General features: G+C 73.5%; 86 protein-coding genes, 2 tRNA genes and 1 pseudogene (2 of these 89 cut by a window edge). 50 read left to right on the top strand and 39 right to left on the bottom strand.

The features are described from left to right. The 8 genes from AB0L29_RS08090 to AB0L29_RS08055 all read right to left on the bottom strand — a co-directional run. On the bottom strand, window positions 1-2,172 hold the 5' portion of the coding sequence (locus AB0L29_RS08090; RefSeq protein ID WP_365824554.1) for a tetratricopeptide repeat protein. The gene continues 369 nt to the left of window position 1, outside the view; the window shows 2,172 of its 2,541 coding nt (coding positions 1-2,172); the start codon lies at window positions 2,170-2,172; its stop codon lies beyond the left edge, outside the window. A gap of 32 nt (window positions 2,173-2,204) precedes the next feature. Next, a complete protein-coding gene (locus AB0L29_RS08085; protein ID WP_365824552.1) occupies window positions 2,205-3,539 on the bottom strand; it encodes a hypothetical protein in 1,335 nt (444 codons plus the stop codon). 161 nt (window positions 3,540-3,700) lie between these two features. Further along, complete coding sequence (locus AB0L29_RS08080) at window positions 3,701-4,771, bottom strand: glutamate ABC transporter substrate-binding protein (protein ID WP_365824550.1); 1,071 nt, start codon at window positions 4,769-4,771, stop codon at window positions 3,701-3,703. A 14-nt stretch (window positions 4,772-4,785) separates the two neighbouring features. Further along, window positions 4,786-6,177: a hypothetical protein gene (locus tag AB0L29_RS08075; RefSeq protein WP_365824548.1), complete on the bottom strand. Its 1,392-nt coding sequence runs from the start codon at window positions 6,175-6,177 to the stop codon at window positions 4,786-4,788. A 188-nt stretch (window positions 6,178-6,365) separates the two neighbouring features. Continuing rightward, window positions 6,366-7,337: a BadF/BadG/BcrA/BcrD ATPase family protein gene (locus tag AB0L29_RS08070; protein ID WP_365824546.1), complete on the bottom strand. Its 972-nt coding sequence runs from the start codon at window positions 7,335-7,337 to the stop codon at window positions 6,366-6,368. After that, window positions 7,328-8,593, bottom strand: a complete 1,266-nt coding sequence (locus AB0L29_RS08065; RefSeq protein ID WP_365824544.1) for a 6-phospho-beta-glucosidase — start codon at window positions 8,591-8,593, stop codon at window positions 7,328-7,330. The genes AB0L29_RS08070 and AB0L29_RS08065 overlap by 10 nt, the downstream gene beginning before the upstream one ends. Window positions 8,594-8,884: 291 nt before the next feature. Next, window positions 8,885-10,096, bottom strand: a complete 1,212-nt coding sequence (locus AB0L29_RS08060; RefSeq protein ID WP_365824542.1) for an ROK family transcriptional regulator — start codon at window positions 10,094-10,096, stop codon at window positions 8,885-8,887. A gap of 234 nt (window positions 10,097-10,330) precedes the next feature. Continuing rightward, window positions 10,331-11,425 carry a mechanosensitive ion channel family protein gene (locus AB0L29_RS08055; RefSeq protein ID WP_365824540.1) on the bottom strand — a complete coding sequence of 365 codons (1,095 nt, stop codon included), beginning with the start codon at window positions 11,423-11,425 and terminating at the stop codon, window positions 10,331-10,333. Window positions 11,426-11,737: 312 nt separating this feature from the next. Between AB0L29_RS08055 and AB0L29_RS08050 the strand changes: the two genes are divergently transcribed. Beyond that, window positions 11,738-12,274, top strand: a complete 537-nt coding sequence (locus tag AB0L29_RS08050; RefSeq protein WP_365824538.1) for an HNH endonuclease — start codon at window positions 11,738-11,740, stop codon at window positions 12,272-12,274. A gap of 168 nt (window positions 12,275-12,442) precedes the next feature. Here AB0L29_RS08050 and AB0L29_RS08045 read toward each other — a convergent pair whose 3' ends face one another. From AB0L29_RS08045 to AB0L29_RS08030, 4 genes are all read right to left on the bottom strand, one after another. Beyond that, entirely contained in the window at window positions 12,443-13,804 is a 1,362-nt protein-coding gene (locus AB0L29_RS08045; RefSeq protein WP_365824536.1) for an FtsX-like permease family protein, read from the bottom strand. After that, entirely contained in the window at window positions 13,801-14,487 is a 687-nt protein-coding gene (locus AB0L29_RS08040) for an ABC transporter ATP-binding protein (protein ID WP_365824534.1), read from the bottom strand. The genes AB0L29_RS08045 and AB0L29_RS08040 overlap by 4 nt, the downstream gene beginning before the upstream one ends. Beyond that, on the bottom strand, window positions 14,484-15,017 hold the full coding sequence (locus AB0L29_RS08035; RefSeq protein ID WP_365824532.1) for a PadR family transcriptional regulator: 534 nt from the start codon (window positions 15,015-15,017) through the stop codon (window positions 14,484-14,486). The genes AB0L29_RS08040 and AB0L29_RS08035 overlap by 4 nt, the downstream gene beginning before the upstream one ends. A gap of 354 nt (window positions 15,018-15,371) precedes the next feature. Then, window positions 15,372-18,335 (bottom strand): beta-N-acetylglucosaminidase domain-containing protein, encoded by a 2,964-nt coding sequence (locus AB0L29_RS08030; RefSeq protein ID WP_365824530.1) that lies wholly within the window; start codon window positions 18,333-18,335, stop codon window positions 15,372-15,374. A gap of 233 nt (window positions 18,336-18,568) precedes the next feature. On the opposite strand from AB0L29_RS08030, the gene AB0L29_RS08025 reads away from it, so the two are divergent. The 3 genes from AB0L29_RS08025 (at window position 18,569) to AB0L29_RS08015 (ending at window position 21,393) form a co-directional block, all read left to right on the top strand. Then, on the top strand, window positions 18,569-18,844 hold the full coding sequence (locus tag AB0L29_RS08025; RefSeq protein ID WP_365824528.1) for a hypothetical protein: 276 nt from the start codon (window positions 18,569-18,571) through the stop codon (window positions 18,842-18,844). Then, window positions 18,845-20,980: a 4-alpha-glucanotransferase gene (gene malQ / locus AB0L29_RS08020; RefSeq protein ID WP_365824526.1), complete on the top strand. Its 2,136-nt coding sequence runs from the start codon at window positions 18,845-18,847 to the stop codon at window positions 20,978-20,980. It abuts the gene before it with no gap. Window positions 20,981-21,117: 137 nt separating this feature from the next. Beyond that, window positions 21,118-21,393 (top strand): hypothetical protein, encoded by a 276-nt coding sequence (locus AB0L29_RS08015; RefSeq protein WP_365824524.1) that lies wholly within the window; start codon window positions 21,118-21,120, stop codon window positions 21,391-21,393. A gap of 111 nt (window positions 21,394-21,504) precedes the next feature. Here the strand turns inward: AB0L29_RS08015 and AB0L29_RS08010 are convergent. Together AB0L29_RS08010 and AB0L29_RS08005 are read right to left on the bottom strand one after the other, a co-directional pair. After that, window positions 21,505-21,624, bottom strand: a pseudogene (locus tag AB0L29_RS08010) (IS5/IS1182 family transposase); the annotation flags it as partial. An 82-nt stretch (window positions 21,625-21,706) separates the two neighbouring features. Beyond that, entirely contained in the window at window positions 21,707-22,405 is a 699-nt protein-coding gene (locus tag AB0L29_RS08005) for an SDR family NAD(P)-dependent oxidoreductase (protein WP_365824522.1), read from the bottom strand. A gap of 113 nt (window positions 22,406-22,518) precedes the next feature. Between AB0L29_RS08005 and AB0L29_RS08000 the strand changes: the two genes are divergently transcribed. Beyond that, the gene (locus AB0L29_RS08000) at window positions 22,519-23,385 is read left to right on the top strand and encodes a helix-turn-helix transcriptional regulator (RefSeq protein ID WP_365824520.1); all 867 of its coding nucleotides are present in this window, start codon (window positions 22,519-22,521) and stop codon (window positions 23,383-23,385) included. A 276-nt stretch (window positions 23,386-23,661) separates the two neighbouring features. Here AB0L29_RS08000 and AB0L29_RS07995 read toward each other — a convergent pair whose 3' ends face one another. Then, window positions 23,662-24,312, bottom strand: coding sequence for a TetR family transcriptional regulator (locus AB0L29_RS07995; RefSeq protein ID WP_365824518.1), 651 nt, complete (start codon window positions 24,310-24,312; stop codon window positions 23,662-23,664). Window positions 24,313-24,613: 301 nt separating this feature from the next. Between AB0L29_RS07995 and AB0L29_RS07990 the strand changes: the two genes are divergently transcribed. After that, window positions 24,614-26,080, top strand: a complete 1,467-nt coding sequence (locus AB0L29_RS07990; RefSeq protein WP_365824678.1) for an FAD-dependent monooxygenase — start codon at window positions 24,614-24,616, stop codon at window positions 26,078-26,080. 432 nt (window positions 26,081-26,512) lie between these two features. Here the strand turns inward: AB0L29_RS07990 and pepN (AB0L29_RS07985) are convergent, their stop codons facing one another. Further along, complete coding sequence (gene pepN, locus AB0L29_RS07985; protein WP_365824516.1) at window positions 26,513-29,092, bottom strand: aminopeptidase N; 2,580 nt, start codon at window positions 29,090-29,092, stop codon at window positions 26,513-26,515. A gap of 202 nt (window positions 29,093-29,294) precedes the next feature. Here pepN (AB0L29_RS07985) and AB0L29_RS07980 point away from each other — a divergent pair, with 202 nt between their 5' ends. Then, a complete protein-coding gene (locus tag AB0L29_RS07980) occupies window positions 29,295-29,771 on the top strand; it encodes a DUF1203 domain-containing protein (RefSeq protein ID WP_365824514.1) in 477 nt (158 codons plus the stop codon). 139 nt (window positions 29,772-29,910) lie between these two features. On the opposite strand, the gene AB0L29_RS07975 is transcribed toward AB0L29_RS07980, so the two are convergent. Next, a complete protein-coding gene (locus AB0L29_RS07975; protein WP_365824512.1) occupies window positions 29,911-30,930 on the bottom strand; it encodes an aspartate-semialdehyde dehydrogenase in 1,020 nt (339 codons plus the stop codon). A gap of 325 nt (window positions 30,931-31,255) precedes the next feature. Between AB0L29_RS07975 and AB0L29_RS07970 the strand changes: the two genes are divergently transcribed. Continuing rightward, a complete protein-coding gene (locus tag AB0L29_RS07970) occupies window positions 31,256-31,789 on the top strand; it encodes a sigma-70 family RNA polymerase sigma factor (RefSeq protein WP_365824510.1) in 534 nt (177 codons plus the stop codon). 1 nt (window position 31,790) lies between these two features. Next, window positions 31,791-32,771 carry a hypothetical protein gene (locus AB0L29_RS07965; protein WP_365824508.1) on the top strand — a complete coding sequence of 327 codons (981 nt, stop codon included), beginning with the start codon at window positions 31,791-31,793 and terminating at the stop codon, window positions 32,769-32,771. 49 nt (window positions 32,772-32,820) lie between these two features. On the opposite strand, the gene AB0L29_RS07960 is transcribed toward AB0L29_RS07965, so the two are convergent. Together AB0L29_RS07960 and AB0L29_RS07955 are read right to left on the bottom strand one after the other, a co-directional pair. Further along, complete coding sequence (locus AB0L29_RS07960; protein WP_365824506.1) at window positions 32,821-36,114, bottom strand: S8 family serine peptidase; 3,294 nt, start codon at window positions 36,112-36,114, stop codon at window positions 32,821-32,823. 336 nt (window positions 36,115-36,450) lie between these two features. Beyond that, a complete protein-coding gene (locus AB0L29_RS07955; RefSeq protein WP_365824504.1) occupies window positions 36,451-36,993 on the bottom strand; it encodes a CGNR zinc finger domain-containing protein in 543 nt (180 codons plus the stop codon). 104 nt (window positions 36,994-37,097) lie between these two features. On the opposite strand from AB0L29_RS07955, the gene AB0L29_RS07950 reads away from it, so the two are divergent. From AB0L29_RS07950 to AB0L29_RS07930, 5 genes are all read left to right on the top strand, one after another. Further along, window positions 37,098-37,541 carry a VOC family protein gene (locus tag AB0L29_RS07950; protein WP_365824502.1) on the top strand — a complete coding sequence of 148 codons (444 nt, stop codon included), beginning with the start codon at window positions 37,098-37,100 and terminating at the stop codon, window positions 37,539-37,541. A gap of 2 nt (window positions 37,542-37,543) precedes the next feature. Next, the gene (locus AB0L29_RS07945) at window positions 37,544-38,443 is read left to right on the top strand and encodes a pyridoxamine 5'-phosphate oxidase family protein (protein ID WP_365824500.1); all 900 of its coding nucleotides are present in this window, start codon (window positions 37,544-37,546) and stop codon (window positions 38,441-38,443) included. Window positions 38,444-38,452: 9 nt separating this feature from the next. After that, window positions 38,453-38,929, top strand: coding sequence for an NUDIX hydrolase (locus AB0L29_RS07940; RefSeq protein WP_365824498.1), 477 nt, complete (start codon window positions 38,453-38,455; stop codon window positions 38,927-38,929). Between the two features lie 235 nt (window positions 38,930-39,164). Then, window positions 39,165-40,928: a TIGR03767 family metallophosphoesterase gene (locus tag AB0L29_RS07935; protein WP_365824496.1), complete on the top strand. Its 1,764-nt coding sequence runs from the start codon at window positions 39,165-39,167 to the stop codon at window positions 40,926-40,928. A gap of 110 nt (window positions 40,929-41,038) precedes the next feature. Next, window positions 41,039-42,181, top strand: a complete 1,143-nt coding sequence (locus AB0L29_RS07930) for a serine hydrolase domain-containing protein (RefSeq protein ID WP_365824494.1) — start codon at window positions 41,039-41,041, stop codon at window positions 42,179-42,181. 136 nt (window positions 42,182-42,317) lie between these two features. Here the strand turns inward: AB0L29_RS07930 and AB0L29_RS07925 are convergent, their stop codons facing one another. Together AB0L29_RS07925 and pepN (AB0L29_RS07920) are read right to left on the bottom strand one after the other, a co-directional pair. Next, entirely contained in the window at window positions 42,318-43,394 is a 1,077-nt protein-coding gene (locus tag AB0L29_RS07925; protein WP_365824492.1) for a hypothetical protein, read from the bottom strand. A 201-nt stretch (window positions 43,395-43,595) separates the two neighbouring features. Beyond that, window positions 43,596-46,172 carry an aminopeptidase N gene (gene pepN / locus AB0L29_RS07920; protein WP_365824490.1) on the bottom strand — a complete coding sequence of 859 codons (2,577 nt, stop codon included), beginning with the start codon at window positions 46,170-46,172 and terminating at the stop codon, window positions 43,596-43,598. 145 nt (window positions 46,173-46,317) lie between these two features. Here pepN (AB0L29_RS07920) and AB0L29_RS07915 point away from each other — a divergent pair, with 145 nt between their 5' ends. After that, window positions 46,318-46,980, top strand: coding sequence for a DsbA family protein (locus tag AB0L29_RS07915; protein WP_365824488.1), 663 nt, complete (start codon window positions 46,318-46,320; stop codon window positions 46,978-46,980). A gap of 173 nt (window positions 46,981-47,153) precedes the next feature. On the opposite strand, the gene AB0L29_RS07910 is transcribed toward AB0L29_RS07915, so the two are convergent. Genes AB0L29_RS07910 through AB0L29_RS07865 form a run of 10 tightly spaced genes read right to left on the bottom strand, consistent with a single transcriptional unit; the run spans window position 47,154 to window position 57,082 of the window. Further along, window positions 47,154-47,381, bottom strand: a complete 228-nt coding sequence (locus AB0L29_RS07910; RefSeq protein WP_365824486.1) for a hypothetical protein — start codon at window positions 47,379-47,381, stop codon at window positions 47,154-47,156. Further along, a complete protein-coding gene (locus AB0L29_RS07905) occupies window positions 47,381-48,466 on the bottom strand; it encodes a glycerophosphodiester phosphodiesterase family protein (protein WP_365824484.1) in 1,086 nt (361 codons plus the stop codon). Before AB0L29_RS07905 ends, AB0L29_RS07910 begins: the two co-directional genes overlap by 1 nt. Before the next feature lie 21 nt (window positions 48,467-48,487). Further along, window positions 48,488-49,912, bottom strand: coding sequence for an FGGY-family carbohydrate kinase (locus AB0L29_RS07900; protein WP_365824482.1), 1,425 nt, complete (start codon window positions 49,910-49,912; stop codon window positions 48,488-48,490). A 55-nt stretch (window positions 49,913-49,967) separates the two neighbouring features. Then, complete coding sequence (locus tag AB0L29_RS07895; protein ID WP_365824480.1) at window positions 49,968-50,999, bottom strand: 2-hydroxyacid dehydrogenase; 1,032 nt, start codon at window positions 50,997-50,999, stop codon at window positions 49,968-49,970. Further along, window positions 50,996-52,075: an ABC transporter ATP-binding protein gene (locus AB0L29_RS07890; protein WP_365824478.1), complete on the bottom strand. Its 1,080-nt coding sequence runs from the start codon at window positions 52,073-52,075 to the stop codon at window positions 50,996-50,998. The genes AB0L29_RS07895 and AB0L29_RS07890 overlap by 4 nt, the downstream gene beginning before the upstream one ends. Beyond that, entirely contained in the window at window positions 52,053-52,874 is an 822-nt protein-coding gene (locus tag AB0L29_RS07885) for a DeoR/GlpR family DNA-binding transcription regulator (RefSeq protein WP_365824476.1), read from the bottom strand. Before AB0L29_RS07885 ends, AB0L29_RS07890 begins: the two co-directional genes overlap by 23 nt. Then, a complete protein-coding gene (locus AB0L29_RS07880) occupies window positions 52,874-53,962 on the bottom strand; it encodes an ABC transporter ATP-binding protein (RefSeq protein WP_365824474.1) in 1,089 nt (362 codons plus the stop codon). Before AB0L29_RS07880 ends, AB0L29_RS07885 begins: the two co-directional genes overlap by 1 nt. Then, complete coding sequence (locus AB0L29_RS07875) at window positions 53,959-54,783, bottom strand: carbohydrate ABC transporter permease (protein WP_365824472.1); 825 nt, start codon at window positions 54,781-54,783, stop codon at window positions 53,959-53,961. Before AB0L29_RS07875 ends, AB0L29_RS07880 begins: the two co-directional genes overlap by 4 nt. Continuing rightward, on the bottom strand, window positions 54,780-55,658 hold the full coding sequence (locus AB0L29_RS07870; protein WP_365824470.1) for a sugar ABC transporter permease: 879 nt from the start codon (window positions 55,656-55,658) through the stop codon (window positions 54,780-54,782). Before AB0L29_RS07870 ends, AB0L29_RS07875 begins: the two co-directional genes overlap by 4 nt. Further along, a complete protein-coding gene (locus tag AB0L29_RS07865; RefSeq protein ID WP_365824468.1) occupies window positions 55,658-57,082 on the bottom strand; it encodes a sugar ABC transporter substrate-binding protein in 1,425 nt (474 codons plus the stop codon). Before AB0L29_RS07865 ends, AB0L29_RS07870 begins: the two co-directional genes overlap by 1 nt. A 157-nt stretch (window positions 57,083-57,239) precedes the next feature. On the opposite strand from AB0L29_RS07865, the gene AB0L29_RS07860 reads away from it, so the two are divergent. Both AB0L29_RS07860 and AB0L29_RS07855 read left to right on the top strand, forming a co-directional pair. Continuing rightward, window positions 57,240-58,748 (top strand): FGGY family carbohydrate kinase, encoded by a 1,509-nt coding sequence (locus tag AB0L29_RS07860; RefSeq protein ID WP_365824466.1) that lies wholly within the window; start codon window positions 57,240-57,242, stop codon window positions 58,746-58,748. Further along, window positions 58,745-59,368 (top strand): histidine phosphatase family protein, encoded by a 624-nt coding sequence (locus AB0L29_RS07855; RefSeq protein WP_365824464.1) that lies wholly within the window; start codon window positions 58,745-58,747, stop codon window positions 59,366-59,368. Before AB0L29_RS07860 ends, AB0L29_RS07855 begins: the two co-directional genes overlap by 4 nt. A gap of 333 nt (window positions 59,369-59,701) precedes the next feature. Here AB0L29_RS07855 and AB0L29_RS07850 read toward each other — a convergent pair whose 3' ends face one another. Beyond that, window positions 59,702-60,349, bottom strand: coding sequence for a superoxide dismutase (locus AB0L29_RS07850; RefSeq protein WP_365824462.1), 648 nt, complete (start codon window positions 60,347-60,349; stop codon window positions 59,702-59,704). A 157-nt stretch (window positions 60,350-60,506) separates the two neighbouring features. Further along, window positions 60,507-61,892: an amino acid permease gene (locus AB0L29_RS07845; RefSeq protein ID WP_365824460.1), complete on the bottom strand. Its 1,386-nt coding sequence runs from the start codon at window positions 61,890-61,892 to the stop codon at window positions 60,507-60,509. 439 nt (window positions 61,893-62,331) lie between these two features. On the opposite strand from AB0L29_RS07845, the gene AB0L29_RS07840 reads away from it, so the two are divergent. After that, complete coding sequence (locus AB0L29_RS07840; RefSeq protein WP_365824458.1) at window positions 62,332-62,916, top strand: biotin transporter BioY; 585 nt, start codon at window positions 62,332-62,334, stop codon at window positions 62,914-62,916. A 755-nt stretch (window positions 62,917-63,671) separates the two neighbouring features. On the opposite strand, the gene AB0L29_RS07835 is transcribed toward AB0L29_RS07840, so the two are convergent. Continuing rightward, complete coding sequence (locus AB0L29_RS07835; RefSeq protein ID WP_365824456.1) at window positions 63,672-65,177, bottom strand: amino acid permease; 1,506 nt, start codon at window positions 65,175-65,177, stop codon at window positions 63,672-63,674. A gap of 240 nt (window positions 65,178-65,417) precedes the next feature. On the opposite strand from AB0L29_RS07835, the gene AB0L29_RS07830 reads away from it, so the two are divergent. Both AB0L29_RS07830 and AB0L29_RS07825 read left to right on the top strand, forming a co-directional pair. Next, window positions 65,418-65,903 carry a ribose-5-phosphate isomerase gene (locus tag AB0L29_RS07830; protein WP_365824454.1) on the top strand — a complete coding sequence of 162 codons (486 nt, stop codon included), beginning with the start codon at window positions 65,418-65,420 and terminating at the stop codon, window positions 65,901-65,903. A gap of 119 nt (window positions 65,904-66,022) precedes the next feature. After that, entirely contained in the window at window positions 66,023-66,832 is an 810-nt protein-coding gene (locus tag AB0L29_RS07825) for a DNA-formamidopyrimidine glycosylase family protein (protein ID WP_365824452.1), read from the top strand. A gap of 19 nt (window positions 66,833-66,851) precedes the next feature. Here the strand turns inward: AB0L29_RS07825 and AB0L29_RS07820 are convergent, their stop codons facing one another. After that, complete coding sequence (locus AB0L29_RS07820) at window positions 66,852-68,102, bottom strand: GNAT family N-acetyltransferase (protein WP_365824450.1); 1,251 nt, start codon at window positions 68,100-68,102, stop codon at window positions 66,852-66,854. Window positions 68,103-68,263: 161 nt separating this feature from the next. Here AB0L29_RS07820 and AB0L29_RS07815 point away from each other — a divergent pair, with 161 nt between their 5' ends. Continuing rightward, a complete protein-coding gene (locus AB0L29_RS07815; protein ID WP_365824448.1) occupies window positions 68,264-69,442 on the top strand; it encodes a PP2C family protein-serine/threonine phosphatase in 1,179 nt (392 codons plus the stop codon). Window positions 69,443-69,540: 98 nt separating this feature from the next. After that, a complete protein-coding gene (locus AB0L29_RS07810) occupies window positions 69,541-70,023 on the top strand; it encodes an HD domain-containing protein (RefSeq protein WP_365824446.1) in 483 nt (160 codons plus the stop codon). Here the strand turns inward: AB0L29_RS07810 and AB0L29_RS07805 are convergent. Continuing rightward, entirely contained in the window at window positions 70,020-71,135 is a 1,116-nt protein-coding gene (locus AB0L29_RS07805; RefSeq protein ID WP_365824444.1) for an acyltransferase family protein, read from the bottom strand. The two genes, AB0L29_RS07810 and AB0L29_RS07805, sit on opposite strands and share 4 nt — an antisense overlap. A 691-nt stretch (window positions 71,136-71,826) precedes the next feature. Between AB0L29_RS07805 and AB0L29_RS07800 the strand changes: the two genes are divergently transcribed. After that, entirely contained in the window at window positions 71,827-72,021 is a 195-nt protein-coding gene (locus AB0L29_RS07800) for a hypothetical protein (protein WP_365824442.1), read from the top strand. A 981-nt stretch (window positions 72,022-73,002) separates the two neighbouring features. On the opposite strand, the gene AB0L29_RS07795 is transcribed toward AB0L29_RS07800, so the two are convergent. Beyond that, a tRNA-Gly gene (locus tag AB0L29_RS07795) sits at window positions 73,003-73,073 on the bottom strand. A gap of 162 nt (window positions 73,074-73,235) precedes the next feature. Here AB0L29_RS07795 and AB0L29_RS07790 point away from each other — a divergent pair. From AB0L29_RS07790 to clpX, 5 genes are all read left to right on the top strand, one after another. Then, window positions 73,236-73,312, top strand: a tRNA-Pro gene (locus tag AB0L29_RS07790). Between the two features lie 216 nt (window positions 73,313-73,528). Next, window positions 73,529-74,926 carry a trigger factor gene (gene tig / locus AB0L29_RS07785; protein WP_365824440.1) on the top strand — a complete coding sequence of 466 codons (1,398 nt, stop codon included), beginning with the start codon at window positions 73,529-73,531 and terminating at the stop codon, window positions 74,924-74,926. 226 nt (window positions 74,927-75,152) lie between these two features. Next, window positions 75,153-75,758, top strand: coding sequence for an ATP-dependent Clp protease proteolytic subunit (locus AB0L29_RS07780; RefSeq protein WP_260827270.1), 606 nt, complete (start codon window positions 75,153-75,155; stop codon window positions 75,756-75,758). A gap of 152 nt (window positions 75,759-75,910) precedes the next feature. Further along, entirely contained in the window at window positions 75,911-76,591 is a 681-nt protein-coding gene (locus AB0L29_RS07775; protein WP_365824438.1) for an ATP-dependent Clp protease proteolytic subunit, read from the top strand. Window positions 76,592-76,770: 179 nt separating this feature from the next. Continuing rightward, entirely contained in the window at window positions 76,771-78,057 is a 1,287-nt protein-coding gene (gene clpX, locus AB0L29_RS07770; protein WP_365824436.1) for an ATP-dependent Clp protease ATP-binding subunit ClpX, read from the top strand. A gap of 63 nt (window positions 78,058-78,120) precedes the next feature. Here clpX and AB0L29_RS07765 read toward each other — a convergent pair whose 3' ends face one another. Continuing rightward, window positions 78,121-79,092, bottom strand: coding sequence for a hypothetical protein (locus tag AB0L29_RS07765; RefSeq protein ID WP_365824434.1), 972 nt, complete (start codon window positions 79,090-79,092; stop codon window positions 78,121-78,123). Window positions 79,093-79,230: 138 nt separating this feature from the next. Between AB0L29_RS07765 and AB0L29_RS07760 the strand changes: the two genes are divergently transcribed. From AB0L29_RS07760 to AB0L29_RS07660, 21 genes are all read left to right on the top strand, one after another. Beyond that, on the top strand, window positions 79,231-81,855 hold the full coding sequence (locus AB0L29_RS07760; RefSeq protein ID WP_365824432.1) for a valine--tRNA ligase: 2,625 nt from the start codon (window positions 79,231-79,233) through the stop codon (window positions 81,853-81,855). Between the two features lie 163 nt (window positions 81,856-82,018). Further along, entirely contained in the window at window positions 82,019-83,533 is a 1,515-nt protein-coding gene (locus tag AB0L29_RS07755) for a folylpolyglutamate synthase/dihydrofolate synthase family protein (RefSeq protein ID WP_365824431.1), read from the top strand. A 7-nt stretch (window positions 83,534-83,540) separates the two neighbouring features. Beyond that, window positions 83,541-83,891 (top strand): DUF4233 domain-containing protein, encoded by a 351-nt coding sequence (locus tag AB0L29_RS07750; protein ID WP_365824429.1) that lies wholly within the window; start codon window positions 83,541-83,543, stop codon window positions 83,889-83,891. A 66-nt stretch (window positions 83,892-83,957) separates the two neighbouring features. After that, window positions 83,958-84,371, top strand: coding sequence for a nucleoside-diphosphate kinase (ndk, locus tag AB0L29_RS07745; RefSeq protein ID WP_365824427.1), 414 nt, complete (start codon window positions 83,958-83,960; stop codon window positions 84,369-84,371). 272 nt (window positions 84,372-84,643) lie between these two features. Continuing rightward, window positions 84,644-85,663 (top strand): rod shape-determining protein, encoded by a 1,020-nt coding sequence (locus AB0L29_RS07740; RefSeq protein ID WP_006133575.1) that lies wholly within the window; start codon window positions 84,644-84,646, stop codon window positions 85,661-85,663. Window positions 85,664-85,837: 174 nt separating this feature from the next. Then, the gene (gene mreC, locus AB0L29_RS07735) at window positions 85,838-86,815 is read left to right on the top strand and encodes a rod shape-determining protein MreC (protein WP_365824425.1); all 978 of its coding nucleotides are present in this window, start codon (window positions 85,838-85,840) and stop codon (window positions 86,813-86,815) included. 13 nt (window positions 86,816-86,828) lie between these two features. Next, window positions 86,829-87,497 carry a rod shape-determining protein MreD gene (mreD, locus tag AB0L29_RS07730; protein ID WP_365824423.1) on the top strand — a complete coding sequence of 223 codons (669 nt, stop codon included), beginning with the start codon at window positions 86,829-86,831 and terminating at the stop codon, window positions 87,495-87,497. 137 nt (window positions 87,498-87,634) lie between these two features. Beyond that, on the top strand, window positions 87,635-89,881 hold the full coding sequence (gene mrdA, locus AB0L29_RS07725) for a penicillin-binding protein 2 (protein ID WP_365824421.1): 2,247 nt from the start codon (window positions 87,635-87,637) through the stop codon (window positions 89,879-89,881). Next, complete coding sequence (rodA, locus tag AB0L29_RS07720; protein ID WP_365824419.1) at window positions 89,878-91,080, top strand: rod shape-determining protein RodA; 1,203 nt, start codon at window positions 89,878-89,880, stop codon at window positions 91,078-91,080. Before mrdA ends, rodA begins: the two co-directional genes overlap by 4 nt. A gap of 202 nt (window positions 91,081-91,282) precedes the next feature. Further along, complete coding sequence (locus AB0L29_RS07715) at window positions 91,283-93,247, top strand: TIGR03960 family B12-binding radical SAM protein (protein ID WP_365824417.1); 1,965 nt, start codon at window positions 91,283-91,285, stop codon at window positions 93,245-93,247. 374 nt (window positions 93,248-93,621) lie between these two features. Next, complete coding sequence (locus AB0L29_RS07710; RefSeq protein ID WP_365824415.1) at window positions 93,622-94,773, top strand: hypothetical protein; 1,152 nt, start codon at window positions 93,622-93,624, stop codon at window positions 94,771-94,773. Between the two features lie 46 nt (window positions 94,774-94,819). Then, window positions 94,820-95,605 (top strand): TIGR03936 family radical SAM-associated protein, encoded by a 786-nt coding sequence (locus AB0L29_RS07705; protein ID WP_365824414.1) that lies wholly within the window; start codon window positions 94,820-94,822, stop codon window positions 95,603-95,605. A gap of 259 nt (window positions 95,606-95,864) precedes the next feature. Further along, window positions 95,865-100,319: an Rne/Rng family ribonuclease gene (locus tag AB0L29_RS07700; protein WP_365824412.1), complete on the top strand. Its 4,455-nt coding sequence runs from the start codon at window positions 95,865-95,867 to the stop codon at window positions 100,317-100,319. Window positions 100,320-100,582: 263 nt separating this feature from the next. Beyond that, window positions 100,583-100,903: a 50S ribosomal protein L21 gene (gene rplU, locus AB0L29_RS07695; RefSeq protein WP_028422127.1), complete on the top strand. Its 321-nt coding sequence runs from the start codon at window positions 100,583-100,585 to the stop codon at window positions 100,901-100,903. Between the two features lie 14 nt (window positions 100,904-100,917). Continuing rightward, complete coding sequence (rpmA, locus tag AB0L29_RS07690; RefSeq protein ID WP_073938528.1) at window positions 100,918-101,172, top strand: 50S ribosomal protein L27; 255 nt, start codon at window positions 100,918-100,920, stop codon at window positions 101,170-101,172. 116 nt (window positions 101,173-101,288) lie between these two features. Then, window positions 101,289-102,725 (top strand): GTPase ObgE, encoded by a 1,437-nt coding sequence (obgE, locus tag AB0L29_RS07685; protein ID WP_365824410.1) that lies wholly within the window; start codon window positions 101,289-101,291, stop codon window positions 102,723-102,725. Window positions 102,726-102,902: 177 nt separating this feature from the next. Next, window positions 102,903-104,384, top strand: a complete 1,482-nt coding sequence (locus tag AB0L29_RS07680) for an FG-GAP and VCBS repeat-containing protein (protein ID WP_365824408.1) — start codon at window positions 102,903-102,905, stop codon at window positions 104,382-104,384. A 212-nt stretch (window positions 104,385-104,596) separates the two neighbouring features. Beyond that, window positions 104,597-106,156, top strand: coding sequence for an alkaline phosphatase D family protein (locus AB0L29_RS07675; protein WP_365824406.1), 1,560 nt, complete (start codon window positions 104,597-104,599; stop codon window positions 106,154-106,156). 512 nt (window positions 106,157-106,668) lie between these two features. Then, window positions 106,669-108,165, top strand: a complete 1,497-nt coding sequence (locus AB0L29_RS07670; RefSeq protein ID WP_365824404.1) for a bifunctional cytidylyltransferase/SDR family oxidoreductase — start codon at window positions 106,669-106,671, stop codon at window positions 108,163-108,165. A 184-nt stretch (window positions 108,166-108,349) separates the two neighbouring features. Then, the gene (locus tag AB0L29_RS07665; protein WP_365824676.1) at window positions 108,350-110,428 is read left to right on the top strand and encodes a hypothetical protein; all 2,079 of its coding nucleotides are present in this window, start codon (window positions 108,350-108,352) and stop codon (window positions 110,426-110,428) included. Between the two features lie 289 nt (window positions 110,429-110,717). Beyond that, entirely contained in the window at window positions 110,718-111,893 is a 1,176-nt protein-coding gene (locus AB0L29_RS07660; protein WP_365824674.1) for a glycosyltransferase family 2 protein, read from the top strand. A 153-nt stretch (window positions 111,894-112,046) separates the two neighbouring features. Here the strand turns inward: AB0L29_RS07660 and AB0L29_RS07655 are convergent, their stop codons facing one another. After that, the gene (locus AB0L29_RS07655; protein ID WP_365824672.1) at window positions 112,047-114,098 is read right to left on the bottom strand and encodes a hypothetical protein; all 2,052 of its coding nucleotides are present in this window, start codon (window positions 114,096-114,098) and stop codon (window positions 112,047-112,049) included. Window positions 114,099-114,532: 434 nt separating this feature from the next. Between AB0L29_RS07655 and proB the strand changes: the two genes are divergently transcribed. Continuing rightward, window positions 114,533-115,343: the 5' portion of a glutamate 5-kinase gene (gene proB, locus AB0L29_RS07650; RefSeq protein ID WP_365824402.1), read on the top strand. Its footprint extends 335 nt past the window's final position; 811 of the gene's 1,146 nt are visible here — the first part of the coding sequence; its start codon is at window positions 114,533-114,535; its stop codon lies beyond the right edge, outside the window.

Below are 115,343 nucleotides of genomic sequence, written 5' to 3'. Positions count from 1 at the left end.
CACGCGTGCGGCCGTGTAGTGGATGGACGACTCCGGCACCGACTCCAGCGTCCGTACGGCGCCCCGCCGGTCGCCGGTCGCGAGCTGGACGCGGGCCAGGCCGAACGCGGCGCCGACATGGCTCGGGTCGGTCGCCCACACCAGCCGGTAGTACTCGGCGGCGTTGTCGGGCTGCCCCAGCACCTCCGCGCACAGGCCGAGCGCCAGCTTGGGCGCGATCTCGCCGGGGAAGGCGTCGTAGACCGCGTCGAAGGCGAGGGCGGCGCCCTCGTGGTCACCGGTGACCAGGGCGGCCACGCCCCGGTACCAGACCACCCGCCAGTCGTCGGGCCGCTCCGTCTCCAGCGTCACCAGCGCCCGCAGCGCGGCGTCCGGGTCGTCCGTCTCCAGCAGGGCCCGGATCCGCCGCAGCCGGGTCTCCACCGACGGGGCCGCAACGGCCGCGAGGACGCCGAGCAGCTCGGCCGGCGCGGACGTCGTCAGGCCCGCCAGGAAACCCGCGTCGGGGTCGGACGGGTCCACCCGGGGAACGGGCAGGGCCAGGGCGGCGGCGGGAGCGCGGACGGCCGCGACCAGGCCCCGCGCGCCGCCGGCGGGGGCCGGGGAGCCGGCGGGCGGGGACGCGGCCGCTCCTGTCCCGCCGCGCACCGCCCGCGCCCCCAGCCGCGACACCTCACCGTCCAGATTCGGGAACAACTCCGTGTCGGCCGGCCGCAGTTCGGGCCCGAACAGGGTGGACAGGGCGGGCCGGGCGCGCCCTGTCCGGACCGACACCACCTCGCGCAGCACACCCGTCAGCTGCTCGCTCATCTCCTGCGCGGAGGCGAACCGGCGCGCCGGGTCGGGGTCGGTGGCGCGCACCAGGAGGCGGTAGAAGGACTCGTACCGCCGGAAGACCTCGATGTGGTCGGGGTCGGGCAGGGAGGCGGCGTAGACGTTCGTGTAGCCCTGGAAGTCGAAGGTGAGGACGGCGAGCGTGCGGCCGACCGTGTACAGGTCGGACGCCACCGACGGGCCGGCCTCGGCGACCTCGGGCGCCTGGTAGCCGACCGTGCCGTAGACGGCCGACTCGTCGTCGTCCGTGCGGCGCACCGCGCCCATGTCGATCAGCTTGAGCTGGTCCTCGGTCTGGATGGCGTTGTCGACCTTGAAGTCGCAGTACAGCAGGTTGCGGCCGTGCAGGTGGCCGAGCGCCTCCAGCGCCTCGATGCCGTACGCGCAGGCCTGCTCCACCGGCAGCGGGTCGCGCCGGCCGTCCGGGGCGCGGCGGGCGTGGGCGATCTCCTTCAGCGACTTGCCGCCGACGTACTCCATGACGATGTAGCCGTCGAGGGAGCCGGTGCGCTGGTCGAGGTGCTCGACGAAGTTGTAGATCCGCACGATGTTGGCGTGCTCGATCTCCGCGAGGAAGCGCCGCTCGGAGATCGCGGCGGCCATCGCGTCCTGGTCGCCGGTGTCCAGCAGGCCCTTGAGGACCACCCAGCGGTCGGAGACCGCCCGGTCGACGGCGAGGTAGATCCAGCCCAGGCCGCCGTGCGCCAGACAGCCCACCACCTCGTACTGCCCGTGCACGACGTCCCCGGCCCTCAGCTTCGGCACGAAGGAGTACGGGTGGCCGCACTCGGTGCAGAAGCCCTCCGTGCGCCCGGGACGGCCGGCACGGGAGCGGCCCACCGGCGCGCCGCAGTCCGCGCGCGAGCAGAACCGCTTGCGCTCGGGCACCTCGGGGTCGTCCAGCACCATCGCGCGCGGGTCGGGCCGCGGGATCGGCGGGACCTGCACCAGCCCCGCGCCCAGGCGCCCGCGGGCCGAGGAGGCGGCGGTCGAGCCGGAGCTGCGCACCGACACCGAGCGGCCCGTGGACGCGCCCGGCAGCGACCGCGACAGCCGCCCCGACACCGAGCGCCGCGACTTCGCCGACGTACGCGAACCGCGGCTGCCGGAGCGGGAGCTGCCGCTTCCCGCCGAGCCGCGCGGATCCCCGCCGCCGGCGGCCACCCCGGCCGGTGACGGGCCGGCCGCGCCGTGCGCGGCGACGACCGGGGCGAGACCGCAGGTGTCGCAGTACAGCTCGCCGCCGCCCACGTCCTCGTACGTGCCGCCGCAGCCCGGCCGCTGGCAGGTGTGCCGCGCCCGGCCGGACGCGGGTGCGGGACTCTCCGCCTGACTCATGGGACTGCCTCCCCCTCGCTCCCCCTCGTCGCTCACGCGCCGGGCCCCGGCCGGTCGCCGGGCGCGCCCTGCCCGGGCACCCGCGGTGCGGAGCCGAGCAGTTCGGCGGCCGCCTGCTGGTAGCGCAGCACGGCCTGTTCGGCGGCGCGCAGGTCGCAGGGCGCGCTCCAGAGCATGCGGCGCGCCTTCTCGTACCGCTCCACCAGCAGCGGGTCCTGCGCGAGCCCGTGCCGGGCGACCTTCGCCCGGTACGCGTCGAGGCGGCCGCGCAGCTCGGCGCGGACCGCCAGGGGCGCGGTGACCGCGGTCAACGACTCGCGGGCGCGCATCAGTTCGTCCTCCGCCTTCTGCTCCAGGGACTCCAGCAGCGGGGACAGGCGGTGCCACTGGGCGTGTCTGCGGTACTCGGCGGCCGTCGCCAGCTGCTCCTGCAGCGCGGTCGGCGGCCCGCTGACCACCGGCACCTCCGTCGCGGCGATCTTCGCCAGGACCTCGCCGCGCGCGGTGCGCGCCTCGGCGAGCGTACGGTCCGCGCGGGACAGCAGGTCCCGCAGCTTCACGATCCGCTTCTCGGCGTCCTGGCGCACCGTCAGTACGGCGTCGACCTCGCGGCGCACGTCTTCCAGGGCGCGCGCCTCCCGGTCGTACACCGTCGTGTCCGGCCTGCCGCCGCCCGGGGCCGAACTGCCCTCGGCGGGCACCCAGAACGCCAGCGGGTCGGAGACGACCTGCTCGCGCAGCTTCGTCAGGGTGCGCGTGATGCGCTCCAGGTCGTCGCCGGCCGGGTGCTCACCGGGGCGCACGCCCACCGAGTGGGCGAGCTGCCGGGTCCGCTGGAGCTCGGCGGCGAGTAAATCGATGCGGGCGGGCAGCGCCGACCAGACCGCGTCGGCGGCGACGACCATGTCGAGCGAGCGCGCGTACAGCTCGTTCATGCGGTCGACCAGGGTGGTGAGGGAGTAGCGCTCGCTGAGCCTGCCCCGGCCGCCGTCGAGGGTGGGGGCGTCGGCGGTCGCGGCCGCCGATCCCGCGACCGTGACGGACTCGCCGCACAGCAGTTCCGTCAGCTCCGCCAGGTCCTCGCGGCTGGACCAGCGGCGCCGGGCGCGGATCTCCCGCGCGGTGCGCAGCGCGGCCGTGTACGCGTCGAAGTACGTCCACAGCAGCGTGATCGACGCCTCCGTGGCCGCCCAGCGCTCCCTGGTGACGCCGGTGAGCTCGGCGCCCTCGAGCAGTCTGCGGCCCGCGTGGTCCTGCAGGGCCAGCAGCGACGTCTCGATCGCCTCGTGCTCCGCGCCGAGCCGCGCCAGCGCACGGTCCACCTCGTCCCGGTCCATCACCGGCCCGGTGGATCCCGTGACGCCCATCGATCACCTCTCGCTGCTGTGTCGTGTTCCGGTGGTTGCCGGGTTGCGGTGTCCGTGTCTTCCGGTCGGTCTGTCGTCCTCGCTCGGTCTGTCGTCCTCGCTCGGTCCGTCGTCCTCGCTCGGTTCCTCGTCCGGCCGGTCGCCGTCCGGCCGGTGGTGCGTCAGCTCCCGCGCAGGTACTGCGGCGCGGGCGGTCGCGACCTCGCCGCGTCCTTGCCCAGTGTCGCCGACAGCCACCTGTCGTACGACGCCTGCCAGCCGTTCGCGTCGTCCTCGCGGTAGCGCGTCAGGATCCGGTTGACCCGGCGCACCAGATCGTCCGCGTCCTTCCTCATCGCCACCCCGTAGTAGTCGGTCGTGAAGGGCTCGCCCTTGAGCTCGACCGTCGGGTCCTGCGCGGCCTGGCTCGCGGCGAGCGCGCCGTCGGTGACCACGGCGTCGACCTCGCCGAGCTGGAGCCGCACCAGGCAGTCGAGCTGGTTGGGGACGGTGGTGGAGAGGTCGGCGGAGGCGGGCAGGCCGCCGGTCCTGCGGTCCTCCACCAGTGTGCCGTTCGCGGTCGAACCCTGCGCCGTGCAGATCCTCTTGCCCGCGAGCGTGTCGTCGTAGCCCGTGACGTCCGAGGACTTGGGGGCCAGTACCTGCTGGCCGGTCCTGAAGTAGGGCGCGGAGAAGGCGACTTCCTCCAGGCGCCTGCAGGAGATCGTCATCGTGCGGACGACCATGTCGACCCGGCCCTGCCGGATCGCGGGGATGCGCTGGTCGGTGGGGATGGCCTTGAACTGCACCGCGTCCGGGTCGCCGAGTATGTCCTCGGCGATGCGGTGGACGAGGTCGATGTCGAAGCCCTCGAGCTTTCCGGACGGGCCGCCGTTGGGGTCGCGGTAGCCCCAGCGGTAGCTGTTCTGGTCGACGCCGACGACCAGTTTGCGCTTCCCGCCCGCACGGTTCCTGATCGCCCTGATGGTGTCGCCGTCCGCGGAGGACGGCGCGAGGGTCCGCTTCTCCGGTGCCGTGCAGTCGTCCTCCGCCCTCGCCTGGGCGCCCCGGACCGCCGCGGCGCCCCCGGCGTTCCCGGCGCCCCCGGCGTCCGCGCCGTCCGCGCCGTCCGCGGTGCGGGCACCGGCCGGCGGCAGCAGCGCGACGGCCGGCACCAGGGCGCACACGGCCGCCGCGGCGACCACACCGCCCCAGCGCCTCGGGCCGCCCGGCCGCACACCTCGTGCGTACATCCCCACGCCCCCTCTCACCGGTACTCCGACAGCCTGCGCCCGATGCCGAGGACCGCGCCGGCCGCGCCCAGCACGGCGAGGACGGCCGCGCCGGCCGGCAGGCCGGTCATCGCCTCCAGGCCGTCACGGGCCGCCAGTTCGAACTCCCGCTCCTCGTGGGCGAGCGCCTCGGCGAGGCTGCCGTCGACGCCGTCGAAGCACTCGCCGGTCGCGCCCCGCGCGCCGATCACCCTGTCCAGCGCGGCCTGGTAGTCGCCGTTCTCGTCCTGGGCGCGGGCCGAGGCGTGGCGTTTCTTCCACTCCGTCATGTTGCCGACGGCCGCGGTGACCGGCTCGCGGCCGGCGCTGTCGTCGGCGAGTTCGGCCGCCTCGGCCAGGCTCCTGCCGAGGGTGTCGATGTCCCGCTGGAAGTCGTGGTCGTAGGCGTCGTAGGTCCGCTTGCCCACGGTCCTGGTCTGCGCGCCGCGCGCCACCAGCGTCAGGTTCTCGTTGCCGCGGGCCTTGAGGGAGGCGATGCGGGCGTCGTGCAGGACGTTCAGGGAGCGCACGCCGTGGTCGTAGGAGTCGTTCAGGCCGGCGCGGGCGACGCCGTGGCCGGCGAGGAGCCAGAGCAGGGCGGCTGCGGTGGCGGCGGTGGCGGCGACCAGGCCGTGGTTCAGGACCCGGTTGGTGCGCAGGTAGGTGCGGCGCTGGGCCCAGGCCAGGGCGGCGAGCGCGGCGGCGCCGAGGACGATGGCCGCCCAGGGGCGGAGGGTGGCGTCCGCGTAGTCCGCGCGCAGGCGCTGGTTCTCCTTCTTGTAGAGGTCCTCCGCCGCCGGGAGCATGTCCTGCTGCATCTTCTCGTTGGCGTAGCGCAGGTAGGCGCCGCCGACGGGGAAGCCCTGGCGGTTGTACGTGCGGGCGCGTTCGACCAGGCCCTTGTACTCCGGGAGGAGCCGGTTGAGCCGGGTGACGGTCGCCGTCGAGGGGGAGCCGGGCCGCGCGTTGGCGGCGGCGTTGACGAGTTTCGCGGCGGCCGTGCGGATGCCCCTCTCGTAGCGGTCGCGGGAGGCCTCGGTCTCCTGTCCGCCGGCCAGGAAGCCGCTGGAGACGGCGGTGTTGGCGTCGGCGAGGGAGCGGTAGATGTCGGCGGCGTCGGAGCTGAGGGGCCGGCTGCTGTGCAGGACGGCGTCGGCGGCGGCCGCGCGGCCGGCGGTCTGCCAGGCGGTGACGGCGCCGAACGCGAGGACGAGGAGGGCGAGGACGGCACCGATGACGCGCAGGCGGCCCGGTTCGGTGGTGGCGGCGGCGCGGAGGCGGTCGGTGCCCTCGGCGAACGCGGTGCGGCGCGGAGGCGGCGGTGCGGGCGCGGTGGCCGGCAGGCGAGGGCCCGGTGGCGAGGCGCTGCCCGTCGGCGTCCGAGTCACTGCTGACCTCCCCCATGGCCGTCCGTCGACGCAAGTATCGCTGCCGGGACCGGCATCCGCACCGGCCTTGGCCCGATCTTGATCCGATCGACGCTCCGGACCCCCTGCCCTTGAATACGCTGCGGGAATCTGTTCGGTTCCCGCGCACCCGCGGGGCCCGGCGGCGCCCCGCGCACCCGCGGCCGGCGTCATGCTCCGTAGTGCGCCCGTACCCGCTCCTGCGCCCCCGCGTCCGCTCCCAGCCGGTCCAGTCCCAGCAGCGCCGCGCCCAGGACCGGACGTGCCGTCACCACCCGGGGGACCGCCCTGGGGGCCCGGTCGGTGAGCAGCGCGCGGATGCGGCCGGTCAGACGGGGATGCCGGGCGGCGAGGACCCCGCCGCCCAGCAGCACCGGGGTCTCCTCGTCCAGGAGGTCCAGCCGGGTCAGCGCCACCGTCGCCATGGCCACCACCTCCTCGGCCTGGCGGTCGACGATCGCGCGGGCGACGGGGTCGCCCCGGGCCGCGGTGGCGAACAGGACGGGCGTCAGTTCGTGGCGCCGCAGGGGGTCGACGCGGCCCAGGTGCAGGGCCTCGACGAGGGCGTACATGGTGGGCAGCCGGAAGTGGGCGGGAAGGGCGCGGGCGAGGTCCGTGGGCGCGCCGCGGCCGTCCTCGGCGCGGCAGGCGTGCCACAGGGCCTCCTCCGCCAGGCCCCAGCCGCCGCCCCAGTCGCCGGAGACGCGGCCGAGCGCGGGGAAACGGGCGGTGCGGCCGTCGGGGCGCATGCCGACGCAGTTGATGCCGGCGCCGCACACGACGGCGACCCCGCGGGGTTCGGTGACGCCCGCCCGCAGGACGGCGAAGGTGTCGTTGCGGACGTCGACGGTCGCGCCCCACGCGCGCGCGTGCAGCGCCGCCGCCAGCCGCTGCTCCTCGACGGGGAAGTCGGCGTTGGCCAGGCAGGCCGAGACGTGGTCGACCGCGGTGACACCGGCGGCGGCGAAGGCCCCGGTGACCGCTTCGGCGAGCGTGTCGACGGCCGCCTCGACGCCCACGGCGGGCGGGCGGAAGCCGCCGCCGCGGGCCGTGGCCAGGACGCTCCCGTCGGCCGCCACGACCGCGACGTCGGTCTTGCTGTTCCCCGCGTCGACGGCGAGGACCAAGGCCGTCACGCCCACGCGAGGTACTCCCGGTTGTGTGCGATCAGCCGGTCGGTGAGGGTGCCGGCGTACTCGTACTGGCCGACGAGGGGGTGGGCGAGGAGGGCCTTGAAGACGCGGTCGCGTCCGCCGTGCAGGGCGGCCCGCAGCGCCAGTTCCTCGTACGCCGCCACGTTCGCCACGAGGCCCGCGAACAGGGGGTCGAGGGGTGGTACGGGCAGGGGGACCGCGCCCTTCGGGCCGACCGCCGCCTGGACCTCGATCACCGCGTCGTCGGGGAGGAAGGGGAGCGTGCCCCCGTTGCGGGTGTTCACCACCTGGCAGGGGCTGCCGGTGCCGCTCAGCAGGGCCGCCGCCAGGTCCACCGCCGCCTCCGAGTAGTAGGCGCCGCCGCGCCGGGACAGCAGGGCCGGTTTCTCGTCCAGGGAGGGGTCCGCGTACAGGGTCAGCAGCTCCCGTTCCATGCGGGCCACCTCGGCCGCCCGGGAGGGCTTGGTGCGCAGCTCCCGTACGACCTCGTCGTGCGCGTAGTAGTAGCGCAGGTAGTAGGAGGGGACCGCGCCCAGGCGGTCCAGGAGGGGGCGGGGCAGGCGCAGGTCGGCGGCGATCGCCTCGCCGTGGCCGGCCAGCAGCCCGGGCAGGACGTCCTCGCCCCCGGGGCCGCCCAGGCGCACGCCCGTCTCCCAGGTCAGGTGGTTGAGGCCCACGTGGTCCAGGTGGAGGCCGGCGGGGGCCGTGCCGAGCAGGGCGGCGAACCGGCGCTGGAAGCCGATCGCCACGTTGCACAGGCCGACCGCCCGGTGCCCGGCCTGGAGCAGGGCGCGGGTCACGATGCCGACCGGGTTGGTGAAGTCGACGATCCACGCGCCGGGGTTGCGCAGGCGGACGCGTTCGGCGATGTCCAGGACGACCGGGACGGTGCGCAGGGCCTTGGCCAGGCCGCCGGCGCCGGTGGTCTCCTGGCCCACGCAGCCGCACTCCAGGGGCCAGGTCTCGTCCTGCTCGCGGGCCGCCTGGCCGCCGACGCGCAGTTGCAGCAGGACCGCGTCCGCGCCGTCGACCGCCGCGTCCAGGTCGTCGGTGGTCAGGATCCGGCCGTCGTGGCCCTGCCGGGCGAAGATGCGGCGGGCCAGTCCGCCCACCAGCTCCAGGCGGTCCTTCGCCGGGTCCATAAGGACGAGTTCGTCGAGGGGGAGGGCGTCCCTCAGACGGGCGAGACCGTCGGCCAGTTCGGGGGTGTAGGTCGACCCTGCGCCGACCACGGTGAGCTTCATGCCGTCAACCCTTCACTCCGGTGAGCGCGACACCCTGGACGAACGTCTTCCGGGCGGGGAAGAACACGAGGATCAGGAGGCCGTCACCGGAACGGCGGCGCCGGCCCGCGGAACGGTGGCGCCGGTCCGCGACCGGCCGGTGCGCGCGGGGACGAGGACGCGGAGCGACGCGGGGGCGGCGGCCGCGGCGGCGGTTGTCGGGCACGGCGGACTCTCCGGGGGACGGCGGGGGTGTGCGGAACACGGGTGCCGGTGCGGGCGGGGGCACGGCGGCCGGGCCGGACCCGGTGGTCAGCGGGAGGTGTCGAAGACCTCGTCGCGGGTGGCGGCCAGCGCGCTCTCCAGCGCGCCGCGCAGCACGGGGTCTTCACGGACGCCGCCCACCACGAGCCGCGGGCGGGAGGCGGCCAGTTCCTCCAGTTCGGCCTGCACGAGGGCGCGCAGCGGCTCGCCGCCCGAGGTGAGCAGGGCGCCGCTGAGGACGACGAGTTCGGGGTCCAGGACGCAGACCAGGGCGGCGAGACCGGTCGCCAGCCTGGTCGCGTAGGTCTCCAGCAGCCGCCGGTGCCGGTCGTCGTCCCGGGCGGCGGCCCGTGCGAGGAGGGCGGCGGCGACCTCGGCGTACGGGCCCCGGGGGATGTCCTCGACGCCCAGTTCGCGGGCCAGCCGCGGGACGGCCTGGGAGCCGGCCAGCTCCTGGTAGCCGCCGCTGTTGGCCTTGGTGACGTGGCGGACCAGGGGCGTGCCCGGCACGGGCAGGAAGCCGACCTCGCCGGCGCCTCCCGTCCAGCCGCGGTGCAGCCGGCCGCCGAGGACCAGGGCGGCGCCCAGGCCCCCCTCGTTCCACAGCAGCACGAAGTCCGCGTGTCCGCGGGCCGCGCCCAGGCGCTGCTCGGCGAGGGCGACGAGGTTGACGTCGTTGTCGTACTCGACCGGCATCGGCAGGGCGGCGGCGAGTTCGTCGAGCAGGGCGGGGGAGTGCCAGCCCGGCAGGTGGGAGGCGTAGCGCAGCCGGCCGGTGCGGGGGTCGAAGGCGCCGGGCGTGCCGATGACGAGGCGGTGGACGTCGGCGCGGGCCAGGCCCGCCGCCTTCACCGCGCCGTCCAGGGCGTCGGTGACCTGCCGGAGGACGGGGGTGCCGGTGCGCCTGCCGGGGGTGGGCAGTTCGTACCGGCCCACCGTGCGGCCGGTGACGTCGGCCACGGCGGCCAGGACGCGGTCGGGGGTGACGTCGAGCCCGGCGGCGTACGCGGCGGCCGGATTGACCTCGTAGAGCTGGGCGTTGGGTCCCGGGCGGCCCTCGGTGGTGCTGGTGGCCAGCACGAGTCCGGCCGCCTCCAGGCGGGCCAGGAGCTGGGAGGCGGTCGGTTTCGACAGGCCGGTGAGCTTGCCGATCCGCGTGCGGGACAGCGGGCCGTGCTCCAGCAGGAGGTCGAGCGCGGCACGGTCGTTCATGGCGCGCAGGACGCGCGGGGTGCCCGGCGTGCCGGCGGTTCCTGCCACGGGGTCGCCACCTGCCTCTGGTCGGCCGCCGGTCTCTCGGCGGCGGGGGACGGGCGTCCTTCCGGGACCGGCCCCGGACACATACTGTTAGGAAAGTTTCCTATTCTGCGGGGGAAACGTATGCCCGCTGCCGGGCGGGCGTCAAGAGGGGCGGCCCGGGCGACGGGGCCGCCGCCCCGGACACGCCAGGGGCGGCATCCGGGACCGGTCCGGATGCCGCCCCTGGCGTGGTGGTCACTTCGCGGCGCTCGGCGGGGTCAGCGGGGAGGCCGCCGCCGACTGCGGGGATCCCGTGTTCGCGTACACCGACGGGGGCGCGACCGCCGCGGTCGGATCGGGAGCCGGGTCCTCCTGCGCCGTGGCCGTGGCGCCGCCGACGATCTGGATGTCCGCCGCGTCGAACGCCCGCTTGATGCGCCAGCGCAGTTCGCGCTCGACGGTCAGGGACTTGCCCGGCATCGTCTTGGCCGAGACGCGCACCACCATCGAGTCCAGCAGGACCGAGTCCAGGCCGAGGACCTCGATCGGGCTCCACAGGAGCTCGTTCCAGGGCTCCTCCTTGCCCATCTTCTCGGCGACCTCGTCGAGGGTCGCCTTCACGCGGTCCAGGTCCTCGTCCGCGCGCACGGTGACGTCCACGTTGGCCGTCGCCCAGCCCTGGGAGAGGTTGCCGATGCGCTTGACCTCGCCGTTGCGGACGTACCAGATCTCGCCGTTGTCGCCGCGCAGCTTGGTCACGCGCAGGCCGACCTCGATCACCTCGCCGGAGGCGACGCCCGAGTCGATCGTGTCGCCGACGCCGTACTGGTCCTCCAGGATCATGAAGACGCCGGAGAGGAAGTCCGTGACCAGGTTGCGCGCGCCGAAACCGATCGCCACGCCCGCGACACCGGCCGAGGCCAGCAGCGGCGCCAGGTTGATCTGGAACGTGCCGAGCACCATCAGCGCGGCCGTGCCGACGATCAGGAAGCTCGCCACCGAGCGCAGCACCGAGCCGATCGCCTGCGAGCGCTGGCGGCGGCGCTCGGCGTTGACCAGCAGGCCGCCGAGCGCGGTGCCGTCCACCGCCTGGACGGTGCGGTTCATACGGTCTATCAGCTTGGTGATGGACCGCCGCACCACGACTCTGAGCACCGCCGCTATCACCAGGATCAGCAGCACCCGAAGGCCGATCGCCAGCCAGGTCGACCAGTTCTGCTCGACCCAGCTGGCGGCGTTCGTGGCGCTCTCCTGGGCGTCCTGGAGCGAGGGAACGGCCGGCGCCAGGCTCTCGGAGGGAGACGGCGACGGCGAGGCCCCGACGGCCAGTAGGACGGCGGACAAGGACACGGCAGGTACCTCCAGGTGCAGCGGTCTGCCCCGGTGCGGTGGTCGGGGTGGTCTGGGTCACGGAAAGGTCACCGGACGGGCAGAACCACCACACTAACGGGGCATTGTGTGTGCGACCGCCCGATCTGTGAAGGAGAGACCGGACTCACCCGGGCTTGAACAGGCCATGGTCCGGGGGATGTATCGGATGTGGTCGAAAACACTCTCAGCCCGTTACCGGGACATGGTGGCGCTTCCACCAGGCATGAGGGGAGACTGACTACGGATCGTCCCGGCGCGAGCCACGCGCCGCCGGCGTACAAGGAGGCATCCGTGCCGCATGTCCTGGTCCTCAACGCGTCGTACGAGCCGCTCGGCGTCGTACCGCTCCGCCGCGCGCTCGTCCTCGTCCTCGAGAACAAGGCCGTCTGCCTCGAGGAGTCCGGCGCCCATCTGCACAGCGCGACCGTCACAGTCCCCGCACCCAGCGTGGTCCGGCTCAAGCGATTCGTCCGGGTTCCCTATCGGGGGCCCGTTCCTTTGACCCGCCGGGCGCTGTTCGCCCGCGACGGGGGCCGGTGCATGTACTGCGGTGGCGTCGCAACCAGCGTCGACCACGTCGTCCCGCGCAGCCGCGGGGGCAAGCACGTCTGGGACAACGTGGTGGCGTCCTGCCGCCGCTGCAATCACGTCAAGGCCGACCGGCACCTGGTGGAACTGGGCTGGCGGCTGCGCCACAAACCCGCCCCGCCCACCGGACTGGCCTGGCGCATCATCGGCACCGGCCACCGGGACCCGCGCTGGCTGCCCTACCTGCAGCCGTTCGGCGCGGACGACGCACTGGCCCGGATCGACGGCATCTCCGCCTGACGACGGTCCGGGCCCTCGCCCTGCCCGTACGGCCGTGGTCCCGCCCCCGCGGCGGTGATCCCCGCCGCTACGGAGGCGAGCCGGCCCCGGGGATCCCCCTTCCGGTCCCCGGGGCCGGCCGGTCCCGCCGCGCTCACGCGCAGCGCAGCTCCGCCGGTCCCGCCGCGCTCACGCGCAGCGCAGCTCCGCCGGGCGCGCCGAGCGGTGCAGCAGCGGCAGGGAGGCGGCCGCCGCCAGCAGGCACGCCGCGTAGACCGCGACGGGCACCAGCGGCAACGCCCACGGCACGGACCAGCCGCCGCCGACGAGCGAGGCGTAGCCGGTCCCGATCACCGCGCCCCCGGCGCCCGCCAGCAGCACCGCCGGCGCCAGCGGCAGCGCGGTCTCCAGCAGCAGCGCCCGGCCGAGCACCGCGCGCGGCACTCCGGCGGCGGCCTGCGCGGCCAGGCCCCGGCGGCGGGTGGCCAGGGACTCGGCGGTGCCGACGGCGAGACCGGACAGCGTGATGACGAGGCCCACCGCGATGGCGGCGGCCGTCAGATCGAGGCCGGTGGTGTAGAAGGCCCGGTTCCCGGACAGGTGCCCCTGCGAGTCCAGCGACTGCAGCAGCGCGTGCCGGACGCCCAGGAAGCCGGTCCCCACGACGGTCACCAGCAGCACCGCCGCGTGCGTACGGGCCGCCGCCCACGGGTCGTCGCGCAGCCGCTCCGCCGCGATCAGCGTCGCCGCCGACCGGGCCCGGGTCCCCAGCAGCCGCCCGGTGAGCTTCGCCGTGGCCCCGCAGAGCCGGACCGCGCCCGCGCCCGCCACGAGGGCCAGGCCGAGCACCGTCAAAGGGAGCTTTCCGTCGGGCCGGTGGGGTGCGCCCGCGGACGTGGCCGTCACCGCGAGCAGCGCCACCACCCCGATCAGCAGCACCCCCGCCAGGAACGCCAGTGCCGGCCCCCGCCCCGTGCGCGGACCCACGCGGCGCACCCAGCCGAGCGGTGAGGCCACCACCCGGCGCAGCGCCAGCGCGCCCGTCGCCGCGCCCAGCGCCGGCACCGCGACGGTGACCAGCGCGATCCCCGCCCAGGTCAGTGCCGTCGGCCGGTCCCACAGCCGCAGCAGGACCAGCACGGAGACGACGGCGGCGAGCACCGAGCCGAGCAGGCAGGCCGGCCCCGTCTCCAGCGCGGCGATCCGCCGCACCCGCCAGGGCGACGCCCCGGCCAGGCGCAGCCCCGCCAGCCGCCGGTCGCGGTGCACGGCCCCGATGCGGGCGCACTGCCCGAGGAACCCGAACACCGGGACCAGCAGGAGCAGCAGGCCGACGATCACCCCGGCGCGCGTGCCGGGCGCGTCCAGCAGACCGGCGGCCAGGGACACGCCGACACTGCCTCGCACCGAGGCCAGCGTGACGGCCGCGAGCGCGAGACCGGTGGCGAGGGCCGCGCCCGTCGCCGTGAGCGTGATCCGCCACCACTCCCCGCGGTCGGAGCCGCGGGTCAGCCGCCAGGCCAGACGCAGATCGGCCGGCAGGGACCTCATGCCGTCACCCCCAGCGGCTCCACGGCGCCGTCCCGCAGCCGCACTTCCCGGTCCGCGTACGCCGCGACCTGCGCGTCGTGCGTGATCACCAGGACCGCCGTGCCCGACTCGCGGGCCGTGTGCGTCAGGGCCGTCATCACCTGCTCGCCCGCCAGCGAGTCCAGCGCCCCCGTCGGCTCGTCCGCGAAGACCACCTTCGGGCCGGTGACCAGGGCCCGGGCCAGCGCGGCACGCTGGGCCTGGCCGCCGCTCATCTCGCCCGGCCGCAGGTCCTCCTGGCCGCGCACCCCGAACCGCTCCAGCCACCGCGCGGCCCGCGCCCGGGCCTCGCTCCGGGCGGCGCCGCCCAGCATCAGAGGCAGCGCGACGTTGTCGAGCGCCGTCAGTTCGGGGATGAGCTGCCCGAACTGGAACACCAGGCCGAACTCGGTGCGGCGCAGCTCGCTCAACCGCTTCTCGGACAACTTCTCCAGCCGCTCACCCCCGTACGTCACCGAACCGCTGTCCGGGCGGACGATCCCGGTCAGGCAGTGCAGCAGCGTCGACTTGCCGCTGCCGCTCGCGCCGGTCACGGCGAGGACCTCGCCCGGGTACAGGTCGGCCGAGGCACCGCGCAGGGCCTGGGTCCTGCCGTATCTCTTGGCCAGGTCACGGGCCGCCAGGAGCGGCACTGGGCTGTTCATGCTGCGTCGACCTCCGCGGTCAGGTGGGTGAGCCGGGCCGCCGTCGTGGTCATCCAGCGGAGGTCGGCGTCGAGGTGGTTGAGGGCGAAGTCCGCCGAGAGCACGGTCGCCAGGTCGGCGCCCGGGGCGGACTTCAGTGCCGTGAGCTGGCGCATCCGCTCCATGTGGGCGGCGCGCTGGGCCCGCAGATAGGCCTCCGGGTCGCCGCCCGCCAGGATCGAGACGACGACCTTGGCGAAGATCTCGTTCGTCACGAAGGGCGCCGGCGGGGCGATCTCGGCCGCCCACCGCGCCAGCTCGCGCGCGCCCGCGTCGGTCGAGCGGTACAGCGTGCGCTCCGGGCCGCCGTCCGAGTCGGTGCCCTCCACTTGTGCGAGGCCGTCCCGGACCAGGCGCTGCAGGGTCGTGTAGACCTGCCCGTAGGCCAGTGGACGGGCCTGCGGGAAGCGTTCGTCGTGGCGTCGCTTGAGGTCGTAGCCGTGGCTCGGACCCGAGGCGAGCAGCCCCAGCAGGATGTGGCGGGTGCTCATGGAGATCATTATGCACTCGATACATGTACTGAGTGAATAGTGGGGCGGGGAAATCCTCGTCCCGGCAGGTCGGACCCGTGCTCGCGCCGGCCGTACCCCGCGCGCCGCGTACGGGGCGCCGCCCGCCACCAGCAGCGCCAGGGGGCGGCGCAGCGCCGGGCCGGCCGTGCGTGCGGCCGGCCCGCGTGCCGGTCGCACAGCGCGCCGTCGCCGCCGGGTCCCCCTCCTTCTCGCGTCGGCCTGGCGCAGCGCCGCGTCCGGGCCCCCTCGTCCTTCTCGCGTCGGCCCCCACGGGGCGGAACCGTCCCCCGCCCCGCCCGTCGAGGGCCTTCCGGCCGCCGGTTCACGGACCCGTCACTCCGTGACGGCGTACGCCTCCACCGACCACAGCGAGTACCCGTACGGGGTGGCCCGCCGCACGCCCTGCACGCGCAGGTACCGCACGTCCGGCTCGTCCATCCGCACGGTCTCCCGGCCGCCCCGGCCGTCGTGCACCGCCGCCGCGGTGCGCCAGCGGCGGCCGTCCGCCGAGACCTGGATCCGGTACTCCGACGGATACGCGTCCTGCCAGTGCAGCGCCACCCGGCCCAGCCGCACCGGCCGGTCCAGCTCGACCTGCCACCAGGCGCCGTCGTCGACCGGCGACGACCAGCGCGTGTCCGGGTCGCCGTCGTTGGCCGCCGACGCCGGGAAGTCGGGCGTCTCGTCGCCCGAGGAGCTCGCCCGGCCGCCGCGGGCCAGGTCCGGGCCGCCGGTGGACGGGACGGAACGGACCGTGAGCGTGCAGGCCGCCGCCCCGAAGGCCAGCCGGATGCCGTACGGCCGCATGGCCGGCCCCCGCTCCACGGTCACCTCGACCGGCACCTCCACGGTGGCGCCGCGCGGGACGGTCAGCGGGCCCCCGGGGACGCGGACCCGTACGCCCTCGGGCGCCTCGGCGGTGAGCCTGCCGCGGGTCTCGGCGGGCCGCAGCGACGTGACACGGACCGTCAGCCGCTGCGTCCGGCCGGTCTCGACGTCGGCGCGGTCGTGCGCCGGCGCCAGGGACACGGCCGGGGAGTCCGCGAACCACGGGATCAGGTGACGCACCCGGGAGGGGGCGGGGCCGGTGACGCGGACGGCGTCGGCGCCGCGGCGGACAGCGAGCTCCGTGGCGCCCGTCCCGGACAGCTCGCCGACGCGCCGCCAGCCCTCGCCGGGGACGTGCGCCTCGACGGTCCCCGTGCCGCCGGGCTCGCCGAGGACCGTCACGGCGGACAGGGGGCGCACCCGCGGGAACCGGAGCGTGCGGGTGCCGTCCGCGTCGCCGGCGCTCCCGGGCGGCTCGTGGTCGATGCCCGCCCACGTCTCGTACGTCTTCTGCGCCTGCCGCAGGAACGGGTCCAGCACGCCCGTGTCGACCTTCGCCCGCGCCGACTCCAGCCGCTCGCGCAGGCCGCCCAGCTTCCGGTACGCGGCCCAGGCCGCCGCCGCGTCCCCGGTGTCCTGGGCGCGCAGCATGCCGAGGGCCGTCGTGCCGGCCTCGCCGTAGCGGGCCAGCTGCTCGCTCCAGGGGGAGACCTCGGCGGCGAGACCGGTGCCGGAGAGGCGCCGGGGCAGCTCGCGCAGCACGGTGAACGCCTCACGCAGCCGCCGGGCGGCCTCGGTGCCGTCCCCGGGGGCCCGGCCGGTTTCCGCCGTGCGGCCCGGCGTGCCGCCGCCCGCCTTCGCCCGGTCCCGCCAGAACGCCTCGATCAGCGGGCGCAGGTACGCCGACTCCTCGCCGCCCAGGACCGAGGAGGCGTCGTTCCCGGCGAGGGCGGCCAGGGCCTCCTCGCGCCGGGTGTCCCCGCCCGCGAGGTCGGCGACGGCGGCGCGCCAGGACTCCTCGGGGCGGTAGGAGCGCGGGTTCCAGGCGAAGTCGGCGGCGGTGAACAGCGGGATGCGGGACGCCCGCGCCTGCTCCATCGCGTTGGCGAGCAGGGCGGCCGAGCCGGTGGCGACGGCCGGGTCGCGGCCCTGGTAGGGGCCGAGGAAGACACGGCCGGGGGCGTAGTCGTTGACGGGGTAGTTGTCCATGGTGACCAGCGGATGCCCGAACACCGCGCGGGTGTCGGCCACTTCCCGTCCGGTGATGGTCCGGGGCACCACCCCGACCCCCGTCCAGGCCACCTCGACGCCCTCGTCCAGCGCGGCGGCCAGCGCCCGCCGGTACGCGCTCGTGCCGTCCTCGTAGTACTCGGTCGGCATCACCGACAGGGCCGCCGAGCCGGGGTGGCGCCCGGCCAGGTGCCGGGCCACCGCGTTCGCCACCCGCGCCTGGGCCCGCGCCGCGGCCTCGGGGCCGGTGCCGAACCGGTCGGCGTCCGCCCGGCAGTGCCACTCGCTGTAGCTGACGTCCTGGAACTGGAGCTGGAAGGCGCGGAACCCCAGCGCCCACATCGCGTCCAGCTTGCGGGTCAGCGCCCGCAGGTCGGCGTCCGACGCGAAGCACATCTCCTGGCCGGGCGCCACCGCCCAGCCGAGCGTGACGTGGTTGCGGCGGGCCCGCTCGGCCAGCTCGCGGAACTCCGCCCGCCGCCCGGCCGGGTAGGGCTCCTTCCAGCGGGCCTGCCGGTGGAGGTCGTCGCCGGGCGCGTACAGGTAGCGGTTCTGCTTGGTGCGGCCCATGAAGTCGAGCTGGGCGAGCCGCTCGCGATGCGTCCAGGGGGTGCCGTAGAAGCCCTCGGTGATGCCGCGCACGGCGGTGCCGGGCCAGTCGCGCACCTCGACGGCCGCGATCGTCCCGTCCGGGCGCAGGAGCTGACGCAGCGTCTGCACGGCGTGGAACAGCCCGTCCGGCCCGGCTCCGGCGAGGGAGACGGCGCCCCGGCCGACGGTCAGCCGGTAGCCGCCGGAGGGCAGGGCGTGCCGGGGGTCGCCGTGGGGCGCCTCCGTCCGGGCGCGTACCACCAGGGCGCCCGGACGCCCGGGGGAGGACACGATCCGGCGCGCCCCGGCCGACCGCAGCAGGTCGCGCAGGGCCTCGACGGCGTAGGGGTCGGCCGTCGCGTCCGCGACCAGCACCACCTCGTCGGTGACCGCCACGGGGGCGCCGCCGGCGCGCAGCGAGTGGGGGCGCGGCCAGACGGAGACGCCCGCCCCGGCGGTGTCGGCCGCGTCGGCGGGGGCCGTGGCCGGGTCGGGGGCGGTGGCCGGGTCGGGGGCGGTGGCCGGGTCGGGGGCGGTGGCCGGGTCGGGGGCCGGCGGAGCCGCCACCGCGGCGGGGGCGGTGCCCAGGGTTCCGGCTACGACGGCGAACGCGAGGGCGGCGGCCCTCTTCCCGCGCCGTGGCTGCACAGGCCCCCTCCTGAATGCTCGACCGTGCGTAGGGAGAGATCGACCCCACCATCCCTGCGGCGAACGTGTCAACGGGAGTGGCCGTTGTGCCGAATTTGCCCCAGTCTGGAGAGACGGTTCAGGGAGGGAATGTGAGCAGGAGCACGTTGTCCGGTCCGGGGCGTCTGCCGTCGCGCCCACTGGGTAGGGCTGCGGTGACCCGCCCGGAAACCGTGCTCGACAAGGAGGCCCCCGTGGCTGCACCGGCACGCATCGAGCCCCCCGTCCCCTCCGATCCCGCGGCGGAGCCGTCCGCCGGACCCGAGAGCCCGCACCTGTGCGTGTTCAGCGCGGAGGGGTTCTGCGCCGAGGCGCCGCTGACCAGCGAACCGCCGCTGCCCGACGCCGAGCCCCTGACCAGTGAGCCCCCGCTCGCCGATCCCGGCCCGCCGGCCGGCCGGTCCGACGCCTCCCTGGACCCCTCCGGCCTTCTGCCGTCCGTCCCGGACCAGTTCCGCCCGGAGCGCTAGATGACCTCGCCCCGGCCGGCCGAGCCCTGCACCGAGGAGCTGTCCCGGCTCGCCGCCCTGCACGGCGTGGCCACCTCCTACAGCCCGTCTCCGGACCGCACGGTCGCGGCCTCCGCCACCGCCGTCACCCTGGCCCTCGCCGCCCTCGGCGTCGACGCGGACGGCCCCGAGGCGGTGCGCGGCGCGCTCGCTGCCCGCGAGCGGGAGCTGCGCGAGCGGCTGCTGCCCCCGACCGTCGTGGGCCGGACCGGAGACACCCCGGCCGCCCTGACCGCCCTTCCGGAGGGCACCCGGCTGCGGATCGAGACCGAGCAGGGCGAGACCCGCGCCTCGGCCGAGCAGCTCCCGCCGGGCGTCCACACCGTGACCGCCACCGCCCCGGACGGGCGGACCGCCCGGGCCCACCTGATCGTCGCCCCGCCCCGGCTGCCCGCCCCCGCCGGACGGTCCTACGGGCTCCTCGTCCAGCTCTACTCCCTCCTGTCCCGCCGCTCCTGGGGCATGGGCGACCTCGGCGACCTCGGGGAACTGGCCGGCTGGGCCGGGCGGGTGCTCGGCGCCGGATTCCTCCAGGTCAACCCGCTGCACGCGGCCGTGCCCGGCGCCCCCACCGACCCCTCCCCGTACCGCCCCTCCTCGCGCCGCTTCCCCGACCCGGTCCACCTGCGCGTCGAGGAGGTCCCGGAGTTCGCCTACGTCGAGGACCGCGACCGCGTGCGGGCGCTGCTGGAGCGTGCCGGCCGGCTGCGGGAGGCGGTGCTGGACAAGGGCGCCCTGATCGACCGGGACGCGGTGTGGGAACTGAAGCGCGAGGCGCTGGAACTGGTCCTGCGGGTGCCGCTCGGCCCGGGCAGGCGCGCCGCCTACTGCGACTTCCTCGCCGAACAGGGCCAGGCCCTGGAGGACCACGCCACCTGGTGCGCGCTCGCCGAGGTGCACGGCCCGGACTGGCACCGGTGGCCCACCGGCCTGCGCGACCCCCGCTCGGCGGACACCGCCCGGGCCCGGACCGCGCTGATGGACCGGGTGGACTTCTGGTCCCGGCTGGCCTGGCTGACCGACACCCAGCTCACCGCCGCCCAGCGCGCCGCGCGCGAGGCCGGGATGCCGGTCGGCGTCGTGCACGACCTCGCGGTCGGCGTGCATCCCGCCGGCGCCGACGCGTGGGCCCAGCAGGCGCACTTCGCCGCGGGCATGTCGGTGGGCGCCCCACCGGACGCCTTTAACGCCCGCGGCCAGGACTGGGGGCTGCCGCCCTGGCGCCCCGACCGGCTGGCCGAGTCCGGCTACGCCCCCTTCCGCGACCTCCTGCGGGCCCTGTTCCGCTACGCCGGCGCCCTGCGTATCGACCACGTCATGGGCCTGTTCCGGCTGTGGTGGGTGCCGCAGGGCCGTCCGCCCACGGAGGGGACGTACGTCCGCTACGACGCCGAGGCCATGCTCGCCGTCCTCGTCCTGGAGGCCTCCCGGGCCGGCGCCCCGGTGATCGGCGAGGACCTGGGCACGGTCGAGCCCGGGGTGCGCGAGGCGCTGCGCGGGCGCGGGGTGCTCGGCACGTCGGTGCTGTGGTTCGAACGCGACTGGGAGGGGGACGGCCGGCCCCTGCCCCCCGACGGCTGGCGCGCCGACTGCCTGGCCACCGCCACCACCCACGACCTGCCGCCCACCGCCGCCCGCCTCACCGGCGAACACGTCGAGCTCCGCGACGGCCTCGGCCTGCTGACCCGGCCCCTGGAGGAGGAGCGGGCGGAGGCGGCGGCGGACACGGCGGAGTGGCTGTCGGAGCTCACCCGCCTCGGACTGCTGAACGGCGCCGGGGGCACGGACTCCTCCACCGAGGAGGCCGAGATCCAGGCCGTCCACCGCTTCCTGCTGCGCACCCCCGCCCGCATGATCGGCGTCTGGCTCCCCGACGCGGTCGGCGACCGCCGCCCGCAGAACCTGCCCGGCACCTGGGACCAGTACCCGAACTGGCGCCTTCCGGTCGCGGACGCGCAGGGGAAGCCGACGACGCTGGAGGAGCTGGCGGCGTCACCGCGCCTGCACGCGCTGATCGACGTGCTGCGGGAGCGGAGCGGGACGGCCGCGGGGAACGAGCCCGGGGAGGCCGGCCGGCCGGAGGAGGGGGAGGGGTGACTCCTGCCGGTGCCGGTGGCGGCACCGGTGGTGTCCCCGCCGGTGGTGTCCGCGCCCGCGGTGCCGGTGGCGGCTCCCGCGGGCCCTACGGCACCCCCGGGCGCGCGGCCCGCTGCGGCGTTCGCTACTTTGGCACCGTGGACAAGAAGAACGCCCTGCGCGCCGGCGCCCTGGCCGCCGGTACGACGCTGATGATGCTGCTCATGTCGTCCCCCGCGCTCGCGCTCACCCGCGACGACGGCGACGACCCCGGCACGGGCCTGAGCGTCGTCGAGACGTTGGGCCTCTACGTCGTGGCCCCGCTCGCGCTGTTCGCGCTGATCGCGGGTCTGGTGATGGTGCTGGACAAGTCCCACAAGAAGAAGGACGTCACCAGCTCCAACCTCCAGATCAAGGCCGACACGCAGGCCTGAGCCCGGCCCTTCCGGACCGCCGCACACTTTTCGGGGCGCCGTCCGGGGCGCGCGCACACGCGCGTGCCCCGGACGGCGCCCCCGCGTGTCCGCGCGCGGCGTTCGGGTGCAGCGGGTGCCGCGGGACGAGCAGGCCCTGTCGGCGGCGACCGCGTCCGGCCGGGTGCGGGGGCGGGCGACGGGACCGCGGACCCGTGTCCTCCCCGGTACGGGTACGAACCGCGGACTGTCTGCGCCCCGGAGCCACCCCGGACACCGTGACGGCTCCGTGGTGCCCTCGTCGCCTGAAACGGCTGATCCGGCACTGCCCGGTTCAGGACCAGGCGATCTCGCCATGGCGGGAGACGAAGCGTCCGGTTCCGGCGCCGGGCCCCTCGGTGGCGAGGGCGACGATCGCGTCCGTGCCCTCGGTGACGGTCTGGGGGCCGCTGTGACCGTTGAGGTCGGTCGCGGTGTAGCCGGGATCGGCGGCGTTGACGCGGATGCCCTCCAGCCCCTTGGCGTACTGCGTGGTCAACATCGTCAGCGCCGCCTTCGAGGAGGTGTACAGCGGCGCGATCACGCGCGACTCGGGCCGGCCGGGGTCGTGGGTGAGGGCGAGAGAGCCCATTCCGCTGCTGACGTTGATGATCACAGGGTCGTCCGAGCGGCGCAGCAGCGGCAGGAACGCGGTGGTGGTGCGGATGACGCCGACGACGTTGACGTCGAGGACGGCGAGGGCATCGGCGGCGGTGAGGTCACCGGGATCGCCGGCGGGGCCGGACACACCGGCGTTGTTGATCAGGACGTCGATCCGGCCCTCGTGTTCGGCGACGTCCGCGGCCGCGGCGGCCACGGACGCGTCGTCGGTCACGTCGATGGGGACGTAGCGTGCGCCGAGCGCGGCGGCGGCCGCCTCGCCCTGCTCGCGGTTGCGGGCTCCGACGAGCACGGTGTGCCCGTACTCGGTCAGGCGGCGGGCGGTCTCGCGGCCGAGGCCCTTGTTGGCTCCGGTGATGAAGGTGATGGTCATGCGTCCGATACTGGCCCCGGCGGCAGAGGTGGGCCAGGGACGCTTCGACGGTAGGAGGACCAGTACCACCCTCGCGCCCGCACACACGCCGGGGAGGCGGGAGGATGGAAACCATGGCGACGACACCCGGAACCGGACTGGGCGCGATGATCCGCACGTGGCGGGACCGGCTGCCCCCGTCGGCCGCCGGGCTGCCGGTGGCCCGCGGGCGCCGGGCCACCGGGCTGCGGCGCGAGGAACTGGCCGACCTGGCCGGGGTGTCGGTCGACTACGTCGTGCGCCTGGAACAGGGGCGGGCCACGACACCCTCCGCGTCGGTGGTGGCGTCCCTGGCGCGCGCCCTGCAGCTGTCCACCGCCGAGCGGGACCACCTGTACCGGCTGGCCCGGCTCGTACCGCCGGTGGACGGTACGATCTCCGACCATCTCCCGCCCGGAGTGCAGCGGGTGCTCGCCCGGCTCGGGGACGTCGCGGTCGCCGTGTTCGCGGCGGACTGGCAACTGGTGTGGTGGAACCGGGGGTGGGCCGCCCTGCTGGGCGACCCCTCCGCCTCGCCGCCGCGCCTGCGCAACTTCGCCCGCGACAGGTTCCCGGTGGACACCGGCCCCGCCCGCCTGGCGCTGTGGCCGGTGACCGAGGCGGACCGCGACGCCACCGACGCCGCCGTCGTCTCCGACCTGCGCCGCGCCACCGGCCGCTTCCCCCGGGACAGCCGCCTGGCCGCGCTGATCCGCGATCTGAACGCGGGCAACAGGAGGTTCGCCGAGCTGTGGGCGACCGGAGAGGTGGCCGCGCACCGCGAGGACCACAAGACGATCGACCACCCGTCGGTGGGCCCGGTCACGGTGGACTGCGACGTGCTGACCGACGGCGACTCCGAACTCAAGATCGTCATCATGACCGCGGTGCCCGGCAGCGAGGACGAGACCAAGCTCCGGCTCACCGCCGTCGCCGGCCCGCCCGCTCCCGCGCGCCACTGATCCGGCCCACGCGTCGACCGACCGGCCGCGTGTGCGCGGCGGGTGCCGAACCGCGACGCCGGCCCCACCCGCGCGCCTCGGTGATCCGGAGCGAAGACCTCACCCGGACCACCCGTCGGCCACAACCCGGCACGCGCCCTGGGTGTGCTGTCCCGGGACGTTGGTGACACGCGTGCCGGGTGCCGGCCCTCGTACCGGATGTACTCGGGTCCGCGCCCGGTGCGGCGAGAGGGCGTGCAGGGCGTCGCGGGGCAGGCGGGAGTCTGACGACAGGCCCTAAGGGTGCGGCGCGGTCAGGTAGCGCTGCACCGTCGGGGCCAGCCACGCCACGATCTCCTGCCGGCTGAGCGCCACGGTCGGCGGGAGCCGCAGGACGTACCGGGTGAGCGCCAGGCCCAGCAGCTGTGTGGCGGCGAGCGCGGCACGCGTCGCGGCCTGCTCGGGATCGGGGCACACCTGCCGGGCGACCGGCAGCACCTGGTCGCGGAACACGCCCCGCAGGCGTTCGGCCCCGGCCCGGCTGCCGGCGCCGACCCGGAGGAGGGCGGTGAGCACCTCGTTGTCCTCCCACTGGTCGAGGAAGTGCCCCACCAGGGTGGAACCGACCTCGTCCCGGGGCAGCGCGCTCATGTCGGGCAGCGCGATGTCGACGGCGACGGCGGCCGCGAACAGGCCCTCCTTGCTGCCGAAGTAGCGCATCACCATCGACGGGTCGATCTTCGCGTCCCGCGCGATGGCGCGGATGGTGGCCCGCTCGTAGCCGTCGGCGGCGAAACGCTCGCGGGCGGCGTCGAGGATCGCGGCGCGGGTGGTGTCGGAGCGTTTGGCGGGGTTGCTGGGACCGGACGGCTTGCTGATGTCGGCCGGGCCGCTGATGCCGGTCGGGCCACTGGTGCCGGCCGGGACGGTGAGCCTGCTGTCGGACATGCCGATGAGCGTAGGCCAACACACGTGGGCCAACAAGCGTTGACTGGAGCGAGGGGCCGACCTACTGTAGTCAACGAGTGTTGGCCAACACGTGTTGGCAACGCTCGCAGTCAACGCCAGCAGGCCAACGCGTGTTGGCCAACAATTGAAGGCCCACGCACGTCGACCTCCGTACGTCGGCCTCCGCCCGTCGGCACTCAGGGAGGACCTGATGAACGACACGCACGGCACACACGACAAACGCGGCACACGCGACACGCACGGCACGGAGCGCGCGAACGGCGTGGCCGGAACGAACGACATGACCGGCACCACCGGGCCCACCGGCACCGACGCCCTCCGGACCGTGATCGTCGTCGGCGCCGGTCCCACCGGTCTCCTCCTGGCCGGCGACCTCGCCACCGCCGGCGTCCCCGTCACCCTCGTCGAGAAGCGCCCGAAGGAGATCGGCAACCTCTCCCGCGCCTTCGTGCTGCACGCCCGCACGCTCGAGCAGTTCGACGCCCGGGGCGTGGCCGACGAACTGGAGGAGGTGGGACGGCGGCTCAGCCGCTTCCGCCTCTACGGCCGCCTCACCCTCGACCTCTCCGGGCTCCCCTCCCGCTTCAACCACCTCCTCGTCCTCCCGCAGTACGAGGTGGAGCGGGTCCTGGAGCGGCGGGCGTCCGAGGCCGGGGTGGTGTTCCGGTACGAGACCGAGGTGACCGGGCTGACCCAGGACGCGCGGGGCGTGACCGTCGCGGTCCGCGGGCCCGGCGGGGGGACGCAGGAGCTGCGCGCGGCGTACGCCGTCGGTACCGACGGGATGCGCAGCACCGTGCGCGAGGCGGTCGGGCTGCCGTTCCCGGGCCGTTCGGTGATCCGGTCCGTCATGCTCGCGGACGTGCGGGTGACCGAGGAGCCCGGGGAACTGCTCACCTTCGACGCCGTCGGCGACGCCTTCGCCTTCCTCGTGCCGTTCGGCGACGGCTACCACCGCGTCATCTGCTGGGACCGCCGCCGTGACCTCCCCGACGACGCGCCCGTCTCGCTCGACGAAATCAAGGAGACCACCCGGCGCGCCCTCGGCCGCGACTTCGGCATGCACGACCCGCGGTGGACGTCCCGCTTCCACAGCGACGAGCGGCAGGCGCCCGCCTACCGGGCCGGCCGCGTCCTGCTCGCCGGAGACGCCGCGCACGTCCACACCCCGGCCGGTGCCCAGGGTATGAACACCGGCCTCCAGGACGCGGCGAACCTGAGCTGGAAACTGGCCGCCGTCGTCCAGGGGCACGCGGACGACGCCCTCCTCGACACCTATCACGCCGAACGCCACCCGGTGGGCAGGACGGTGCTGCTGAGCAGTGGCGGCATCGTGCGCGCCGCCATGGCCAAGCGGCCCTGGACGATCGCGCTGCGCACCGCCTTCGCCGCCTTCCTCGACACCGTCGGCCCGGCGCGGCGCAGGGCGCTCGGCCAGGTCACCGGCATCGGCTACCGCTACGCCGCGCCCCGCGGCGCGCACCGCTTCGTCGGCCTGCGCGCCCCCGACCTCGCCCTGGCCGGCGGCGGCCGGCTCCACGAGGCGCTGCGCGGCGGCCGTTTCGTGCTGATCACCCCGCGGCCGTGCGCGGTGGGCGACGACCGCAAGGACCGGCTGGCGGTGGAGCGCTGGGCGAGCGGCCGCCGCACGGCGGTGCTGGTGCGGCCGGACGGGTACGTGGCGTGGGCCGCGGACTCGGCCACCCCGGCGGACGTGGCGGCGGCGCTCGACGCCCACGTCGGGTGAGCTCCCGGGCCGCGACGGGGCCCGCCCGGCCGGCCGTGCCCGGCGCGCTCGTCCCGGCGCCCTCTTCGCGCTGCCGTTCCTCCCCGCGCACCGGCTGTCCGGCGGCGGTCGCCTGCCGCCGGCCGCCTGCCGCCGAGGGCAACGGCCGAAGGGAGGCGACGGACGTGACGGCCCCCGGCTCCCGCGCTGCGGCGTTGCGGCGCTGAGGCGCTGAACCCACCGCGATCCCCGGCCCCGGCCCCAGCGTACGGCCGAGCGCGCCCGACACACTCCGGGCGCCCCCGGCGCGACGTACGGACGCACCGGCCCGGACAGGCGCACCGGCCCGGACAGGCGCACCGGCCCGGACAGGCGCACCGGCCGGACAGGCGCACCGGCCGGACAGGCGCACCGGCCGGACAGGAGCACCGGCCGGACAGGAGGTACCGGCGGCTACCGCGCGGCCGCCGCGTCCGCCTGCTGGGCCCGCAGGGCGCGCTCCACGCCCGCGCGGGACTCGGAGACCAGGCGGCGCAGCGCCGCGTTGGGCTCGGCGGAGGCCAGCCACGCGTCCGTCCTGTCCAGGGTCTCCCGGGAGACCTGGACCGACGGGTACAGGCCGACCGCGATCTGCTGGGCCATCTCGTGCGAACGGGACTCCCAGATGTCCTTGACGACCTCGAAGAACCGGTCCGTGTACGGGGCGAGCAGCTCGCGCTGGTCGGTCTGGACGAAGCCGCCGATGACCGCTTCCTGGACGGCGTTCGGGAGCTTGTCGGACTCGATGACCGACGCCCAGGCCTCGGCCTTGGCCTGCGGGGTCGGGCGGGCGGCGCGGGCGGTGGCCGCGTGGCGTTCGCCCGCCGCCGTCCGGTCGCGCTCGTACTCGGCCGCGATCTCCGCCTCGTCGTAGCGGCCCGTCGCCGCGAGCCGCTGCACGAACGCCCAGCGCAGCTCGGTGTCCACGGCCAGGCCCTCGATGCTCTGCGAACCGTCCAGCAGGCCCTCCAGCAGGTCCAGCTGCTCCGGCGTGCGGGCCGTCGCCGCGAACGCGCGCGCCCACGCCAGCTGGTGGTCCCCGCCCGGCTCGGCGGCCCGCAGGTGGGTCAGCGCGGCCTCGGTCCAGCGGGCGAGCAGGGTCTCGCGGGCGGCCGGGTCGGCGTACAGGTCGATGGCCAGCTTCACCTGGCGGTGCAGCGACTGCACGACACCGATGTCGGACTCCTTGCCGATGCCGGAGAGCACCAGGGAGAGGTAGTCGCGGGTCGCCAGCTGCGCGTCGCGGGTCATGTCCCAGGCGGACGCCCAGCACAGGGCGCGGGGCAGGGAGGACTCGAAGTCGCCCAGGTGCTCGGTGACGAAGGCCAGCGACCGCTCGTCCAGGCGGACCTTCGCGTACGACAGGTCGTCGTCGTTGAGCAGGACGACGGCCGGGCGGCGCCTGCCGGCCAGCTGCGGTACGGCCGTCAGCTCGCCGTCGACGTCCAGCTCGATCCGTTCGTCGCGGACCAGCTTGCCGGTGGCGTCGTCGAGCTCGTACAGGCCGACCGCGATGCGGTGCGGGCGCAGGATCGGCTCGCCCTTCGCGCCGGCGGGCAGGGCCGGGGCCTCCTGGCGGATCGCGAAGGAGGTGATGACGCCGTCGGCGTCCGTCTCGATCTCCGGGCGCAGCACGTTGATGCCCGCCGTCTCCAGCCACTTCTTCGACCAGGTCTTCAGGTCGCGGCCGGAGGTCTCCTCCAGCGCGCCCAGCAGGTCGCCCAGGCGCGTGTTGCCGTACGCGTGGCGCTTGAAGTACGCCTGCACGCCCCGGAAGAACTCGTCCTCGCCGACGTAGGCGACGAGCTGCTTGAGCACGGAGGCGCCCTTGGCGTACGTGATGCCGTCGAAGTTGACCAGCACGTCGTCCAGGTCGCGGATGTCCGCCATGATCGGGTGCGTGGACGGCAGCTGGTCCTGGCGGTACGCCCACGTCTTCATGGAGTTGGCGAAGGTGGTCCACGCGTGCGGCCAGCGCGAGCCGGGCGCGGCGGCCTGGCAGGCGATGGAGGTGTAGGTGGCGAACGACTCGTTCAGCCACAGGTCGTTCCACCACTCCATGGTGACCAGGTCGCCGAACCACATGTGGGCCAGCTCGTGCAGGATGGTCTCAGCCCGCACCTCGTACGCCGCGTCCGTCACCTTCGAGCGGAAGACGTACTGGTCGCGGATGGTCACCGCGCCCGCGTTCTCCATCGCGCCCGCGTTGAACTCCGGCACGAACAGCTGGTCGTACTTCTCGAACGGGTACGCGTAGTCGAACTTCTCCTGGAACCAGGCGAAGCCCTGCCGGGTCACCTCGAAGATCGCGTCCGAGTCGAGGTGCTCGGCGAGGGACGGACGGCAGTAGATGCCGAGCGGCACCGGCTGGCCGTCCTGCTCGTACACGCTGTGCACCGAGTGGTACGGGCCGGCGATCAGGGCCGTGACGTACGTCGAGATGCGCGGGGTCGGCGCGAAGGACCAGACGTTGTCCTCGGGCTGCGGGGTGGGCGAGTTGGAGATGACGGTCCAGCCCTCCGGCGCCTTCACGGTGAACCGGAAGGTCGCCTTCAGGTCGGGCTGCTCGAAGTTCGCGAACACGCGCCGGGCGTCCGGCACCTCGAACTGGGTGTAGAGGTAGGCCTGGTCGTCGACCGGGTCGACGAAGCGGTGCAGGCCCTCGCCGGTGTTGGTGTACGCGCAGTCGGCGACCACCCGGAGGATGTTGCGCCCCTTCAGCAGGCCGGGCAGCGCGATCCGGGAGTCCTGGAAGACCTCGGCCACGTCGAGCCGGTCACCGTTGAGGGTGACCTCGTGGACGGCCGGCGCCACCAGGTCGATGAAGGACTCCGCGCCGTTGTCCGCGGCGACGTCGAAGCGCACCGTGGTCACGGACCGGAAGGTGCCGCCCTCCTGCGCGCCGGAGAGATCGAGGTCGATCTCGTACGAGTCAACGGTGAGCAGCTTCGCCCGCTGCTGCGCCTCTTCGCGAGTCAGGTTTGTGCCAGGCACGCGGTCATCTCCTCGTTATGTGTGGGTTGCGCCATCCTTCCACGCGACATCGGGATCGGGCGACGACGAGGGCTTTCCATGGGGATACCCCTGTGTCGGCCCGGCGGGGACGGGGGCTTCCCGGTGCCCGGGCGGCACGAGGGGGGAACGCGACGTCCGTATCCCGCCGGTGGTCCGGGCCGGCGGACGCGAGTCTGGGGGCATGACCTCCTACATCGCACGCCCGATCCCGCCGCCGGTCCTGGACGAACTGCGTACCGCCGACGACGCGGGCCGCCCGATGGTGCCCGTCACCGACCCCGAGGGCGGCGCCCCGCTGCGCTGCTGCCTGCGGCGCGGCGCGCCCGGGGAACAGATCGCCCTGGTCTCCTACGCGCCCCTGCGGCGCTGGGCCGCCGAGACGGGCGCCGACCCGGGCGCGTACGACGAGCAGGGCCCCGTCTTCGTCCACGCCGAGCGGTGCGCGGGACCGGACGGCGACGCCCTGCCGTTCACCGGCAGCCACCGCACGGTCCGCCGCTACTCCGCCGACGGGCGCATCCTGGGCGGCCGGCTGGTCCAGGACCCCGCCGGGTTCGGACCGGCCTTCGCGGAGGCCTTCGCCGACCCCGCGGTGGCCCTCGTGCACGTCCGCGCGGTGGAGTACGGCTGCTTCCTGTACGAGGTCCGCCGGGGCTGAGGGACCGCCCGCCCGCCCCGGCGCGCCACGGGCCGTCGCGCGCACCGCACGGGCGGTGCACCGGACCGCACGGACGGTGTACCGGACGGCACGGGCGGTGCACCGGACCGCCCCGCCCCCTCGGCGGCGGGCGTCCCGCCTATCCGGCGGTGAGCTCCGCCGCCACCAGCTCCGCGATCTGCACCGCGTTCAGCGCGGCGCCCTTGCGGAGGTTGTCGTTGGAGACGAACAGCGCCAGGCCGTTGTCCACCGTCTCGTCGCGGCGGATGCGGCCCACGTAGGAGGGGTCCTTGCCGGCCGCCTGGAGCGGGGTGGGGATGTCGGTGAGGACGACACCCGGGGCGCCGCCGAGCAGCTCGGTCGCGCGCTCGGGGCTGATCGGGCGGGCGAAGCGGGCGTTGACCTGGAGGGAGTGGCCGGAGAAGACCGGGACGCGCACGCAGGTGCCGGAGACCTTCAGCCCGGGGATCTCCAGGATCTTGCGGGACTCGTTGCGCAGCTTCTGCTCCTCGTCGGTCTCGTTCAGGCCGTCGTCGACGAGGTTGCCCGCGAAGGGGAGCACGTTGAAGGCGATGGGGCGCTTGTAGACGCCGGGCTCGGGGAAGTCGACGGCCCCGCCGTCGTGGGTGAGCCTGTCGGCGTCGTCGACCACCTTCTGCACCTGGCCGTGCAGCTCGGCGACGCCCGCGAGACCGGAGCCGGACACCGCCTGGTAGGTGGCGACGACCAGGGCCTCCAGGCCCGCCTCCTCGTGCAGCGGCTTGAGGACCGGCATCGCGGCCATCGTGGTGCAGTTCGGGTTGGCGATGATGCCCTTGGGGCGGTGCGCGATCGCGTGCGGGTTGACCTCGGAGACGACCAGGGGCACGTCCGGGTCCTTGCGCCAGGCCGAGGAGTTGTCGATCACGACGGCGCCCTGTGAGGCGACCTTCTCGGCCAGCGCCCTGGAGGTGGCGCCGCCCGCGGAGAACAGCACGATGTCCAGGCCGGTGTAGTCGGCGGCCGACGCGTCCTCCACCGTCACGCCGTCCAGGACCGTTCCGGCGGAGCGGGCCGAGGCGAACAGGCGCAGCTCGTCGACCGGGAAGTTCCGCTCCGTGAGGATCCTGCGCATGACCGTGCCGACCTGACCGGTGGCTCCGACGATTCCGACCCTCACGGCGACTCCCTGTCTCTGTACGTGCGTGGTGCCCGACCGGGGCTTTCCCATCATGCGGCCGACCACGGGCAACGTGTCCAATTTTCTCGGCCGGGTGCCCGGGAAATGGGACGGCACGGCTCGGCCGACGGTTGCGGACGTCCGGTGTCCACCCCGCCTGAGCTGGAGAAATTCATCCGCCGGGCGCCGTGCGCCGCAAGCTCGCCTGCCCGGCGGGCCACCCGGCACACGAAGGTGTGACGTACGCCTCGGTCCGGCCGCGCACCCCCGCGAACGTTCCGGCGCGCCCCGGCGTCGTAGGGGAAACAGGGTGAGGGGGTGGCTGGTGCTGCGCAGAACGGCCCGCCGCGGCCAGGGGGCGGCCCGCCGGGCGGCCGATCCGCTGGACGCGGCCCAGGAACGCCGGGTGCGGGCGGTGCTCGCCCTGGGCGGAGTGCCGCAGGCGGACCTGCCGGACGGGGTACAGCAGGTCCGCCTGCGGCTGCTGGAGCGCGCCGCGAACGGGCAGGAGGCGCCGCGGGACGTCTCGGCGTGGGCGGCGGTGGTCGCCTCCAACCTGGCCGTGGACTGGCACCGGGCCAAGCGCCGCCAGGAGCGGCTCGGGGAGCGGCTGGCCGCCCTGCGGCAGCTCGAACACCCCTCGGGCGAGGACACCAGCGTGCTCTCCGTCGCCGTCGCCCAGGGCCTGGACGAGCTGCCCGACGCCCAGCGCCAGGTCCTGGTCCTGCGTTTCTACGCCGATCTGCCGGTGCGCTCCATCGCCGAACAGCTCGGCATCCCCGAGGGCACGGTCAAGAGCCGGCTGCACACGGCGGTACGGGCCCTGCGCGCCCGCCTGCACGAGGACGAGGTGGTGTGACGTGGCCGTCCGCGACGACGACCGGCACGACGCCGGACACGGCGGTGCCCCGGACGAGGGCGCCCCGGGCGGCGGTGCCGCGAACGAGGGCACCCCGGTCGAGCACGGCCCGGGCAAGCACGGCCCGGACGAGGACACCGCGCACGGGGGCGCCCGCCGGGATGTGACGTACGACGGCGCCGTGTACGGCGGCATGGACGCGCTGATGGCCGCGCTCACGCAGGAGCCGCTGCCGGCGCGGGCCGAGCGGGACGCGGACTTCCTGTCCGCCCGCCGGGCGGCCGCCGCCGACGTGGCCGTGCTGAGGGAGCAGCTGGGGCTGATCGGGGAGGCGCTGGCCCGCGCCGGGGAGACCGGGGCACGGGCGGGAACGGCGGCGGGGGCCCGGGAGGGGAACCCGCCCGCGCGGGACGCCGGGCCCGCGGCGGAAGCCGCCCCGGCGTCCGCGCGCCCCCTGCCCCGCCGCCGTTCCCGCCGCCCCCTGAACCTCGCCCTCGGTGCCCTCGCGGCGGCCGTGGCGGCCACCGTGGTCGTCGGCATGGGCTGGCTCCTGGCCCGGCCCGGCGGCGGCGCCGACGCGACGAGCGACGCCGCCGGCAGCGCCGACGCCGGCGCCAAGGCGGGGTCCCAGGCGTACTTCGGCAGCCCTCCGTACCTGGCCTGCGCCCGGTTCGTCGCCGAGGGCACGGTCGTCGCGGTGGAACGGCCGCCCGGCACCGGCCAGGACCGGATCACCCTGGCCGTGACCCGCTCCTACCTGCCGGAGGGCGGAGGGCCGGAAGACGGGGGAGGGGAGAAGGTCGCCTTCGTGCGGGAGGAGGGTGTCCGCCCCCGGCTCCGGGAGGGCGACGAGGTCCTCGTCGGGCTGCCCCGCGACGGGCTCGTCCCGGACGCCGTGTTCGTCGGCGAGGAGGACATCGCCCCCGAACGGGCCCGGATCACCGCCGCGCTGCCCGAGGCGCGCGACCTGCCCTGCGCATGAGAAAGGGCGGGCGCCCGCACGGACGCCCGCCCCACCGCCGTACCGGACGTTACGGCGTGACCTTCCCGATGACGAGGTCGGCCTTGCCCGCGACCGTGCCGCGCGCGTTGACCAGCTGGACCTGGCCGAAGAACCTGCGGCCCTCCGGCGCGGCGGCCAGCGCGGTGACGCTGCCGGAGACGGTCGCCGACGCGCCGGTGGCGAGCTTCACCGGCGCGCCGTCCACCGTGACGGTGCCGAGGGAGGCGGCGTAGAACACGTCCTGGTAGTCGTACTCGGTGGTGCCGGCCGGCACCGAGTAGCCGATGACCTTGATGGTGTACGTGCCGGCGGCCGGCGACGGGAGGGAGACCGACTCCTCGGAGTCGCCGTCGGCGGAGCTGCCGACCTCCTCGCCGGAGGCGTCGAACACGGCCAGGTCGAGGTCGGCCGCCGCGTCGGAGACACCGCCGATGACGACGTCCAGCGACTTGGCGCCCGCGGGCACCTCGACCGTGGTGGTCTGCGTCTCGCCCTGCGCGATGGACGGACGGGTCGTCCTGGCCGAGCCGAGCGGGCCGCCGGCCAGCTTGCCGTCGAGGGCGGCGAAGCCGTTGGTCACCTTCCAGGAGGCGGTGGCCGGGGTGCCGACCTTCACCTCGGGCACGGTGACGGTCTCCGGCTCGAAGTCCACGCCGAGGACGGCGACGTCCAGCTTGTAGGGGTTGTCGAGCAGCGGCGAGGTGCGGCGCGACTCGACCTCGATCTCCCACACGCCCGGCTGCGGGTCCGCGTACGAGCGCAGGTCGGGGCGGCAGGTGTTGGCCGGGTTGGTGTAGTTCGGGTAGCAGTTGACCGTCGAGGTCGGGTCGGCCGGGACGCCGTACGGGTGGATGGCGATGAACCGGGTCTGGCTCTTGTCCTTCAGCCCGCCGAGCGCGACCTCCAGCGTCCTGGCGCCCTCGGGCACGGTGACGAAGTACGAGGTGTGGCTGTTGCGCTGCTGCGTACCGGAGGCCGAGAAGGTGTACTTCAGCGGCGCGGAGACGACGACGGTGGTGAGGACCTGCTTGTCGACGCCCTCGGTGCGCGGGTCGTCGACCTCCAGGACCGCGCTCTTGATGCCCGCGGACCTCGGCGCGGCCTGCACCCTGACGGTGACCGGCTGGTTCAGCGGCAGCCGCACCTCGTCGGGGCCGACGACGCGGAAGGTGCCGCCCGCGTTGTTCTCCAGCCGCAGCTCGTGGCGGACCGCCCGGTCCGCGCCGGAGGTACGGGTGACCGTGATCTCGTACGTCTTCTTCTGCCCGGCCTTCAGGCCGCCCTCGCGGTCGTAGAGGCCGGTGCCGTGGCCCGGGGTCTTCAGCCGCTGGTCCATCGCGGTGTCGACCGGGGCCTTGACGGTGTAGGCGTGGGCCGTGGCGCCGTCCTCGATCGCCTCCCAGGCGTCCTCGATGTCGATGAGGCCGGCCCCCTCCTCGTACGCCTGCACGCCCTTGATGTGGTCGGCGGTCGAGGTGAGCGCCGTGCGCAGGGTGGCCGGGGTGAGGTCGATGCCCTTGCGCTTGGCGGCGGACAGCAGCAGCGCCGAGGCGCCCGCGGCCTGCGGGGAGGCCATCGAGGTGCCCTGGAGCATGCCGTAGCCGGCCGGCAGGGAGTAGCCCGCCTCGGCGACCGGGGCGCCCGGCAGCCAGGTCTGGATGGTGTTGATCGCGGCGCCCGGCGCGACCAGCGTCGGGGTGAAGCCGCCGTCCTCGCGCGGGCCGCGCGAGGAGAACGGCATCATCGCGTACTTCTTCTCCACGGCCGAGCCGTAGTTGGCGGCCCAGGTCTCCTTGGAGATGGACGCGCCGACCGAGATCACCTTGTCGGCGAGGGCCGGGTCGCCGATGGTGTTGGCGCCGGGGCCGGAGTTGCCCGCGGAGATCACCAGCTGCACGCCGTAGGTGTCGATCAGGCGCGTGTACAGCTCGGCGCGCGCGTTGTTGCCGTCGTTCAGCGCCGGCAGGCCGCCGATGGACATGTTGACGATGTCGACGCCGCGCTTGGTGACGAGGTCGATCATGCCCTCGGTGAGCGCGACGTTGGTGCAGCCGCCGCTCCAGGTGCAGGCCCGGGAGGAGACGATCTTCGCGCCCGGGGCGGCGCCGTTCATCTTCCCGCCGAACAGGCCGTTGGCGGCGGTGATGCCGGCGACGTGCGTGCCGTGCTCGGACTCGATGACGCCGATGTTGACGAAGTCGGCCTTGGCGCCGGCCGCGTTGTGGACGACGTCCTTGCGGATCTCGACCACGAACGGCTGGCGCTCGGCGACCTCGGTGGCCGGGTCGTCGGTGCCGAAGTACCCGACCTGGAAGCCGTCCTTGTACGGCTTCATCGCGGTGTCGTCGGCGAAGTCGAAGTTGTTGTTCAGGTCGACGCGGACCGTGCCGGCCGCCGCGTCGTACAGCACGCCCCAGGCGTCGGTGGTGTCGCCGTCGCGGTTGGCGTCGCCGGCGGCGTCGCCGCCGACGGTGTACGACTCCTTGAAGGTGCTGATCCGGTAGGAGCCCGCGGGCGCCGTCCAGCTCCTGCCCTCGTAGGTGAAGGCGGGCCCGGAGACCGCTTGGGTCATCGGGCGCCAGGTCCTGTCGCCGTCGACCAGCGGGTCGGTCGCCGTCACCCAGTCGACGATCTTCCGCTCGCCGGTGGTGGTCTTCTGCAGCGCCGGGTGGCCGAGGTCGACGCCGGAGTCCAGGATGCCGATGGTGACGCCGCGGCCGTCCGCCTTCGGGTGGTCCTCGACGAAGTCGACGGCGCCCGTCTCGAAGGACGGGTTGTACGGGTTCTCGGCCGGGGTCCTCCTGCCGGGCGCCGGGTAGGAGGCCGTGCCCGCGGCGCCGGCGTCCCTGGCGGTGTCCGCGCCCGGCGTCGGGTCGTCCAGCGGTATCTCCTCGCGCAGGTCGATGCCGTGCACGGAGGAGAGCTCGACGGCGGCGGCGATGGCCGAGTCCGCCCTGGAGGTCGGCAGGGTGGCGCGGACGTAGCCGAGCTTGTCGTCGGCCCGGCCCACCGAGCCGCCCTTGACCGCGTCCAGCTGCTCGGCGACCCGCTCGGTCTGGCCGGGCGCGGTCGCGACCATCATCGTGACGTTCTTCTCGCCCTCGGCCTTGGCCTCGGCGAGCCGGTTCGCGTCGTCCGGACCGAGCTTGTCGTGCGCGGACTTGACGTCCCCGCCGACGGGCGCGGCGACGGGGCCGTCGGCGGCGAGCGCCAGGGGGATCGGCCCGGCCGCGCAGAGCGCGGCGACGACACCCGCGGCCACGGCGATGCGCGCCACGCGTCTCGCGCCCGGTATCGGGTCGCGCTGGGGGGTGAGGGTCATCGGCATCCCTTGGTGGTGAAGGAACGAGCGGTGGGCGACCGGGCCCGATCGGTTCCGGCCGCGGCGGTCCGGAGTGCGATCCCGGACGACCGCTCAGCCTTGTGCAAGGGGCGATTGTTTGGCGAGGGTTGGCCGAATCGAAATGGATGTGTGGGGAAAACCCCCTATCCCTTTTGGGGAGATGACCCCCGAAGGTGACAAGTCGCCCACGACCGCCGTGCCCGGGCAAAACCCTCGACGGGTACCGGCCGGGCGTGCGTCGCGCACCCCTCGGCCTTCCCCCGGCCGTCTCTCGGTTGTCCTCCGGCCGTCTCTCGGCCGTCCCCCGGGCGCCCCTCAGGCGTCCTTCGCGCGGGCGTAGTGGCGGGACGCCTTCGCGCGGTTGCCGCAGGCCGCCATGGAGCACCAGCGGCGGGTGCCGTTGCGGGAGGTGTCGAAGAAGTGCAGGATGCACGCCTCGTGGGCGCAGCCGCGGATCCGGTCGGGCGCGGTGGCCAGCAGTTCCAGGTAGTTGCGGGCGGCGAGCCAGGCCGGTCCCCAGGACGCGTCGTCGAACTCGGCCTCCTCGCCCGGACCCCGCGTGGTGAGGGTGGCCCGGATCCGTCCGTGCCCGAGCACGGCGTCGACGGGCCCGGCGCCCTCCTCCAGCGAACCGTCCACGGCCTTCTTCAGGGCGTCCCGCGCCTGGAGGACGTGCCGCAGGGTCGCCGCGTCGGCGGCGAACCGGCCGTCGAGCCCGTTGGCGGCGAGCCACACCGCCAGTCCGTCGGTGCCGGCGAGCAGGTCCTGGAGGGCGCCCTCCCGCATCCACCGCGTGTTGAGCAGGTCCAGGGCGAGCGGTTCGCCGGTGAGCGGGCGCGGGTCGGGTGCGGCGGGCATGGGAGCTCCCTTCAGGTCTAACCATTCAAGGGTACGTGACCGGTTGACGCTCGCCGGATCTAACCACTAACGTGCATGACAACGGTTAGATCAAAGGAGCAGTCATGACCCTGCGCACCGGCCACATCGGCCTCAACGTCACCGACCTGGACCGCTCGCTCGCCTTCTACCGGGACGTCCTGGGCTTCGCGCTGATCGGCGAGGGCAAGGAGGAGGACAGGCGGTACGCGTTCCTCGGCGACGGGGAGCGCCTGCTCCTCACGCTCTGGCAGCAGGCGGCGCGGCCCTACGGCGCCGACCGCGCCGGACTGCACCACCTCGCGCTGGAGGCGGACTCCCTCGAGCGGGTCGGGGAGTACGAGAGGGCCCTGCGCGCCCACGGCGTGGAGTTCGCCCACGACGGCGTCGTCGCCCACCACGAGGGCGCGCCCTCCGGCGGCATCTTCTTCCACGACCCCGACGGCACCCGGCTGGAGATCTCGGTGCCGAGCGGCGCACAGGGCGCCCCGGCACCGCACGACTCCGCTCCGACCTGCGGGTTCTTCTAGCCATGGAGACCGGCACGGACGTCTATCACGCGGGTTCGCGGGCGGTGCAGGACCGGGCCGGCGCCCGCCGGGCCGCCGACCACGTCGGCCGCTCCGTCGGACAGGACATCAAACCGGTGGCCGCCGCCTTCCTGGAGCTCCAGCCCCTGCTGGTGCTCGGTGCCGCCGACCCGGCGACGGGCCGGGTGTGGGCCTCCCCGCTCACCGGCACCCCCGGCTTCGTCCGGGCCGCGGGCCCGCGGCGGATGTCGGTCGCCGGCGGGGTGCGCCCCGCCGACCCGCTCGCCACGGCCCTCGCCACGCCCGGCACACCCGTCGGCACCATCGCCCTCGATCCGCGCACCCGCCGCCGGATGCGCCTCAACGGCCGGCTCCGGCCCGCCTCCCGGGGGTTCGCCGTCGAGGCCGACCGGGTGTTCTCCAACTGCCCCAAGTACCTGCAGAAGAGGGAGTCGTACGAGACGGTCGGGGACCGTGTGCCGCGCCCGCCCCGCCGGTCCCGTGAACTGAGCCCGCGGCAGCGGGCGTTCGTCGAGGCGGCCGACACCTTCTTCGTCGCCACGGTGCACGGCGCCGGCGCCGACGCCAGCCACCGCGGCGGCAACCCCGGCTTCGTCCGCGTCGCCGCGCCGCGCGAGCTGAGCTGGCGCGACTACCCCGGCAACGCCATGTTCCTCACCCTGGGCAACCTGGCGGCGGACCCGCGCGCGGGCCTGCTGTTCCTGGACTGGACGACCGGCACGGCCCTCCAGCTCACCGGCGAGGCGCGCACGGAGTTCGCCGCGGACGGCCGGCGCCGGGTCCGCTTCGCGGTCGGGGAGGTCCTCGAGACGCCGTGCGCCGTGCCGCTGCGCTGGTCCGCTCCCGAGTACTCCCCTGCCAATCCGGACCCGGCGGGTTAACGTCCGGGGATGCGAAGGAAGTTGAGGGTGGCGGCCTACGCCGTGTGCGTCCGTGACGGACGGATCCTGCTGGCCCGTTCGCCCACGCCCGACGGCACCCCCGAGTGGGTGCTGCCGGGCGGCGGCATGGAGCACGGGGAGGATCCCTACGACACCGTGCGGCGGGAGGTGGAGGAGGAGACCGGCTACCGCATCGAGGTGACGGGGCTGCTCGGGGTGGACTCGTGGCGCGGCAGGCACCCCGGCCGCTTCGGACGGCCCGTCGACCACCACGGTGTGCGGCTCGTGTACGAGGGCCGGATCGCGGGCGGTGACCTGCGCCACGAGGTCGGCGGCTCCACCGACCTGGCCGCCTGGCAGGACCTGGACGCCGTGCCCGGACTGGTGCGGGTCCCGTTGGTCGACGTCGCGCTGCGGCTGTGGCGGGAGCGGCCGGCGGACGGCCGGGCCGCGCTCCCCGGAAGGCCCGGGACGTCCGAGGGGTAGGTCCGTCCGGTACCCCGGAAGGTGAACGCGCGGTGACCGCCTCCCGGCCGGTGCGGGAGCGGCCGTCGACGCGCCGGACGGCCCGAGATCCACGTACGGTGATCTGCGCCGCGCGTTGCCGCCGCGTTCACGCGCAGGCCATTCCCGATGCCAACGATCCAGTGCGAACGGGGTGTTCGCGCCGTGAACACCCCGTGACCACTGCCGACGCGTTCGCACTCGGGGAGAGAAGCGCATGGCGCGTACACGCTCAGTCGCCGGCTCCACCGGTATCCACCGCCGTTCCGTCCTCGCCGCCACCGGAGCGGTGGCCCTCTCCGCGGGCATCGGCCACGCCCTGCGGCCCGGCGACAGCCGGGCCGCCACCGCCGCCGGCGTCTCCGAGGCGCACGGGTCCGTGCTCGCCTCCTCGCGGCGGGCACCGGCCGCACCGCTCGCCCCGTACACCAAGGGCACCACCCTCGCCTCCGTCGCCACCCCGCGCGGCGGCTCCGGCTACCGCCGCCTCGGCGACGGTCCCGGCTGGCCGCGGGTGGTGCGCGGCGAACTGGCCGCCCCCCGGTCCGGCCGCGCCGGCCGCCGCACCGCGCTGGCCGCGTTCGTGCAGCTCACCGACCTGCACCTGATCGACGTCCAGCATCCGCTGCGGCTGGAGTACCTGCGCTCGGCCGACGTGCACGCCTGGCGGCCGCAGGAGGCGCTGACGGTGCAGGGCGCCATCGCCCTGGTGGAGCGGATCAACGCGCTGCGGGGCGCCCCCGTCACCGGCGCCCCGCTGCACTTCGCCATGACCACCGGCGACAACACGGACAACAACGCCAAGTCCGAGCTTGAGTGGTTCCTGACGGTCATGAGCGGCGGCCGGATCACCCCCGACACCGGGGACCCGGGCCGGTACGAGGGGGTCCAGAACAGCGGCCTGAAGCTGTACTGGCAGCCGGACGCCGCCGTCCGCGACGCCGACAAGCAGCTCGGCTTCCCGCGGCTGGACGGCTTCCTGAGCGCCGCCCTGCGCGAGGTGCGCAGCCCCGGCCTCAACCTGCCCTGGTACTCCACGGTCGGCAACCACGACTCGATGCCGCTCGGCTGCTACGCCTCGCACGGCGACTCCTACCTCACCGAGCTCGCCGTCGGCGGCAGGAAGCTGATGAGCCTGCCGGCGGCCGAGGCGAGGAAGCTCCAGGACGCCATCAAGAAGGCCAAGGACCCCAGGGGCGTGGCGTACCGCGACTTCCTCAAGGCCCACGCCCGCGCCATGCGCCCGGTCACGCCCGACGAGAGGCGCGCCCCCTTCACCCCCGCCGACTACCTCAGGGCCCACCTGGACCCGGCGTACCGGGGCCCGGGCCCGGCCGGCCACGGCTACTCCTCGGTGAACCTCGACGCGGGCACCCAGTACTACGCCTTCCGCATCGCCGACGATGTCATCGGCATCAGCCTGGACACCACCGACCCGGGCGGACACTACGAGGGCTCGGTCGGGACGGCCCAGCTGCGGTGGCTGGAGAAGACCCTGCGGCAGAACAGGGACGCGTACGCGATCGTCTTCAGCCATCACACCAGCAAGACGATGGGCAACACCCGCCCGGACCCGGCCCGCCCCGACGAGCGCCGCCACACCGGCCAGGAGGTCCTCGACCTGCTCGGCCGCCACCGCTCCGTGCTCGCCTGGGTGAACGGCCACATCCACCGCAACGCCATCACCCCGCACGCCCGCTCCGACGGCCGTTCCTTCTGGGAGATCTCCACCGCCTCCCACGTCGACCACCCGCAGCTCGCCCGGGTCGTCGAGCTGGCCGACAACAAGGACGGCACGCTGTCGCTGTTCACCACCCTCGTGGAGTCCTCCGCCCCGCACCGCACGGACTTCGCCGACCTCTCCCAGACGGGCCTGGCCGCCCTCTACCGCGAGCTGTCCCTCAACGCCCCCGGAGCCCGCACGGACCTGGCCGGCGCCCCCCAGGACCGCAACACCGAACTGGTGCTGAAGAAGGGCTGAAACACGGTCAACCGCCGCCGCGGGCGTCAACCCCCGCACGGGCCACCGGGTCTCTCCCCCCGGCCACGCCCGCGGCGGGCGGGCACGGAAGGGGACGGAAAGGGGAGGGCATGACCACACGCCTGAGAGCGGCCCTGGTGGCGGCGACGGCCGTCGCGCTGTCGGCCGCACTGGCGGGCCCGGCGATCGCGGCACCGCCCGCCGGGGACGGCGGCCACGAGGCGACCCGCCGGGCGATGCGGGCCGCGGTCGAGGACGGCGCGCCCGGGGTGACGGCGAGGGCCCAGGACGCCCGGGGCACCTGGTCGGCGGCCGAGGGCGTCGGCGACCTCGCGACGGGGCAGCCGCGTTCGGCGCGCGACCGCTACCGCGTGGGCAGCATCACCAAGACGTTCGTGGCGACCGTGCTGCTCCAGCTGGAGGCCGAGGGGCGCCTGTCCCTGGACGACACGGTGGAGAAGTGGCTGCCGGGAGTCGTGCGCGGCAACGGGCACGACGGCAGCCGGATCACCGTCCGCCGGCTCCTGAACCACACCAGCGGAATCTTCAACTACACGGCGGACCCGGAGTTCGGCCGTACGCACTTCCTCCGGGACGGCTTCTTCGAGCACCGCCACGACACGGTGCCCCCCGAGGAGCTGGTGGCGGTCGCCCTGTCCCACGCACCGGACTTCGCGCCCGGCACCTCCTGGAAGTACTCCAACACCAACTACGTCCTGGCCGGCCTGGTGATCGAGAAGGTCACGGGCCGCCCGTACGCCGAAGAGGTCCGCCGCCGCATCATCGGCCCCCTGAAGCTGCGCGCCACATCGGTCCCCGGCACCCGTGTCACCGTCCCGCGGCCGAGCAGCCGCGCCTACTCCAAACTGGCGGAGACGACGACCGGACCCACCTACGACGTCACGAACCTCAACCCGTCGATCGCCTACGCGGCGGGCGAGATGATCTCCGACTCCGCCGACCTCAACCGCTTCTACACGGCCCTGCTGCGCGGCCGGCTGCTGCCCGTCGGGCAACTGGCCGAGATGACGGCGACGGTCCCGCTCGACGAGAAGCGCTCCTACGGCCTGGGCCTGATGAAGGCGAGACTGAGCTGCGGCGTCACGGTCTGGGGCCACGACGGCGGCATCCACGGCTCCGCGTCGCAGGCGGTGACGACGGAGGACGGCCGCCACTCCCTGGCCTTCAACCTCAACGGGGACTGGGCGGGGGACACCGAAGCCGTGGTCGAGGCGGAGTTCTGCCGGAAGTGAGCCCCCCACCCGGCCGGCACAGGGCGCGCGGCCGGGACCGCTGCCCCGCGCGCCGGCGCACGAGCAGGGGCCGCCGGGCGACTCCCGCGGCCCCTCCTCTCCCCTCTCCTCCCCTCCTGGCGTCCCCGGCCCGTTGCTACCGCGGCAGCACCACGACACGGGCCGCCGGTTCCCGGTCGGCCGACGCCGTCAGCGCCGTGCGGACCACCGCCGCCTGCTGCTCCGGCGCGTCGCGCAGCTTCCTGGGGGTGAGGTGCACGACCGTGATCCCCAGCCGTTCCAGGTGCTCGCGCTTGCGGACGTACTCCGGCCACAGGGCGTCGTCGTCCTGGCGCGGGGCGCGGGTGTCGAGCTCGACCGCCACCGCCTGCCCGGGCCAGTAGGCGTCCACGCCGCCGAGGTGGGGACCGCCGGGCAGGCGCAGGTCGACGTTCCAGACCGGGTCCGGCAGGGCGTACTCGCGCACCATGCGGTACAGCCGGTGCTCCGCGATCGCCCGGCCCTCGGCCAGCAGGGAGTCCACCGCGTCCACCACGTGCGGACGGCTCAGCAGCCGCGCCTGGTTCAACTCCCTCACCACCGCGGCCGGTTCGCAGTGACCGCCGCGCACCGCCTCGGTCAGCAGCAGGCGCACCACGGCCGCGTCCGCGAGGCCGGCCACCGCGTCGGCCAGCGCGCGCGGCACCGGGGCGACCGGCACGGGGGTGCCGCCCGCCCGGGCGGGGCCCAGCGCCTGGGGGACGGTGACCTGCTCGGGGGCGGGCAGCGCCGGGGCGCGGACGATGCGCGCGCAGCCGGTCGAGCGCAGCCGCCGCGGACGCGGCACCAGGACGTCGATCGCCTCCAGCGACGGCAGCGGGGGAGCGGAGGTGAAGCCGTGCAGCGCCAGCGCGGCGAGCCCGGTGATCATCGCGTCCGCGCCGGGCGGGGCGGACGCCGCGTCCGCGCCGGGCTGGGCCGGAACCCCGCCGCCCCGCTCCCGCCCCGCGTACAGCAGTACCGCGTGCAGCCGCTCCTCGCCGGTCGGCGGGCCCGGGTGCAGCAGCACGACGCCCGGGAGGATCTGCTGCCAGGGACCGCCGGGGCGGCACCGTGCGGCGGCCTCCGCGGCCGTCAGGCCGTGCGAGCGCAGCTGCGCGGTGGTCATCACGCGGCGCCGCCCGTCGGCCGGCTGGTGCAGGGGGCGGGGGGAGAGGGGGGTGTTGTGGTTCATGCCCCGCAATTTCCCGCGTCCGGTCCGCCCTTTAACCACTGTTACACGCTCGTTGACGAATACGGACAAGAATGCCCTGAAGTACGCGTGTTCGGACGCCGAAAACCCCTGGTCAGCTCAGGTGCGGACCAGGGGTTACGGCCTCATTGCCCGAATTTCGTAACGGTCACCGGCGGTCCAAGCTCAGGCCAAAGCCAGGGGTCAGCCGGCCGCCGCGTCGCACGCCTGTGCGCGCAGCGCCCGTGCGAGGTCGTCCCGGGCCTCCAGGACCAGTCGCCTGAGGGCGGGGGCCGCCTCCTGGTGGGCCGCCAGCCACGCGTCCGTCGCCTCCAGCGTCTCCTGCGAGTCCTGGAGCGCCGGGAACAGGCCCCGCACCACGTCCATGCCGATCTGGATCGACCGCTCGCGCCACACCCGCTCGATCGCCGCGAAGTACTTCTGCGCGTACGGCGCGAGCAGCTCCCGCTGCGAGGCCTGCGCGAAGCCCGCGATCGTCGCCTCGACCAGCGCGTTGGACAGCGCGTCGGACTCCACGACCTGCGCCCACGCCTGCGCCTTGACCGCCGGCGACGGGCGGGACGCCAGGCAGCGGACCTGGTGGCGCTTGCCGGAGGCGGTGTCGTCGCGGGCCAGTTCGGCGGCCAGCGCGGCCTCGTCCGCGACCCCGTGCGCGGCCAGCGGCTCCAGGAAAGCCCAGCGCAGCTCCTGGTCCACCTCCAGCCCGTCGATCTTCACCGTGCCGTCCAGCAGCTCCCGCAGCAGCTCCAGGTCGGCGGGCGCCGACGCCACCGCCGCGAAGAACCGCGCCCACGCGAGCTGGTGCTCGCTGCCCGGCTCGGCGGCCCGCAGCTCCCGCTGCGCGCCCCGGGCCAGCAGCCGCTCGCCCGTCGGGCGCCAGTGGGGCGCCGCGTAGTGCACGAGCGCCGACTCGGCCCAGGCGTGCAGCATCTGCACCACCCCGATCTGCGACTCGCGCCCCGCGTACCGCAGCACCAGGTCCACGAAGTCCCGCGCCGGCAGCAGCGCGTCCCGCGTCATGTTCCACAGCGCCGACCAGCACAGGGCGCGCGCCAGCGGGTCGGTCACCGCGTCCAGGTGCTCGCGCAGGGTGGCCAGCGAGGCCTCGTCGAAGCGGATCTTGCAGTACGTCAGGTCGTCGTCGTTGACGAGGACGAGCTCGGGCGCGTCGGCGCCGGCCAGCTCCGGCACGATCGTCCGCGGCCCGTCGACGTCCACCTCGGCGCGCGCGTACCGCTCCAGCGCCCCGGCCGGCGTCCGCCGGTACAGGCCCACGGCGACCCGGTGCGGCCGCAGCTCGGGGTGCGACTCGGCGGCCTCCTGCAGCACCGCCAGCTCGTCCACCCGGCCCTGCGCGTCGAGCAGCACCTGAGGGGTCAGCGTGTTGACGCCCGCCGTCTGCAGCCAGGACCGCGCCCAGGCGCCCATGTCCCGCCCGCTGGTCTCCTCCAGCACCGCCAGCAGGTCGCCGAGGCGCGTGTTGCCGTACGCGTGCCGCTTGAAGTAGCGCCGGGCGCCCTCCAGGAACGCGTCCTGGCCGACGTACGCCACGAGCTGTTTCAGCACGGAGGCGCCCTTGGCGTAGGTGATGCCGTCGAAGTTCAGCTTGGCGTCCTGCAGGTCGCGGATGTCCGCGGTGATCGGGTGCGTGGAGGGCAGCTGGTCGGCCCGGTACGCCCACGCCTTGCGGCGGTTGGCGAAGGTGATCCAGCCGCCCTCGAAGCGGGTCGCGCCGACCAGCGCGAACGCGCCCATGAAGTCGGCGAAGGACTCCTTCAGCCACAGGTCGTCCCACCACTCCATGGTGACCAGGTCGCCGAACCACATGTGGGCCATCTCGTGCAGGATCACGTTGGCGCGGCCCTCGTAGGAGGTCTGCGTCACCTTGCCCCGGAAGATGAACTCCTCCCGGAAGGTCACCAGCCCCGGGTTCTCCATCGCCCCCAGGTTGTACTCGGGGACGAACGCCTGGTCGTACTTCCCGAAGGGGTAGGGGTAGTCGAAGCGGTCGTGGAAGAAGTCCAGGCCCTGCTTGGTGACCAGGAAGACGTCGTCGGCGTCGAAGTGGGGCGCGAGGCCCTTGCGGCACAGCGCGCCGAGCGGGATCTCCAGGCGCGTGCCGTCCGGCAGGACGCGCTCGTAGGTGTCCGTGACGTAGTGGTACGGACCGGCCACCACGCAGGTGATGTACGTCGGGATCGGCTTGGTCTCGGCGAACCGCCACACCCCGTCGGTCCGTTCGCCGGCCCCGTTGCTCCACACCGTCCAGCCCTCCGGCGCCCGCACCTCGAAGCGGAACGGCGCCTTGAGGTCGGGCTGCTCGAAGGTGGCGAAGACGCGGCGGGCGTCGGCCGGCTCGTACTGGGTGTACAGGTACACCTCGCCGTCCTCGGGGTCCACGAAGCGGTGCAGGCCCTCGCCGGTGCGGGAGTAGGCGCACCGGGCGTCGACCACCAGCTCGTTGTCGGCGGCCAGGTCCTCCAGCACGATCCGGGAGCCGTCGAAGACCTCGCCGGGGTCCAGGTCCCGGCCGTTGAGGGAGACGGCCGTCACGCTCGGCGCGATCAGGTCCGCGAAGCTGGCCGCGCCCGGCTCGTTGCAGCGGAAGCGGATCGTGGTGACGGAGCGGAACGTACGGGGCCCGTCGCCGCCGTCCGCGCCGACCGCGGAGCGCAGGTCGAGGGACACCTCGTACCCGTCGACGGACAGCAGGGCGGCCCGCTCCCGGGCCTCGTCGCGGGTCAGATTCTCACCGGGCACGGGCGGCACTCCCTCGGAGTCGTGAACGACGGCTGAACAGGACCGATCCTGCCACGCGCTCCTGACGCGGGGCAGCCGGGAATGGACGGGACGCCGGGCATGTTGCGCGTTCAGGGACCACCGCGACCGCTTTTCGAGGAGAACCATGTCCGAGAGCACGACCGCCTCCGGAAAGACCCCCGTCGATTTCTGGTTCGACCCCCTGTGCCCCTGGGCCTGGATGACGTCCCGGTGGGTGCTGGAGGTGCAGAAGCTGCGGGACATCGAGGTCCGCTGGCACATCATGAGCCTGGCCGTGCTGAACGAGGACAAGCTGGACGAGCTGCCCGAGGAGTACCGGGAGATGCTCGCGACGCAGGCCTGGAAGCCGGTGCGCGTGGTGACCGCGGCCTGGCAGAAGCACGGCGCCGACGTCCTCGGCCCGCTCTACACCGCGCTCGGCACCCGCTTCCACAACAACGGCGAGGGCCCCACCCGCGAGGCGATCGCCGGCGCGCTGGCGGACGCCGGGCTGCCCGCCGGCCTCATCGACTACGCCGACCAGGAGGACTTCGAGTTCGACGCCGAGCTGCGCGCCTCCCACAAGGAGGGCATCGAGAAGGTCGGCCAGGAGGTCGGCACGCCCGTCATCGCCGTGCCCGGCGCCGACGGCCGGCAGATCGCCTTCTTCGGTCCGGTCGTCACCCCCGCCCCCAAGGGCGAGGAGGCCGCCCGCCTGTGGGACGGCACCCTCGCCGTGGCCTCGGTCCCCGGCTTCTACGAGATCAAGCGCACCCGCACCAAGGGCCCGGACTTCAGCAACCTGTAGGACCTGTCGTCAAACTCCGGCCTGCCATGCACGCCCTCTCGCCGCACCGGGCGCGGACCCGAGTACATCCCGTAGTACGAGGGCCGGCGCCCGGCACGCCGGGAGCACGCACCCGACGCCGCGGGGCCCGCCCTCCGGGCCGACGACGGGAGTTCGACGACAGGCCCTGGGGCTCACTCGGGGGCGGCCCGCATCCGGAGCTCCTCCGGGAGCAGGCCGCCGTCGGCCCGGGCCGACCAGCGCTGGTACCACCGGCAGCCGGGTGCGGTGCAGCGCCAGTAGTGATCCACGTAGTGGTGTTCCCCCCTGTCCGCCCGGACCGCCGCCTTCTCGGCGGCGTCGAGCCTGCGGAACTCCTGCCCGCCGCGGCAGGTCGGACAGTGCTTGTGCCTGAAGAACATCAGCCCCTCCTCGCGATCACCGCCAGGTCCGGGAAGTCGGTCACCACCGCGTCGACCCCCAGTCGGTAGTACAGCGCGTACTCCGCGAACGCGTCCCCGAAATCGGCCGCTCCGGTGCCGCGCCGGAAGTCCGCCGGGAGGAACTGGTTCTCCGCGCGGAAGGTGTACGGGCCGATCCGCAGCCCCGCCGCGTGGGCGTCGGCGACCAGGGAGGTGGGCGTGCCCAGGCGGCCCTCCGGCGTCAGGGGCAGCAGGGACGTCCGGTCCGGCCCGATCCAGTCCGCGTACCGCGCGATTCGCGCCAGGCCCGCCGGGGTCATCATGTCCCGGTACGTCGTCGGGTCCCCGGAGGAGACCAGGTCGTACGGCCCGCCCGTGGTGCCCAGCGCCTGCCACAGCGGCACGCCCAGCCGCTCGGCGGCGATCCGCTCCAGGCTCGTCGGCTCGAAGGACTGCACCACGCACTCCCGCGGCCCCAGCCGGTTGCGGCGGACCGCCTCCGCCAGCCGCGGCTCCAGCGCCAGGCCGATCGAGCGGAAGTACGTCGGGTGCTTGGTCTCCGGGAAGACCGCGACCGTACGGCCGTGCGTCCGTGACAGCCGCCGCGCCAGGTCCACCACCTCCTGGAAGGTCAGGACCGGCTCGCGGCCGTCGAAGACGGTGTTGCGGTCGCGGACCCGCGGCAGGCGCTCCACCGCCCGCAGCGTCCTCAGCTCCGCCAGCGTGAAGTCCTCCGTGAACCAGCCGGTCACCGGCCGGCCGTCCACCTCCTTGGTGGTGCGGCGGCCGGCGAACTCCGGGTGACGGGCCACGTCCGTCGTCTGGGAGATCTCGTTCTCGTGCCGCACCACCAGCACGTGGTCCTTCGTCGGCACCAGATCCGGCTCGATCCAGTCGGCGCCCGTCTGCACGGCGTACGCGTAGGAGGCCGCCGTGTGCTCCGGGCGCCAGCCGGCCGCGCCGCGGTGGCCTATCACCAGCGGGACCCGCCGCCCGTCCGGTCGCCCGGCCGCCGCGGCCGGCAGCGCGGCGGACACCGGGGCGGCGGCCGCCGCGAGCAGGAGGGATCTGCGTCCGGGACGCATACGGCTTCCTTTCGTCGGTGTTCAGGGACGGGCCCGGTCCCGCGCCTGCGCCAGGCGGGCCAGGTGCTCCTCGTAGCCCTTCGCGTAGAACGCGGCGCGGTCCGGGTCCGGCTCGACGACCGCCGTCGGCCGGGTCCACGCCCGCGCGTCCAGCGCCACCCCGTACCGCTCGGCCGCCGCGAGCACCGCGCCCCGCGCGCCCACCTCGCCCCCGGCCACCCGCAGCGGCCGGCCCAGCACGTCGGCCAGCAGCCGCATCCAGACCGGGGAGCGGGTGCCGCCGCCGCACACGGCCAGGGCCCCGTCGAGTCCCGCCGCCTCCAGGCAGTGCCGGGCGGCGTAGCCGATGCCCTCGCAGGTGGCGCGGATCAGGTCGCCCTTGGTCGACTCCAGGCAGACACCGGTGAGTTCGGCGCGCAGCCGCGGCTCGACGAAGGGGGCGCGCTCGCCGGACGGCGCGAAGTAGGGCAGCACCCGCACGCCGCGCGCGCCCGGCGGGGTGTCCGCCAGCAGCCCGTCGACCTCCCGGTGGGGCACGCCTGTGGTGGACAGGACCCAGTCCAGGGCCGCCGTGCCGACCATCGCGGGCATGGCGCGCAGCCAGTGACCGGGACGGTCGGTGGAGATGTACAGCCCGGCCGGTTCGCCGCCCAGGTCCAGCTCGGTCGTGGCGACCAGGGCGGCCAGGCAGGTGCCGACGATCAGCAGCCCGTCGCCGGGGGCCGTCACCCCGGCGCCGAGCGCGCAGGCCGGCAGGTCGTAGGGGCCGTTCGCGATCGGCGTGCCGGCCGGCAGGCCCTCGCCGCGTGCCCCGGCCGTCGCGACGGGATCGCTCACCGGGGCGAGCAGCCGGCGGCGGTGGGCGAGGCCGAGCAGCTCCACCACCCGGTCGTCGTAGGCCCGTGTGCGCGGGTCCAGGAACGGCATCGACGCGTCCGACACGTCCGTCGCCGCCGGAGCCCCGGTCAGCCGCCGGAACACCATGTCCTTGCAGTACAGGGCGGTGGCGGCGGTGTCGAGGGACTTCGGCTCGTGCCGGTCGAACCAGGCCAGCAGCGGGCCCGGGGAGCCGGGGAACATGGCGCCGCCGGTGCGCCGGAACACCGTCTCGAAGGTGCCGTCCGCCATCCACCGGCCGAGCAGTTCGTGCGCCCGCCCGTCCATCCAGGAGGCCGCCGGCCGCACCGGGCGGCCCTCGGCGTCCACCAGCCACACCCCGTCGCCCTGCCCGGTGAGCCCGGCCAGCTCCACCGGCTCCGGTACCCGCCGCGTCAGCTCCTCCAGAACGGCGACGACCGCCGCGTACACCTCCTCCATGTCCTGCTCGACGAACCCGCCGCGCAGCGCGAGACGCAGCGGACGCGCGGCGACGGCCCGCTCGCGGCCCGTGCCGTCGAAGGCCGCCGCCTTGACCATGGACGTGCCCACATCGATACCGACGTACATGACGGACTCCTCAGGGCTGCTACGACTGCCGCGGCGCTCGGGGCCCTCGCGGCGCTCAGGCCAGGCAGTGCGCCGGCGGCTCCCCGCGCACCCAGCGCCCCACCTCCCGCGCGGCGATCCGCGCCGCCTTCTCCGCCACCGCGCGGCTCGCCCCGCCCAGGTGCGGGGTGAGCACCACGCGATCGGCGAGCGCGAACAGCCGGGACACCGCCGGGAGCGGCTCGCGCGCGTAGGTGTCGAGGGCCGCCGCCGACACCTGCCCGCTCTCCAGCGCGTCGCACAGCGCCTCCTCGTCCAGCAGCGGGCCGCGGGCGGCGTTCACCACCACCGCCCCGCGCGGCAGCAGGGCGAGTTCGCGGGCGCCGATCAGGCCGCGGGTCTCGTCGGTGAGGCGGGCGTGCAGGGTGATCACCCGGGAGTCGCGCAGCAGGTCGTCCAGCGAGGTCGCGCGCAGGCCGTGGATGTCGCCGCGCACGTACGGGTCGTACACCGTCACCCGCGCGCCGAAGGCGCCCAGCACGCGCGCCACCCTGCTGCCGACGGCCCCGTAGCCGACCAGTCCGACGGGCAGGTCCTCCAGCTCCAGACCGCTGTGCTCGTACGTGTAGTAGGCGGCCCCCTCCCAGCTCCGCCGCCGGGCCAGCAGCTCGTGGGCCTGCGGCAGGCGGCGCAGGGCCGCGAGCATCAGGGCGAGGGTGAACTCGGCGGTGGCGGCGGCGTTGCGGCCCGGGGCGAAGCACACCCGCACGCCGCGGTCCCGGGCCGCCTCCAGGTTCACGTTGACCGGGCCGCCCCGGCAGACCACCACCAGCCGCAGGTCCGGGCGGGCCGCCAGGACGCGTTCGGTGACCGGGCCCATCTGCGTGACCAGCACCCGCGCCCCGGCCAACGCCTCGATCAGCTCGTCCTCGGCGTCACTGGCCTCCTGCACCTCGGCCACCGGCCCGAACGGTTCCAGGGGCCACCCCAGGGTCAGCTCCCGCACCTCGCAGGGCTGTTCGCGCAGTTCGCGGCGGACCGCGCGGGCGATCAGCGAGGGCAGGACGAAGTGGTCGCCGGCGGCCACCACCGATAACGGATCGGTCATCGCAGCGAGTCTCCCGTCTCGGCGTCGAAGACATGGGTGCGGTCGGGGTCGGCGGTGACGCGGACCCGTTCGTCGTGCGCGAGGCGTACCCGGGGGGCGGTCAGGGCGACGACGTGCCGTTCGACGCCGTCGAGGGCGAGGGTCGCGATGCCCGCCTCCAGCAGCGGCTCGTGGGCGACGACCCGGGCGGGCAGGCCGTCCTCGCCGGTGAGCCCCAGGTCCTCCGGCCGGATCCCGGCCACGACCTCGCGGCCCTCGCGGACCGCCACCGGCAGCGCGATCCGCACGGTGCCGGAGAGCCGGGCGTGCCCGTCGCCGTCCGCCACCCCGGGCAGCAGGTTGATCGCGGGCTCGCCGACGAAGTCCGCGACGAAGACGTCGGCCGGGCTGTCGTAGATCTCGTAGGGGGTGCCGAGCTGCCGGATGACGCCGTCCTTCATGACGGCGATCCGGTCGGCGAGCGAGAGGGCCTCCTCCTGGTCGTGGGTGACGAGGATCGTGGTGTGGCCCAGGTCCCTCTGGATGCGCTTGAGCTCGCGGCGCGTGGTGTCGCGCTCGGCCGCGTCCAGGTGGGAGAGCGGTTCGTCCAGCAGCAGCACGTCCGGTTCGCGGACCAGGGCGCGGGCCAGGGAGACGCGCTGCTTCTGCCCGCTGGACAGACCGGCCGGGCGGGCGTCGAGGAGGCCGGTGAGCCCGACCCGGTCGGCGATGGCGGCGACCTTGCGGTCCACGTTCCCGCGGGTCCTGCGGCCCCGTGCCCTGAGCCCGAACGCCAGGTTCTCCGCGACCGTCAGCGGCGGGTACAGGGCGTAGTTCTCGAAGGCGACCCCGATGTTCCGTTGCTGCGCCGGCCGGTCCACCACCGAGGCCCCGCCGACCAGGATGTCCCCGCCGGTCACGCTCTCCAGCCCGGCGATCATCCGCAGGGTCGTCGACTTGCCGCACCCCGACGGGCCGAGCAGGCCCAGCAGTTCCCCGGAGCGCAGGGCGAGGTCGAGGCCGCGTACGGCGTCCACCGCCGGACGGCCCCGCGCGCGGTAGGTCTTGCGCAGATCACGCAGCTCCAGCTCGGTCATCTCCGCCCTTCGTCGCGCAGACTCGGTAGTCGGCCTGGTGCTCGTCCAGGTCCCGCAGCGCCTCGGGCGACGCCCCGTCGTCCACCAGGAGCAGGTCGAAACGGGACAGCGGCACGACCCGGTGCAGGGCTACCCGGCCCAGCTTGGTGTGGTCGACGAGCAGCACGTTGCGCGCGGCCGAGTCGAGCATCGCCCGCTTCACCGACACGATGTGCTGCTCCTGGTGGTAGGCGTAGCCGCCGTGCACGGCCGACGTCGACGCGAAGCACACGTCCACCCGCAGCTGCCCGATCGCCTCCACGCACGACACCCCGAGGAAGGAGGAGTGCAGCGGGTCGTAGTCGCCGCCGAGCGCCATCAGGTGGATGCCCCGCTGGTCCGACAGCAGGTTGATCGCCTCCAGGAAGTTGGTGACGACCGTGAGCGGGGTGATCCCGCCCAGGCGCAGCCTGCGGGCTATCTCCAGCGCCGAGGTCGAGTCGTCCAGCATGACCGCCATCCCGGGCTCGATGAGCCGCATCGCCTCCCCGGCGACGGCGGCCTTCTCGGCCCGCATGGTCTTCAGCCGGTACTGCACGTTCGACTCGAAGACACCCGACGGCTGCGCGGTCACCCCGCCGCGGAACTTCCTCACGATGCCCTGCCGTTCGAGCTCGTCGAGGTCCCGGTGAATGGTCATCAGGCTCACCCCGAACCGCTCGGCGAGCTCCGCCGCCGTCGCCGACCCCTCGGCCAGCACCTGCTCGGCCAGGGCGGCCTGCCGGGCCGCGGGTCCCCGCTGTGCACCACTGCTGCTCATCACGCGCTCTTCTCGATCCGTCGTCCTGGGCGCTTCGGCCGGTCGGCCTCGAACAGCAGCAGGTTCTCAGGCCGCACCACGAGCCGTACCGGATCGTCGGGCCGCAGGCGGGCCGCGTCGGCGCGCGGGGCGACCAGCGACACGTGCCGCTCCCCCTCGCCGAGCCGGACGGTGACCTCCACGGACCGGCCGAGCACCTCGGTGACGTACACCCTGCCGGTCAGCGCGTGGCCCTCGCCGTGCAGCGCGATGTCCCGGGGCCGTACGCCGACCAGGACCTCGGTGCCGACCGGCGCCCGGGCGCGCAGCGGCAGCTCGGCCCCGCCGTCCGGCCGCACCCCGCTGTCCGTCACCACCCCCGGCAGCAGATTGATCCGGGGCCGCCCGAAGGCCCGCGCGACCTCCGTGTCGCAGGGCCGGTACCAGATCTCCTCCCGGGTGCCGGTCTGCACGATCCGCCCGTCCCGGATGACCCCGATCCGGTCGCCGAGCGCCAGCGCCTCCACCGAGTCGTGGGTGACGTACAGCGTGGTCGTGCGCTGCATCGCGCCGATCGCCTTCAGCTCGGCCCGCATCCGCTGGCGCAGCTTGGCGTCCAGGTGCGAGAGCGGCTCGTCCAGGAGGAAGGCCCGGGCGGGCCGGACCAGCACCCGCCCGAGCGCGACCCGCTGCCGCTGGCCGTTGGACAGCCGGCCCACCGGCCGGTCCAGCAGGCCGCCGATGCCGAGCAGTTCGGCGACCGCGCCGATGCGCTGCCGCGCCTCGGCGGCCGGGAGGCGGTGGCGGGGGGAGCGCAGGGGCGAGGCGAGGTTGTCGTAGGCCGAGCGGTGCGGGTAGAGGGCGTAGCTCTCGAAGCACATCGCCACACCCCGGTCGTACGGCTCGACGCCGCGCATGTCCTTCCCGTCGAGCTCGACCGTGCCCGAGTCGGGCTGTTCGAGCCCGGCGACGGTCTTCAGCGTGGTGGTCTTCCCGGCGCCGGACGGCCCCAGCAGGCAGAAGAACTCGCCCTCGCCGACGTCGAGGTCGAGCCCGTCCAGGGCGGTGGTCCTCCCGTACGTCTTGCGGATCCCGCGCAGCCGGATCACGACTTCACCGCCCCGAACGACAGCCCCCGCACCAGATACCGCTGGATCGTCAGCGCCAGCAGCAGCGGCGGCACGACGGACACCAGCGCGGCGGCGGCCGTGAGGTTGTACTTGGGCCGGTCCCCGCCGAGGAAGGACAGCGCGCCCACGGTCACCGTCTGGGCCTCGCTGGAGGTGAGGATCAGCGGGAAGACGAAGTTGTTCCAGGCGAAGATGAAGGCGAGCAGCGACACGGCCGCGATGCCCGGCTTGACCAGCGGGACGGCCACCCTGAAGAACGCCTGCTTGCGGGTGTAGCCGTCCAGCAGCGCCGCCTGCTCCAGCTCGGGGGTGAGGTCGGCGAAGTACGACCGCATGATCCACACCACCAGGGGCAGCGTGACCAGTTGCAGCACCCACACCATGCCGACGTACGTGTCGAACAGCCCCAGCTTCTGGTACAGCACGAACAGCGGGATGATCACGGTCAGTTCGGGCGCGAAGCGGAACGACAGCAGCGTGAACATCAGGTTCTCCGAGCCCTTGAACCGCCACCGCGCCGAGGCGTACGCCGCCGGCAGCCCGACCACCAGCGACAGCGCCACCGCCCCCACCGACACCACCAGGCTGTTGGCGAAGAACCGCACGAAGGGGACGCCCTCGCTGTCGCCGAGCACCGTCCGGTACCCGTCGAGGGTCGGCGAGAAGGAGAAGTACGTGCTGAAGAGCTGGTTCGCGGGCTTCAGCGACAGGATCACCATCCAGGCGACCGGGAACAGCGCGAAGACGAAGTACAGGACGAGGGCGGCGTCCGCGAGCCACCCGAGCACACGCTTCCTCACCGGGACACCTCCGCGGCCCGCCGCTGGATCCGCCCGAGGTGCCGCACCAGCACCGCCGCGGCGAGGTACACCACGGCCCACAGCACGATCGTGTAGCTGATGCCGAAGGAGTAGCGCTGGAAGCGGATCGCCTCCAGGTACGCCCGGATCTGCAGGACGACGGTCGAGTCACCGGGTCCGCCCTCGGTGAGGGCGTAGATGATGTCGAACACCTTCAGCGAGTCCATGAACCGGAAGATCACCGCGACCAGCACGTACGGCCACAGCATCGGCAGGGTCAGCCGCCGCAGGGTGTACCACCGGCCCGCGCCGTCCACGGCCGCCGCCTCGAAGGGCGAGACCGGCAGCGAGCGCAGCCCGGCCAGGGCCAGGATCGCCACGAACGGCGTGTACACCCACACGTCCACGGCGATGGACGACAGCAGGGCCCCGGCCGGCGTGTCCGTCCACTGCACGTCACCGAGCCCGAAGGGTCCGAGCAGGTGGTTCACCACCCCGACCGACGGCTGGAGCATCAGCTTCCACATGATCGCGGCGATGACCGGCGCGATCATCAGCGGCAGGATCAGGATCTTCTCCAGGACCCGGCCGACGAGGCTGGAACGGTGCAGCAGCAGCGCGACGGCCACGCCGAGCACGGTCTCGGCGGCGGCGGCCCCGACCGCGTACAGCACGGTCACCCAGGCCGAGTTCCAGAACGCCTCCTCGGTGAAGACGGCCTGGTAGTTCTCGAACCGCACCATGTCGGGCTGCGGTTTGCTCGCCGAGAAGTCGAACAGCGTGTAGTACAGCCCGAGCCCGAAGGGATAGAGGATCCCGCAGGTCAGCAGCAGGGCGGGGACGATCAGGAGGTACGGGCGCAGCGCGAGCCGCATCACCGGCCCACCTTGCGGGCGAGGTCGTCCGCCAGCCCGTCCAGCACCGGCCCGGCGTCCTTGCCGCCGTAGATCTCCTGGAGCGCCGCGGCCCAGCTCGTCGTCGCGTCGAAGAACTGCGCCTGCGGGGTGAACTGGATCCTCGTCCGGTCGACGACCCTCTCGAAGGTCTCCAGGAAGCCGGGCAGGTGACGCACCTTGTCCCGGTAGGCGGCGTCCTCGGCGACCGACCTGCGCACCGGGTCGATGTGGTGGTGGGTGATCGCGCCCTTGCGCAGGTGCTCCTTGCCGGTCGCCCACTGCAGGAACAGCCAGCCGGCGCTCTTGCGCCTGCTCCTGGCGTTCATGCCGAGCGACCAGATCCACATGTTGGTGGCGAGCGACCCGTCCGGCCCCTTCGGCCCTGGATGGAAGGCGATCTTCCCCGAGGCCGGGCTGGCACCCTTCACCGCCTGGAAATAGGCGGCCGTGTCCGCGTCGAACATCATCCCGGCCTTCTTCGCGCCGAGGTCGCTGGAGCACTGGTACCAGGTGTACGACGTCCAGGACGGCGGCCCGCCCCGCCTGACCATCCGCGCCCAGTCCTCGGTGAAGGCGACGGCCTCGGGGCTGTTCATGGCCGGTGTGAGCTTCTCGCCGTCGACCGTGAAGTCCTTCAGCCCGTTGCGGGCGTACATCGTCATGAAGCCGGGGTGGATGGTGGCCCAGCTCCGCGACCCCCGTACGGCGATCCCGTACATGCCGTCGAATCCGGCGCCCGGCGCCTTGCGCTTGACGACCGCGGCGAGTTCGGCCAGCTCGTCGAAGGTCTCGGCGGGTTTCAGCCCGAGCTTGCCGAACACCTCGGTGTTGTAGGCGACGACGTTCGTCTCCCAGCCCCAGGGCAGCGCGTACTGGCCGCCCCGCCCGAGCGGCGCGCCCGCCTTCAGCGACCACTGGCCGGCCTGGAGCAGGTTCGGGAAGAAGTCGGCCCGGTCCCAGTCGCCGGCCGTGGCCGAGGGGTTGCGCATCCAGGGGCCCAGGTCCTCCAGCCAGCCCGGCGGGCCGTACTGCCAGACCATGTACGCCCCGAGCATGAACACGTCGTAGGAGGCGCGCCCGCTGGACAGGTCCACGGTGAGCTTGTCGAAGTAGTTGTCCTCGGGGAAGACGTCGTACTCGACCTCGATACCGGTCTTCTCGGTGAACGACTTCAGGTCGGCGAGGAGCGCGTCCGTGTACGGGTGCTTGTTCAGCAGCGCCTTGACGGTGGTGCCCTTCTCGCGCTTCCAGTCGAAGGAGCCGGTGACGTCGTCGGCGGCCGAGCCGTCGCTCGTGTCGCCGCCCCCGCCGAATCCGGCGCCGCAGGCGGTCAGCAGCGGGGCGGCGGCTGCCGCGGCGGTCAGGGCGAGGAAGCGCCGGCGGTCGTGCGCGTGCGTGTCCATCCGTGACCTCCGTCGGTCCCGTCGGGGTTAACACGTCGAATCGACTCGTCAACGAAGGGTGTAACGGGGGAAGTTGGCCGTCAATCCCTCGCGCACCGGAAAATATCGATGCAGAGTGAGAAGTTAACAGGCCGGTGTGCGAGACAGGGGAGGCCCGATGCCGGACGACGGCGAGGCGTGGCTGGGGATCGACCTGGGCACGCAGAGCGTGCGCGTGCTGGCCGTCACCGCCGGCGGGGCGGTCCTCGGCGCCGGCTCGGCACCGCTGTCCGGCCGCCGGGACGGGCCGCGGCACGAGCAGGACCCGGACCAGTGGTGGACGGCGCTGTGCGCGGCGTCCCGCTGCGCGCTCCGCCGGGTCGCCGGCGCACGGATCGCGGGGCTCGCGGTGTGCGGCACGTCCGGGACCGTGCTGCTGACGGACCGCACGGGCCGCCCGGTGAGCCCCGCCCTGATGTACGACGACGGGCGTGCGGCGGCCCAGGCGGCCCGGGCGCGGGAGGCCGGGCTCACGGTGCAGGACACCTGGGCACTGCCGAAGGCGCTGTGGCTGCTCGGGGAGTACGGCGGCGGGTCCCGCGCCGCCGGGACGGGCGGCCGGGCGCGCACCGCCCGCCTGCGCCTCGTCCACCAGCCCGACCTGGTCGTCGCCCGCCTCACCGGCGCGCTGCCCCCCGCCGACTCCAGCCACGCCCTCAAGACCGGCTACGACCTGCACCGCGACGCCTGGCCCGAGGCCGCCCTCGCCGGACTGGGCGTCCCCGACGGCCTGCTGCCCCCCGTCGTACGCCCCGGCACCCGGCTCGGCGAGGTCGGCCCGGCCGCCGCCGACGCCACCGGCATCCCCGCCGGCACGCCGGTCGTCGCCGGGATGACCGACGGCTGCGCGGCCCAGATCGCCTCGGGCGCGCTGCGGCCCGGCTCCTGGAACTCGGTGCTCGGCACCACGCTGGTACTCAAGGGCGCCGCCCGCGACCCGGTCCGCGACCCCGGCGGCGTGGTCTACAACCACCGTGCCCCGGACGGCACCTGGCTGCCGGGCGGGGCGTCGGGCGTGGGCGCGGGGGCACTGGCGGCGGCCTTCCCGCGGGCCGACCCGGCCGCCATGGACGCGCGGGCGGCGGCGTACGAGCCGTCCGGCGCGGTCGCCTACCCGCTGGTGTCGCCGGGGGAGCGGTTCCCGTTCCTGGCCCCGGACGCCACGCCCCTCCTGCTCGGCGAACCCGCGGACGACGCCGACCGGTGGGCCGCCCTGCTCCAGGGCGTCGGCCTCGCCGAACGCCTGTGCCTGGACTACCTGCACCACCTCGGCGCCCCCCTGGACGGCCCGCTCGCCTTCACCGGCGGCGCCGCCCGCAGCGCGTACTGGAACCAGCTGCGCGCCGACATCCTCGGCCGCCCGGCGCACGTCCCCGAACAGACCGAACCGGCACTGGGCATGGCCGCGCTGGCCGCCCACGGCACGGGCGCGGCCCCGACCCTGGCCGGCGCGGCCCGGCGCATGGTCCGCACGCGTGCCGTCCTCGCCCCCCGCCCCGACCGCACGGCCCGCTTCGCCGAACCGTACGCCCGCCTCCTCGACGCCCTGGAGGCACACGGCTGGCTCCCGGGGCCCGTCGCCGCGCACGCGCGCGCCCGTCTGGACCGGGATACTGCGGGACCATGACCACGACCCTCCTGCTGGCCCGGCACGGGCAGACCGTCTGGCACGCCGAGAACCGCTACGCCGGGGTCAGCGACATCGCCCTCACCGACGCCGGCCGCGCCCAGGCCGAGGCGCTGGGCCGCTGGGCCGCCGCCCACCCCGTCGACGCCGTCTGGACCTCGCCGCTGTCCCGGGCGGCCGCCACCGCCGAACCCGCCTGCCGCGCCCTCGGGCTCACCGCGCACCGCGAACCCGGCCTGCGCGAATGCGACTTCGGGGTGCTGGAGGGCCGGACCCTCGCCGAGTTCGCCGCCGAGGACCCGCGGCGGGCGGCGGCCTTCCGCGCCGACCCGGTGGCACACCCCTTCCCGCGGGCCGAGGACCCGACCCGGGCCGCCGCCCGGGGCACCGCCGCCCTGCGCCGCATCGCCTCCGCGCACCCCGGCGGGCGGGTCCTCGTCGTCGCCCACAACACCCTGCTGCGGCTGGTGCTGTGCACGCTGCTGTCGATCCCCGTCCGGGAATACCGCAGGGTCTTCCCGCGGCTGCGCAACGCGGCCGTCAGCGAACTGCGCCTGGAGCGCGCGGGATCCGCGGCGCTCCTGTCGCTCAACGTGCCGTGCGGGCCGGACCTGCCCTAGGGTCTGTCGTCGAACTCCCGTCGTCCGCCCGGAGGGCGGGCCCCGCGGCGTCGGGTGCGTGCTCTCGGCGTGCCGGGCGCGGGCCCTCGTACTGGATATGTACTCGGGTCTGCGCCCGGTGCGGCGAGAGTGCGTGCAGGGCGTCGCGGGGCAGGCGGGAGTTCGACGACAGACCCTAGCCCCGCGGGCACCCGCGGGGAGCAGGGCGCCGGCCGGGTCCGCCGCAACCGCGAAGGACCCCCGCGCGTCACGTCCTCGCGGGGGTCCTCCGTTCTGCGCCCGCCTGCGTGAAGGGTGAGAAGACGATCACGGGGCGGGACGGGCGGAGCGCCGTTACGGCGCGAGCAGCAGCACGTCCGCGCGGGACTTGGCGGCCTGGTAGCGGCGTGCCACGTCCTGCCAGTTGACGACCTGCCACATCGCCTCGATGAAGTCCACCTTCTGGTTGCGGTACTGCAGGTAGAAGGCGTGCTCCCAGGCGTCGAAGACCAGGATCGGCGTCGAGCCCTGGCCGACGTTGCCCTGGTGGTCGTAGACCTGCTCCACGATCAGCCGCCCGCTGAGCGGCTCGTGGGCGAGCACGCCCCAGCCGGAGCCCTGCGTGGTGGCCGCGGCCTTGGACAGCTGCGCCTTGAAGCGCGCGAACGAGCCGAAGGACTCGGTGATCGCGTCGGCCAGCTCGCCCACGCCGTCCTGCTCCAGGGGCTCACCGCCGCCGTCCTTCGGACCGGTCATGTTCTGCCAGTAGATCGAGTGCAGGATGTGCCCGGACAGGTGGAACGCCAGGTTCTTCTCCAGGCCGTTGATCGAGCCCCACTGCTCCTTGTCCCGCGCCTCGGCCAGCTGCTCCAGCGTGTCGTTGGCGCCCTTCACGTAGGCCGCGTGGTGCTTGTCGTGGTGCAGCTCGATGATCTCGGGGCTGATCACGGGAGCGAGCGCGGAGTAGTCGTAGGGCAGGTCGGGCAGCGTGTAGACGGGCATGGCGGGTCCCCTCCGAACCTCTTATTGCAAAAGGCTTGCAACTGCACGTTAGCAGCAGGAGAGTGCCGACGGGTGCCCGAGGTGCGCACGGATCCGGGGCGGGCACGAAGAAGCCCCCGCGTGTGTCACGCGGGGGCTCCGGCCGGGCGGGGACGGGTCAGCGACCGGCGCGCACCCTCTGCCACCCGTAACCGACCGCCGCCAGGAACAGCGTCATGCCGCCCGTCGAGTACAGCTGCACGCGGGTGTCCGGCTCCCGGGCCATCAGGACGAAGACACCGGCCATGCCGGCCAGCGCCACCCACGTCAGCCACGGGAACGCCCACATCCGCACGACCAGCTTCCCGGGCGCCTCCCGTTCCAGGCGGCGGCGCAGCCTGAGCTGCGAGACGGCGATGAAGATCCAGACGACCAGGATCACCGCGCCGATCATGTTCAGCAGCCAGGAGAAGACGTCGTTCGGACGCCAGTAGCTCAGCAGCACGCACAGGAAGCCGAAGACGCAGGAGGCGAGGACGGCGACCCGCGGCACCCCGCCCGAGACCCGGCCCAGCGCCTTCGGGCCCTGCCCGCGCTCCACCAGCGAGTACGCGATGCGCGAGGCGCCGTAGACGTTGGCGTTCATCGCCGACAGCAGCGCCACCAGCACGACGACGTTCATCAGCTGCCCGGCGCCCGGGATGCCGAGCTCGTCCAGGGCGGCCACGTACGGGCCCTTCTCGACGACCGCCGCGGAGTCCCACGGGACGAGGGTGACGATGACCGCCATCGACCCGACGTAGAACACCGCGATGCGCCACATCGCCGTCCGCACCGCGCTCGCCACGCCCTTGACCGGGTCCTCCGACTCGGCCGCCGCGATGGTGACCGTCTCCAGGCCGCCGTAGGCGAACACCGAGGCGAGCAGGCCGATGACCAGGCCCTCGCCGCCGTTGGGCAGGAAGTCGGTGAGGTGCGAGGCGCCCGGGGAGTCCGTGCCGGGCAGGAGGCCCGCGACCGCCAGCACGCCGAGCACCAGGAACAGCGTGATCGCGCCGACCTTCAGCGCGGCGAACCAGAACTCGAACTCGCCGAAGTTCTTCACGGCGGCGAGGTTCGCGCCGCAGAAGACCACCATGAACAGCGCCACCCACGCCCACTCGGGCGTGCCCGGCAGCCAGCCGGTCACGATCTTCGCGGCGCCGATGCCCTCCAGGCCGACCGCCGTGCACAGCAGCACCCAGAACGACCAGCCCGCGGTGAAGCCCGCCCAGGGCCCGATCGCCCGCTCCGCGTGCGCGGAGAACGAACCGGACGACGGATACGCGGCCGACATCTCGCCCAGCATCCGCATCACCAGCATCACCAGGAGGCCGGAGAGGGCGTAGGCGAGGACGATCGACGGTCCCGCGGCGGCGATGCCCGCGCCGGAGCCGACGAACAGGCCGGCGCCGATCACCCCGCCGAGGGCGATCATCGACAGGTGGCGCTGCTTGAGGCCGTGCGACAGGGAGACGCCGTCCCGTGTCGCCGGTGTCTCGGTCTCTGGGGTGGTGCTGGGCATGGGCGCGGCTCGTCCAGTGCGTAGAGGACAAAAACGCCCACAGTCTGGGACGTCTCCCCGCCGGAACGGAGAGGTGTCCCAGCATGCGGACGGCGGTCGTTCGCAGCGTGACCGACCGGTTACGCGGAGGCCGGACCGGCGGGCCGGACGGGGCCGTGCCCCGCCCGCACCGGACGGCGGCCGAGGGGCGAGAGGCGGCCACGATCCACTGGGACGTCTTTGGCGAATCCCTACAGACGGCCCCGGCCCGCCCCGTGTAGCGCACACCACGCCACCTCCGTGACGACCGTCACGCTCTTTCCCGTGTCGTCCGCGCGCTTTGTGCGAAGCTCACCAAGCGCCCGTTCGAGCCTTTGTCGAGCGCTGACGGTGATCGGTGCGAACCCGCTGGGATAGCGTCACCGTGTCCCGACATGTCCTCATCACCCGCGGAGTCCCCATGAGCAGCGCTGCCGCCGCCCCCGCCCGTACCGGCCAGGTCCTCGCCGACCTGGTCCCCTCCTCCCGCGTCCGCGACGTCGCGCTCGTGCTCGGCGGCGCCGTGCTCACCGGCCTCGCCGCCCAGCTCTCCGTGCCGGTGCCCGGCTCCCCGGTGCCGGTGACCGGCCAGACCTTCGCCGCCCTGCTGGTCGGCACCACCCTCGGCGCGGGCCGCGGCTTCCTCTCGCTCGCGCTGTACGCGCTGGCCGGCATGGCGGGCGTGCCGTGGTTCGCGGGCGGTGCCTCCGGCGCCGCCGCCCCCTCCCTCGGCTACGTCTTCGGCATGATCCTGGCCTCCGTCGTGGTGGGCGCCCTGGCCCGGCGCGGCGCCGACCGCTCGGTGTGGCGCACGGCGGGCGCCATGGTGCTCGGCGAGGCGGTCATCTACGCCGTCGGCGTGCCGTACCTGGCCCTGGCCACCGGCATGTCCGCCTCCGCCGCGATCGCGGCCGGCCTCACCCCGTTCCTGATCGGCGACGCCCTCAAGGCAGCCCTGGCGATGGGCGCACTGCCCACCGCCTGGAAGCTCGTCGGCAAGCGGTGACCTGACGGCCCAGGACAGGCAGGTGCCGCACAGGAGGCTCGCCGGGGCGACTTGAGCCCGGCGGGCCTTCGGCACATCCCGGGGTCGTGCAGCCCTTCGGCCCGGCCCCTCGCGTCGTGCAGCCCACCCGCCCGGTCGCCCGGGGTCGTGCAGCCCTTCCGCCCGGCCGCCCGCCCCGGACGCGAAGTCCACGCGCGGCCGGGCGCCCGCGGGGCGAGCGGCGCCCCGCCCGGGTGGCCGACCCGGACGACGCCCGGCGGGCCGTCCGTCTCCGGTCCGGGACGGCACCTCGGTGATCTTGGTCAGGTCCGGCTCGGCCGGCACCGCGCTGTCCCCGTGGGAGGCGTGCGGGAAGCCGGGTCGCCGGGGAAGGTGCGGCTCCCGCCGTACGGCGGCTCCCGAGGCGAGCGCGCGAGCACCGGCCCGCTCTCCCGCGGCGGCGCCACGGGACGGGGCCGGCGGGCCCGGTGCGGGCGGTCCGCACGAAGACGACGACCGCCCGGGCACGCGCCACCCGCACGCCCGGAGGCGTCCCCGGCCCGCCCGCCGGGCTTCCCGCACGCGCAGGGGCCCCGGGGGGGGCCCCCCCCCCCCGGGCCCCCCCCGCCCCCCCCCGCCCCCCCCCGCCCCCCCGCGCCCCCGCCCCCGCCCCCGGCCCCCCGCCCCGCGGCTAGCCCCCCCCCGCCGGGCCCCCGGTCCGCAAACCGCCCCACGGGCCCCTCGCGTCACGCCGGCCCCTCGCGCCGGCCGCGGACTCAGCCGGCCGGGACCTCGTCCCGGGCCGCGGCGTCGCCCGCCACCGCCCGGCGGCCGCCGACCTTCTCCTTCACGAAGGCGATGCCCAGCACGATCGCCGCGACGAGCAGCGACAGCAGCACCGTCTTGCGCCCGTCGTGCTCGGTGTCGGTGAGCATGTAGCCGAGGACGAAGACGATCAGCGCGGCCGTCGCCCAGGTCAGGTACGGGTACAGCCACATCCGCACGACCAGCTTCTCGGGCGCCTCCGCCTGGATGATCTTCCGCATCCGCAGCTGCGAGAAGCAGATCACCAGCCAGACGAACAGGGCGACCGCACCGCTGGAGTTGACCAGGAAGAGGAAGACGGAGTCCGGGAACTTGTAGTTGAAGAAGACCGCCACGAAGCCGAAGACCACCGACGCGATGATCGCGGTCCGCGGCACGCCGCTGCCGGTGGTCCGGGCGAACGCCTTCGGGGCGTCACCGCGCTCACCGAGCGAGAAGGCCATGCGCGAGGCGGTGTAGAGGCCGGAGTTGAGGCAGGACAGCACCGAGGTCAGCACGATGAAGTTCATGATCTGACCGGCGTGCGCGATGCCGAGGGTGTCGAGCGCGGCGACGTAGGAGCCCTTCTCGGTGATCTCCTTGCTGTCCCAGGGCAGCAGCGACACGACCACGAGGATCGACCCGAGGTAGAAGACGGCGATGCGCCAGATGATGCTGTTGGTCGACTTGGTCACGGCCCGCTGCGGGTCCTCGGACTCGCCGGCCGCCAGGGTCGCGATCTCGCTGCCCATGAAGGAGAAGACGACCAGCAGCACGCCGGTGAGGATGGCGCCGGGCCCGTTGGGCAGGAAGCCGCCGTGCTCGGTGAGGTTGGACAGCCCCGCCTGCTCGCTGTCGACGCCGGGCAGCACCCCGAACACGGCGAGCCCGCCGATGACGATGAACGCGGCGATGGCGACGACCTTGATCCCGGCGAACCAGAACTCGAACTCGCCGTAGGACCCGACGGAGACGAGGTTGGTGGCGGTCAGCACCACCATCACGATGAGCGCCCAGGCCCACTGCGGAACGGCCGGGACCCATCCCTCGAGGATCACGGCGCCGGCGGTGGCCTCCACCGCGAGCACCACGACCCAGAAGAACCAGTACAGCCAGCCGATGGTGAACCCGGCCCAGGGGCCGAGCGCGCGGTCGGCGTGCGCGGAGAACGACCCGGAGGTCGGGTTGGCGGCGGACATCTCGCCGAGCATCCGCATCACCAGCACCACGAGCGTGCCGACGAGGGCGTACGAGAGCAGGATGCCGGGTCCCGCGGTGGCGATGCCGGAGCTGGACCCGACGAAGAGACCGGCGCCGATGACACCGCCGATGGCGATCATCGACAGATGACGGTTCTTGAGTCCGGCCTGCAGTCCGGAACCGTGCGCTCCGGGGCTGCCGGATCCCTGGGAGCCGCCGGGTTCTCCGGGGCCTCCCTGGCCGCTTCCGGCTGTCTTCAGAGTCGGCTGCGAGGTCATGGAACAGGTTTCCTTTGCGCCGGGGGAGCTGTTTCCCGTACGGGGGTGGTACGGGGGCCCGCACGAGAGGTGTACAAGCGGTGTACGAGCTGGACCAGTGAAACGGAGGCGAAGAAATTCGTGAACCTCTGAATCCATATTGTTACTTGAGGTTTGCCTGAGGTTCTGTAGCGTGCCTCACACTTTTCCGGGCCGACACCCCGCGCACCCGCCCGGGCGCGGCCGTGTCACACTCGTCCCATGCGCGTGTACCTCGGCTCGGACCATGCCGGCTACGAACTGAAGAACCACCTCGTCGAGTGGCTGAAAGAGGCGGGTCACGACCCCGTCGACTGCGGGCCGCACATCTACGACGCCCAGGACGACTACCCGCCCTTCTGCCTGCGGGCCGCCGAGCGGACGGCCGCGGACCCCGACGCCCTCGGCATCGTGATCGGCGGCTCCGGCAACGGCGAGCAGATCGCCGCGAACAAGGTCAAGGGCGTCCGCGCGGCCCTGGCCTGGAGCGAGGAGACGGCGGCGCTGGGCCGCCAGCACAACAACGCCAACGTGGTCGCGGTGGGCGCGCGCATGCACACGCGGGACGAGGCGACCAGGTTCGTCGAGACCTTCCTCGCCACCCCCTTCTCGGGCGACGAGCGCCACGTCCGCCGCATCGACATGCTGAGCGGGTACGAGACCACCGGCGACCTGCCCCCGATCCCGCCGCACCACCCCCAGCAGTAGCCCCGCCGCCTCCCCACCGCCCCGGACCGTCGCGGCGGGGAGGGCGCGGCCCGGGAGCGGCTCAGGCTCCCGGGCGACCGCTTCGGGCGGGCAGGACGCACACCGGAAAGGGGCACCCCGTGCCGGAGGGGCACACCATCCACCGCCTGGCCCAGGACTACGCCGCCGCCTTCGCCGACGGCGCCCCCGTGCGCGTCACCAGCCCCCAGGGCAAGTTCGCCGACGCCGCCGCCCTCCTGGACCGGACCCCGCTGCGCACCGCCGACGCCCACGGCAAGCACCTCTTCCTCGGCTTCGCCGAGTCCTGGGTCCACATCCACCTGGGCCTCTTCGGCAAGGTCACCTTCGGCGCGGCCCCCGCGCCCCCGCCCACGGACACCGTCCGCCTCCGCCTCGCCGGCGCCACCGCCTACGTCGACCTGCGCGGCCCCGCCACCTGCGCCCTGATCACCGACCCCGAGAAGCGCGCGGTACACGACCGCCTGGGCCCCGACCCGCTCCGCCCGGACGCCGACCCGCACACGGCCTACGCGCGGATCTCCCGCAGCCGTACGACGATCGCCGCCCTGCTCATGGACCAGAAGGTCATCGCCGGCGTCGGCAACGTCTACCGGGCCGAGGTCCTCTTCCGCCACCGCATCGACCCCTACCGCCCGGGCAGGGACATCACCCCCGCCGAGTGGGAGTCGATCTGGGCCGACCTCGTCGGGCTCATGCGCGAGGGCGTGCGCACCAACCGCATCGACACCGTCCGCCCGGAGCACACCCCCGAGGCGATGGGCCGCCCGCCCCGCGTCGACGACCACGGCGGCGAGGTCTACGTCTACCGCAGGACCGGCCTGCCCTGCCACGTCTGCGGCGGCCCGGTCCGCACCGCCGGCCTCGCCGCCCGCAACCTCTTCTGGTGCCCCGCCTGCCAGCGGGACTGACCCGGCGCCCGGCGGCGGCTCAGAACCCGTGCGGCAGCCAGGGCGCCACCGTACTGCCGAACCCCGCCGCGGCCTCCGCCAGCGCCCCCCGCCGCACTTCCCGCACCCGCCCGGCCGCCGCCAGCGCCGCCAGGCTCACACCCCCGAGGTACGCGGCCCCCAACTCCCGCACCGACAGCGCGAGATCCGCCGCGTCCGATGTCCGCGCGCAGGACGCCCCCTTCGCGTCCCCGGTCAGCCGCCACCGCCCGGCGTTCCAGGGGCAGAAGTCGTCCGCCACCTCGAACACCACGTCCACCGGCGTCTGATAGGTCCGCGCCTCCAGCGCGGCCCCCACGTCCACCAGCCGTACGTACAGCGCGTCCCGCGTCCGGGGCAGGCACCGCCGGATGTCGGAGACCAGGTACTGCCAGGCGTCGTCGACCGGCCGCGCCCGCACGGAGAGCGTCGTCGTCAGGTCGATGCCGAACAGGAACCGCCACAGCGCCGCGTCCGCCGCCGGATCCAGCGCGGCGGCGTCCTTCAGGACCACCGTGCCGTCGTGCCCGCTGACGCCCCAGCCCGGCTTCACCCGGAACCGGGCGTACCCGACCGTCTCGCCGTCCCGCTCGGCGACGACGCACTGCAGCGGCGACGCGCCCTCCCGGCCGTCCTCCGGGTCGAGCAGCGCCAGCCGCTCCCACCCGGGCCGCCGCTGCAGCATCCCCGGCCGCGCCGGCACCAGGCGCGCGTACAGCGCCTCGCAGGCGCCGAGGACGTCGGCGGGCGCGGCGTACCGCAGCCGTACGCCGTCGGTGCCGGCCGGCACCGACAGGCCCACCCGGCCGGTGTCGATCTCGGCGTTCAGCTGGAAGGTGGCGGCGCCGTACCCGAACCGGCCGTAGATCGCCGGCTCGGAGGCCGTCAGCACGGCCAGCGGCTCGCCCCAGGAACGCACGTCGTCCAACTGCCGCCGCATCATCGACGTCAGCACCCCGCGCCGCCGGTGCGTGGCGGCCACGCTCACCATGGTGACGCCCGCGGCCGGCACCGACGCGCCGCCGGGCACGGTCAGCCGGAACGTGAACGCCCCCGCCGTGCCCACGCAGTCCTCCCCGTCCCAGACGGCGAGGGAACGGCCGAACTCGGTCAGGGAGTTCCACAGTTCGCGCTCCTCGGCCGGGTCCGGGACCCCGCCGAAGCCGCGGACCAGGTTTCCGTACCACTTGTCCCATTCGTTCCGCTGCAGCACTCGCAGCTCGGTCGCGGGGTCGGTCGCGTGAGGGGCCATGGACCATGCCTATCAGGGCGGTCCGGGAGGAGCGAGGGAATTTGGCCGAGTGGCGGCGGAGCGGCCCGCGGTGAAGTTCACTGTGAAGTCGGTCCTCGGACGGGGGACAAGGAGGACCTCCCGTGCCAAGCGGCCGGTCCGATGGATAGGGTCCCGAACTGATGGCAGCAGGACGAGAACGGCGCGCGGCGGCCGAGACGTTCACGGCCCGGTTGAGGAAGCAGTGGCACCGGGCCCGCGTCGGCATGCGCCGGGCCGCCGTGGACTACTTCCGCGGCGACGGCTCGGACTGGGTGGCGCTGGCCGGCCTGCTCCTGATGATCCCGCTGCTGGCGGTGGCGACGCTCGCCAACTCGGTGTGGTTCTCGCCGGCCGCGCTGGTCCTGCCGATCGTCGCGGGCGGCCTGCTGCTGCGCCCGGCGAGCCTGCTGGGCCTGTACGCGGCGGCGGCCACGGCGCTGATCGTGGAGTCCGTGCGGCTCGGCCCCTACACCGAGGGCCCCTCCCGGGTCACTCCGGGGGTGGTCCTGGTCGTCGCGGCCTGCGGCTTCTTCGGCCTGCTGCTCGCCCAGTTCCGCAGCCGGGTCGGCGTGCCCTGGCGGCGCGGCGGCACCATGCTGTTCGACCTGCGCGAGCGCATCCGGGTGCAGAGCAAGCTGCCGAAGCTGCCGGCCGGCTGGCACCGGGAGATGGCCCTGCGGCCGGCGGGCGGCCAGTCCTTCTCGGGCGACTTCGTGGTCGCGGCCCGCACCAACGGCGGCCGCACGCTGGAGGTCGTCCTCACGGACGTCTCGGGCAAGGGCATGGACGCGGGGTCGCGCGCCCTGCTCCTGTCCGGCGCCTTCGGCGGCCTCCTGGGCTCCCTGCCGCCGCACGCCTTCCTCCCGGCCGCGAACGGCTACCTCCTGCGCCAGGACTGGGAGGAGGGCTTCGCGACCTCCATCCACCTCGTCCTGGACCTGGACTCCGGCGACTACGAGCTCTACTCCGCCGGCCACCCGCCCGGTCTCCAGCTCAGCGCGGGCAGCGGCCGCTGGGAGGAGAAGGCGGCCGAGGGCCCGCTGCTCGGTGTGTACGACGGCGCGCAGTTCGACCCCGTGAAGGGCTCGCTCCGCCCGGGCGACGTGCTGATGCTGTTCACGGACGGCCTGGTGGAGACGGCCGACCGCGACATCGTCGAGGGCATCGACCGCCTCACCGGCGAAGCCGACCGCTACGTCGCCGGCGGCTTCCACGGCGCCGCCTGGCACCTCATCGAGGCGGTAGCGAAGGACGTCAACGACGACAGGGCGCTGCTGCTGATCTGCCGGGAGGGCCCCACGGCGCAGGCGCTCCGCTGACCGCGCCCCACCGGCCCCGGCCGCGTCCCCCCGCCCCGGCGCCGGCCGGGTCCCGCAAGCCCGCTCCGGGCGGGGCGCCGCCGGGGGACACTGGGGGAGTGACCGAGACCCCCCGCACCCCGCTGCCCCTCGCCGAGGTCGAGGCCGTCGCGCGTGCCGCGCACGCCGGGCGGACCGACAAGGCGGGACGGCCGTACGCCGAGCACCTGCGCGCCGTGGCGGAGGGCGTGGCGGCGCGCGGCGGCGACGAGGCGCAGATCGCCGCGGCCTGGCTGCACGACGCCGTCGAGGACGGGGTGCTCTGCGAGCGGTGGCTGCGCGAGGCGGCGCTGAGCCGTCGTACGAAGGACATCGTGCTGGCGGTGACCAGGCGGGCCGGGGAGCCGCCGGAGGCGTACGCGGCGCGCATCCTCGCCACCCCCGGCGCGCTGCTGGTGAAGGAGGCGGACCTGGCGCACAACGCGGACCCGGCCCGTCTCGCGGTCCTGGACGGGGCCACCCGCACACGACTGACCGAGAAGTACGCACGGATGCGCGCACTTCTCGGTCTGGGGGATGTCCGGGGCCCGGAAGGCGTCTAGGCGCTGACCTTCTCGCGCGCGGCGCCCTCGCGCTTCTCGCGCTGCTCCCGCTCCCGGGCCAGCTCGGCCGCGTCCCGCTTGAAGGCCCACTCCATCCTGGGCTCCATCGCGAACCGGAAGACCCGCTGGACGGGCTTGGTGCACAGCAGCGTCACGGCGGCGGCCGCGGCGGCGGTCACGGCGACCTGGCCGAGCGGGTGGTGGAACCACGCCGACTCGAACCAGCCCCGGTAGTCGCCGGCCTTCACCAGGAAGCCGTGCAGCAGGTAGCCGTAGAGCGTGCCCGCGCCGAGCGCGGTGAACCACATGGAGCGGCGCGGCACCCACGCGAAGAAGCAGGCGGTCAGCACCAGCGAACAGCCGAACAGCGCGAGCACCATGACCGGTCCGGTCCACCAGGGCGCGCCCAGCTCCTGCGCGGCGTCGCGGTGGTAGAACCACGCGGTGTTCATGCGCGGCACCGCCCACCAGCTGGCGGCCAGCGCGAGGGCGAACACGGGCACCGACGCGATGCGCACCGACCGCCGGCGCACCCGGTGGAAGTGCTCGGGCCTCATCGACAGGCCCAGCACGAAGAACGGCAGGAACTGCAGCACCCGCTGCAGGTCGAGGTCGTCACCGATCTCCGGGGCGGCGGACGCCACCATGGCAAGGCCGAGCGCGAGCGGAAGCGGATGGCGCACCAGCTTCCAGACGGGGGTGGTCAGCCGCCAGATGAACAGCGCGCACAGGAACCAGGTCAGGTACCAGGGGTCGAGGAGGCTGATCTCCTGGTGCGAGTCGCCGTCGATGACACGCTTGAAGAGCGGGTAGGCGGTCTCGAAGACGAGGTAGGGGACGGCGACGCCGGTGATCAGGCGCTTGAGCCGGTCGGGGCGCATGTCGAAACTGCGCGAGAAGAAGCCGGAGATGATGATGAACGCCGGCATGTGGAACGTGTAGACGACCTGGTAGACGGCTTCCAGGAGCCGGCTGTCGCCCTTGAGCGGTTCCCAGGCGTGGCCCATGGCCACCAGCACGATCGCCAGGTACTTGGCGTTGTCGAAGAACGCGTCGCGCTGCTTGCCGTTCTGCTTGGACTGCGGGCTTCGCGGCGCACGCGGGCTCGGCACCCCGTCCGCCGGCGACTGTGCCGGGGGGAGTGGTGTCCTGCGGTGGCCGTACGGTCGCAGCGAGTTCGTCACAGGCCCTCCCACCAGCAACGCGGGGAGAGCGTCCGGGACCTCGCTGCGCTTGCGGGGGACGAGGCAGCGTGGAACATCTGAGGCACCCTAGCGTCGGCTGTGGCTATTCGTAAAACGCTCGACGTCATTCCTGGTTATCCGTTCCCGGTACCCCGGATTCGGGAAAGTTGACACGGCGCCGACGTGATGGCCAACACACCCCCGGAGCGCTGACTGCGCGCGTCACGTCCGCCTTGTTTGTCATGATTCATCCGGACTAAACCGTGCATATGACCAGCAGCCGACTCCGGTGGAATGTCCGCTTCCGCGCTCTTCGCGGGCTGTCCCCGGGGCCGTTGGGATGCCGTTGGGGGCAATTCGAATTAGCTGCGGACGGGTTGCGTGGAAGCGGAAACGATCCGGTCGAATTCCCGTGTGAGTGCTCCCCCGAATTGCTGTGCGAAGTGCGGCGGTTGGACCCGCCCGCGCGCACGCGCGCGTGGTACCCGGCACGGCGGACCCGGACTGTGCGTCACCTGCCGCATAGGGCGGCCCGGTTGGTGGCACGATGGTTCTGGCGGGGTGCGCGGGGTCGCGTCCCCGGGCCGGGAGAGCGGACCGACCGAGGGTGTGATCAGTTGTGGCCATTTCACTGTCTGTGGTGCTGCTGTTGGCGATCATCCTGGTGGTGCTCCTGAGAGGGGGGTCCCTCAAGGCCGGCCCGGCGATCGTCGCGGTGCTCTTCGGCTTCTTCCTCGCCTCGACCGGTATGGCTCCCTCCATCAACCGCTTCCTCAACTCGATCGCGGAAACGATCAACTCGATCAGCTTCTGACCCGACGGCCCGGCCGCGCCGGGTCTCCCGGTGCTCCGGCCGTACCGCACGGCCCGGCTCCCGCGGCGGGTGGACACGCTCATCCCGATCGACGGCGCGTGACGCAGGGCGTACGGGGACGGCGCCGCGCGAGCCGGATCCGGCGGAGGCCGGCGGCCACCGCGCCGAGGGCCGCCCCGGACTCCGGCGGCACGGGCGTGGTCCACCCGGCCCCTCCGCCTCCGGCCGCCGCCTCGCCCCGAAGGCGTGCGCGGGCAGCAGGCCGCCGGCGGCGAGTTCCGCGCCCCTCCCGTCGCGAGGCGGCCGCCGCCCGCCGGGCCGGCGGCACCTCCACCGCTCCCGTCCGCGGACCCGGACGCTGGCGCGCCGCGCCCCCGGACGGCGACCGGGCCGGCTCTGTGCCCCCTCGACGCCGGGAGCGGCGGGGCCCGCCGGACGCGCCCGGTGCCACGCGCCCCGCCGTGCGCCGCCCCCGTCGGCAGCCCGGGACGGCCGGCGCGCACCCCGTCCACGGCACCCTCTGCTTCACCTGCCCGGCGGCGCCCGCCCGCCCGATCCTCCCGGACGCCGGGCGCCGCCCGGGGAGGCCGGCCCGGCGTCGGACGACCCGGCCCGCCCGCCGTCTCCGGCACCCGCGTCCGCCTCGCCGAGCGGCCGGCCGCCCCGAACCCGAGCGCCGGTGCGGCCGGGGCCGCCCACCCCGGCCGCACCGGGCCCGAATCCGTCCCCGCCGGCGCTCGTCCCGGCCAGCGACGCGCCGTACGCCCCGCACGGCGTCCGCTGCGTGTACACGGTGGGGGTACGCGGGCGTGAACGTCCGCGGCCGGCGCGGACCGGGACGGGCACGGCCGGGGCGGGCAGGACCGGGGCGGGCAGGACCGGGGCGGGCAGGACCGGGGCGGGCAGGACCGGGGCGGGCACCCCGGAAAACACCCGGGGCCGGGCGGAGGATCGTCTCCTCCGCCCGGCCCCGGGCCGTCGAGCGGGCGACGGGAATCGAACCCGCGTAGCCAGTTTGGAAGACTGGGGCTCTACCATTGAGCTACGCCCGCACACAGTGCGCCGCAGGTCGGGCGACCGCGGCACAGAAGGCATCGTAGCGGGTCGTCCCCCTCCGCCGCACGCCCCGTCGCGCGGGTACCTGATCTTCACCGGCCCGCGGAATTGCGGCGGCCCCGGCGCCCGGCGGCATGTACCCTACGTCTCGCACCAGACGGGGTGTGGCGCAGCTTGGTAGCGCGTCCGCTTTGGGAGCGGAAGGCCGTGGGTTCAAATCCCGCCACCCCGACCAGCCACCCGATCACCTGGCGTGATGACTCCCCGGTCGCCCCGAGATCACCCGGGGACCGCCTCGGGTGATCGCCTTTTGGGCGGTGTAGTCGCTGCCGTTACTATGCAAGCTGCACGCCCGTATGTCTCAGCGTCTGCAGTCCTCCGGGCGGCGCAGTCCGCCGGGCCGCTCTGGCTCCGGCAGAAACCAAGCAGTCAGCCACAAGGAGACCGAACCGTGAAGAGCGCCGTGGAGACCCTGAACCCGACCCGGGTTCGGCTCACTGTCGAGGTGCCCTTCGAGGAGCTCAAGGACAGCCTCGACGCGGCGTACAAGAAGATCAACCAGCAGGTCACGGTGAAGGGCTTCCGCAAGGGCAAGGTCCCGGCCCGGGTCATCGACCAGCGGTTCGGCCGCGGTGCCGTGCTGGAGGAGGCCGTCAACGACGCGCTGCCGAAGTTCTACACCGACGCGGTCAACGAGGCCGAGCTGAGCCCGCTGGGCCAGCCCGAGGTCGACATCACGGAGCTGAAGGACGGCGAGACGCTGAACTTCACCGCTGAGGTCGACGTCCGCCCGGCCATCGAGATCCCGGACTACTCCGGCATCGAGGTCGAGGTCGACGCCGTCGAGGTCACCGACGAGGACGTCGAGAAGTCGGTCGAGCAGCTCCGCGAGCGCTTCGCCTCCACCTCCCCGGTCGAGCGCGCCGCCGAGGACGGCGACGTCGTCACCATCGACCTGCAGGCCAAGGTCGACGGCGAGGTCCTCGAGGACGGCATCGCCAACGGCGTCTCCTACACGATCGGCTCCGGTGAGCTGCTGGACGGCATCGACGACGCCGTGAAGGGGCTGTCCGCCGGCGAGGAGGCCACCTTCACCTCCGAGCTCAAGGGCGGCTCGGCGGCCGGCAAGGAGGCCGAGGTCACCGTCAAGGTCACCCAGGTCGCCAAGCGGGAACTGCCCGAGCTGGACGACGAGTTCGCGCAGCTCGCCTCCGAGTTCGACACCCTCGAGGAGCTGAGGGCCGACAGCCGCAAGCGCCTGGAGAACATGAAGCGCTACGACCAGGCCACGCAGGCCCAGGAGCGCGTCCTGGACAAGCTGCTGGAGCTGGTCGAGGTCCCGGTCCCCGAGAAGCTCCTCGAGGACGAGATCAACACCCGCAAGCACAACCTCGAGCACCACCAGCTCGGCCAGATGGGCCTCACCCTCGACAAGTACCTGGAGCTCCAGGGCAAGACCGCCGAGGAGTTCGAGAACGAGACCCGCGAGGCCGCGGTCAAGGGCATCAAGACCCAGTTCGTGCTCGACGAGCTGGTCAAGCAGGAGAAGCTCAACGTCAACCAGGAGGAGCTCACCGAGCACCTCATGCGGCGCGCGGCCTCCTCCGGCATGTCCCCCGACCAGTTCGCCCAGGCCGTCGTCGAGGGCGGCCAGGTTCCGCTCCTGGTCGGCGAGGTCGCCCGCGGCAAGGCGCTGGCCGCCGTGGTCGAGAAGGCCACGGTCAAGGACACCAACGGCGAGATCGTCGACCTGGACGACGAGGACGACGAGGACGAGGCCGCGTCCGAGGCCGCCGAGGGCGAGAGCGCCGAGGCCTCCGAGACCGCCGGGGAGAAGACCGAGGGCTGAGCCGCACGGCACCTCGGACAGGCGGGACCGATACGTGGGACGGGCTCCGGGTACGCGTGCGACCCGGGGCCCGTCGCCGTTCCCGGCGGGCGCTACGCCCCCGGCGAACACCCCCCGCTACGGGATTCCCCGAAGGGGCCCCCGCGTTAGGGTCCATGAATACGCAGAACACGTGAGACGGCCCGGCGCCGTCGCAAGACGAGCAGGTGGATACGTGACGAATCTGATGCCCTCCGCCGCCGGCGAGCCTTCCATCGGTGGTGGCCTCGGCGACCAGGTCTACAGCCGGCTGCTCAACGAGCGGATCATCTTCCTCGGCCAGCCGGTCGACGACGACATCGCAAACCGGATCACCGCACAGCTGCTGCTCCTTGCCGCCGACCCGGACAAGGACATTTACCTGTACATCAACAGCCCCGGCGGTTCGATCACGGCCGGCATGGCGATCTACGACACCATGCAGTACATCAAGAACGACGTGGTGACCATCGCCATGGGCCTGGCGGCCTCCATGGGCCAGTTCCTGCTCAGCGCGGGCACCCCCGGCAAGCGCTTCGCGCTGCCGAACGCCGAGATCCTGATCCACCAGCCCTCCGCCGGCCTGGCCGGCTCGGCCTCGGACATCAAGATCCACGCCGAGCGGCTGCTGCACACCAAGAAGCGCATGGCCGAGCTCACCGCCCAGCACACGGGCCAGACGGTCGAGCAGATCACCCGGGACTCGGACCGCGACCGCTGGTTCGACGCCTTCGAGGCCAAGGAGTACGGCCTCATCGACGACGTGATCGCCACGGCCGCCGGCATGCCGGGCGGCGGCGGTACGGGGGCCTGAGAGAGGCCCCCACGGGGCCTGCGAGGCCCCGTGGGGCCGGGATGAGTCCCGTCCCAGCCCGGGAGCGCCCCGCGGGGCGCCTCGGGCTCCGTACGGGCCCAGCGACCCCAGACAGCCCCAGCCGACCGCCCCAGCCCTTTTCAGGAGACACCGTGAACGACTTCCCCGGCAGCGGCCTCTACGACCGCACGCGCGCCGAGTACACCGGCCCCGCGGCCGAGTCCCGCTACGTCATCCCGCGCTTCGTCGAGCGCACCTCCCAGGGCATCCGCGAGTACGACCCGTACGCGAAGCTCTTCGAGGAGCGCGTGATCTTCCTCGGCGTCCAGATCGACGACGCCTCCGCCAACGACGTCATGGCGCAGCTGCTGTGCCTGGAGTCGATGGACCCCGACCGGGACATCTCGGTCTACATCAACAGCCCCGGTGGCTCCTTCACGGCGCTCACGGCGATCTACGACACGATGCAGTACGTGAAGCCGGACATCCAGACGGTCTGCATGGGCCAGGCGGCCTCCGCCGCGGCCGTGCTGCTGGCCGCCGGCACGCCGGGCAAGCGCATGGCGCTGCCCAACGCCCGCGTGCTGATCCACCAGCCGTACAGCGAGACCGGCCGTGGCCAGGTCTCCGACCTGGAGATCGCCGCTAACGAGATCCTCCGCATGCGCACGCAGCTGGAGGAGATGCTGGCCAAGCACTCCACGCAGCCGCTCGAGAAGATCCGCGAGGACATCGAGCGCGACAAGATCCTCACGGCCGAGGACGCGCTGCAGTACGGCCTGATCGACCAGATCATCACCACCCGCAAGATGGACAACGCCGCCCTGCGGTAAGGGGGAGGCTGTATCGTCTGCCGCCCCTTGGCACGGTTTGGCACGGTCCACGTCAAAGCGAACCGTGCCAAGGGGGGCCCGAACGGGGGGCCCGGCAAGGTACCGTCGGACATAAGGCAGCACCAGGAGCCGCTGGACGTTGACGTCCAGGCGTCTCCCAGGCGAAGGGGAAGCACACCGTGGCACGCATCGGTGACGGCGGCGATCTGCTCAAGTGCTCGTTCTGCGGGAAGAGCCAGAAGCAGGTCAAGAAGCTCATCGCAGGGCCCGGTGTGTACATCTGCGACGAGTGCATCGACCTCTGCAACGAGATCATCGAGGAAGAACTCGCGGAGACCAGCGAGGTGCGCTGGGAGGAACTCCCCAAGCCCCGCGAGATCTACGAGTTCCTCGAGGGCTACGTGGTCGGCCAGGAGGCCGCCAAGAAGGCCCTGTCCGTCGCGGTGTACAACCACTACAAACGGGTCCAGGCCGGTGAGAACGGCGGCGCCCAGGGCCGCGACGACGCCATCGAGCTGGCGAAGTCCAACATCCTGCTGCTGGGCCCCACGGGCTCCGGCAAGACGCTGCTCGCCCAGACCCTGGCCCGCATGCTGAACGTCCCGTTCGCCATCGCCGACGCCACGGCGCTCACCGAGGCGGGGTACGTCGGCGAGGACGTCGAGAACATCCTGCTCAAGCTGATCCAGGCCGCCGACTACGACGTCAAGAAGGCCGAGACCGGGATCATCTACATCGACGAGATCGACAAGGTCGCGCGCAAGAGCGAGAACCCCTCGATCACGCGTGACGTGAGCGGCGAGGGCGTCCAGCAGGCCCTGCTGAAGATCCTGGAGGGCACCACGGCCTCGGTTCCGCCCCAGGGCGGCCGCAAGCACCCCCACCAGGAGTTCATCCAGATCGACACGACGAACGTCCTGTTCATCGTGGGCGGCGCCTTCGCCGGCCTGGAGAAGATCATCGAGGCCCGGGCGGGCGCCAAGGGCATCGGCTTCGGCGCGCAGATCCGCTCCAAGCGCGAGATGGAGTCCAAGGACCAGTTCGAGGAGGTCATGCCGGAGGACCTGGTCAAGTTCGGCATGATCCCCGAGTTCATCGGCCGTCTCCCCGTCATCACCTCGGTGCACAACCTCGACCGCGAGGCCCTGCTGAAGATCCTGGTCGAGCCGCGCAACGCGCTGGTCAAGCAGTACCAGCGGCTGTTCGAACTCGACGGGGTGGAGCTGGACTTCGAGCGCGAGGCGCTGGAGGCCATCGCCGACCAGGCCATCCTGCGCCAGACCGGCGCGCGGGGTCTGAGGGCCATCATGGAGGAGGTCCTCCAGGGCGTGATGTACGAGGTCCCGTCCCGCAAGGACGTGGCCCGGGTCGTGATCACCGCCGACGTCGTCCTGTCGAACGTCAACCCGACGCTGATCCCGCGGGACGCGCGCGGACGCGGGCCGGGCGAGCAGAAGACGGCGTGACACGGACACGGAAGGGGCCCCGGTCGACGGACCGGGGCCCCTTCGCCGTCGGGGGGTGCCGGGTCAGGACTCGACCCGGATCTCCTGGCGGAGCTTGGTGGTGATGTCGACCGCGGTGTCCCTGGGGACGCCCGTGCCGGTGTTGTCGCCGGGCGACACCATGGCGACCGTGCTGTAGTCGGCCCAGGCGCAGAACCAGTCGGTCGACTCCTTCTTGGTCAGCGCGTTGGTGCTCTTGGTCGACTGGCACTTGGCGACCGCGCCGTCGATCTTGACTTCCTCGGGGTCGCCGACCAGCCGGGCGTTCTGCATGCCGCCCGAGGAGCTCGAGGAGCTCTCCTTGACCTCCTTCTGGATGGAGGCGAAGAACTTGTCCAGGGTCGCCTGGGGGTCGGCGATCTTGCCGTAACCGCCCACCATGGTCATGCCCTTGGCGGTGAGCAGCTCGGACTGGTCGGGGAGGTCGCCGGCGTCGGGGTTCTGCGGGTCGTAGTCGCCGAAGTCGGCCGTCGACCACTGCCCGATGACGGCCGTGCCGTTCTCGACGCCGCTCTTCTCCATGTCCTTCGAGGTGCTGGAGTCGCTGCTCTTGTTGCCCTCGCCGACCCGCTTGTACTCGCTGAGCACCGTCTGCGGCGTCGACAGCTTGTGCGGGCCGTCGTCCTCCAGGCCACCGCCCGCACCGCCGCCCCCGCCGAGCACGAGGAACGCGCCCACGCCGATCGCTGCCACGACCGCCACCGCGCCGATGATCAGGCCGGTCTTCTTCTTGCCGCCGCCCGGCGCCGGGGGCTGGGGCACGCCGTAGGGGGCCTGGCCGTAGGGCGGCTGCTGGCCGTACGGAGGCTGCTGGGGCGGGACGCCCTGCGGGGGCTGCTGCGGGTAGCCGTAGCCGGGCTGGGCGGGCGGGGCCTGCTGGGGGTAGCCGTAGCCGGGCTGGGGGGCCTGCGGCGGCTGGCCGTACGGTCCCGGCTGGCCGTACGGCCCGGGCTGCTGGGGCTGCCCGCCGTACGGGCCCGGCTGGTTGTAGCTCATTTCTGGGTTCCCCTCCAGATGCCTATGTGTTCCAGACATCCTGGCCCAGACACAGCGTGTCCATGGCATCGGGGGGTCGCACCGTTACAAAGCAAACGCGTTTCGGGACGGGGCCGTGACACCTCTAAACTGACCCCCGTGACCGAGAACACTCAGCAGCCGCCAGCAGCGCCCACGACCGAACTGCCGACCCAGTACACGCCGGCCGAGGTAGAGGGGAAGCTGTACGAGCGCTGGGTGGAACGGGGTTACTTCGAGGCGGACGCCAAGAGCGACAAGCCGCCGTACACCATCGTCATCCCGCCGCCGAACGTCACCGGCTCGCTCCACCTGGGGCACGCCTTCGAGCACACCCTCATCGACGCCCTCACGCGCCGCAAGCGCATGCAGGGGTACGAGACGCTGTGGCAGCCCGGCATGGACCACGCCGGCATCGCCACGCAGAACGTCGTCGAGCGCGAGCTCGGCAAGGAGGGCAAGTCCCGGCACGACCTGGGCCGTGAGGCGTTCGTCGAGCGGGTCTGGCGGTGGAAGGCCGAGTCCGGCGGGCAGATCTCCGGGCAGATGCGCCGCCTCGGCGACGGCGTCGCCTGGTCGCGTGAGCGCTTCACGATGGACGAGGGCCTGTCCAAGGCCGTCCAGACCATCTTCAAGCGCCTTTACGACGACGAGCTGATCTACCGTGCCGAGCGCATCATCAACTGGTGCCCGCGCTGCCTGACCGCCATCTCCGACATCGAGGTGGAGTACCAGGACGACGACGGCGAGCTCGTCTCCATCCGGTACGGCGAGGGCGAGGACTCCATCGTCGTGGCCACCACCCGCGCCGAGACGATGCTCGGTGACACGGCCGTCGCCGTCCATCCCGAGGACGAGCGCTACCGGCACCTCGTCGGCCGCGAGATCGAGCTGCCGCTGACCGGCCGCCGCATCCCGGTCGTCGCCGACGCGCACGTCGACCCCGAGTTCGGGACGGGTGCCGTCAAGGTCACCCCCGCCCACGACCCGAACGACTTCGAGATCGGCCAGCGCCACGACCTGCCGGCGCTGACGATCATGGACGAGCACGCGGTCATCACCGCCCACGGCCCCTTCCAGGGCCTGGACCGGCTGGAGGCCCGCTCCGCCATCGTCGCCGCGCTGCGCGCCGAGGGCCGGATCGTCGCCGAGAAGCGGCCCTACGTCCACTCCGTCGGCCACTGCTCGCGCTGCAAGACCACCATCGAGCCGCGCCTGTCCATGCAGTGGTGGGTCAAGGTCGGCCCGCTCGCCAAGGCCGCCGGCGACGCGGTCCGCGAGGGCAAGGTCAAGATCCACCCGCAGGAGATGGAGAAGCGGTACTTCGACTGGGTCGACAACCTCCACGACTGGTGCATCTCGCGCCAGCTGTGGTGGGGCCACCGCATCCCGGTCTGGTACGGCCCGAACGGCGAGGTCGTCTGCGTCGGCCCCGACGAGCAGCCGCCGAGCGGCGAGGGCTGGCGTCAGGACTCCGACGTCCTGGACACCTGGTTCTCCTCCGGCCTGTGGCCGTTCTCCACGCTGGGCTGGCCCGAGCAGACCGAGAGCCTGGCGAAGTTCTACCCGAACTCCGTCCTGGTCACCGGCTACGACATCCTCTTCTTCTGGGTCGCCCGGATGATGATGTTCGGCCTGTACGCGATGGACGGCACCCCGCCGTTCCACACCATCGCCCTGCACGGCATGGTCCGTGACCAGAACGGCAAGAAGATGTCGAAGTCCTTCGGGAACGTCGTCGACCCGCTGGACTGGATGGACAAGTACGGCTCGGACGCGCTCCGCTTCACGCTGGCGCGCGGCGCCAACCCGGGCGTCGACGTCCCGATCGGCGAGGACTGGGTCCAGGGCTCGCGCAACTTCGCCAACAAGGTCTGGAACGCCACGCGCTTCGCGCTGATGAACGGCGCCACGGTGGCCGGCCCGCTGCCGGACGCGTCGCGGATGTCCCCCACCGACCGGTGGATCCTGTCCCGGCTGAACTCCGTGGTCGCCGAGGTCGATGCGTACTACGAGGACTACCAGTTCGCGAAGCTGTCCGACGCCCTGTTCCACTTCGCCTGGGACGAGGTCTTCGACTGGTACGTCGAGCTGTCCAAGACCACCTTCCAGCAGGGCGGCGAGGCGGCCGAGGTCAGCAAGCGCGTCCTGGGCGAGGTCCTCGACGTCACCCTGCGCCTGCTCCACCCGGTCGTCCCGTTCGTGACGGAGACGCTGTGGACCACGCTGACCGGCGGCGAGTCGGTCGTCATCGCCGATTGGCCGGCCGACAGCGGCTTCCGCGACCCGGCCGCGGAGCGGGAGATCGAGACCCTCCAGTCGCTGATCACCGAGGTCCGCCGCTTCCGCGCCGACCAGGGCCTGCAGCCCGGGCAGCGGGTCCCGGCCCGGCTGGCCCTCCAGGACACGGCCCTGGCCCGGCACGAGGCGGCCATCCGCCAGCTGCTGCGCCTCCAGCCGGAGGGCGAGGCCTTCACGGCCACGGCGACGCTGCCGGTGGCGGGCGTCGAGGTGGCGCTGGACCTGTCCGGCGCGATCGACGTCGCGGCCGAGCGCAAGCGCCTGGCCAAGGACCTCGCCGCCGCCGAGAAGGAGAAGGCGCAGGCCACGGCCAAGCTGGGCAACGAGGCGTTCCTCGCCAAGGCGCCGGAGCAGGTCGTGGACAAGATCCGCACGCGGCTCGCGAAGGCCGAGGAGGACATCGCGCGGATCCAGGCGCAGCTGGAGAAGCTGCCGCAGGCGTAGGACCCCGTACGCGGGCGAAGGCCCCCGGTGCCCTGCCGGCACCGGGGGCCTTCACGTCCCTCAGGGGGCGGGGAACTGCGCGGGCGGCCACGGACGCCCCGCACTCCGCGCCACCGCCCACGCCACCCCCACCCTTGTCACCGCCGCTCCGTAGACTGGCTCCGTGAGCGACATCCCCGGCACCGACGACCAGCCCGACCCCCTCGACTCCTTCGACGAGATCATCGCCGAGGAGACCACCCGTGACCCCGACCTCGCGGTCATCGAGGCCGGCAGCCGCACCCTGCGCACGCAGGGCGGGCCGCCGCAGGCCGACGTGCCCGCGCGCCCCGAGGACCCCGAGGTGGACAAGGCCCTGCGCGAGGTCGAGGCGGAGCTCGCGACCCGCTGGGGCGAGACCAAGCTGGAGCCCTCCGTCAGCCGGATCTCCGCGCTGATGGACGTCCTCGGCGAGCCGCAGCGGTCCTACCCGTCCCTCCACATCACGGGGACGAACGGCAAGACCTCCACCGCCCGCATGATCGAGGCCCTGCTCGGCGCCTTCGAGCTGCGCACCGGGCGGTACACCTCGCCGCACGTGCAGTCCGTCACCGAGCGGATCAGCCTCGACGGCGCCCCGATCTCCGCCGAGCGGTTCATCGAGACGTACCAGGACATCAAGCCCTACGTCGAGATGGTCGACTCCCGGCAGGAGTACCGGCTGTCCTTCTTCGAGGTGCTCACCGGCATGGCGTACGCCGCCTTCGCCGACGCGCCCGTGGACGTGGCCGTCGTCGAGGTCGGCATGGGCGGCAGCTGGGACGCCACCAACGTGATCGACGGGGACGTCGCCGTCGTCACGCCCATCGACCTGGACCACACCGACCGGCTCGGCTCCACGCCCGCCGAGATCGCGACCGAGAAGGCCGGGATCATCAAGCGGGGCGCGACCGTGATCCTGGCCCAGCAGCCCGTCGACGCGGCGCAGGTGCTCCTGAGGAAGGCCGCGGACGCCGAGGCCACGGTGGCCCGCGAGGGGCTGGAGTTCGGGGTCGTCTCGCGGCAGGTCGCCGTCGGCGGGCAGCTGCTGACCCTGCGCGGGCTCGGCGGCGAGTACACCGACGTCTACCTTCCCCTGCACGGCGCCTACCAGGCGCACAACGCCGCCGTCGCGCTCGCCGCCGTCGAGGCGTTCTTCGGGGTCGGTGCGCAGCGGGCCGGGCAGCTCGACGCCGAGACCGTGCGCAAGGCCTTCGCCTCCGTCGCCTCACCCGGGCGCCTGGAGGTCGTACGGCGCTCGCCCACGGTCGTGCTGGACGCCGCCCACAACCCGGCGGGCGCGCGGGCCACCGCCGAGGCGGTCGGGGAGGCCTTCCAGTTCAGCCGACTCATCGGGGTCGTCGGCGCGAGCGGCGACAAGAACGTCCGTGGGCTCCTGGAGGCCTTCGAGCCGGTCTTCGCCGAGGTCGTGGTCACCCGGAACTCCAGCCACCGCGCGATGGACGTCGACGAGCTGGCCGCGATCGCCGTCGAGGTGTTCGGCGAGGACCGCGTGCAGGTCGAGCCCCGGCTGCCGGACGCGCTGGAGGCCGCGATCACGCTCGCCGAGGAGGAGGGCGAGTTCGCGGGCGGCGGCGTCCTCGTGACCGGCTCCGTCATCACCGTCGGCGAGGCCCGACTGCTCCTCGGAAAGGGCTGACTGTCCCGTGCGTACGCTCTGCTCCTCGACCCTGATCGGCGAGTTCTTCATCATCGGCTTCGCCGGACTGGTGGCGATGAAGGACCCGGACCTGTCCATGAGCACGGTGTGGACGGTGTGCGGCATCGCGATGTTCCTGTCGGTGGTGCTGTGCGGTGTGGTCACCCGGCCCGGCGGGGTGGCCCTCGGCTGGGCCCTGCAGATCGCGCTGATCGCCTCCGGCGTCGTCGTCCCGATGATGTTCGTCCTGGGGGCGATCTTCGCGGCGCTGTGGTGGGCGTCGGTGCACTTCGGGAGGAAGGTGGACGAGGCGAAGGCCAGATTCGCCGCCCAGGCGGACCAGCCTGACGCTGCGTGACAGGGGCCGGGACACGCCCGGTAATCTCGTCCTGCCGCACAACCTTTGAATCCAAGGAGCCCCGCCGTGAGCCAGCGCACCCTCGTCCTCCTCAAGCCCGACGCCGTCCGTCGCGGCCTGACCGGCGAGATCATCAGCCGCATCGAGCGCAAGGCCGGCTGGCAGATCACCGCGCTGGAGCTGCGCACCCTGGACCAGGACACGCTGGAGCAGCACTACGGCGAGCACAAGGGCAAGCCCTTCTATGAGCCGCTCGTCCAGTTCATGTCCTCCGGCCCGGTCGTGGCGATGATCGTGGAGGGCGAGCGGGTCGTCGAGGGGGTGCGCCGGCTGGCCGGCCCGACCGACCCGATCGCCGCGCCCCCCGGTTCCGTCCGCGGCGACTACGGCGTGATCGTCCGCGAGAACCTGATCCACGCCTCCGACTCGGAGGAGTCGGCGGAGCGCGAGATCAAGATCTTCTTTCCCGGCCGCGCCTAGTTCCGGGCCGTACGGCGGGTCCGGGGACACGGCAGCGCACGTCCCCGGACTTCCTGGCATATGCCGTGGCGATCGAGGGAACGAGTGTCCCCGAACGCCCGTCTCCAGAAGCGGACGCGTGCGGCATCTGATGACAATGGCCAGGACCCTCCCGCAGTGTTCGCGAAGGCGCGTCTACGATGGAAGCCTTCACGTCACAGCACCCACCTCGCCGACCTGAAAAGCCCTCAAAAGCTTGCGGGTAGGCCAGACGAATCCTGATGGGGAACTCAATGTCGTTCATCGGCCGTGACATGGCTGTCGACCTCGGGACCGCCAACACGCTGGTGTACGTCAGGGGTCGCGGGATCGTACTCAACGAGCCGTCCGTCGTCGCGATCAACACCAACACCGGCGGCATCCTCGCGGTCGGCGCCGAAGCGAAGAAGATGATCGGGCGCACGCCCGGCAACATCGTTGCCGTGCGTCCGCTGAAGGACGGCGTCATCGCCGACTTCGAGATCACCGAGCGGATGCTCCGCTACTTCATCCTGAAGATCCACAAGCGGAGGTACCTGGCCCGTCCGCGGGTCGTCGTCTGTGTGCCCTCGGGCATCACCGGCGTCGAGCGCCGCGCCGTCATCGAGGCGTCGTCCCAGGCCGGCGCCCGCCAGGTGCACATCATCGAGGAGCCCATGGCGGCGGCCATCGGCTCCGGCCTGCCGGTCCACGAGGCCACGGGCAACATGGTGGTCGACATCGGCGGCGGCACCACGGAGGTCGCGGTCATCTCCCTCGGCGGCATCGTCACCGCCCAGTCCATCCGCGTGGCGGGCGACGAACTGGACAACGCGATCATCCAGCACATCAAGAAGGAGTACTCCCTCCTGCTGGGTGAGCGGACGGCCGAACAGATCAAGATCACGATCGGTTCGGCGTACGACCTCGACACCGACGAGCACACCGAAATCCGCGGCCGGGACCTCGTCTCCGGACTGCCGAAGACCGTCGTCATCTCCGCCGCCGAGGTGCGCAAGGCGATCGAGGAGCCCGTCAACGCCATCGTCGACGCCGTCAAGACGACCCTCGACAAGTGCCCGCCGGAGCTGTCCGGCGACATCATGGACAGGGGCATCGTTCTGACCGGCGGCGGAGCGCTGCTGCGCGGGCTCGACGAACGGCTGCGGCGCGAGACCGGCATGCCGATCCACATCGCGGAGGACCCGCTGGACAGCGTGGCGCTCGGCTCCGGCAAGTGCGTCGAGGAGTTCGAGGCGCTCCAGCAGGTGCTGGACGCCCAGCCGCGCAGATGACGCATCCCTTCGCCTCCGCCGTACGGGACGATCTCCTCCCGTACGGCGGATCGTTGACCTGGAGGCACAGGCTCCGCCCGACGGGCTTCGCGCTCCGCGTCCTCCCGGCCCCCCTTAGCTGAACATTTCGACACCTCATACCCGTTCTCGACGAGGAAGGCACGGCCGCCGCACGTGAGGGACACACGAGAGAGCCGGCTGCTCCTGGTGCTGCTGATCGCCATCGCGTTCGCGCTGATCACGGTGGACATCCGCGGTGGGGAGGACTCACCGGTCGACGGTGCCCGGCGGGCCGCGGCCTCGGTGTTCGGGCCGATCGAGAACGGGGTGTCCAGCGCGGTCGACCCGGTCGGCAACGCCGTCTCCGCGATCCGCGACTCCGGCGAGCGGCACGACCGGCTGGCCCGGCTGGAGAGGGAGAACGCGGCTCTGAAGGCCAGGCTCGGCAGCGACGACCGCAGCCGCAGCCGCCTCAAGCAGCTCGACAAGATGCTGAAGGTCGCCGGCGAGGGCCGGTACGGCATCAAGGGCGCCGAGGTCATCGCCATAGGAGCGGCGCAGGGCTTCTCCTGGACCATCACCATCGACGTCGGCGCCAACGACGGCATCAAGCGCGACATGACCGTCCTCAACGGCGACGGGCTGGTGGGCCGCGTGACGACCGTCGGGCCCGACACCGCGACCGTGCTGCTCGCCAGCGACCCCGACTTCACCGTCGGCACCCGGATGGAGGGCAGCGACGAACTCGGCTTCGCCTCCGGGCAGGGCGACCGCCCGCTGCGCGTCGAACTCCTCAACGGCAAGGCCGAGGTGAAGAAGGGCGACCGGCTCGTCACCTTCGGTTCGCAGGCCGACCGGCCGTTCGTGCCCGGCGTGCCCGTCGGCGTCGTCTCCCGCGTCGACCCCTCCGGCGGCGACCTGACCCGCACCCTGTACGTCACGCCGTACGTCAGTTTCACCCGGCTCGACATCGTCGGCGTCGTCGTCCAGGCCCCGGAGAAGGACCCGCGCGACACGGTGCTGCCGAAGAAGCCCCAGCCGGCCCCCAGGCCCACCGTGACGGTGACCGTGACCCCGGGCGCCCAAGACCCCGAGGCACCCGCCGACGGACCGTCCCAGCCCGCCGACGGCCAGTCCCCCCAAGAGCAGTAGGAGCTGTCAGCCCATGCGCGTCAACCGGATCCTGCTCTCCTCGTCCCTGGTCGTCGTCGCCCTGGTGATCCAGGTGTGCGTCCTGGCCCGCCTGCACCTGCCGGGGGCCGTGCCCGACCTGCTGCTGCTCACCGTCCTCGGCCTCGCGCTGGTGTACGGGCACGTCGGCGGCGCCCTCGTCGGCTTCGGCGCCGGCCTGCTCGCCGACTTCGCCCCGCCCGCCGACCACGCGGCCGGCCGCTACGCGCTGGTGCTGTGCGTCATCGGCTACCTCGCGGGCCTGGCGAAACCCGAGAACGGCCAGCTGAAGTCGGCCACCGGCCCCATGGTCGTGGTGGTCGCCGCCGCCGTCGGCTCGACCCTGCTGTACGCCGGGGTCGGCGCCCTCGTCGGCGACACCGCCGCCCGCCACGTCGGCCTCGGCGGCCTGCTGTTCACGGCCGCCCTGTACGACCTGCTGCTCGCCCCGTTCGTCGTGCCGGGCATCATGGCGCTGGCCCGGCGCGCCGAGAACGACCCGCTCGCGGAGACCACCTCCGCCAAGACCACCGACATCTCCTCCGGCTGGCTCGCCGGCGGCACGGGACTCAGGATCGGCGGCCAGCGCAACGGCCTGCGGGTGAAGGCGGCCCGGGCGCGGGGAGCGCGCGCCGGGCGCATCAAGGGGGTCAAGCGGCTGTGACCGCAGGAAAGTTCACCGGAACGGGTGAGGGCGGGAGGAACCCCGCACCGCGAGCCGGCCGTTCCCCACTCGTCCGCACGAACACATCGTCCGCACCCGCACACCTGTACGCGCACTGAGAGGGGGAGGCAGTCGCAGTGACCAACATTCCCGAGACCGGGCGCAGTCCACGGGTCCAGATCCGGCTCGTCGTCATCCAGATCCTCGTCCTCTCCCTCCTGGGCACCCTCGCCGGACGCCTGTGGTACCTGCAGATCCGCGAGGGCGAGGCCTACGCGAAGGAGGCCTCCGGCAACCACGTCCAGCAGGTCGTCCAGCCCGCCGTCCGTGGCTCGATCCTGGACGCGCGCGGAGTGGCCCTCGCCGACAACGAGACCCGCCTCGTCGTCTCCGCCTCCCGCACCGACCTGCTGAAGATGAAGGACGACGGCAAGGCCGTCCTCACCAAGCTCGCCGGCGTCCTGGGCATGACCCCCGAGGAGGTCATGGAGAAGGTCCGGCTGTGCGACGCCAAGACGCCCCAGCCGTGCTGGAACGGCTCGCCCTACCAGCCGATCCCCATCACCGACGAGGCCACCCCCAAGCAGGCCCTGCAGATCCGTGAACGCGCCGAGGACTTCCCCGGCATCACCGCCGAACCGCAGGCCGTGCGCCGCTACCCGAGCCCAGGCAAGGCCAACACCGCCCAGGTCCTCGGCTACCTGTCGCCCGTCACCGACGAGGAGATCCAGCAGGCCAAGGACACCGACTCGCCCTACCTGCGCTCCGACCAGGTCGGCCGGTCCGGCCTGGAACGCCAGTACGACAAGCGGCTGCGCGGCAAGGCCGGCGTCACCCGCTACGAGGTCGACAACCTCGGCCGGGTCATCGGCCAGGCGGAGGCCGACCCCGCCCGGCCCGGCGACAACCTCGTCACCAGCATCGACGCCCGCGTCCAGCGGATCGCCGAGTACGAGCTGAACGAGGCGATGAAGAAGGCCCGCCTGGAGCACGACCGCAACACCGGCACGAACTACAAGGCCGACTCCGGCGCCGTCGTCGTCATGGAGGCCAGGACCGGGCGGGTCGTCGCCATGGCGTCCAACCCGACGTACGACCCGAACGCCTGGGTCGGCGGCATCTCCGCCAAGGACTACGCCAGGCTCACCGGCAAGAAGTCCAACTACCCGCTGCTCAACCGCGCCATCCAGGGCCAGTCGGCGCCCGGCTCGATCTTCAAGGTCATCCCGACGGCCGCCGCCGTCAACGCCGGCTACTCCTTCGACGGCCCCTACAACTGCTCCAGCTCGTACTCCATCGGCGGCCAGGTCTTCAAGAACTTCGAGTCGCAGAACCACGGCCCGATCAGCCTCGGCCGGGCCCTGGAGGTCTCCTGCGACACCGTCTTCTACCGCCTCTCCCACGAGGAGTGGAAGCGCGACGGCGGCACCAAGCCGAAGAAGAACGCCAAGGACTGGTTCTACAAGACCGCCCACCAGTTCGGCCTCGGCAAGGAGACCGGCATCGACCTGCCCAACGAGGTCACCGGCCGCGTCCCCGACCGCCAGTGGAAGCAGAACTACTGGAAGGCCAACAAGGACGCCTGGTGCAGGACCGGCAAGAAGGACGGCGACTACGCCCAGCGCATCGCCTACGAGAACTGCCTCGAGGGCAACCGCCTGCGCGCCGGTGACTCCGTCAACTACTCCATCGGCCAGGGCGACACCCTCGTCACCCCCATCCAGATGGCCACCATCTACGCGGCCATCTCCAACGGCGGCACCCTCTACACCCCCACCGTCGGCAAGGCCGTCATCAGCGCCGACGGCAAGCACGTCACGCCGATCAAGCCGACGCCGCACGGCAAGCTGCCGATGACGCAGAAGACGCGCGACGAGATAGACGAAGCCCTCGCGGGAGTCGCCACCCGCGGTACGGCCGCCTGGCGGTTCGGCGGCTGGCCGCAGGACAAGATCCCGATGCACGCCAAGACGGGTACGGCCGAGGTCTACGGCAAGCAGACCACCTCGTGGTTCGCCACGTACACCAAGGACTACGCGATCGTCATGACGATCTCCCAGGGCGGTACCGGCTCCGGCGCCTCGGGCCCGGCCGTCCGCAACATCTACAACGCGCTGTACGGCGTCTCCCCGGACGGCGAGATCGACAAGAAGAAGGCCCTGCTGCCCACCCCCCAGAAGACCCTGCCCAAGGTCAGGACGGACGGCACCATCACCGCCCCGAAGATCTCCAAGGACCCGGCCAAGGACCAGCAGGCCACCAAGAAGGACGAGAACGCCCCGGGCGACCCGCAGCAGCCGGCGACGGCGGCCCCGCCGACCCCGGAGAACCGCGACACCCGCAGGCGACGGCGCGGGCGGGGAAGCCGGAGGCCGACGACATGACCGGCGGCGTGAACAGCTTCCAGGTCTCCGGGTACGGCCCCGAGCGCTCCGGCTGGACGCGGGTCTTCGCCCGCGACGCGGTGGCCCGCAGGCTCGACTGGCCGATCCTGCTGTCGGCGACGGCCCTGTCGCTGCTCGGCTCGCTCCTGGTCTACTCGGCGACCCGCAACCGCACCGAGCTCAACCAGGGCGACCCGTACTACTTCCTGGTCCGGCACCTGCTGAACACCGGCATCGGACTCGCCCTGATGATCGGCACGGTCTGGCTCGGCCACCGCACCCTGCGCACCGCCGTACCGATCCTCTACGGCCTCTCGGTCCTCTTGATCCTGCTGGTGCTCACCCCGCTCGGCTCCACCATCAACGGCGCCCACTCGTGGATCCAGATCGGGGGCGGCTTCTCGCTCCAGCCCTCGGAGTTCGTGAAGGTCACGATCATCCTGGGCATGGCGATGCTGCTGGCGGCCCGGGTCGACGCGGGCGACAAGCAGTACCCCGACCACCGCACCGTCCTGCAGGCCCTCGGCCTGGCGGTCGTGCCCATGCTGATCGTGATGCTCATGCCCGACCTCGGCTCGGTCATGGTCATGGTGGTCATCGTCCTCGGCGTGCTGCTCGCCTCCGGCGCCTCCAACCGGTGGGTGTTCGGCCTGATCGGCGCCGGCCTGATCGGCGCGATCACCGTCTGGCAGCTCGGCGTGCTCGACGAGTACCAGATCAACCGCTTCGCCGCCTTCGCCAACCCCGAGCTGGACCCCGCGGGCGTCGGCTACAACACCAACCAGGCCCGCATCGCCATCGGTTCCGGCGGCCTGACCGGGGCCGGGCTGTTCCACGGCTCGCAGACCACCGGCCAGTTCGTGCCCGAGCAGCAGACCGACTTCGTCTTCACGGTCGCGGGCGAGGAACTGGGCTTCGTCGGCGGCGGACTGATCATCCTCCTGCTCGGCGTCCTGCTGTGGCGGGCCTGCAGCATCGCCCGGGACACGACCGACCTGTACGGCACGATCGTCGCCGCCGGCATCGTCGCCTGGTTCGCCTTCCAGACGTTCGAGAACATCGGCATGACGCTCGGCATCATGCCGGTCACCGGCCTGCCGCTGCCGTTCGTGTCCTACGGCGGTTCGTCGATGTTCGCGGTGTGGATAGCGGTCGGACTGCTGCAGTCGATCAGGGTGCAGCGGCCGCTGTCGGCGTGAGCGCGGGGCCGGGCACGGCCCCGCGCCGCCCGTCCCCGTACCGCCCGCGTCCGGCCCGCGGCGGACACCGGACACGGGCGTACGGACGGGGGCGCGCCGGTGAGGCGTACGGGGGACCTCTTCGGCCGCGTTAGGCTAGATGGTCACCCGCCCCCAGCATCCGGCCGGGGGGACCCCAGCCAGCACACGAAGGTTCCGCGAGATGCCTGCCGAAGCCGCCGAGTCTGTGTTCCCACAGCTCGAAGCTCTGCTCCCGCATGTGCAGAAGCCGATCCAGTACGTCGGCGGAGAGCTCAACTCCACGGTCAAGGACTGGAACTCCTGTGACGTGCGCTGGGCCCTGATGTACCCCGACGCCTACGAGGTCGGACTGCCCAACCAGGGCGTCATGATCCTCTACGAGGTCCTCAACGAGCAGGAGGGCGTCCTCGCCGAGCGCACCTACAGCGTCTGGCCGGACCTGGAGGCGCTGATGCGGGAGCACGGCGTCCCCCAGTTCACGGTGGACAGCCACCGCCCGGTCAAGGCCTTCGACGTGCTGGGCCTGAGCTTCTCCACCGAGCTCGGCTACACCAACATGCTGACGGCCCTGGACCTCGCGGGCATCCCGCTGGAGGCCCGGGACCGCACGGTCGACGACCCGATCGTCATGGCCGGCGGCCACGCCGCGTTCAACCCCGAGCCGATCGCGGACTTCATCGACTGCGCGGTCATCGGCGACGGCGAGCAGGCGGTCCTGGAGGTCACGGCGATCATCCGCGCCTGGAAGGCGGAGGGCCGCCCCGGCGGCCGCGAGGAACTCCTGCTCCGCCTGGCCAAGACGGGCGGGGTGTACGTCCCCGGCTTCTACGACGTCGAGTACCTCCCGGACGGCCGCATCGCCCGTGTCGTCCCCAACCGCTCCGGCGTCCCGTGGCGCGTGTCGAAGCACACGGTGATGGACCTGGACGAGTGGCCCTACCCCAAGCAGCCGCTGGTCCCGCTCGCCGAGACGGTCCACGAGCGCATGTCGGTGGAGATCTTCCGCGGCTGCACCCGCGGCTGCCGCTTCTGCCAGGCCGGCATGATCACCCGCCCGGTGCGCGAGCGCTCGATCACCGGCATCGGCGAGATGGTCGACAAGGGCCTCAAGGCGACCGGCTTCGAAGAGGTCGGCCTGCTGTCCCTCTCCTCCGCGGACCACTCGGAGATCGGAGACATCGCCAAGGGCCTGGCGGACCGCTACGAGGACGACAAGATCGGCCTGTCGCTCCCCTCCACCCGCGTCGACGCCTTCAACATCGACCTGGCCAACGAGCTGACGAGGAACGGCCGCCGCTCCGGCCTGACCTTCGCCCCCGAGGGCGGCTCCGAGCGCATCCGCAAGGTCATCAACAAGATGGTCTCGGAAGAGGACCTGATCCGTACGGTCGCCACCGCCTACGGCAACGGCTGGCGCCAGGTGAAGCTGTACTTCATGTGCGGCCTGCCGACGGAGACCGACGAGGACGTCCTCCAGATCGCCGACATGGCGACCCGCGTGATCCAGAAGGGCCGCGAGGTCTCCGGCTCGAACGACATCCGCTGCACGGTCTCGATCGGCGGTTTCGTCCCCAAGCCGCACACCCCGTTCCAGTGGGCGCCGCAGCTGTCCGCCGAGGAGACCGACGCCCGGCTGGCCAAGCTCCGCGACAAGATCCGCGCCGACAAGAAGTACGGCCGCTCCATCGGCTTCCGCTACCACGACGGCAAGCCCGGCATCGTCGAGGGCCTGCTCTCGCGCGGCGACCGCCGGATCGGCGCGGTCATCCGGGCCGTCTACGAGGACGGCGGCCGCTTCGACGGCTGGCGCGAGCACTTCTCCTACGACCGCTGGATGCAGTGCGCCGACAAGGCGCTCGCGCCCTACGGCGTCGACGTCGACTGGTACACCACCCGCGAGCGCACCTACGAGGAGGTCCTGCCCTGGGACCACCTCGACTCCGGCCTCGACAAGGACTGGCTCTGGGAGGACTGGCAGGACGCCCTCGACGAGACGGAGGTCGAGGACTGCCGGTGGACGCCGTGCTTCGACTGCGGGGTCTGTCCTCAGATGGACACCCACATCCAGATCGGCCCGACGGGCAAGAAGCTGCTGCCGCTGACGGTGAAGAACGCGGCGCCGGCGCCGAGCGGTCACACGCACTGAGGTGAGCGAGTCGCCCGACCGGGCGTGAGCGGGGCCCTGGCGGGGTGAGCGGGGGCGAGGTGGCCGCCGCCGGGGCCTCGAGCCGTCGGCAGCCGGCGCGGCAGACCGGACCTCGTACCTCTCCACCGGGCCCCCGAGGAGCCTCGGACATCCACCCGGAGCCGGAGTGGGCCCGAGACCCTCCGGCGGCTGTGGGAGCCCTCTTCGACGCGGAGGGGGCTCAGCGGCGTCCGCGGGGTCTGGAGCAGCTCGTCCGGGACCACGGCGTCGAAGCGGAGCGAAGTCCGCCGTACGCGCGCGGGTCCTGACCGAAAGGTGAGGTCCGGTGCCCGCGGTGCGGGATCCGCGCGGGGCACCGGTGCGTCCATGCCGGTATGGACCTGTACAAGCCCGCCGCCGAGCCCCTCCCTCGGTCCCGACCGCCCGCACCGCCGGCGCGCCAGGCGTCGCCCGAGGGACGTCTGGCCGTCGCGATCCGCGTCCCGGTGCGGATCGTGGTCCTCGTGCTGGTGGTGCCGGTGCGGATGGGGTGGGACGCGCTCGTGTTCGGGGGGCGGGTGCTGAACGACGCGGTGCTCGGGCCGCTGGGGCGGGCACTGCCGCGGCTCGGGCGGGCGCTCTTCGTCCGGCCGTCCGTGGGCCTGTGGCGCTACGTCGTCGTGCCCGTCGGCAGGGCACTCGCCCGGCTCGGGAACGTGCTGGTCGTCGTGCCCCTCGTCCGGGTCCACCGGTATGTGCTGACGCCGCTGGGGCATGCCCTGGCGTGGGCCGGGCGGGGTGTCGGGAGCGCGTCGGCGTGGGTGTACGCGCGTGTGCTCACGCCGGCCGGGCACGGGGCGCTGTGGGTGCTGAAGGGGCTGGGCGCCGTGCTCGCGGCGGTCGGCACGGGTGTGTCCACGGCCGTGGCCCGGCTTCTGCGGTACCTCGTCGTCGTGCCCGCGGTGTGGCTGTACCAGTGGGTTCTCGCGCCGGCCGGGCGGGCCGCGGTGTGGTGCGCGAGGGGGCTCCTGTGGCTGGTGGGCACGATCGTCACCGGTGTCGGTGGCGCCCTGTACTGGATCGCCCGGGTCCTGTTCGTGCTGCCCGCGCTCGCCGTCCGGCGCCGGGTCCTCGCACCCGTCGGCCGTGTCCTCGCCGTGATCGGCCGGGAGGTCTGGGACGCCCTCGGGCACGCCTGGCGGATCGCGGGGCACGTCTCGCTCGCCGTCGGGAGGTTCCTCGCGACCCTCTTCCGGTGGGTTCTCGTGGAACCGGCGCGGTGGGTCCACCGCAGTGTGCTGGCCCCGGCGGGGCGCTTCATCGGGGACACGGTCCTGCGGCCCGCCGCCGAGGCCGCGCGCGGTGCGGGGCGGGCCGCCCGGCAGGCCCTGGCCTCCGCCCGGGAATCGGCGCGGAGGGCGCGCGCCGACGTTAGGCGGCTGCTGTCCGGGGAACCGCGAGAACCACGGCTCGTGAGCCGGCGGGAACCCACCGGCCGCGAGACACGTACTCTTGGTAGCAGTACGACCGCTCTCACGAAGGACTAGGACACTGGGCAAGCGACAGCCCGAAGGCCCGCCGCCCGCACCCGCGGTGCAGCGCATTCGACTGCGCTACACCAAGCGCGGCCGCCTCCGGTTCACCAGCCACCGTGACTTCCAGCGCGCCTTCGAGCGTGCGCTGCGCCGTGCCGAGGTGCCGATGGCCTACTCGGCGGGGTTCACACCGCACCCGAAGGTGTCGTACGCCAATGCCGCACCCACCGGCACGGGCAGTGAGGCGGAGTATCTGGAGATCGCGCTCACCGAGCCGCGTGACCCGGAGCAGTTGCGTGTCCTCCTCGACGAGTCGCTGCCCGCCGGGCTCGACGTCATCGAGGCGGTCGAGGCCCGGACCCCGGGGCTCGCCGACCGGCTGACGGCCTCCGTCTGGGAGCTGCGGCTGGACGGCGTGGACCCGGCACAGGCCCGGAGCGCGGTGCGGGCCTTCAACGCGGCCGAGACGGTCGAGGTGCAGCGTCTGACCAAGAACGGCGTGCGCACCTTCGACGCCCGGTCCGCCGTCGTGGGCCTGGAAAGCCTCGACAGCGCGGAAACGCACAGTTCGCGGGCTGATAGGCCGACCGACCAGCCCTGTGCGATACTGCGGCTGGTTGTTCGGCACGTGACGCCTGCCGTACGACCCGACGACGTCCTGTCCGGTCTCAGCGCCGTGGCCGACCTGGCGCCGCCGGTCCCCGCAGCGGTGACCAGGCTGGCGCAGGGGCTGTTCGATGAAGAGACCGGCACGGTGACCGACCCGCTCGCGCCCGACCGCGAGGCAGCAGCGACCGAGCCGCACACGGCCGGCGCCACTGCCGCCGCGACGGCGCCGGCGTAAGGAAGGTCCCGCGTAGGACGGGCGCCGTAGCGCCGCCCTCGACCTCGGGAGCCACCTGGGTCGGGCAGCGCACCGACCAGAAGACTTTCGCCAGGCCGTACGCATTCGGCGTACGGAACCGGCGAGACAGGACACAGAGAGCTCCCGTGCGGCGCCCGCGCCCCGGACGGCGGCATCCGCGCACCGCGCGAGCCGCGGACGTCACCGGCATCGCCGGACCAGGCGCGGCGCCCGGGAGCCTGACGGGAGAAACGCCCGCATGCTCGAACCGACCGAACCCACCGAGGGTTCCGAACCGATCAGCCCGAGCGACACCCTGCCGCCGCGTAGGCGACGGCGTGCCGCGTCCCGTCCGGCGGGACCGCCGGCCACCACCTCGGACGCGCCGGTGGAGACCGTGACGCCGGCCATACCGGCCGCGGAGTCCGTCGGGACGGACGTCACCGAGGAGACCGAGGAGACCGGGGCGGCGCAGGACGCCGCGGCGGCCGCACCGGTCGAGGAGACCGCTCCGGAGGCCCTGACGGCCGAGGAGAAGGAAGACCAGGACCGGCAGGACCGGGCGACGCGGGCCGAGAAGGCCGCCGCGGAGGCCGGTACCGCGGCCGACGAGGAGGCCGCGCCCGCCGGTCGCCGGCGTCGTCGTGTGGTCCGCCGCGCCGCCGCGCCCGCCGCGCCGGCGGAGGCGGCCGAGACCGTCGTCCCGGTGACCGAGCCCGCTCCGGCCGCCGCCGGGGCGTCGGAGCCGGCCGGGGCGTCCGCGCCCGCGCAGGCCGCCGAGGCCCCCGAAGCCGTCGAGGACGCCGCTCCTCGACGCGCCCGGCGCCGTGCCACACGCACCGTGTCCTCGCCGACCGCGGCGCCGGCCGCCGACGGGAGCACCCCGGCGGCCGCCGCGGCGACCGGGAACGCCGAGTCCGCTGCCGAGGCCGCCGAGGACGACGCTCCGCGTCGTACCCGTCGCCGGACCACGCGCCGTGTGGCCGCGCCCGCCGGCGCACCCGCTCCGGCCGAGTCCGCCGAGGCCCCGGCCGCGGCCGGGAGCACCGAGGCGAAGGACCCCGTGACCGCCGCCCAGGCGCCGGAAGCCGTCGCGTCCGGCGAGACCGCCGAGACCGCCGAGACCGCGCGGACGGGCCAGGCCGCCGAGAGCGGCGAGGACGCCGCTCCGCGTCGTACCCGTCGCCGGACCACGCGGCGCGTGGCCGAGCCGGCCGCGTCGGCCGGGAGCGCCGACGCCGGTGCCGACGCGGCGCCCGCCGAGGCCGCCGCGACCTCCTCGTCCGCCGAGGAGGCGAACACCCCCGTGACCGAGACGCCCGAGACGTCCGCCCCCGGCCAGGCCGCTTCCCCCGCCGAGGCGCCCGCCGCCGAGGAGGCCGCTCCGCGCCGTCGCCGCCGGGTCGTGCGCCGGGCCGCCACCGGGTTCGCCGAGCCCGCGCGGCCCGCCGCCCGGGCCGCCGAGCCCGAGGTGCCGCGCCCGTCGCGGCCCGCCGTCGCGGTCTTCCAGCCGCCGGTGTTCACCGAGCCGAGGTTCCAGACCCCGGAGCGGGCCGCCGCCGAGGCCGCGGCGGAGGCCGTCGAGGTCGAGGAGACGGAGGAGACCGAGGAGTTCCCGGAGGAGCAGCCCACCGGGGCGCGCCGCCGTCGCCGCCGCCGGGGCTCCGGCCACGACGAGGAGGCCGAGGCCCGGACCGCCGAGCCCGTCGAGTCCGCCGAGCCCGCCGAGGACGAGGCGGACGAGGAGGAGACCGAGGAGCCGGCCGAGGACCACGCCGGTGACGACGAGGACCAGGAGGAGACCGAGGGGGCCGGGTCGCGCCGCCGCCGTCGCCGTGGCGGGCGCCGCCGTCGCCGCGGCGAGTCCGCCGAGGCCGACACCGAGGACGGCGAGTCGGACGGCGACTTCGAGCGGCTCGCCGCCGGGCAGGCCGCCCAGGACGCCGAGGACACCGCCGAGGAGGACGCCGAGGACGGCGAGGCCGAGGAGTCGGCCGAGGACCGCGAGCAGGCCGCCGGCGGGACCGGTTCCAGCAGCAGCCGCCGGCGCCGGCGCCGGCGCCGCCGCGCCGGTGACGCGGCTGCCGACGCCGAGCCGTCGACCGACGACCCCGAGCGGACCGTCGTCAAGGTGCGCGAGCCGCGCAAGGCCGCCGAGCCGTCCGACGAGGTGCAGTCCATCAAGGGCTCGACCCGCCTGGAGGCCAAGAAGCAGCGTCGCCGCGAGGGCCGTGAGCAGGGCCGCCGCCGCGTCCCGATCATCACCGAGGCCGAGTTCCTGGCCCGCCGCGAGGCCGTCGAGCGCGTGATGGTCGTCCGGCAGAACGGCGACCGCACCCAGATCGGCGTCCTGGAGGACGGCGTGCTCGTCGAGCACTACGTCAACAAGGAGCAGGCGGTCTCGTACGTCGGGAACGTCTACCTCGGCAAGGTGCAGAACGTGCTGCCGTCGATGGAGGCCGCCTTCATCGACATCGGCAAGGGACGCAACGCCGTCCTGTACGCCGGTGAGGTGAACTTCGAGGCGCTGGGCATGGCCAACGGCCCGCGCCGCATCGAGTCCGCCCTGAAGTCGGGCCAGCCGGTCCTCGTCCAGGTCACCAAGGACCCGATCGGGCACAAGGGCGCCCGTCTGACCAGCCAGGTCTCCCTCCCGGGCCGCTACCTCGTGTACGTGCCCGAGGGGTCGATGACCGGCATCAGCCGCAAGCTGCCCGACACCGAGCGGTCCCGGCTGAAGACCATCCTCAAGAAGATCGTCCCCGAGGACGCGGGCGTCATCGTGCGCACCGCCGCCGAGGGCGCGAGCGAGGAGGAGCTGCGCCGGGACGTGGAGCGGCTGCAGGCGCAGTGGGAGGAGATCCAGAAGAAGGCCAGGAACGGCAACGCGCCGACGCTGCTGTACGGCGAGCCGGACATGACCGTCCGGGTCGTGCGCGACATCTTCAACGAGGACTTCTCCAAGGTCATCGTCAGCGGCGACGACGCCTGGCAGACCATCCACGGCTACGTCTCGCACGTCGCGCCGGACCTCGCCGGCCGGCTGCAGAAGTGGACGAGCGAGGTCGACGTCTTCGCCACGTACCGGATCGACGAGCAGCTCGCCAAGGCGCTGGACCGCAAGGTCTGGCTGCCCAGCGGCGGTTCGCTGGTCATCGACCGGACCGAGGCGATGGTCGTCATCGACGTCAACACCGGCAAGTTCACCGGTCAGGGCGGCAACCTCGAGGAGACGGTCACCAGGAACAACCTGGAGGCGGCCGAGGAGATCGTGCGCCAGCTGCGGCTGCGCGACCTCGGCGGCATCATCGTCATCGACTTCATCGACATGGTCCTGGAGTCCAACCGGGACCTGGTGCTGCGGCGCCTGCTGGAGTGCCTGGGCCGGGACCGTACGAAGCACCAGGTCGCCGAGGTGACCTCGCTGGGGCTGGTGCAGATGACCCGCAAGCGGGTCGGCCAGGGCCTGCTGGAGTCGTTCTCCGAGACCTGCGTCCACTGCAACGGCCGCGGTGTCATCGTCCACATGGAGCAGCCGAGCTCCGCGGGCGGTGGCGGCGGCAAGCGCAAGAAGCGCGCCCGGGCCGGTGCCGCCGAGCAGCCGCACGAGCACGAGGCCGTGGCCGCCGTCGAGACCGCCGAGCAGGAGGCCGAGGCGGAGACCGAGGCCGAGGTCGTCGCGGAGGCGGCCGAGCCGGTCGCGCTCCCGGCGCCCGACTTCGCGCCCGACGAGGAGCTGTACAGCAGCGCCGCCGAGGCGGAGGCCGCGGCGGGCCGCGGGCGTTCGCGGCGCCGGGCGAGCCGGCGGGCCTCGGCCCCGGCGGGCGCGCCCAGGAGCGAGACGGCGAAGCCGGCTCGGGCCGGGGCCGCGGTGCCGACGGCCCAGGACGTGACGGCCGAGGAGGAGATCGCGCGTCCGGTGCGGCCGGAGCCGGCCGCCGAGGCGCACGCCGAGCCGGCGGCCGTCGAGGACCCGGTCGTCGAGGCGCCCGCGCCCCAGGCGCCCGCCGAGGCCGCTCCCGCCGCGGCTCCGGCCGCGGAGGAGGTCGCGCAGGAAGCCGCGCCGAAGGGCCGTACCCGGCGTCGGGCGACCCGCAAGGTGTCCGCTCCGGCCGGTTCGCCGGCGGGCGCCGAGGCGGCCGTGGTCACGGTCGCCGAGAGCGCGGCCCCGGCCGCGCAGCCGCAGGCCGAACAGGCCCCGGCGGAGCGAGCCGAGGCGTCCGGCGCCCCGGTTGAGGACGTGGCTCCGGCCCGTCCGCGCCGCCGCGCCGTGCGCAAGCCGACCACCCCCACCGCGCCCGAGGAGGCGGCCGTCCTGGTCGTCCCGTCGGCTCCGGCGGAGGAGGCTCCGGCGGAGGAGAAGGCCGCGCAGGAGAGCGCTGGGCTGGAGGGCGCGGCGCAGGAGGCCGCGCCGGCCGCTCCGGCGGTCGAGCAGGAGGCGCCCGCCGAGGAGGCCGCCGCGGCGCCCGCCGAGGAGAGCGCCGAGGAGGCGGCTCCGGCCAAGAAGGCGGCCCGCAAGACCGCCAAGAAGGCCACGGCGAAGAAGGCCGCCACCAAGAAGACGGCGGCGAAGAAGACGGCCGCCAAGAAGACGACGGCCAAGAAGGCGGCCAAGACCGCCAAGACGGCCGCCGTCAAGAAGACGGCGTCCAAGAAGACCGTGGCGGCGGAGCAGAGCGCACCGTCGGTCTCGGCCGCCACGGACGAGGGCTGACGCCCGCCGGGGCGCACGCGGGTACTCCGCGTGCGCCCCGGGCCGCGGCCGGCGTGACCGGCCGCACGCCCGCGGGGCCCGGCCCGGTTTGACCCCTTCGGCCGCGGGCCCGTAACCTTGACCGTCGGTCGGCGTGTCCCCTGACGCGCCACATCCCCGTAAACCTCATCCTCCGGAGCGCCGGGCGCTTCGGAGAGGCCGCCCGCTGTGCGGGTGGCTGGCCTGCGGGGGTGCCGTTTCCCGAGCGAAGAGAGTGAGTCCGCGTGTACGCCATCGTGCGCAGCGGTGGTCGCCAGCACAAGGTTGCTGTCGGCGACATCGTTGAGGTTGACAAGATTTCCACTGCCAAGGTTGGCGACACGGTCGAGCTCTCGACCCTGCTCGTCGTTGACGGCGACTCCGTGACCAGCGACCCGTGGGTGCTGGCCGGCATCAAGGTCCAGGCCGAGGTCGTGGACCACCACAAGGGCCAGAAGATCGACATTCTGCGCTACAAGAACAAGACCGGCTACCGCCGTCGTCAGGGCCACCGCCAGCAGTACACGGCGATCAAGGTCACGTCGATCCCCACGGCTGCGAAGTAAGGGACTGAGGAGAGATGGCACACAAGAAGGGCGCATCGTCCACCCGGAACGGTCGCGACTCGAACGCCCAGCGGCTCGGCGTGAAGCGCTTCGGCGGTCAGGTCGTCAACGCGGGTGAGATCCTGGTCCGTCAGCGCGGCACCCACTTCCACCCGGGCGCCGGCGTCGGCCGTGGCGGCGACGACACGCTGTTCGCGCTGCAGGCCGGTGCGGTGCAGTTCGGCACCAGCCGCGGTCGCAAGGTCGTGAACATCGTTCCGGTCGCCTGATCCGGGCCGACCACGAACGTTCGCGAGGCGGACCTCACTTCCCGGTCGGGAAGGCAGGTCCGCCTTTCGCGTGTTAAGCAGGAAACACCCTTTTACGTCTCTGGAGGCACCGAACCATGACCACCTTCGTGGACCGCGTCGAGCTGCACGTCGCCGCGGGTAACGGGGGCCACGGCTGTGCCTCCGTCCACCGTGAGAAGTTCAAGCCGCTGGGCGGGCCCGACGGCGGCAACGGCGGGCGCGGCGGCGACGTGATCCTCACCGTCGACCAGTCCGTGACGACCCTCCTCGACTACCACCACTCCCCGCACCGCAAGGCCACCAACGGCAAGCCCGGCGAGGGCGGCCACCGCTCCGGCAAGGACGGCCAGGACCTGGTCCTGCCCGTGCCGGACGGCACCGTCGTGCTCGACAAGGCGGGCAACGTGCTCGCCGACCTGGTCGGGCACGGCACGTCGTACGTCGCCGCGCAGGGCGGCCGGGGCGGGCTCGGCAACGCGGCGCTGGCCTCGGCGCGCCGCAAGGCGCCCGGGTTCGCGCTGCTCGGCGAGCCGGGGGACGTCCGGGACGTCGTCCTGGAGTTGAAGACCGTCGCCGACGTGGCGCTGGTGGGGTATCCGAGCGCGGGCAAGTCCTCGCTGATCTCGGTGCTGAGCGCCGCCAAGCCGAAGATCGCCGACTACCCGTTCACGACGCTCGTCCCCAACCTCGGCGTGGTGACGGCCGGCTCGACCGTGTACACGATCGCCGACGTGCCCGGGCTGATCCCCGGGGCCAGCCAGGGCAAGGGGCTGGGGCTGGAGTTCCTGCGCCACGTCGAGCGGTGCAGCGTGCTCGTGCACGTACTGGACACGGCGACGCTGGAGTCCGACCGCGATCCGCTGTCCGACCTCGACGTCATCGAGGAGGAGCTGCGGCAGTACGGCGGGCTGGACGACCGTCCGCGGATCGTCGTGCTGAACAAGGTCGACGTGCCCGACGGCCGGGAGCTCGCCGAGATGGTGCGGCCGGACCTCCAGGCGCGGGGCTACCGGGTCTTCGAGGTGTCGGCGGTGGCGCACATCGGGCTCAAGGAGCTGTCGTACGCGCTGGCCGAACTGGTCGGCAGGGCGCGGGCCGCCAAGCCGAAGGAGGAGGCCACGCGCATCGTCATCCGGCCCAAGGCCGTCGACGACGCGGGCTTCACCGTGACGCGCGAGGACGACGGACTGTACCGGGTGCGCGGCGAGAAGCCCGAGCGCTGGGTGCGGCAGACCGACTTCAACAACGACGAGGCGGTCGGGTACCTCGCGGACCGGCTCAACCGGCTCGGGGTGGAGGAGGAGCTGATGAAGGCCGGGGCGCGGTCCGGCGACGGTGTCGCGATCGGGCCCGAGGAGAACGCGGTCGTCTTCGACTGGGAGCCGTCCGTCATGGCCGGCGCCGAGATGCTCGGGCGGCGCGGTGAGGACCACCGGCTGGACGGCGTGCGGCCCGCCGCGCAGCGGCGGCGCGACCGGCAGGCAGAACGCGACGAGCTGCAGCGGGAGTTCGACGACTTCGAGCCGTTCTAGGGCTTCCCGGGGTTTCGCGCCCTCCCGGGTGGACGCCCGGGAGATCCACGGAGCGCCCCAGGGCAACCAAGTCCTGGGGCGGGAAGTCGTACCGGGCGTGCGGAGGAGGATCCGGGGTCCGGATGAGGGCCCCGGCCCCGCCGCGGTCAACCGCCCTTCCGACGTCCCGGAGCCGATGTGTCCACACCCGTACGACGGGCAGCGCGGCGTACCGTCGTGGTCGCCTCCGCCCTGCTCGCCGCCATCGCGACCGCCCTGCCCACGGCCCAGGCCCAGCCCGCCGGGGCGGGGGTGCGCCAGGACTTCGACGGCGACGGCTACGCCGACCTGGCCGTGGCGGCGCCGAACGCGACCGTCGACGGCAGGAAGGGCGCCGGGTACGTGGCCGTCCTGTACGGCTCGGCCGACGGGCTGCGCACCGCGACGAGGCAGGTGTTCAGCCAGAACACCGCGGGCGTGCCCGGAAGCGCCGAGACCGACGACGAGTTCGGCAGCGCGCTGACCGTCGCCGACCTGGACCGCGACGGGTACGCGGACCTCGTCGTCGGCGTGGGCCGTGAGGACACCGCGGACGGGGGCACCGACTCCGGGCTGGTCGAGGTCGTCTGGGGCGGTCCGAAGGGCCTGTCGGGCGGTGCGGTGCTGGCCACCGGCGCGGCCCACGACGGCCTCGGCGCCCACGGCCACCTGGCCGCCGGGGACGTCGACGCGGACGGTGCCGCGGACGTGGTGACCGTGGAGAACCTGCACGACCTGCGGGTGCTGAACGGGCCCTTCGCCCGGGACGGCTCCACCGCGCACGGCGGACAGGTGGTGAAGGACCCCTTCGACAGCCGCCTCCTCGACCTGGCCACGGGCGACGTCGACGGGGACGGCGTCACCGACGTGGCCGCCACCGGGAACGACGGCGACGAGTACGACGCCCGCCGCGTCCTGTACTGGCTGGGCACCCGGGACGGACTCGCCCCGTACACCATCGTGCGCGACACCGACGGCGCCGGTCTGCAGGGCGGCGAGAACCTCGACATCGGCGACGTCGACGCCGACGGCATCGACGACATCGTGGTCGGCCGCGCCGTCGACGGGTACGACAGCGACCTGGACACCCCGCGCCCCAAGGGCGGCCGGATCAGCTGGATCCCCGGCACCCCGGGCGGTCCCGACGGCGCCAGGGCCACCTTCCTCAACCAGGACAGCCCCGGTGTGCCCGGCACGGCCGAGAAGGGCGACGGCTTCGGCACCGACGTCCAGGTCGCCGACGTGGACGGCGACGGCCGCGAGGACGTCGTGACCGGCGTGCCCCACGAGGACCTCGGCGGCGTGGCCGACGCGGGCGCGGTCGTGGTCCTGCGGGGCGCCCGGGGCGGCCCGACCGGCTCGGGCGCCCAGGTGGTCACGCAGAACACCGCCGGCGTGCCGGGCACCGCCGAGACGGGCGACCTCTTCGGCAGGTCGGCGCACCTGGGCGACGCGAACCGGGACGGGCGGGCCGACCTCGCCGTGGGGGCACCGGGGGAGAACACCGGCTCCGGATCGGTGTGGACCTTCCGCTCCGGCCCGGCGACGGTGGTGACGCCCGGCGCCACCACGGCCTTCGGCCACACCGTCCTCGGCACCGCGGGGGCCGGCGCGCGCCTCGGTCTGGGCTTCGCCCACTGACCTCGCCCGGCGGCCCCCGGCGGGCGGGAGCCGACGCCCCGTGAGACCCGTTGCGGCAGGACCGCGTTCGTCCTGATGTTCCCGGGCCGCAACGGGTCTCCTGCTGTCTGCCCATTTGTCATGTACGCGAATTCCTGTGTTCAACCGGCCGACCGCCCGGGAGCATGAGCTTCCCAGTGTCCAAGGGGCCAGCGACGCAAGGGAGTTCGCCGATGACCGGAGTGAACGGGGCCGTATCGCCCGACCGACGCCGCTTTCTGACCGCCGGAGCCGCGGTGCTCGGCGCCGCGGCCTCCGCCCAGTTGTGGCTGCCCTCCGCCGCCCGCGCGGCCGAAACCCCCCTGCCCGACGGCGTGTTCAGCCTGGGCATCGCCTCCGGGGACCCGCTGCCGGACGGCGTCGTGCTGTGGACCCGGCTCGCCCCCGACCCGCTGAACGGCGGCGGCATGCCCGACCGCGTGGTCCCGGTGGAGTGGCAGGTCGCGGAGGACGCCCGGTTCAGAAGAGTCGTCCGCCGGGGCACCGCCCAGGCCCGGCCCGAGTACGGGCACAGCGTCCACGCGGACGTACGCGGCCTGCGCCCGGGCCGCACGTACTGGTACCGCTTCCGCGCCGACGGGCAGCTCTCGCCCGTCGGCCGCACGCGCACCGCGCCCTCCGCCCACCGCCTCGGCGGCACCCTGCGCGTCGCGCTCGCCTCCTGCCAGAACTGGCAGCACGGCTACTTCACGCCCTACGCCGACATGCGGGAACAGGACCCGGACATCGTCCTGTTCGTCGGCGACTACATCTACGAGTCCACGCCGTCGGCCACCGCCCTGCGCCGCCACGAGGGCACCGGCGAGCCCTTCACCCTGGTCCAGTACCGCAACCGGTACGCCCAGTACCGCACCGACCCCGACCTCGCGGCGATGCACGCGAACGCGCCCTTCGTGGTCACCTTCGACGATCACGAGGTCGACAACGACTTCGCCGGCGAGATCCCGCAGGACCCCGACCGGCAGCCGCACGACGCGTTCGCGGCCCGGCTGGCCGCCGCCTACCAGGCGTACTACGAGCACATGCCGGTGCGCGCCACCGCGATCCCGGACGGCCCGCACATCCGGATGTACCGCCGCCTGGAGTTCGGCCGCCTGGCCCGCCTCAACGTGCTGGACACCCGCCAGTACCGCAGCGACCAGGCCACCAGCCAGGCCGGTGCGCACAGCCCGGACCTGACCATGCTCGGCGCCGAGCAGAGGCAGTGGCTGCTGGACGGGCTGCAGGACTCGCCCGCCCGCTGGAACCTGATCGCCTCGCAGATCATGATGGCCGAGACCGACCTGCTGGCCGGCGAGGGCAAGCAGTGGTTCTACGACGCCTGGGACGGCTACCAGGTCGAACGCAACCGGTTCCTGGAGCGGTTCAGGTCCGTGCGCAACCCGGTGGTGCTCAGCGGCGACCGCCACCTGACGATGATCAGCGACCTGAAGGCGGACTTCGCCGACCCCGGCTCGGACGTCGTCGGCGCCGAGTTCGTCGGCACCTCCATCTCCAGCAACGGCGACCAGGACCAGGCCGCCTTCCGCAGGGAGTGGGAGCCGCGCATGCCGGACAACCCGCACTGGAAGCTGATCGACGCCCACCGCGGCTACCACCTCCTGGACGTCCGGCACGACGGCATCGACGCCCAGGTGCGGATCGTGGACACCGTGCGGCAGCCGCAGGCCACGGCCGGCACGCTGGCCCGGCTGCGGGTGGAGGCGGGCAGGCCCGGCGTCGAACTCGTGTGACGGCGCACGCCCGACGGAGCCCGGGACCCCTCGCGGTCCCGGGCTCCGTCGCGCTCCGCCCCAAGGCCGCCGGAGAATCCCCCGCGGCCGGTCCCGGACACGGCGAATGGCTCCCTTACCCTCGCCGAGACCGAAATGCTGCGGAATCTTAATAAGGAATTCCGGGGCAATGGGCGGCCGGACGGGCCCTATTCGGGCCCGTCCGCACCGGCGCGGTCATGCGCGCGGTCACGCATATGAAGAACACGTGCGGCCCCACGCCCGGGACGTGAAGATCGGCACCCCGTCGCGGCGGCGCCGGCCCCGGAGCGTCACGCACGGCAATCCCGGCGCGCTGTGGACTTACTCACAGCATTTGCCGAGGCGTCCGCGGAACCGTTTGCCCCTCGCCGGGAGTTCGAGGTGAATGACAGGTTGCGCGCACATATGCAGCGACGGTCGCTCACCTTGCACTGCGGTAACCACAAGTGGGACCATTTCCAGGTTCCCTGTCGCCCCAAGGTAGGTCACCTGTGTCCCAGCACATAGCCAAGCCCCGTACCACCGCAGTGATCCTGGCCGGCGGCACCGGTCAGCGGGTGGGTCTGTCGATCCCCAAGCAGTTGCTGAAGATCGCCGGCAAGGCAGTCATCGAGCACACCCTGACCACCTTCGAGAAGGCCGACTCGATCGACGACGTCATCGTGCTGATGGCGCCGGGCTACGTGCCCGACGTCGAGAAGATCGTCGCCAAGGCCGGGTTCACGAAGGTCAAGAAGATCATCGAGGGCGGCTCGACCCGGAACGAGACCACCGAGCGCGCCATCGCCGCCCTCGGCGAGGGCCTGGCCGAGGGCGAGGACCTCAACGTCCTCTTCCACGACGCCGTGCGCCCCCTGCTGTCGCAGCGCGTCATCGACGACTGCGTCGCCGCGCTGGAGCGCTACGAGGCCGTCGACGTGGCCATCCCGTCCGCGGACACCATCATCGTCACGCGCACCCACGGCCAGGACGGCGAGTTCATCACCGAGATCCCGGACCGCTCCCGCCTGCGCCGCGGCCAGACCCCGCAGGCCTTCAAGCTGTCCACGATCCGCCGCGCCTACGAGGTCGCCGCGAACGACCCCAACTTCCAGGCCACGGACGACTGCTCGGTCGTGCTCAAGTACCTGCCGGACGTGCCGATCCACGTCGTCGCGGGCGACGAGTACAACATGAAGGTCACCCAGCCCGTCGACGTCTTCATCGCCGACAAGCTCTTCCAGCTCGCCTCCACCGCCGCCCCCGAGCAGAAGGGCGAGGAGGCCTACCGCGAGCTGCTGACCGGCAAGACCCTGGTCGTCTTCGGCGGTTCCTACGGCATCGGCAAGGACATCGCCGAGCTCGCCGAGTCCTACGGCGCCACGGTGTACGCGCTGGGCCGCTCCACCACCGGCACGCACGTGGAGAACCCGGAGGAGGTCGACGACGCGCTGTCCAAGGCGTACGCCGAGACCGGCCGCATCGACTACGTCGTCAACACCGCCGGCGTGCTGCGCATAGGGAAGCTCGCCGAGACCGACAACGCCACCATCGAGGAGGCGCTGAAGGTCAACTACCTGGCACCGGTGCAGATCGCGCGCTCCTCGTACAAGTACCTGGCCGAGACCAAGGGCCAGCTGCTGCTGTACACCTCCAGCAGCTACACCCGGGGCCGCGCCGAGTACAGCCTGTACTCCTCGACCAAGGCCGCGATGGTGAACCTCACCCAGGCCCTGTCCGACGAGTGGGCCGGCGACGGCATCCGCGTCAACTGCATCAACCCCGAGCGCACCGCCACCCCGATGCGCACCAAGGCCTTCGGCCAGGAGCCCGCGGGCACGCTGCTGTCCTCCGAGGCCGTGGCCCGCACCTCGCTGGACGTGCTGCTGTCCGAGCTGACCGGCCACGTCATCGACGTCCGCCAGCAGGACCCGACGGCGGGCGCGGCCAGGGCGTCCGGCTTCGAGCAGGCGCTGGCCTCCGTGCTGGACCGTCAGGACGGCGTGTAATAATTGACGGTCAATAGACTTTCGTAATTCAGGCCTCTGCGGACACCCGTTCACCGGGCGTTCGCGGGGGCCTGAATCCGTACACCTCGCACATTCACCGATCAGCCGCATTCAAGAACAAACCGGCACTCCCCCTCCCAGAGCAGGTTTCTCCGTGATATCCACCGCTATTCGCGTCGCCCGGGTGGGCAGCGCGGCCGAGCTGGCCGCGGCGGTCCTCATGATGGCGGGCTTCCCCGCCCTCATGCTGGCCGCGCTCGTCCCGAGCGTCCCCGCCTTCGCGGCCGCGGCCGCCGTGACGTACCTGGCGGACCACTATCTGCACCGCAAGGGCAGCTACCTGATCAACCGCCTGAGCAAGGTGCGGGCCGGTCTGTCGATCCGCTTCCTGATCCGGCAGCTGCTGCTGATCCTGCTGCTGGCCCGGCTGTCCCTCGCGGACGACCTGATCTCCTACGGGGCCATCGCCTGCTTCATCGCCTTCTACGGCCTGCAGGCCCCGCACGGCGCGCTGGTCACCCTGATCCGCAACCGCCGCCGGATGCCGGTCGCCACTCGGAACGTGGACCTCAAGTCGCGCATCCGCATCCCGGACGCCCCGCCGCGCCGGCTGCTGCACCGCTCCGCCGAGAAGATGCTGCACCTCGACCTCGCGGCGGTCGTCGGCATCATGGTCTCCGCGGCCACCGAGTCGGCCGTCGCCGGATTCGTCGGCATCGGCGTCACGCTCGTCCTGAGCACCGGCTACGTCCTGGCGCTCCTGCCCTACGTGCGCGGCGGGAAGACCCCGCCGAAGGCCGAGACGGTCCTGGCCGCCGTCGACGACTGGCTGCGCGAGTACCAGCCGGAGACCGTCCTGTACTTCTCCGGCTCCCGGGACTCCGCCTACCAGGTCAACATGTGGCTGGAGACCATGGAGCAGCTGGACTCCAGGCCGCTGATCATCCTGCGCGAGCGCGTCATCCTGAACAACCTGGCGCCCACCACGGTCCCCGTCGTCTGCGTGCCCGGAGGGGTGCACCTGATGAACATGGACCTGTCCACGGTGCGGGTCGCGCTGTACGCGGCGAACGTCGGCAAGAACATCCACCTGCTGCGCGTGCCCACCATGAAGCACGTCTTCATCGGCCACGGCGACAGCGACAAGCTCGCCAGCGTCAACCCGTTCAGCAAGGTGTACGACGAGGTGTGGACCGCCGGCCGCGCGGGCCGCGACCGCTACGCCATCGCCGACGTCGGCGTCCGCGACGACGACATCGTCGAGGTCGGCCGCCCGCAGCTGGCCCCCATCCAGACCTGGCAGGGCGTCCCCGACGGGCGCATCCCCACGGTCCTGTACGCCCCCACCTGGGAGGGCTGGGACGACAACCCGGGCAACACCTCCATCCTGCTGGCCGGCGAGAACATCGTCCGCCGCCTGGTGACGGCCGACCCGCCGGTGCGCGTCCTGTACAAGCCGCACCCGTTCACCGGCACCCGCAGCAAGGACGCCAAGGCCGCCCACCAGCGCATCACCGCCCTGGTCGAGAAGGCCGCCGCCGAGCGCGCCGCCGACCCGCGCTTCACCGCCGACGCCGCCGCCCAGGCGCAGGCCGAGGCCGAGCTGGCGCGCATCGAGGCCCGGATCGCCGAGCTGGCCGGCACCGGCTCCGGCAAGGGCGACGAGGCCGAGGCCACCCGCGACGGCATCGTCGACGTGGCCCGGCACGAGGAGATCGCCCGGCTGCGCGCCGAGTGGAACACCGCCTACTGGCGTTCCTTCCCCACCTGGGAGCACCGCGTCATCACGGGCGCCCAGCCGCGCCTGTACGACTGCTTCAACGTCTCCGACGCGATGGTCTCCGACATCTCCAGCGTGGTCTCCGACTTCATCGCCAGCGGCAAGCCGTACGCGGTCACCGACTCCGCGGAGCTCGGCGTCGAGGAGTTCAAGCGGCAGAACACGGCCGTGCGCGCCGCGGTCATCCTGTCCAACAGCGCGGCCGAGCTGGGCGAGCTGCTCGCCGCGGTCCGCGACCCCGCCTCCGACCCGCTGGCCGGGGACCGCAAGGAGCTCAAGCGGTACCTGCTGGGCCCGGACGAGCCGAAGTCCATCGACCAGTTCAACACCGCGGTCGCGAACCTCGCCCTGAAGGCCGAGACGCGCAACGCCGGCCAGGTCACGCGGATCGTGGCCGGAGGCCCGGACGTCGAACTGGCGGACGCCCTGCCCGGGCAGCGGGCGGCGTCGGCCGGCGACACGGACGGCGTGAACGCGGGCTGACCCCGCCCCGGGTACGCACAGGGCTCGGCCCCCGAGGACAACTCCTCGGGGGCCGGGCCCTTTCGGTGTCCCCGCCCGTGCGCATGGGCGCCCCCGCCGGGGACACCCGCCGTGCGCCCACCTGACACCGTGTGAGATGGATCACGGAAAGGAGGGCTCGGGGCAACCGCTTGCCCGGAGCATCCGTCTAACAGGTAGCGCATAAGGAGATACCGGGGGAAATATCCGTTGACGAGGGGGAAACGTGACGCAGCCTGATGTCAGTGTGATCATCGGGGCGTACGAAGCGATGCCGTATCTGGTCGAGTGCCTGGCGTCCGTCGAGGCACAGACCATCGACCCGGAACGCATCGAGGTCATAGCCGTCGACGACGGGTCGACGGACGGGACAGGGGAGTACCTGGAGGATTTCGCCGAGCGCGCGCCCATGCCGGTGACCGTCGTCCGGCAGGACAACTCGGGCGGCCCCAGCGGCCCGCGCAACGTCGGCCTCGGCAAGGCGGCCGGACGGTACGTGTTCTTCCTCGACGCCGACGACCGGCTGGGCCCCGAGGCCCTGGAGCGGATGGTCGCCATGGCCGACCGTGCCGGCACGGACGTGGTGCTCGGCCGGGTCGAGGGCGTCAACCGCTCGGCGCCCAAGTCGATGTGGGGCCGGACGCTGGAGCGCACGGACGTCTTCTCCTCCAACATCAAGTTCACCCTCAGCGCGCAGAAGCTGTTCCGCCGCGAGCTGCTGACCCGGCACGGCATGCGCTTCGACGAGTCGCTGTTCACCGGCGAGGACGCGCTGTTCACGATGGAGGCGTACCTGCGGGCGGACGGCGTCTCCGTGATCGCCGACTACACCTGCTACTACCTGGTGGGCCGCGACGACGGCAAGCACGTCACCAAGAGCGGCGGTTACACGCTGCGCTTCGACTCCGCGCGCGCCCTGATGAACCTCATCGCCGAGCACGTCCCCGCCGGCCCCCGGCGCGACCAGCTCATGGTGCGCCCCTTCCTCATCACGCTGCTCCCGCAGTTCGGGCCCACGTACCTCAAGGACGGCGAGGAGACGCGGCGTCACAAGTTCGAGCTGGCCAAGCCGCTGATGGACGCCTACTGGACCGAGGGCGTCGCCCGCCACCTCAAGGTCGAGGAGCGCCTGCGCCTGCACCTGGTCGCCGCACAGCGCCCCGACCTCCTCCTGGACGTCGTGAAGTTCGTCAAGGCCAAGAAGCAGGCACCGGCCCTGCTGGAGAAGCGGGGCCGTCGCCTCTACCTGGTCTACCCGCACTTCCGCGACCGCGCGGCGGGCATCCCCGACTCCGTCTACCTCGCCGAGCCCCGCGAGGCCCGCGTCTTCCCCGGCTACCGCGAGGGCGGCGCCGACTTCTTCCTGCGCCGCGCGGCCCGCAGGGCCCGCCGCGTCCTGGACTCCCTGAAGCGGCCGACCCCGGGCGGCACGGCCACGACGGCCTGACGGGCCCGCCCGGCGCTCCGTGGCCCGCTGGCGGCCGGTGCCGCGCGGTCCGCCGGGCGGCCGGTGCCGCGGCCCGGCGGACCACGGGGCGCCTGCGGGGCGGTCCGCTGGCCCCGGAGCACGGGACCACCGGACCGCCACCCGGGGTGGGGGCTACGGGGCGGTCCCGGGCTTTTGCGCGGGCACGCGGTCCCGGCCGGTGGCCCGCCGCTGGGCCGGGAGCTCCGCCGCCAGCCGTTCCGCCACGCGCGCCCGGTGCTCACGGGCCGCCGCGCGCAGGGCCTGTACGGCCGCGTCGAACCGGTCCTGGGACGGCGGATCGGCCGGGCCCAGCAGCCGCAGCTTCAACTCGGCCCGTGCCCCGGCCAGTTCGTCCCGCTCCGGGTGCCGGACCGTCTCCAGCAGGCGCGGCACCCCGGCCGCGTCCGGCGTCAGCACGGTCGCCGCCGCCACCGTCGGGAAGGCCCTGCGGAACGCGTCCTCCGGCAAGCCGCTGGTGTTCGCCACCGCGTACGGCTTCCCGCTCGCCAGGAAGTCGCTGATCACGCTCGACACGTCGCTGACCAGCAGGTCGGCCTGGTCGAAGCAGGAGAACAGCGAGGGCCGGACGTCCGTGACGACCTGGTGCTCCCCCTCCGGCAGGGAGGCCCAGTACGCCTCCTCCCAGGCGGCCGTGGCCCGCGCCACCGCCTCGGCCCGCCCCGGCTCCGGCGCCGACTGCACCAGCATCCGCTCGACCTGGTCGGCGCCGGGCCGGAAGACCGCGGTGGTCAGCCGGTCCAGCTCCGCCGTGAGGCGTGCCAGTCCGGCGCCGGCGGCGGGCCGGGACCCCGGCCGCCGCCGGTTCGCCGCCCGGATCAGCTCCCGGATGCGCCGGTCGGCCGCGCCCGCCCGCGGATCCACCGACCCCGTCAGCGGGTGCGGCTTGTACAGCAGCCGCACGCCCGGGTCCGCGAGCAGCGCGCGGACGAGGTTCTCCCCGGCCTCGATCACCGAGGTGTTGCCGGGATTGCCGTCCCAGCCCTCCCAGGTCGGCGCGTACAGGACCGTCGTGTACGGCCCGGTGGGCGGCCCCGCGTACGGGACCACGGCGTCCAGTTGCGGGCGGCCGATCTCCACCACGTCCTTGTCCTCGACGCCCACGTCGGCCAGCGCGTAGCGTTCGCGCGCCGCCGGGCCGGCCACCCACACCTCGTCGTACGCCTTCGCGTACGGGTTGCACGAGGACAGCTTGTCGCTCTCCCCGTGGTTGACGAAGGCGTGCTTGATCGTGGGGATGCGCAGCACCTGCGAGGTCTTGCCGGAGTTCGACGGGTGGATGAGGACCTGGAGCGTGGAGTGCTCCAGCCGCATCAGCGTGGACACCTTCGGCAGGCAGACGATCGGGATGTCGGTCGCGGCGATCCTCTGCACCATGAAGCGCTCCCGCAGCACGATCACCGGCCGGGCGTCGAGCTTCGCGAGCGGCTCCAGCCACATGTTCGCCTGGTACGCGGAGGACGCGCCCCCGGAGAAGTACAGGCCGACGGTCGGCCGGTACGCGGCCAGCCACGCGTCGAACCACTCCAGCACCTCCTGCTCGCCGGCCGGACGGCGGCCCGGCAGCAGCCGGAGCAGCAGCACGCCCAGGCCGGTCAGCGCCAGGAGGAGGGAGACGGCCAGGCCCGCGGCGCCGTACAGCGGAGCGTCACCCGCCGCCGTGACCAGCAGCCCGGCCGTCGCCGGCAGGCCGAACAGCAGCAGCCGGTGGCCGGGGCGGCGCAGCGGACCCGGCGGGGCGGTGGACAGCCGCAGCGCCGAGGCGTCGACGTTCCGGGTCACCACCGGCAGCGTCCGGGTGCGCCGCACCAGCACCGACACCGCCTGGATCGCGCAGTGCAGCCCGTAGAAGGCCAGCAGACCGGCGACCAGCGGGGCGTACACCGGCTCCCGGTGCTGCTCGCCGAGCCGCAGCAGGCCCACGACCAGCAGCAGGTCCCGCAGGACGTGCCGCACGGTCAGGTCCGCGTGCGACTTGGCGAACAGCGCCAGCATCCCGCGCTGCCAGCGGTACAGGGCGCCCTCGGCGGCCAGGGAGGCGGCGGTCGCGGCCAGCAGCAGCGGCACGTGGGGCAGCAGCGCCGCCACGGCCTGCGCGCCGAAGGCGGCGGCCGTGGCGGCCGCCAGGAGCGCCTTGGCGGCGGTGGGACGCCGGGGCAGGCGCACGGTCCGGCGGAGCCGGCCGGACGTGCGCCGCGGCCGGCCGGGGTCCGGGCGGCCTGCCGGCGGCTGCCGGCGGCGGGGCGGGGGCAGGGGCACTGCGGTCACTCCAGTTCCGTCGCGGGAGGGGCGTCCGGGTTAACGCCCGGCGGCCTCCGGACGACACGCGCGTGTCCCTGGAGGCCCGGACGGCCGCGGGGTGCTATGGGCCCGACCGCGGGGTGCCATGGGCTCTTTGCGCCGCCGCCCGCCCGCCGGACCCGGCGGGGTCCGCCTCGCACGGGGACGCCGCCGCCCGCAAGCCCGGGCCGCCGGCCGGCCGGGGCTGCTCCGTGCGCGTCCGCGCTGTCCGCAGCCTGGACCGGTGGCACGCCCCGCACTCCGTCTGGCGTAGATTGCCCGGTGGGCGACCGAATCGACGCGAGGGGACGGACGGCAAGGTGGCAGGGGCAAGGCGGGCCGTGAGCGAAGCGCGCAGGATCGTCGTCAAAGTGGGCTCCTCGTCGCTGACCACCGCCTCGGGCGGCCTGGACGCCGACCGGGTCGACGCGCTCGTCGACGTCCTCGCCAAGGCGCGGGGGACGGGGGCGGCCGAGGGCGCGGGGGAGAAGGAGATCGTCCTGGTCTCCTCCGGTGCCATCGCCGCCGGTCTCGCCCCGCTCGGTCTGCGCCGCCGTCCCAAGGACCTCGCCCGCCAGCAGGCCGCCGCCAGCGTCGGCCAGGGCCTGCTCGTCGCCCGCTACACCGCCTCCTTCGCCCGTTACGGCGTCCGCGTCGGCCAGGTGCTGCTCACGTCCGACGACATGAGCCGCCGCTCCCACCACCGCAACGCCTCCCGCACCCTGGACAAGCTGCTCGCGATGGGCGCGTTCCCGGTCGTCAACGAGAACGACACCGTCGCCACCGACGAGATCCGCTTCGGCGACAACGACCGCCTCGCCGCGCTCGTCGCCCACCTGGTGCGCGCCGACCTGCTGGTGCTGCTGTCCGACGTGGACGGCGTGTACGACGGCGACCCCGGCAGGCCGGGCACCTCGCGGATCGCCGAGGTGCGGCGGCCGGAGGATCTCGCGCACGTCGAGATCGGCAGCGCCGGCAAGGCCGGCGTCGGCACCGGCGGCATGGTCACCAAGGTGGAGGCCGCCCGGATCGCGGCCGCCGCCGGCATCCCCGTGGTGCTGACCAGCGCGGTCCACGCCGCCGACGCGCTGGCCGGCCAGGACACCGGCACCTACTTCCACCCCACCGGCA

Origin of the sequence: Streptomyces sp. NPDC052701, assembly GCF_040678355.1 — a bacterium.
In the GTDB taxonomy this organism is placed as follows: Bacteria; Actinomycetota; Actinomycetes; order Streptomycetales; family Streptomycetaceae; genus Streptomyces.
Note: the sequence above shows the minus strand (reverse complement) of the source record. Positions and strands in the feature narration are given on the sequence as shown.

Bases quoted from the DNA above. Each gene is read 5' to 3' on its own strand.
- AB0L29_RS08080 (WP_365824550.1), bottom strand. From the start codon at position 4,771: ATGTACGCACGAGGTGTGCGGCCGGGCGGCCCGAGGCGCTGGGGCGGT.
- AB0L29_RS07915 (WP_365824488.1), top strand. From the start codon at position 46,318: ATGTCCGAGAGCACGACCGCCTCCGGAAAGACCCCCGTCGATTTCTGG.
- AB0L29_RS08065 (WP_365824544.1), bottom strand. From the start codon at position 8,593: ATGAAGCTCACCGTGGTCGGCGCAGGGTCGACCTACACCCCCGAACTG.
- AB0L29_RS07820 (WP_365824450.1), bottom strand. From the start codon at position 68,102: ATGGCCCCTCACGCGACCGACCCCGCGACCGAGCTGCGAGTGCTGCAG.
- AB0L29_RS08005 (WP_365824522.1), bottom strand. From the start codon at position 22,405: ATGACCATCACCTTCATCACCGGAGCCAACAAGGGCCTCGGCCGCGAG.
- AB0L29_RS07870 (WP_365824470.1), bottom strand. From the start codon at position 55,658: ATGCGGCTCGCGCTGCGCCCGTACCTCCTGATCGTCCCCGCCCTGCTG.
- AB0L29_RS07830 (WP_365824454.1), top strand. From the start codon at position 65,418: ATGCGCGTGTACCTCGGCTCGGACCATGCCGGCTACGAACTGAAGAAC.
- AB0L29_RS07845 (WP_365824460.1), bottom strand. From the start codon at position 61,892: ATGCCCAGCACCACCCCAGAGACCGAGACACCGGCGACACGGGACGGC.
- AB0L29_RS07940 (WP_365824498.1), top strand. From the start codon at position 38,453: ATGCGAAGGAAGTTGAGGGTGGCGGCCTACGCCGTGTGCGTCCGTGAC.
- AB0L29_RS07980 (WP_365824514.1), top strand. From the start codon at position 29,295: ATGACCTCCTACATCGCACGCCCGATCCCGCCGCCGGTCCTGGACGAA.
- AB0L29_RS07900 (WP_365824482.1), bottom strand. From the start codon at position 49,912: ATGTACGTCGGTATCGATGTGGGCACGTCCATGGTCAAGGCGGCGGCC.
- AB0L29_RS08000 (WP_365824520.1), top strand. From the start codon at position 22,519: ATGGCGACGACACCCGGAACCGGACTGGGCGCGATGATCCGCACGTGG.
- rodA (WP_365824419.1), top strand. From the start codon at position 89,878: ATGACCGGCGGCGTGAACAGCTTCCAGGTCTCCGGGTACGGCCCCGAG.
- AB0L29_RS07835 (WP_365824456.1), bottom strand. From the start codon at position 65,177: ATGACCTCGCAGCCGACTCTGAAGACAGCCGGAAGCGGCCAGGGAGGC.
- AB0L29_RS07860 (WP_365824466.1), top strand. From the start codon at position 57,240: ATGCCGGACGACGGCGAGGCGTGGCTGGGGATCGACCTGGGCACGCAG.
- AB0L29_RS07890 (WP_365824478.1), bottom strand. From the start codon at position 52,075: ATGACCGAGCTGGAGCTGCGTGATCTGCGCAAGACCTACCGCGCGCGG.
- mreD (WP_365824423.1), top strand. From the start codon at position 86,829: ATGCGCGTCAACCGGATCCTGCTCTCCTCGTCCCTGGTCGTCGTCGCC.
- AB0L29_RS07925 (WP_365824492.1), bottom strand. From the start codon at position 43,394: ATGAACCACAACACCCCCCTCTCCCCCCGCCCCCTGCACCAGCCGGCC.
- AB0L29_RS07850 (WP_365824462.1), bottom strand. From the start codon at position 60,349: ATGCCCGTCTACACGCTGCCCGACCTGCCCTACGACTACTCCGCGCTC.
- AB0L29_RS07715 (WP_365824417.1), top strand. From the start codon at position 91,283: ATGCCTGCCGAAGCCGCCGAGTCTGTGTTCCCACAGCTCGAAGCTCTG.
- AB0L29_RS08035 (WP_365824532.1), bottom strand. From the start codon at position 15,017: ATGAGCACCCGCCACATCCTGCTGGGGCTGCTCGCCTCGGGTCCGAGC.
- AB0L29_RS07780 (WP_260827270.1), top strand. From the start codon at position 75,153: ATGCCCTCCGCCGCCGGCGAGCCTTCCATCGGTGGTGGCCTCGGCGAC.
- obgE (WP_365824410.1), top strand. From the start codon at position 101,289: ATGACCACCTTCGTGGACCGCGTCGAGCTGCACGTCGCCGCGGGTAAC.
- AB0L29_RS08085 (WP_365824552.1), bottom strand. From the start codon at position 3,539: ATGGGCGTCACGGGATCCACCGGGCCGGTGATGGACCGGGACGAGGTG.
- malQ (WP_365824526.1), top strand. From the start codon at position 18,845: ATGACCTCGCCCCGGCCGGCCGAGCCCTGCACCGAGGAGCTGTCCCGG.
- AB0L29_RS07895 (WP_365824480.1), bottom strand. From the start codon at position 50,999: ATGACCGATCCGTTATCGGTGGTGGCCGCCGGCGACCACTTCGTCCTG.
- AB0L29_RS07660 (WP_365824674.1), top strand. From the start codon at position 110,718: ATGCCGTATCTGGTCGAGTGCCTGGCGTCCGTCGAGGCACAGACCATC.
- AB0L29_RS07935 (WP_365824496.1), top strand. From the start codon at position 39,165: ATGGCGCGTACACGCTCAGTCGCCGGCTCCACCGGTATCCACCGCCGT.
- AB0L29_RS07910 (WP_365824486.1), bottom strand. From the start codon at position 47,381: ATGTTCTTCAGGCACAAGCACTGTCCGACCTGCCGCGGCGGGCAGGAG.
- AB0L29_RS07945 (WP_365824500.1), top strand. From the start codon at position 37,544: ATGGAGACCGGCACGGACGTCTATCACGCGGGTTCGCGGGCGGTGCAG.
- AB0L29_RS07930 (WP_365824494.1), top strand. From the start codon at position 41,039: ATGACCACACGCCTGAGAGCGGCCCTGGTGGCGGCGACGGCCGTCGCG.
- AB0L29_RS07765 (WP_365824434.1), bottom strand. From the start codon at position 79,092: ATGAGCTACAACCAGCCGGGCCCGTACGGCGGGCAGCCCCAGCAGCCC.
- AB0L29_RS07840 (WP_365824458.1), top strand. From the start codon at position 62,332: ATGAGCAGCGCTGCCGCCGCCCCCGCCCGTACCGGCCAGGTCCTCGCC.
- AB0L29_RS07960 (WP_365824506.1), bottom strand. From the start codon at position 36,114: ATGACCCTCACCCCCCAGCGCGACCCGATACCGGGCGCGAGACGCGTG.
- AB0L29_RS07815 (WP_365824448.1), top strand. From the start codon at position 68,264: ATGGCAGCAGGACGAGAACGGCGCGCGGCGGCCGAGACGTTCACGGCC.
- AB0L29_RS07990 (WP_365824678.1), top strand. From the start codon at position 24,614: ATGACCGGCACCACCGGGCCCACCGGCACCGACGCCCTCCGGACCGTG.
- AB0L29_RS07710 (WP_365824415.1), top strand. From the start codon at position 93,622: ATGGACCTGTACAAGCCCGCCGCCGAGCCCCTCCCTCGGTCCCGACCG.
- AB0L29_RS07855 (WP_365824464.1), top strand. From the start codon at position 58,745: ATGACCACGACCCTCCTGCTGGCCCGGCACGGGCAGACCGTCTGGCAC.
- AB0L29_RS07740 (WP_006133575.1), top strand. From the start codon at position 84,644: ATGTCGTTCATCGGCCGTGACATGGCTGTCGACCTCGGGACCGCCAAC.
- AB0L29_RS07995 (WP_365824518.1), bottom strand. From the start codon at position 24,312: ATGTCCGACAGCAGGCTCACCGTCCCGGCCGGCACCAGTGGCCCGACC.
- AB0L29_RS07955 (WP_365824504.1), bottom strand. From the start codon at position 36,993: ATGCCCGCCGCACCCGACCCGCGCCCGCTCACCGGCGAACCGCTCGCC.
- AB0L29_RS07700 (WP_365824412.1), top strand. From the start codon at position 95,865: ATGCTCGAACCGACCGAACCCACCGAGGGTTCCGAACCGATCAGCCCG.
- AB0L29_RS07675 (WP_365824406.1), top strand. From the start codon at position 104,597: ATGACCGGAGTGAACGGGGCCGTATCGCCCGACCGACGCCGCTTTCTG.
- AB0L29_RS08045 (WP_365824536.1), bottom strand. From the start codon at position 13,804: ATGAGGTCCCTGCCGGCCGATCTGCGTCTGGCCTGGCGGCTGACCCGC.
- AB0L29_RS07905 (WP_365824484.1), bottom strand. From the start codon at position 48,466: ATGCGTCCCGGACGCAGATCCCTCCTGCTCGCGGCGGCCGCCGCCCCG.
- rpmA (WP_073938528.1), top strand. From the start codon at position 100,918: ATGGCACACAAGAAGGGCGCATCGTCCACCCGGAACGGTCGCGACTCG.
- AB0L29_RS07865 (WP_365824468.1), bottom strand. From the start codon at position 57,082: ATGGACACGCACGCGCACGACCGCCGGCGCTTCCTCGCCCTGACCGCC.
- AB0L29_RS08040 (WP_365824534.1), bottom strand. From the start codon at position 14,487: ATGAACAGCCCAGTGCCGCTCCTGGCGGCCCGTGACCTGGCCAAGAGA.
- AB0L29_RS07950 (WP_365824502.1), top strand. From the start codon at position 37,098: ATGACCCTGCGCACCGGCCACATCGGCCTCAACGTCACCGACCTGGAC.
- AB0L29_RS07885 (WP_365824476.1), bottom strand. From the start codon at position 52,874: ATGAGCAGCAGTGGTGCACAGCGGGGACCCGCGGCCCGGCAGGCCGCC.